Below are 113,803 nucleotides of genomic sequence, written 5' to 3'. Positions count from 1 at the left end.
TGGTTATTCCCATCGAACAAGATAGGTCTGGGAGAGCGGTTACTGAGGTGTTTGTCAAGCCACGACCCGGAACGCCTGGATACCGAAGCGAAGAAGAGATATTTTTAAACGGTGAAATGGTCAGGGCTGGATTTGCCCGACACACCCACAATAGTGACAACTGCCCAAATGAGCTAGTGATAGAACAGTCACAGCAAATGGCGATCGCAAATCGCGTTGGGGTGTGGAATGACTCCAACGTAGTACCCCGCTAGAACTGGCAGTGAACGCACTCTGGAAGTTTTGGCATAGTATCAGTGTACTGCTTTGAAGCAAGTGATCGCTCCTGACACCATGTGGCCTGCTTTATTCCAAGCAAAAGCGGGATGCTGCAAAATCAGCATTATTTATAATGCTGTAGATAACACAACTTTAACGAAAGCACGGAGCTTTAGCATAGGTTTGTTGTAGCAAAATTTACTTTACAAATAAGCTGTTAGAAATAACTCTGCTAGGGGAAAACTTAAAATACGACCTTGTGCTGAAAATCCGATCGCAATTCATCAGCTAAATGCTACCAATTACAAGAATACTTTGCACAAAGCCAGCGTATTCATTAATTGAAAGGCTATTCACTCTCTCGAAAAGTTGATAATTACGCATATTTGAGATTTTATGACATCCCAAATTCCAGATACATTTCTTTATAACGGTGAAGAATACGAACTAGTTGCATTAGATGGAGAAAGCTTAATAACTCCTCAAGATTACGGTATGCAACCACAGATGCTTCACACGGCTTGCTATCGCGGCTTTTATTGTACTTATAAAATAACTAATGAGAGCTTATTCCTAACGCAGATGGTGATTGGTGAAGTCGAGGGGGGACATAAACCAATCCAGGACATTATGCCACAATTCCCTTCTGGGAAAAGGCAGAGTTATCCAACCTACCAAGGATTAAGACTACTTACACCTTTTACTGGAAAAATGAGGCTGGGCAAAGACTTTATTCGAGAGCTATACGTTCACATGGGCTATCAAAAAGGTAGTGCTTTTGAGACGCTTTTAGAGTTCAGTTTTGAGGCAGGTAGGCTAGTGAGCGTGCAAGATATTTCACAGGAGAATGCAACAAAGCGGGGTGCTTTTAAGGAGAAGTTTGAAACAGGCGAACTTGTGCAATGTATTGACGAGGCTTTTTCTTTAGATATGGATATCGAGTAATTAGGTTCTATCTGAGGCAAAGCCAGTCAGTGCCAGCTATAACATTAGCTCCGATCTTTTAAAACAAAATCCAGCACTCGCTAATCCTCCTGACATTGGCTACTAGATTGATACCACTTGTGTTGGTGAGAAATCTGACGCGGAGATTCAGTTTGGTAGCTTTTGTGTTAGAAAAGCCCCTGCCAAGGGAAGACTTAAAACAAGAGCCTATGTTGAAAAACTTGGCTATAATTCGTCAGCCGAACGCTACAAATTACAAGATTACACAATAGGAATGGCAACGTGTACATGAATTAAGAGGATAGCGATCGCTCATTCGTAAGGAAAAACTAACAGTAGAGGCGATGCCTTCAGCAGGCGTTTCGCGATCGCTTCCAGAAATAGAAAAAATAAGAAGCTCCGTAATTTATCAAAAGGTAATTCCTATGAATATTGAAAATGTAAGTCCTCAGATGCAGAGAAGGTTTAAAATATTAGATGAAATGGTAAAGAAAGGTTATATAAAACCAATTAAGCCATTGTTTGACTTCTTGCCTTCATTATGTTTTTATGCCGAAAAGACTTCTGAATTTAATAATGCTCCTCAAGAACTTAAGAAAGAATTTAATCAAAATATGTTTTCTTGGTATGCATTTTGGCTAGGAATATTTGCCTTTACCCAAACTAAGTTAGAAAAAGATTACTTAATTTATTTTAGTAGTTTTATCGTCATAATATCTCTTCTACCACCAAACCCATTTGATACAGGTTTAGGATTAGGATTCAGTATTTTTTTGAGTCGAGCTTTTGTTTTCAGTCGCTATTATCAATACAAAAATTATGGTAGATGCCCTAGCAACAGAAATACATTTTCAGCTATTTTTATTTCACTGATTTATTTTGGCATACTAATAATAGTTAGTACTATTATTCAGACTATTCTTTATCCTGATACGAATGAAAATTATTAATGGATAAATTGCTGTATTTAGGAGAATAGATAATATGTTTTTGTCAAAATATTTAATATCCACATTTCTATATTAGCTAACATTGTATTAGTAACTAATTCGCTCAATATAGCAAATGCTGGCACTAAATTTAATGATATTGAAGTTTCAAGATGGAAACAAAAGAATCAAAGTTACATTGGGCTGCGCTATCGAGATGTACCTAAAGGTTTGAAAGATTTAGGAGGATGGATAGTGGGCGAAACTCAAGCCGAAATTGAATATGCAATAGCTCGTCTTCAAAAGGGAAATCAGGATATGCTATGGTTTGAAATTCTTGTTTCCAGAGATAGTAAAGGAACTCGAAGTTTTCTAGTAATAGATGTACTAAAATTGCCTAAACTAAATAAATCAGACCAAATAGGACATGGTGGTTCATGTCTGCGGAATAAAGTGTGTGACCCAGAAATATTAACAATTGCTAAGTATCAAGATGCTGAATACTGGAGACAGATTAAAAAAGCTTGGCGTTCTAATCGCAACTCTGGCCAGTTTGAAGAAATTTCTACTCGCAATATCATCTGTGAAAATCCAGGATGGGGAGTTTAAAATAACAAGAACTGCGATCGCTCCCCAACCCCAATGACCAACATCTACAACCTCGGCATAACCGATACTGAATATGCCCAGCTACTAGCCCAAGGTTACGACCCCAATCTAGAACACCAGTTGATAGAGCTTGGCGAAAGCTTAGAAGAAGCTTGTTGCTAGCGCGAATAGTAAGACTGACACAAGACAAAGCACCCCAGACAGATGAGGAGTGGCAAGAGTTCATAGCAGTGTGGGAGGATAGTTGCGAATTCTTACCCACTGAACAAAAAAGCCGTTTTCAAGTACTACAGTGGCTGATGTTCCAAATGGGAGGAGTCGGGCCAATGTTTGGGCAACTTAACCACTTTAAACGCTTTGCACCCGAAAAACTTCCCTATGCCATTGAGCGTTATGAAAAGGAAACTGTACGTATTTATGCTGTCTTAGATAAACAACTGCAAGACAATGAATTTATCTGTGGTGACTATTCTATTGCTGATATTGCAACTTATCCGTGGGTAGCGATTTATGAATTTCAGGGTTTAACACTCGACAACTACCCAAATCTCAAACGCTGGGTGGACATGGTGCAGCAACGTCCGGCTGTGCAACGCGGAATGCAAGTTCCTTAAATGCAGGAGGAGGGATGAGTCAACAATGGGGATGATCCAAACTCCATCCCAGCCAACAGTAAAATCATTCGCTCGGAAGTAACCGCAAAGCAATCCCAAGTATTACTGGATTACGGACAGCATCCGTGGCTTTGACCAGATACACTAGGGACTGCTGGCGATGGAGTACTATAAAGGAAAATCAAGATAGCGGTGATCATAGCTCCGGCGATGCCTGCGGCGGTAAACTACGCAGTTAAGATTATGGCAGTTCTCCACAATGGCTTCATGTTGCTAATTCTGTTGTCACAATATTAAGAAAGCACAATCTTATTGAAGCCCCACCGCTCTAGTTAGTAAACCCAGTAGCGATATCATCAGTCTTAGCTGCCATAATGAAATCGTTGCGATGCAGTGCTTGAATCGCGTGTGTCCACCAAGTAACTGTTACCTTCCCCCATTCGGTCTTTTAGTGGGGTGATGTCCTTGTTTGTCAGCTTCTTCACCCACTAGTTGAGTAAAGGCTAGTGCTGTCTGAAAATCAGGAAAGTTGTAGACACGCTGTAGATGTGACTCACCATTCTCCTCAATCATCTTCCAATTAGGTATCTGAGGCTGAAGTTCAGCAATTTCAGTCTCAGTTACTGGCAGCGAATTACCACTACAGGGAACACAAGTTTTTTGTAGTAAAGCTTCCACTGTTCTTGCTCCTTCACGAGTCACAATTTCAATTGAGTGTACAGTAAGACATCGTTTATTGTGAAACTGGGCTTAGTCATCTTCATCCATTAGGCGACAACGGCTTTGGGTCTTGCAAGGTTGCCCTAAAGAACGCTCTCGTACAATAGTCGCTAAATCTGGTCGTCCTGTTAGAAAAAGTCGCCAATCAGCCCAAATTCCATATAGGAAGTCGGCAATAGCACCGATAACTGGTAAGGAAGTTGCAGCATAGACCCAACCCATCCCCAGAATTTCGTAAATGCGATGGAAAACTTCAACATTTTTAACTAGCGTTCCGTCTGGCAACACAGCATGAATACGCCCCATTGCAGTTTCATAGTCAACACCGCCATCTGCTTGGGGATTGTAGTCATCAGCTGCAATATCTACAAACGCCACCAGCCCTCGATCCGCGTCCCGCTTTTTCAAAAAGTTAACCTCACGCAGACACAAGGGACATTGGCCGTCATACAGCAGTTTGATTTTCCACGACGGCAGAGTGGATAAAGGCTGGTCTAGAGAGTTGTTACAACCGTAGGATTGGATTTGTGGTGAGGACATTTTGGGATCTTAACTAAGTTTATTTCCTTATATAAAGCGTAACGCCTCTGGAATTATAGGGTTTGGCCCATTCGAGCGACGCGTAGCTTGCCGCCTTCGGCATCGCTACTAGCGTGAAGGGCGTAATCCGAAAACCAATGAGCCAATGACTATCCCAGCAACTAAAGTACCTGCGTTTTCTGCTTGTTACAGTTTAAAGAAAAAGTAGCGCTATAAAGCATAAGTAAGCCACTCTACCCAAAAGGCTGGCCCCAGCGCTCCCAGTTCTCCCTATTAAATGGACTGCGCCACTTCAAAATAAGGTTTAACTCCAACTCTTGCTGTGTGCGTCGCTCAACCGGAGCATCCCACCAAAATGCGGCGTTGACTGCTGGAGAGTAACCCATAGCGATAATGTAAATCCTGGTAGCTGGCGATGTAATCTTTACAGGCGTGTATACCCTGCCATCGCTTGTTACTACGGCAGGTTTCCCCCACGTACAAAACAACAGAAGCCGCCAAGTCAATGATGAAATAGAGACACGCATCACCTGGGCTGTTTGCTGGCATTCGATAAAACGACATTGGCACAAGCCGCAGCAAGAGTGGATCAATATGGTCTGGATTGCAGTGCTTAAGGGGAAGGTCAAATAATACCGTCTGCCGAGGTGGTTTGTTCTCTCTCACCTTCTGCTGAGATTCAAAAATCTGATTATCTAGTATAAGTAGGGTTAAGTTTAAGCATATTGCTTGAGTTGTAATTCTGTTATTTTGGGAATACTCGTCTAGCCGTGTAACTGCAATTAGGAAATAATTTTTCTCAGAAGCCAGGGATTTATGAGCAAAAATAAAAATACTGGATATATTCTTGTATGTGTTGGTGCTATTGGCATATTTAGCTTAATTTTAGGGAGCATCTTTGGGATACAGACTCTATTTTTCTTATGTTCGTGGAGTACAACTCAAGTAAATTGCTCCTTACCAATAGCAATATTATTAGTAATTACTTTTGCCCTTGCTGTCGTATTCATAATAATATTAAAACACGGTCTAAAAAAGCTGAAATCTAGAAAAGGTTATCCTGACCAAGATACTTAAAATCTCAGATTTTTTTCAATACCTTTGCTATTTTACAGTTATGTTGTCAGCACCAGTGGTTGTTGCAGGATTCAATGCCCTATTGGGTATAAGTATTGCTATGCCGATCATATAATCGCTACTTCATCATGCTCAAGCTGGTGGTTTTGGTACAGAAACTGCTGATGCTTACATCCATGCGCTTGGTGGATCTGCGCCTGCTTGAGATTACTTGAGTACAAATAGCTATAGCGTTAGCGTTCGGCAGAGTCTCGTAGAGAGGAACGAGCGTCTTGATTGCTGGCTGTTTGCCGAAAGGAAAGTTAGCTAAAATTTAGCGATTTCAGACGTGAGCGCTCACTCAAACTTGCTTTTATTGTTGCGATCGCTTCTAGGGGGTACTTTGTGTCATTGCTCAACTAGTAGTCTGCCAACCCCAAAATGCTGCGTGATGGCTGGGGAAAGGGTAAGGGATTTGAAACCTTTCCCCCTCCCTTTTTACCCTTTACCCCGCTTTCGTCACGAAAGCGAACTACTAGGCAATTTTTAGTTGCAGTCTGCTAAAGCTAGATTTTAAATACTAAGTAGACAAAGTAAAAATAAGTTTCTCGGCTCAAAAACTCCATCTGACTGTAAAAACTGCGATAGCGGGTAGTTGGTGTGGGAGACGAATGTGCATTCATTCCTAAACCTCGTGCCATCAATACTGCTCGTTTCATGTGCAATGGATCGCTAACAATAAGAAACTTATTTAATTGGTGAGCATTTGCTACTTCCAAAGCATTTGTGAGGTTCTGGTGAGTTGTACGAGATTGAGTTTCAGTGAGAATATCAGCAGTTTTTACCTGTTGCGCGAGTGCATAATTTTTTCCAACTATAGCTTCAGGTGGTTCATTACTCTCGCCAACTCCGCCAGTAAAAATGATTGTTTTAACAGATCCATTTTTATATAAGTTGATGGCGTGGTTAATTCGCTCTCTGAAAAAAATTTACATTTTTAAAGCTTTTAATGACATATAACCAGCTAAAATAATCAACAAACATGTAAATAAATATCTAACTAAATTATCTGACAATCTTGGCAGCAGCCTAGCACCGTAATTTGCGCCCAATAACGATCCCACCCCCAACATCAGTCCTGGCACTATCAATACATTAGTAAAATCTGCAATTACATAACGACTAACTGCCCATAAGGAAATTAATACAATCGCTCCGTAGCTGGTTTGTACAGATTGCTTGATTGGCATTTTAAGAAGCAGAACTTGCAGGGGAACCATGATAATACCCCCACCTACTCCAAACAAACCAGATAAAACTCCAGCTACCAGTCCAATGCCTTGAGTTTTTAAAGTTGGTGTTGTTGAATTTACTGGTGATTGAGATAATTCAATTAAGTCGGTTTTTTTCTCGTCTTTTTGAAGTTTGTTTTTTAAGTTAATTAGCCAGATTGCAGTTATCTGAAGAACGGAAAAACTCAATAATAGCCATTTACTAGGTAAAGCGCTAGCGATGCTGACTCCTATTTCGGTTGTTAGCATGGCAGGCAATGTTAATAAAGAAACCGTTTCAAGTTTAAGTGACTTTATTTGCCAATTCTGGATTGTCCCAGACATCGCGCCAAGGCTAATTGCAACTAAGCTAGTTGCAACAGACTGAATTGGTGAGGCTCCAACTGTTGCAAGCGCTGGAACATAAAGTAACCCGCCTCCAATACCCAGGAGGGCAGAAATAATTCCAACAACTATGCCAATCGGAAACAAATGTAACACGCTGAAAATACTGCTAACACTTACTTGTGTCATGGTAAGAATCTTTGAAAAAAAGAGGAGTATAGGGCATCTCTTGGGAGCAATTGACAATTCGCAGTTCACAATGATTGATATATGGGGAATTGCGAACTGTCACTTGAGTAAGTAGGGCATTAAATAACAGAAACTAATTCTTGCTGTGGCGACTGTTGCAGCCCAAGGATTTGGCGAGCTAGATCGGGTGTTGCGATCGGACGCCCTACTTTTTCGCAAAGACCTCTTAAGTTAGCCACTAATTCTGCATTTGATTTCGCTTTTTGTCCCTTACTGACATAGGTTTCGTCTTCAAATCCTGTGCGAATATGCCCACCAAGTAAAGTGGCTTGCTCTGCTATAAAAGAGTTATACCGACTGCCACTTCCCAATGCTGTCCAGTGAGACGTTTCTGGTAATTGTTTAACCATGTACTCCAGATCTTGAGAGGTCGCTCCAATCCCTGAATAACTTCCTAGAATTAGAAGGAAATGAAGCGGCTCTCTTAAGATGCCTTTTTCCAGTAATCCTAAAGCTGTTCGGATGTCTCCTATATCGTAAAGATCGCATCTAGGAATAAGCCCTAAACTGTAAATACGCTCGATCTGATCTTTGACCTCAGATGGCGGGTTTAGGAGAACTGTTTGTTCGTCAATATTCCGTGTTGACAGGTTGAGCGCGCACATTTCAGGCTTGAGTTCTGGCTTATTGCCCCACATTGCAGCAGATATTTTTACCAGATTACCCCGTTCAAATTTTACAGGTTTTGGCATTAACCTATCTGTTCCACGCGGGGTGATTTCGATGATGGGAGTAGGAACAATCTGTTTGATCTGAGAAATTGTTTCGCAATATCGCTCTGGCTCGAAACATTCTTCGCCATTATTGCCGCGAACGTGCAGGTGTATAATAGCCGCTCCATTTCTAACTGCTTCTTGTGCAGATTTTGCTTGCTCTACTGGCGTGAAGGGAACAGGAGCTATTGCCCTAGTAGTACGATGTCCATTGATTGCACAGGTGATAATGACAGGTTGTTTAAACATCTAATTCCAAGACAGATTAAAAATATGTCAGTAAAAACATCGGCGAAATTGCACATAACGCCTCAAGTACGATAGGTGAAGTTTCAGTCTCTAGCTGCGATGTCTACGACGGGCTACGCCTACGCAAATATAAGCACTAGTGAAAATGACTAGAGTTTTGAACTTAGCTTTTGTCTTCTAGTTATTTAAGGAGGTTCTTGTCAGTGTTTTCCTCATTTATTTATTCAGTTAGATTACTGGCAAATTTATTTAGTGTCGAGACTACTTGCGTGTATTCACATAAAAAATACATTCCAAATTAGATTAAATAGCAGCCACAACCTAGATATAAGGCGACTTATATACGCAATATCAAGTAAATAATTGACTAAACCTTTGTAAAATTAAGTTGTTGCTCTCAGATAGGTTTATCAATGTGATTATGTGTAAGTCTGGCTACGTAAGCAGAATCTACACTTAAGAACTGGGCAGCATAAATTTGTATTTGGTAGAACTTACGCAAAAGTACACGCGCTCAGGGCCAATTCATGTAGCTTTAGCTGACCGCAGGGTATTGCCCCTAACGGGACTTAAACATTTTACAGGGAGAAACAAGGCTGGTGCGCTAGATTCTACCCCGATGCTAGCCAAAAAGTTTTATACGGAGATGATTGCTGGAAATAATTAAATCTCCGCCAACCCCAGCCAAGAACGCCCAGCATTTTTAGCTTCATAGCGATGTCTACGACGGGCTGCGCCTACGCACATTTATTATTTATTTTCTAGTGCATTACTAGCCAGTTGTGGCGTTCGCGCAGCGTCTCCAAGAGTTGCGATAACCGAATACTGTGAATTGGCTGCTGAGTTCTACAGCTTTGGGTTAACAGCCGGCGATTTGTGTCTGTTCTGTTCTATCGATATCTCATTTAAACCGCAATTCACAGACTTGTGATGCCAAATTGCCAAAACCTATGAATGTGGTTCGTAACTTCAAATTTTTCAAGCGAACGCGAGTAGCGTCTTGTACAGAGGAAAACCCAAGAGCGATCGCTCTCTCTTCACCCCTCAAATTCTTAACCCTGCTATAAATCTCCATATTCAATCACACAAACCTACTACCATTCCTGGCAAAGGATTTGAGCAACGCCAAGCTACAAAAATCGATAAACTTAGTCCATCGCTTCCCCAATCGATTCTCACGAGTATTGCCGAAAGTCCTACTGATGTGTGGCATTGATAGGAAATCTGGTGTGAAGATTCGGTTTGGAAGCTTTTGTGTTAGAAAAACTACTGCTGAGGGAAAACTGAAAACAAGACCCTGTTTTGAAGACTTTGATTGTAACTCATCAGCCAAACGCTACAAATTACACAACAAAAGTGGCAGCGCGTACATGAGTTAAATTCATAGTATTTTTGTACTATTTATTGGTAAATAAGGACTTGTTGCTAAAATCTTTGAACAAAGTCAGGGTAAGTTGAGTTAGTAATTTTTTAGAAATGAGATAGCGCTCAAGCAATCTAATCAGGGATTCTTATGCAAGATTTATCAAATATTGACTTATTTTATGCTTATTTAGACTTAGAAATTAATAGTGAAAATAATATATACCGCATAGGATTGGTATCTCTGAACTTAACAAAAGATTTTTATCAAGAGAATCTAAATCAAGCTTACGAAGAAATTATAAAGCTGAAAAATAGTAATTTAGCAGTATGCGGTCACAACTTCCGCCGCTTTGATTACCCTTATCTGATTGAGCAAGAACCGCAATTATCTACTTGGCACATAATTGACACTTTAGAACTATCAATACTCGCTTTCCCCCTACAGCACTCGCATAAGCTAAATAAAGACTATAAACAAAGTGAATATTCAAGTAATAATCCTGTAGAAGACGCGCAGGCAACTCGATTATTACTTGGTCAACAATTAGAAGCACTATTTAAAAAGCCTGATGAAGTACAACAGGTATATATTTGGCTCCTGACTTGCGGTTGCGAAGATGCAGACCTTGCATATCAACAATTTTTCAGCGATCGCCTTGGTTTGAAGATTGAACAACCCGCCATAGAAATGCTGCCAGAAACAATGCTAAAAGGAATAAATCAATCCTATTTGCAGCAGGTATGGTCTAGTCCACAAACTTATGATTTTGAGACAAGATTATGCGTGGCGGGATTATTGGCTTGGAACTATGAGTGCAATGCCAATGAATCGAAGCAGGTTTTTTGTGATTGGCTCAGACATTTAAATGGTTTCCAAGCTGTACTTGAGAGTTAACGTCCTTTAAGTACAGATGAATTCGCTATCAGCTCTTACTTGGAATATTTTGAAATTCCCAGTTTTCGACCTTTGCAAGAAGAAGCTGTTCAAGCAATCATTAATAATGAGCGTCCGCTTGTTCTCATGCCTACTGGTGGTGGTAAATCTTTATGCTATCAATTACCAGCTTTCATGTTCCACGAAAGGCACAAAGCACTGACTGTTGTCATTTCACCGCTACAAGCATTAATGGCGGATCAGGTAGCAGATTTAGAACAAGCTGGGTTTTTCTTCGCCACCTTCATTAATGGTAATCTCTCAGCAGCAGAACGTCGTCAGCGATTATCAGAACTGCGTTCTGGTTCCAAAGGTTTGCTGTACATCAGCCCTGAGCAATTGCGGTCAATGAGTATTCGGGCATTGTTAGAACAGCGTCCTCCAGTTCTTTGGGTGATTGATGAGGCTCATTGTGTTAGCCAATGGGGCCACGATTTTCGACCAGATTATCGCTACATACCGAAATTTATTCGGGAATTATATCAAGAGCGGCAGCTTGCAATGCCTTTGATGGCTTTGATGACAGCAACAGCAACAGTTGCTGTTATTGAAGATATTAAAGAGCTATTTGCCCAACACAAGCTAAATATTAATCGTACAATTGATGGGGCAACAACAAGAGATAATCTAACTTTTAATGTGATTCCAGTAGCAGGGAATAAAAAGCAAGTTTTGTTGAATCAAGTCAAAGAAGCTCTCAAACTAGGTGGTAGTACACTGATTTACACTACTACACGTAAAAATGCCCAAAAGCTAGCAGAAACTCTTAAACAAAGTCACATTGAAGCTAAATATTATCATGGAAAACTTGCAAAAGAACAAAAACAACAAGTTTTGCAAGAGTTCAAATCAGGTAAATTAAATGTAGTTACTGCAACTTGTGCCTTTGGCATGGGCATAAACCGTAAAGATGTACGCGCTGTCATTCACCATTGCATGAGCGCCAATTTAGAAGGTTACATCCAAGAGGCTGGACGGGCAGGACGTGACGGAGAGCCAGCAGTTTGTACTTTGCTCTTTGATCCAAAAGATGCTGATACAGTCTTTCGCTTGCAAAGTTTGAACCAACTGAGCGAACAAGATTTGAAAAATGTCTTTATCTCCACCAGACATATTCGTAAGTGTACGTTTGGTAATGCTAGAGATGATTGGTTCTGGGTGACAACTAATGAAATTTATCAAATGGGCGACTTTGATGAAGAGTTTGGAGAAGAATCAGAGCAGCAAAATACTAAAATAAAAGCAGGATTGTATTACTTAGAAAAATTTGGTTTATTAGAACGAGCCGAGAACCTTTCAAGCTTTATCGAATTTGAACTAAGCCATAATACCTTTGCTGAGTCTATAGAGCAGTTTGAAAAATACAGCCGGATGAAGGATTTATCTCGATTTGAAGCAGATAACTTTGAGCGGCTGATTCAGGCAATGCACATTGCGAAAGCTTATTGTAATAGCAACGATCAACCGTTCCCCCTCGACCGCCTCAGTGATGAAGCTGGAATTAGCTTACATGACCTGACTGCTAGAATCCGTGAACTGCAAAAGGCTGAAGTCTGTTCTTTTGAAATACCAATTACACTTGTGATTACTAAGGGTGTAAGAGGAGATGCCCGTAATAATCATGAACGCATTCGCCAGTTAGAAGACCAATTACTCCAAGTGCTTAATGAGTTGTTTGGTAATGAAAATGAAATACAAATAAATCTGCGTGGATTTGCTTCTCGACTTGACCCAGACAATAGTAAAAAAATTAGAGCATCCAACATCATAGATATTTTGGAAGGTTGGGTTGCTCAAAAATGGCTAAAGTTAAGTAGAATTTCTAGTGATGTGGTTCGCTTAGGAGAAATGGAAGTTGCAGAGCATTTACCTGAGCATAAAATTCTCACAACTACAGTATTGGAAGTTTTGTATCAAGCATTGGGAGATACAACAGGGGCGAGATTACCTCTGAAGTACGAATTAGGTAAACTTGCTAAAGAAGTTACCCAAAAAACTCAACTTGACTGGAATAATGAAGAGTTAGAAGTTATTCTTTTGTGGCTGCACCAGAGAAAAGTTATTCGGTTAAGTGATGGGTTGAATTTATTTCAACAGTCTCTGAAAATTCGTGTAATAAAAAATGCAAGTGTTTCCAGCGTAAAACGCCGTTACCCTGAAGTTGAAGCTCACTATGATGAACAAACTCGTCGCACCCATTACATGGTGAAGTATGGTCAGTTAAAGTTAGATGAACAGCGTCAGCAATTCGTTAGTGATTACTTTGGCACAAATCAAGAAGAATTCGTTTCAAAGTACCAATTTTTTGCACGAGAGATTACCAGACCGATTCTTCCAGAAGATTACAACCGTATTCTAGAACCGCTTAACCCTGCTCAAAAAGAAATTGTTTTAGCTTCAGACCCAACAATGGCAGTGATAGCAGGCCCTGGTTCTGGTAAAACAAAAACTATTGTTCACCGGATTGCTTATCTTGTAAAGGTTAAGCGAGTTGAGCCGAAGCGTATTCTTGTTTTAGCTTACAACCGTAATGCAGTTAGAGAATTACGGTTGCGGTTGCGTAATTTGATTGGCGAACAAGCATTACAAATTCGGGTCTTTACTTTCCACGGTTTAGCCTTATCACTTTTGGGACGGACGGTAGGTGAATACAGAGGAACTCAGACAATAAATTTTGATCGGCTTTTGGTTGAAGCTTGCGAATTAATTGAAAAAGGCGAAGAATTTGAAGATGCAGATGAAGATACTCAGGCACGACGAATTCAATTATTAGTAAAATTAGAATATATATTTGTTGATGAATACCAAGATGTCACTGAGAAAGAATATCGTTTAATTAAGTCAATTTCAGGCTTAAATCAATCTGAGGATAAAACACAGTCAGTACAAATTAATCTCTGTGTTATTGGAGATGATGACCAAAATATTTTTAATTTTAAAGGTGCTGATACTAGATATATCCTCCAATTCCAAGAAGAGTATAAAGCAAAACGATTACTACTTAACGAAAATTACCGCTCTACAGAAAATATTATTGAAACTGCTAATTGTCTTATACAAAATAACTTAATACGCTGTAAACAGGCTCCAGACGAGCAAGTTCGTATTAACTCTGAACGCCAAGGATTAAAAGGAGAGGCAGTCTCCGCTTTAAAGTTCAATAATTTATCACAACAAGCCGGATGGGTTAAAGACAAAATTAAATCTTGGGTCAACGTAGGGATTGCTCCTCATGAAATCGCTATTTTAGCTAGTCGTTGGGATGATTTGAGTCCTATCCGCTTGCTTTTAGAAAAAGAAAGTATATCTACTTATGCACTGAAAAATAATACTATTCCACTACTAAAAAATCGTTGTACTCGTCTACTAATTAATGCTTTACAAAAAGACTATAGTCTAGTTTTAAATCCTGAAGAATTAGTTCAGAAAAGATTTGAGGAGTTTTTTGAACGTACTGATCGTAGCTTAACAGAACCTACTGTTAAAATCTTGATAAATATTGCTAGAGATTTAGATAAAGAACGAGGCTATGGGTCTGAAGATATTGTACTACCTATTAGCGTTGATGAAATATTGACTGCTATATTTGAGTTTAATGAAAATGGTGAATCATTCCTAGAAGATAACTCAGTCTTAGTTACTAGCTGTCATGGTTCAAAAGGTTTAGAGTTCCGTAAAGTCATACTTTTAGGTGATGGATTTAAAACTAATTGTAATGAGATGGAATCAGAACGACGACTCTTTTATGTTGCTATGACTCGCGCCAAAGAAGAATTAATTGTTTGTTCTACTCAGCAGAATTTATTTGTACAGCAAGCTGGTTTAACTTCAGAGGTTATTGGTTATAGTGAAACTCAACTTCCTCAGTTAATGCGTTACTTTGATTTAGCTCCAGCTAATGTTTATTTAGGATATGAAAGCACTAAAAATAGACAAAATGTTATTAAAAAGTTATGTGAGGGTGATGTTCTTGAGTTAAGAGCAAATAACCATAATAATGCTTGGAGGATTTTTACACCAAATAATGATGAAATTGGTTGTCTATCAAGGAGAGGAACACAACTTCTTAAGCATAAAGGTATTTTCCCTGGACAGTTTCAGTTCCAGCCTGGTGAAGTAACAGTCCGATATCTATATCACCATACTAAGAGAGATGATATAACAGGAAAAATTTCGGAGAATTGGTTTGTTGTGATTCCACAAATTCGAGTATGTAGAAATGCCAAAAATTAAATTTACGATGATCGCTGCTACCATCCGAGCAATACTATCCCAATGAAGGGTAGAATGCGGCTATTTATGAAATATGCACTATTAGTTTTAAAGTTGTATATGTCTGATGTAAATAAGCCAAGTAACCATAGCAACAATATCTTTAAAAAAATCTTGTTAATTATTGGAACTGGAGGATTATTACTTGGGATTCCGATTATGTTTATTCGAGTTCCACCAAGCTGTGGCTGTGGTGATAGCAGTAAAGCTACAGTTGGAAGATTTATTAATGCACAACAAGCATATTTCTCGGAGAAATCAGCTTTCGCTCAATCGTATAGGTTGTTAGAGCTTGGAGATGGAGATGCACCAACAGCTACAAGCCGCTATCGATATACCGTAGACATGAGTAAGGATAAGTCATTTATATATGCAACTCCGATAAAAGAATTCCCAACTGATGTATTTCAATTAGGACTGACCAAACAGGGCTTCAACAGTCTGATAGGTGCAGTTGCTTACGAGCAAAAAAATAAAACTACTATTTCAATAATGTGCCGCTCCGAAAAACAGACTTTAGCTTATCCTCCCCGACCTATTTTTAAACAAGGTAATTTTAGCTGCCCTATCGGTTTTGAAAGTATCAAATAAAATAGTATGCAAACATTCAATGACGTTTTTAGGAGGATTTATCGGAGTCATAATCATGCCCCTATATTGATGATACTTAACAAAATTGAAGCTGCTATGGGCAAGCCTGTATTGGCTGTGGATGATTCCGCATACAGTGATGTGACAGATGAAGAAGAATGATTGGAGATAAATTAACTTAGGAAAATGATCTACTCCTTATTCCAAAGCAGCCCCAAGTACTACCGCACCATCAACACGTATCCGCGACTTTGAGCAGATGCCAAAGCTTACAACGTGTTATGCGAAAGACATGGTTGCCGTGATGGATTTAAACTTGCTTGAACCCAATAAAAGATAATCGTGAAAACTGAATTACCTCCATTTAGTAATTGTGTTCTATTCTTTGTAGTTTTCTTAAGGATGGTGTATTTATATAGCAGCATAGCTCAAAGAAAAATAATTAAAAAGCAACGAAAAGTAGAAAGACCAAAATCTAGTTTTGGCTTTTATATTCTCTGGAATCAAATTTCGTTAATTTCCTTTTTTTCCATAACTTATATTCTAGGATTGGATGCACCATCAGTTGGTCTGAAACTTGAGATATCACCAGTATTTTCCTTAGTAATTTGCTTAGTTTGTTATTGTATATTTGTGTTAATTGTAAATAAAATTTTAAATCTTTTGAGAGTCAGCCAAATTGTAGAAAATGATGCTTATCTCGTTTTTGTAAGGCTTATACCACGGCAAAAGCTTCAGAGGATTTTATTTTTGATTGCTGTGTGTATATTAAATCCAATAACAGAAGAGTTGATATTTCGGGGAGTACTAGTACATCAATTAGGCATATATATAAATAATTATTACTTGGCAATTATTTTGGGTTTATTTGTAACTATTGGAAATCATATCTATCAAGGACGACTACATATTATTACGCATCTTATTTTTTATATTTTTACTGTAACATTGCTTTATTCAGATGTCGGGCTTGTTGGGTCTATAGGTTTTCACTTGGCAGGAGATATTTACCCGTTCATGCGGCTTAAATATGAGGTTAATAACTATAAAAAACGAAGAAGGGAGAAACGCAGGGCTAAATATGTTTCCAATTAGAATATCAGACACACTGAGTAAGGAAATGTGGGGATGGAGAAAGTAGCGACACCGGACAGCCCGTTGTAGACATCGCTCTTAAAGCAAAGCGTAGCCAATCGATTTTCTTCCTAAGTCTGCCGAAAGTTCTGCTGATGTGGACTATTGGAGTCATGAGCGGGGTGTTGGTGGGAAATCTGGCGCGGAGATTCAGTTTGGTAGCTTTTGTGTTAGAAAAGCCCCTACCAAGGGAAGACTTAAAACAAGACCCTATCTTGAAGACTTTGATTGTAATTCGTCAGCGAACGCTACAAATTACAAGATTACACAACAGGAGTGGCAACGTGTACATGAGTTGAAAGCATAGCGATAGCTTATCCTCTTATTAATCTAAAGCAAGCTGTTGATTTATGTTGGCTACAAAGGGTAAATCAAGGAATAAACTTAAATTTTTAAACGACTATGAATTTACTGACTAATGCTAATAAATATTTCCGGATAATAACTTCCTTGGGTATATTTGCTTTATCAGCTTGCACTCCTGCATCATCTCAAGAGCAAATCTTTACCTCTAAGGAAGGTAACTTCAGCATTTTGATGCCGGGTTCTGTTGTCGAAGAGGTTAATACTCCAGTTAAAGGCATAACAACCCGCACATGGACAGCTATAAAAGGTGAATCTGCATATACTGTAGCTCAATCAACCTTTGCTAAAAAAATAGCTGCTGAAAACATTCCAAAAATTTTACAAGCTATTAGCGAAGCTGCAAAGAAATCTAACTTCGTGAACGGTAAAAGGATAGCTGAATCTTCTGTTATCAAGAATGGATACAAATGTTTAGATTTTACCTTAACAGGAGTTCCCAGCCCTTCATTACAAGCAGAAAGTAAGAAAAAGGGTATAAATGTTAATAATAAGCTAATTTACCAAAGAAGTTTACTTTGTATCAAAGATAATCAAGCAGTTGAAGCTCTAGTACTACTACAATCATCTGAGGAACTAAAGTCTAAAGGTGCATCTTTTATCCAATCGTTAAATTTGAAATGAGAGCGATCGCAATATATAACCAAGTACCGTTAATCAATCAAAGATTTCCAACTTCATTCATCATAAAGGTTTCGAGGCTTGCTTGGCGTATTCTTCTATCAGGGAAGCATAGTCTTCGTAACTGGGCAGGGTCTCGAAACTATGAACCGCAGAAGTTATGACCCATGTTAGCTTTTCCCTTGTCCAAGTTTCGATGAACGGCGTGAACCATGACACATCATCCAGCATCGTCGCACGCAGGTTAACGAACTCATCCATTCCTTCGGGGCGAGTAAATATCCAACTCATGCAGTGCGGGCAGAAGTAATGGCGAGTCGCGCCATGCAAACCACCAATAGTCGGCTGACCCTTCAGTACTGAAAAGCCAACGCTTGGAATCGCAACACTTAAAGAAAAAGCGCTGGCAGTCATTCGCTGGCAACCTGTGCAGTGGCAAGCCATCGTCAGTAGAGGCGGGGCATTCACCTGAAATCGTATTTGTCCGCAACGGCATCCGCCTGACCAAGGCAAATTCCAGTCATTCATAATCAGCTTTCCGTTTTTTATTGACGTTCACTTGTAACTATTGAACAACAATAATTTTATTAACGATCTCCAAACACAAAAAAGTTAAGGTGAAAATCAGTCTTTCAAGGAAAACTTTTGAGTGATGCTTACAAAAGGCTATTGTGTGAAACCTCGTTATTAAACTTCTATTTATTGCTCCTCAAGAACAGCAGATTGTCTACACCAATTTTGATCCACTGGGTGAGATTGTCGAGACTGGCGTTGACATGGGTTGTCCAAGATGATTACATTCAACTGCTTGTCCTGAGCAAAATAAACCACTGCTCAAGGATGTAGGTTTGTTCTTGTTAGAGGTTATTTGCCAAGCTGGACTCAATTCTCAAAATTTAAGTTCAATTTTTGGTGGTTAATTCACGCTAAATACCAGAGGCAGCACTTGCTCAGAATACAACAACCTGCGACCCTATCTCACAAACCTGGATGTCACGACCAGAGACAATTTGCAACTCGTGAGGGTAACGCGGACGCGGATCGTTCACCAACCAGATTGGAGGAACCATCGTGGTTTCATAGTAATCAATCTGATACAAAACCCCAGGATTATTTTTGAGTTCCACCACTGTCCCCGGCAGATACTCAAATATTTCATCCCAATCAATAGCCGAATCGACGTTCATCACACTCAACCTGTTTAATACCTGAATTACTTACTTGCCCATACCAGCCAGACCTTGACCTTGCATTGTTAACCTGGCAAATAAAACATTAGTGAAATAGCTGGTGGGTATATCAACCGTGCTTTTGATTAGCAATAAAAATCACCGCGATCAAGTACCACTTCACCGTAATCTGGCACCCAGGCAACCCAGGTTACTGGGGATTCCTGGCAGAGCAACTTGGCTTCCTCAAAGGCATAGTCACTGGGTGGTTGGAGCAACTTTACCCAGGTATCTCGGTTGTACGTGATGTGGCAGACGGGGTTCCAACCTGAAGTGATCTGGTTTGCCAGAGTCGGGGCGGTCGAATTAACCGAAACTGTTTGATGGGACATAGGCTTTTTCCGTCTGTAATCTATTAAAACTTGCAAGCATTACTCTCTTCAACTAGACCAGAAAGAGTAAAATAAATAATTTCTGTATCTATATTTACAAAATCAGGGGTAAATAGCTGAATCACCCGGAATAAATTAACAAATCCTGACATAAGAGATAATAAGTCCTGATTTATTGCCTCTGATGCTGTTCAAAATTCTGGTTATCCTGCATACTCTGGGAGCCACCGTCTGGACGGGTGGGCATTTGGTGCTTGCCATTAAGTCCTATACTGGCAGTCAGTAACAAATAATTTACTGCTAGCAGAAACATAAATTTGTGATTGATAACAAACCAACCGATTATGCTGCAATTATCCGTGCCGCCAACCAAACTGTTCCAGAACCCCCTGAATGGCTAAGAGCCTGTCAATAAACAACTTTTACAATTTATTATCTAGAAAGCTTGCTGAGAAAGCATTTCTGGCTCAAAAGAGGCAAGGTTGTTACATGACAAGCTCTAAGTGCAGGCAAATATGTTTACTCACCAGGATTTATTTACTGAAACGGAGTCAGAATTAGATATTCAACCACTTTCTACCTTGGCGGAATCTAAAATTATTCCTACTAATATCAAAGATGCTTGTTTACGTTTAACTCTTGTCTGGGGAGAAATTACGAATTCTGTTATTGGTTATAGATTGATGAAGCGTACCTACGGAATGACTTGCAAAAACCAACGTTGCACTAATTATAAAAAACCACTTGAAGGAAAAAGCTGTTCATTGTGTAAGCAGGCACTAGTCAGGGAGTCGGTTACTGACGGGTGAAAACCGCTAATTGAGCGGCGAAAGCACGCTTGAAGGCGGGCCGTGCTTCGCCACGGGCGACATAGGTCGAGAGATTTGGATAGTCGTCCAGCATAGCCGAGTCTTTCAACCTGAGCAGCACTTCCACCATCATCAGGTCGCCTGCGCTGAATGCGCCATCGAGCCAGTCGGCATCTCCAAGGTAACTGGAAAGTTCTAAGAGCCGATTACGGATGCGACCTTCGACGACATGTAGGCGCTGCTTGTACCATGCCTCATCACGCTCTAAGTACGTGAAGATTTCCCGATCAACGATTGGCGGCTCCATCGTGTTAAGTGCGGCAAACATCCATGCGATCGCTCGCGCTCGACTATTCGCATCATTTGGCAACAGCCCTGTATGGCGCTCCGCGATATGGAACACGATCGCCCCCGACTCGAACAGGGCGAGATCACCTTCTTCATAGGTTGGAATTTGCCCGAAAGGATGAAGCGCACGGTGCGCGGGTTGCTTCATCTCACTGAACGAAACAAGACGAACGTTGTAAGGTTGGCCCACTTCTTCGAGCGCCCAGCGAACGCGCATGTCACGCGCCAGTCCCTTGCCGCCATCAGGCGACCGTTCAAAGACGGTAATAGTGGGTGTCATTTTATATCTTCGGATTTGATAACGGCTTCTCCTTTCACTACAGGAGCGCTATATCTTTAGATTAACTCTTTATCATAAGTAAAGATGCTTACGTAATAAAAATCAACTTAAGTGAAACAGCAATCACATCATTTTGAATTCAAATCATTTACCCCTTCTAAAGAGTGAGTTATATCTGCTCCTGTTAGAGCTATTATGTAGCTAACAAGTAGACAATAGTATTCATGATTTAGTTCGACGACCTCAGCTAGTAATATGTTTATTTTGCTGCAATTAACGGCTGGTTAAATCAACATTTGTAATGTGAGTACTAAGTGTTATTAATGAGCTATGCCGTTTTTGAATGAGAGTAACTGGAGCAAACTGTAAAATGATTACTCAAGCAAACAGAGCCTCCATGAAGAATCTCACGCAATTCAAGCCTGAGATACTTTTTGGAGCTACTATCACTCGATTGCTGTCCCAGGAACAGCTCCCAGATGTGGGCTTGGATCATGTGAAAATTTCCAAAGGTTCTTCACTTCAGCCCCACATTCACGAAGCTTCTGAATCCTTTATTTACATCCTAGAAGGAACTGCTGTTGTCACTTTAGATGGTAAAAATTATTTGGTAGGATCTGGTGATACTATTTACATTCCTCATGGTGTTAGCCACGGATTTAGTACACCTAATGAAGATGTTGTTCTGCTCTCAGTACAGTCACCACCTATATATCCAGAGGATACTGGGCCAGATATAAAATTCAGCAGAAATTAATAATGCTCTCGTAAGTGAACAAAGCTAATGAAGTAAACAGAGCGATCGCCTATTTCCTCAGATCGAAATTTGCTTCTGTTTGATAGGTGCAACAGCAACAAAAAGCCCTAGCTTATTAGCTGAGGTAATTCTTTAACGATGAGAAATAGCGATTTTGCTCTCTTTACAACAATGGTCGCGGCTGTATCCAAGTCACTAGGGTTGGACGAATGGCATGCTTGTTAAGCGCAAACCCCTGATATAACTGGATGAAAGGGTGGGGTGTGGGGTTGCAGGTATTGGGGAATCAAGAAAATGTTGAACTCGCAACTAAAGTTTAATTGTCTTAAACACGAACCTGCAACCCTACCCCCAACAAGATAGCCAAGTGCGAGGTTTCACGTTTTCAAGCGTGACATTCGGTAAAGTGGCAGTAATTTGATTGTCTAATACCTGCTAAGTAGATGATACCTTTGATCAATCCACTTTTTTACCACTTTGTCAATGCGTAATTCCTAGTGTTTATCCTTCATTCAAGCGAGGAAAGCGATCACTCTCTCCATATAATTATGAAAGATTGTATTGTTCAATTTTTCTAGTAAGCAGTTGTCAGATAATGAATAAGGCTACCATATTGCAGTATTTCCACTGCTGATCTCTGGAATGCCGTTTACCTTGGCTCCACACTCCAAGGTTGGATGCTTTTGCTATATCAGCCGCCTGTTCAAAGCTCAGTTGATTCAAGCATTATTTTCAGAGATGATTTGCTCATGCTCAAGTAAGTTATTCAAACAGGAATGATGAACAAAAGATTTATTTTTCTAGTTTCAGCTTTTGGGTTAGGTGTATTTATAGGGGCTTGCCAGCCTGGTACAGAGCCTCCAACAACTGCACCACCAGCATTACCATCACCCACAATACCATCGGTAATACCATTTCACTAAAAAAATGATAAAGATAGTTAAGGAAGAAATATGGGCAGACGTTCATGGCTGGAGTCACCAAAGTAAAAATAGAAGAGTCAGCAGAGGCATTGCGTGAACTGCTGAGGAAACAAAAAACAGCATTAGCGAAAGAACGTATTCAAGCGTTGTATTTATTGAAAATAGGGCAGGTAAGGACAATACAGGATTTAGCTGTTGTGTTAGGAAGAGGAACAGCAACAGTGCAAAGATGGTTAAAAGCTTATACAGAGTCGGGAATTACCAGTCTGGTATCAAGAAAGAAGGGATCAGGACGACCACCAATCATAAACACGGAAGTAAGAGAGCAACTTTTAAAAGAACTGGATGACCCACAGGGATTCAAAAGTTATGAAGAAATACGAACATGGTTAAAAGCGGTGGAGGGGGTAGAAGCTTCATATAAAGTAGTACACGATACAGTACGTTATCAAATGAAAGCGAAGCTAAAAGTGCCGCGTGCAGTAGGTATTAAACACCAGCCGGAAGCGGAAGAAGAGTTTAAAAAAAACTTCCACAATATCTAGAAGTAATTGAGAAATATATCATATCACCAATAGATAGACCAAGAAAAATGAGATATTGGTGTGAGGATGAAAGCCGTGTGGGGTTGAAAACTGAAGCTGGTAGATTAATTACAAAAAAAGGTACAAAGCCTATTGGCATTATGCAGTGGAAACGAGAGAATTTTTATTTATATGGATTAGTTGAACCATTAACTGGCGAGTATTTTATTTGGGAATTCTCTCATTTAAATGCAGCTTGTTTTCAGATTTTTTTAGAAAAATTCTCTGCTACTTATTCCCAAAATATACATATTATTCAATTAGACAACGGTGCTTTTCATTTTAGCCAACATCTTCAGATACCAGAGAATATAATTTTATTGTTCCAACCCCCACATACACCGCAAGTTAATCCAATTGAGCGGTTATGGGAAGAAGTTAAAAGACATTTGGCTTGGGAAAGTTTTGCTACGTTAGATGAATTAAGACAATTTATCTGGAAGCGTTTGGAGAAATTAAACACATCAACCGTTGCTTCTATCACAGGGTGGGATTTTATTCTTAATGCTTTATTTGAATCAAATTTTTCGTGAATTGGTATAACTCCAGCCAATCCTTAATGTCATATATTACTACTGTGGAGAATAACTGGAGTTCCCCATTGGTTACACAGTTAAATCATGCTGTGGTTTAAGGCAGGTTCAACCGTTTACGCGCACCAAAGCGAAACAGCTTATCAGGTAGTATCGCTCTCAGGCGAGGCAACCATTGTGCCTCATTGCCAATACGGTAGCGTAATCGTGGTGAGCAACTTGAAGCAATACGAGCAATCGCTTTTGCAACCTTGTCAGGATTATCACCTTGTGCAATTGCGCCCTGGACAGATGAGGAAATTACGTCGCGTACCGTGTCATAATCACTATGAATTACAGTAGGCTGTAACATGGCTTGGTTGAAGTTGGTTTTAAAGTAGCCAGGCTCAACTAAAGATACTTTAATATTGAATGGGTCTAGTTCCACACTTAATGCTTCGCTATAACCTTCAAGTGCAAACTTACTTGCAGAGTAAAAACCTTGACCTGGTGCGCCGATCAGCCCTGCCACTGAACTCATATTGATAATATGCCCGCTACGTTGCTGTCTCATAAAGGGCAAAACAGCATTAGTAACACGTACAACACCCCAAAAGTTCGTCTCAAAAATCTCTTTGGCTTGTTCTAAAGAAGTTTCCTCAATCATGCTGGCATGAATTTGTCCAGCATTATTCACAAGCAAATCTATGCGGTTAGTCTGTGTGAGCAACTGATTAATACACGATTCTATTGAAGAATCAGACGTAACATCCAGCGTCAACATTTCTACGCCCTGTGAAGCTGGATGTTCTTTGCGACTCGTACCAAAAACACGGTAGCCTATAGCAGCCAGTTGTTGAGCAATTAACTGCCCAAACCCAGATGATGCACCAGTAACGAGAACGACTTTTTGGTTAGTCATCAGTTTTTAGCTATCTGCTTTATGTTCATGATATTCGGAGATATGTTCATATACCTCCTCTGGAAACTGTAAGTCTTTGTAGACGTTACAAGCATCTGGATTATCAGGATTCGGGCAGATGGGAAATTCTTGTTGCGACTGCCATTGAAGAATACGCTCCCGTCGAGGCGGGTTATAATCTTTACCTTGTACCTGTAGATACAAGGAACGTGCCTCTTGTTCACTGAAGTCTTTATCTTTCTGAAGATAGTCAATTAACTCAGACTCACTCAGAAAATGACGTGCCACCATTGCAAACACTAACCTACCGTAATGACCAATATCTTTGCCAGCATCAAGGGATTCAAGCAGATGCGCCATCATATCGTTTTTTCGCAATTCTTGAATTGCCATATATATTTAGCTCCTTGATTTTGAGTATTTGGTCAGGTTCATTTTCATGCCTCTAAATAGTACCTATGTACTGTATAGATGTCCTATCTCTTGTGGCTGAATATGAAGATGTATTTACCTAACCGAAAGTGTGACAGTTACAGCAGTTAGACATTTATAGGAGCGAAATAATAGTTATCTATCACGCCAAATTGACACAGTAGTAGCCGTGCATTGTTAATTTTCGTATGTTGCTTGATTTTTACTCCTTTCCCCCCTTTGCTAATAAAAGCTAGTAATGCTAGATTTCCATTACTGGCAATGTTTCAGGGTGATTTATGAACAAAGGCGAACTAGTGGATGCTGTAGCAGCCAAAGCCAACGTTACAAAAAAGCAAGCTGATGAAGTCATTAGTGCTTTTTTGTCAGTTGTTACCGAAGCTGTAGCCAATGGGGATAAGGTAACGCTGATTGGGTTTGGGTCATTCGAGCGACGCGATCGCTCAGAGCGCGAAGGGCGTAATCCGAAAACCAATGAGCCAATGACAATTCCGGCGACCAAAGTGCCTGCGTTTTCTGCTGGAAAGCTGTTTAAAGAAAAAGTAGCGCCATAAAGCATAAGTAAGCCACCCTACCCAAAAGGCTGCCCCCAGCGCTCCCAGTTCTCCTTATTAAATGGACTGCGCCACTTCAAAATAAGGTTCAACTCTAACTCTTGCCGTGTGCGTCGATCAACCGGAGCATCCCACCAAAATGCGGCGTTGACTGCTGGAGAGTAACTCATAGCGATAATGTAAATCCTGGTAGCTGGCGATGTAATCTTTGCAGGCGTGTATACTCTGCCATCGCTTGTTACTGCGGCACGTTTCGCCTACGTACAAAATCAAACCAGCCGCCGAGTCAATGATGAAATAGAGACACGCATCACCTGGGCTGTTTGCTGGCATCCTATAAAACGACATTGGTACAAGCCGCAGCAAGAGTGGATCAATTTGGTCTGGGTCGCAGTGCTTAGGGGTAAGGTCAAATAATGCCGTCTGCTGTGGTGGTTTGTTCTCTCTCACATAATGCTGATATTCAAAAATCTGAGATTTTCACTTCAACAGCGCCTCAAGGCTCATTAACAGTGTCTCTGCTCTGCGTGCTGGTGTGAGGGTCAAATCAGAAAATAAATTTAGCTGGTTGGATTCCAAGGTGATTAATGGGAATGTACAAACCAGTAGATTATCGCCCACAACTGGATGGAGTCAAACCTGTTAGCAGCTTACTAGAGCGATCGCAGTTTTGATTTTGGACATTTTAAAGTAGCGTTTACTCAATATTGCCATGTTTAAAGGATTTAGTCGCCCAAAGAAAAAATCAGTGCTTAAGGACAACGAACTGACCACAGGGATTGTTCAGCATCCAGTTACGGGACTTTGGCAGACATGGATATCATTTACAGGTAATGATATCCAGTCCATTACTGCCCATAATCAGCGAGAGGATGCTAATAAAATAGCTAAACAGATTGCTGATGCTTGGAGTGAAGGGAAATACAAAACTGGGGAAGAGGTAACAGCTTTTATTAAATCTCTGCCGACTGATGCTGTCATAGATCCATTGCCCCAAAATATTGTAATGCAATTAAGTCAGCAGGCATTAAGCGCAAGGAAGTAGTTAGAGCGATTGCTAGGCCAACGTCAAGGGTGAACGCTCTAAACAGTATCATCCATCCATCCGCACTCTGGATTTTGACAGTCCCAATGCACCCGTGTTGAACAGTCCCGGTCAAATTCAGCATTACACTGGGGGCATCTACCAGTAAACATCGGATGCCAATCAAGTAACTCTAGTTTTTGCTGTTGTGTCCACCTCTGTTGTGGTTGCACAATTAACTCGCCGTTATAATAAGTTGCGCCTTCTGGTTGCCATAACTCCTCCGGTTCAAGGTTAGGGTCTTCTCGAAAGTCCAAGCAGCTGTCACCGTCTACCCCATCAAGATGGACAGCACAGACGAGGTAAGGGTTATGGGCATATAGGAGACAGCGATGCCGAAGGCGGGCTACGCCTACGCACTCTGGAAGTTTTGGCATAGTACCAGTGTACTGCTTTATTACAAGCGATCGCTTGGCTGAAATTGGGAATCCTAAAAGAAGAAGTTTTGAGTGATTTTTAGTACAAATGGTTTTTAAATTTCGCTTGATTGGTGTTGCGGCTTTGCTTCTAGCTCAAATGTCGTTACCCGTATTTGCCAACAATCTTACCGCTACAGTTGTAAGCGTAGGTGACGGTGACACCATACGGGTGAGAACTGGTAACAAAACTGTGACTGTTCGCCTTGCTTGCATTGACGCACCAGAGATGAAACAAAACCCTTGGGGTCAGCAGTCATCAGCAAGGCTCAAACAACTACTGCCTGTAGGACAAGCCATTACTCTACGCCCCGTTGAAACTGACAAATATAAGCGCCTGGTTGCAGAGGTGTTTGTCGAGAATCGCAGTGTCAACGTGAGTATGGTGCAAGAGGGACAGGCTGTGGTCTATCGCCAGTACCTCAAAGGTTGTCGGGAGTCTAAAGATAGCTTGTTGCAAGGTGAAAACACCGCTAAACAACAGCGTTTAGCATTTTGGAGTCAGGCTAATCCTGTGATGCCTTGGGACTTCCGCCACAAAGCTGCTCAACGGGCAACTTCACAACCGATCCAACCGCAGCAACAGAATAACTGTGATCCTGCTTACCCAGATTTTTGCATTCCAAAGAATTCACCCGATTTGGATTGCCCAGATGTTACCCAAAGAGGGTTTAGAGTATTGCAACCTGACCCTCACAGGTTTGACCGAGATGGTGATGGCATTGGATGTGAAAAATAAAAAACTTTGAGTAGTGCAAGTCTAAAACTTGATAAAGAATTAGGGTTTTCTATAAATGTTCACTTTATCTCAAGTTAATTTCGGAGTTAGACCAACTGGATTAATTGAAATCAAATTAATTGGAACTCTTTATCTAGTTTTAGGAGTTATCTATGTAACTTTAATGCTCGGCTGGTTAAGTCAAAGGAAAAATACATTAACAATTCCTATTTTAACAATTTACATTATTCAAGGAGTATTAGCACCAATTTGTCTATTTTTGTGTGGAATCATATTAATTATGCAAGGTTGGCGATTAGATCCGCTTATTCAATTTGAGCAGTTTATTCTGTTATTATTAATTAGTTATTTGAGTTTTAAAGATATAATAATTAACTTTATTTCGAGAAATTGGTAATGTACAAACTACTAGATTATCCCTCACAACTCGAAAAACCTGTTAACAGCTTCTCAAAAAGCGTAAGTCAAAAAGAAATAAACATACCGCGCTTACGCAGATGAGTAATCCTTTTATGCCGTTGAAGGGAATTCAATCAACTTCAGTCGCTACCTTCTTGAGTAGTAGAAATACTTGTAAGTATAGGACTTGAGGGTGTTGCCGACAGCAGCCAGAGAGAGAAATGCTGTCGCGTGTCTGAAAAGATGCTGGGAAATATTTGTTAGACGACATCGAGTTCAAAGCCGCTATAGTAAAGCATTCAATCCCAGATTAGTCAATAAGAGCGCGAACGTTCTGCGGTCAATAGAATTTAAAATATCTCTATATCCTGTTTACACGCTCAATATTTAATTTTCCTCTTAAGGATTTATAGTTTTTGGCATTGTATAGGGAATACTAAGGTTTAGATTCCTTTTTGTTACCAGACTGCTTTTAAAGACTATATAAATTGAACCATAATGATCTAGTTAATTGGAACGTCTAGATTGTGAGGGGCGTCAATTCAGCCAGATAAACATTATTAGGAAGTTTTTGGCAATGCGTCGAGCAGTATTATTCCTATCAAGATTTGCAATCAGCTTATGGATTGTACTAGTCGTTGCTTTTCTATCCCTGCTAATGCTCAACGCTCCAAGTGTACCTAATTTAACACTTTTTGCTGGCATATCGATCAAAACCCCAAATAGCTCTATTATTTACTTGCCTAATCGAACCTTTACCTGCACAGAAACAGAGCAGCAATTTCAGTGTCAAGCAGAAATTCAAAATCGTTTACTAGACCTCAGCCTAACAAAAGGTAGTAATTATAAATATGACCTTAGCAATTGTCGTGCAAGGTATGACAAACAATCAGTTAGCTGTCAGGAGACAGGGCAAAACTATGCGCCTATACTTTCAAGAATGTACCAGATTACAGGTCTGGGATTAAGCGCTCAACAACTACAGGCAGTTAAACAAAAATATTGGGGCATCAACGCCCTTATGCAAACGGGTGAACTTCGTTTGATGTGGATCAGTACGGGGCTATCACTTGCCATAGGTCTTAGTGCTGCTTTCTTAGTCTGGTTTTATCCGGGTAAATTCAGCAAAGCCTTTACAAGCTTTGCCTGTGGATTTGGAATGTATCACTTTGTTTGGGGTTTACTGGGTCGTGTGCAGTACGACATTGTGACCCCTTATGGATTTACAGACGATACCTGGAATTGGGCCGTGAATGGAGGAGCGCTCGTTACAGGTGTTGGAACGGTTCTTGCCACTGCTCTGTTGCTTTGGCAAAGATTTAATCATTTAACCAAAATTTTTGTCAGCATCAACAGTTGTGTGGGAATTTTCAATCTCTGCAAGTTCTCCTTTAGTTGGAATTTCGCCTATTTGCCTTCTTTATTGGGTTTAACCGGAACTTTTTTTGAAGATGGGTATGCGATGATGTGGCTTTCAACAGCCATTTCGACTATCTTCGCAGTTGCTGCTGCACTCTTGCTTTGGTTGAACACAAATCAATCCATTAAAAATTTTCTTTGTCTAAGCAGCAGTTTTGGTGCGGTGGCAATAGCCACACGCTTTTTTATATCCGTTTTATTAAACCTGGGGTATGCAGATTAAGTAAAGCGGAGACTCAAAGTAACGCTCAAATCGCCGGAGATAAGTCCGATGACCTAACTAAGTCTGAAAACTGGTTATAAAAAATCAACATTCCAGAATCAAGGTGTAGTTTACCGCCGCAGGCATCGCATATAGGCATTGTCTCGATCAGCAATCGTATACAAGCGTATGCGATTGATGAAAGCACTGCTCTGCCCTAAAAGCGCGATCGCTTTGGCAATGTTTAGGAACTGTGTGGGAAAGAACGTTACTGACTGCTGTTTTCACCAGTAATGAGTTTTGTTATGCCTATAAAGTCAAAAAGTAGGGATAGTTGCATCTGTGTGACAGTTGAACAAACGCTAATCGCTTCTCTTAGAAGAGATGCAATCACTTTTGCTCTACCTTAGACAAGTAGGAGCATAACATTCATTGTATGGTAGAGTCAAGAGAATCTTGTCGAGAGTTGATTATGTTGGACTTAGATGTTATTGCCAGCGTTAACTGGAGTCCTGCGTATGGAGAGCGGATAAGGGAAATGCGCGGGAAAATTTCCATGCAAAAACTGGCAGATGAAGTAACTGAGAAATTTGGTTACAGCGTCACTAAGCAGTATATCCAAATGATGGAAAAGCCTTTTAGCCCAAGGGCTTCCAAAACTGTCCCTTTTCTTCTCCTTCGTCATATATGTACTGCTCTAGGACGAGATGTACAAGAAATATTTGATTCACCAAAAATTATACAAAACAACTCCCAACAGTGACAAGATTATCTTGACTTTTGACAAGACAGGCTTTACTATTAAATAAGTAGAGGAAACAAGCGCCAGCCTCCCAGAAAAATATAGAGGCGCTCACCATTGAACCTTGACAATAGTGAATCAATTAATCCACCTGGGAGAGTAGCTGAAGCACTGGCGTAACCAGAGAAAGCGAGGGGAACAGGAAGGGAAATCGATTTGCGATGAATAAAAAGTTGCTACAGCATTACGGAAGTCGCTTTGAAGCTCGTTGCCGACTGCCGCCCGATCAAGAGATATGCTGCTGTAGCAAGCTCCAGTTACTGGCTAGGAGCAAGAAAATATTAGGCTTCGCCAATTCTAGATTGAGAGTGTTGTAGCAAGCCACAACAAACTGACTAATAAAAATAGGGCGATCACTACGTCTACCAAACTCTGCGATCGCCCTTTTACCCATTTAAGAGGTATTTCTAATGATGACACAAGTTTCAGCCCCTACGCCAACAAAAGATCCGCTAACCACACAGGATCGCGAAATCATTGCAACCATCGTCAATCAGTCAGATTACTCAAAAAAGTGCCAGCAGGAAGATGTAGTAACTATCTGGATTAGTGAAGATGACACTACGGTTTGGGTGAAAATGACCCACGGCTATGCTCGATACCATAAAGAACCTTTCAAACGCGCTGTAGCAGAAATAAAAGCGAGTCTTTCTGCTCCAGTAGAGTGCAATCACAAGCAAGATGAGGAATTGAAACGAGCTTCTGAGAAAATTGGCTTGTTGGGTGATTGTGATTGGTTATCGTTGAGCGTCCAGTACTATCCTGACAAGGTAATCGGTCATGCTGGCTGCTACACTTCGCAGAAGCCTCAAATATTAACCCCAACTACTGAATGGGATTTCACCCTGCCGAAGTGGAATATGCCTGCTGCCATCTGTCCAGATTGCGAAGGTCACGGCTGCGGTAACTGTGGGTATCGCGGCACTCGTGCAGAAGACTTGTGCGAACCAGTGGACGGCTATCGACTGACTTATGTAGGACGCACTGACTTTCAGACGGCTCACAATGTATATCTAGATGGTGAATTCTTGGGCATACTCTTCAAGGTCAGGAACACTGATGAAGTCTGGGAAAACGACCCCAAGACTTACTATTGGCGCTGTGGTGATGGAGTACGGTATTGGTGTGTCAGGGAGGCTGTAGAGGGACTGTCCAGGGCAACTGCTCCGATTGAACTGCCGCAAGTTTGTCGGGAGTTGGTAGCAGCGTAAGTGAAATGGTGGGTTTTAATGCCCACCATGCAACCATAACTAATCCTTGTAAAATAAAACACAGTTCGCTCTTACAAAATGACCCAACAACCTCACCAACCTCACGACAAATTTGCCAAAGAATTTCTAGAGGAATTATTAGCTCCTTTGGGTGAAGTAAAAATTAACAGGGAAGTAACGGATGTAACCAGATTTGTAGATGTATTATTTTTACCTTCCCCGCAAGCCCAAGCCGAAAGTCTAGGATTATTGGGAAGAATTGCCTTGTTAAATACAACGCTACTAGAACCGTTTCGTAATCAACCCAGTCGGACGGAAGTACGTAACTGTTTCATGAAGCTGTTTACTGTGATTGCGGATTCTCAACGCAAAGCCAAAAGAGAAGAAACTACCATTAGCGAAGATGATTTAGCTCGTTTGTGGATTTTGGCACCTAGTGTTTCAGCCTCTCTGTTAGCAGATTTAGAGGTTAAGCTAGACTTAGAAAAGTGGATGACTGGAGTTTACTTTTTTCAAGAATGTTTCAGAGGCGCGATAATAGCGATCAACGAGTTACCCGTCACAGAAGAAACTCTATGGTTCAGGCTTTTGGGAAGAGGTACAGTACAACAGCTTGCAGTAAGTGAACTGGTTGCCCTTCCACCAGAGAATCTTGTTCGCCGTAATGTTCTTGAAATGGTTTACAGGTGGCGTATCAGTGTAATGACACAAACAGATTTAACTGAAGATGATCAGGAGTTAATTATGAATTTAACAGAAGCTTATCAAGAAGCAAGAGCGCAAGCGGTACAAGAAGGAGTAGAGCAAGGAGTACAACTTGAACGCCGCCAAGTTGTAGAAAACTTGTTGAGATTCCGATTTGGTTCTGTGGATGAAGAACTTTCAAAAGTAATCGATAGTTTATTGCAGTTAACATCAGAAGAATTTACTCCCCTATGTCTTCAGTTATCTCGTGAAGATTTGCTGGCAAGATTTAATTCACATCAATAATCTGTACAGGGCAAGTAATTACTAATAAAACAGCACTTTTGTAAAATCAAGAGCGCTGTTTTATTGGCTCTACGCTTCATATATCACAATTAAACGGCTTCGCCAATGCGAAAGTGAAATGCTTTTGGTAAAAATAAATGACCCCTCAAGAAAATGCTGAATTACTATCTGCACTGATGCGTCAGGAAGAGTTATTAAAGCAGTTAGTCGCAGCAATCAATAAACCAAAACTGGGATTGCACTCTGAAGCTGGCAATTGCAAAATCTACTGCAATCGTCAGCACGGAGGACTATGGTACACACTAAATGGTGAACCGAGTGATGTCCCTCAAACTGCGCTGACTGGATATCTTAAAGAACTGCGGTTTGAGAATACAGAACGCCGCAAAAAAGAAACCTGCAAGTTACTGATAACTATGCAAGCAGACCGCACATATATTTTAGAATCAGGCTACGACACGCATTTCTCAAAGTGCATACTTGCGGCGATTGCAACTCTTACTCCAGAACAACTATATTCTCCCATCACACTACAGCCTACTCCGGGGACGACAGATGAAAATGTATTGTTCTGTCGGGTATGGGTTGGGTCGGAATTAGTTATGGCATCCTACAACGAGCAAACAGAGTGGCGAGAGGTCAGTAAACAGGCTTTAGCTGTAACGAAAGCTGCGAATGAGATTGCGTTTTAACGAAGTCGGAAATAGGAAGTCGGAAGTCGGAAGTGAAAACAACGATTTCCAAATAAAGGAGTCAAAATCCCTATCCCCAATGTCAAAGCTCGTAATGAGAAAGGGGTTTAAATTCACATGGAAAAACTGTACTTCCGACTTCCAACCTACGACTTCCGACTTTTTTTAACTCGTTGTAAACAGAGTTTGGGCAAATGTAATTAGAAGTTGCTCAAACTTTGTCTACAGCTAATAGATGCTGTCTACCTATTCACCAATAACAAGAAATGACAACAATCGTTCACCCCAGTATCGAAAACTTACAGCAGTTTTCTGACTCGTTCGACATTGAGAAACTATTGCAATCTGAAGGAATTCTGCCGTGGCTTTTGGCAAATGGCTGGAACTACGACGATCAATGCTGTCTGATTGCAAATATTATCGATGAGTCAACAAGTCTTGATGAAGTTTGGGACTCTAAAGAGTTTGATTTTAAGGCTTTGCCTGATGAAGATAAGGAAAAACTTCATCAGATTTTTGAGCATTTCTATTTGTAATCTTCTGTCACTCTCAATCAATAATTAACGCAAAGGCAACGAATTATGCGTGAAAAACTCTACAGTCAAACTGATTAAATCTGACTGTATAGAAAAATCGATTCCACAACAAATTATGGCACACTTCACTGCTACTAAGATGGAATTAAATTTGATTAAAGTTTACGACTCAACCCTGTTAAGCTCTTCAAAAGTTTACCAAATCAACGGTACACTTTCTCGATATTTGGGAGATGAGGGTAGTATACAACATCCACAGTATCTATTTGTACCTCTGCCAAATCAAAGAAAAAAAGCCAGCTTTCGACTAAATCGGAATAAACTTATGACTCGTTGTTATGAAGTCGAAGGCATGGTTTATCAAAAGCCTGTGGTACAGGATAATTCACAGCAACTTCAGCTATTTTGAGCCATGTCCATACATAAACCACCAGTCATCAAAAGACACATTAGGTTACAAAAAAGCTCTACGAAAGTAATCTATAGGGCTACTAGAGACATTCAAATAGCCACAAAGAAAGCTTCGCTGAATTGAAAGTGAAAAATAGTGATTGAGATGAATAATTATGGTACAAGCAATTGACAACCCTGTTGCTGCAAATTTCCTAACTGATGCAGTAGTTGAGCGCCACAATTTCTCACAGTTAAATAAAACCCGTATTCGCTTCCGCATTCAGTTGAAGAAAAGTACAAAGTCTGCTGCACCTAAATGGGCGGATGTGCTGAAAGCTGAAGTCTCTGAAATCGAATCAGACCTCGTGAAAGTAACAAATTCCGAAGTTGGGTTACGCGGAATCAAGGTTTTTAAAAAGCTTGATGAGGCTGCTGCCCAACTGAGGCAAGAGATTGCTTCAGTTCAAGAATGGATGTCTGCTGATACTGGTGATTGGGTTTGTCCTATTGATTTAGCTCCACTCGTTTGGAATCAGTTAATCAATATCAGGGATAATATCGCCCCTGGATTGCGTAATCAATTAAAAGCTGATTACGAAGCAGGACTTGTAGATTACCAGGAACGGATTGACCAGTTCCTCTCACTTAACACTTGGGAATTACCTCACGATAAGCAAGAATCAGTCAAAGCCAACTTAATAATGGCTTTTCCGACTCTGACTGACCTTGAAGACTATTTGCAAGTTGTTATTGGTCGTCCGGTGATTATCCCGGCATTGTCCGAACAACTGAACCAGCAGCAAGCCGAATGTCTTGACCAGATTACCAAGTTCATTCAGCAGTATGACCAAAATCTGGAGCAAAGGCTACGGGAATCTGCTCTAGCTGGTGGTGAACAACTCGCCGCGCAGTTGCTTGAAGAGTTGAGCGACTGGGAACCAGGACGCAAGCCAGTCCAGTTCAAAAAAAAGATGCAACGCCATCTGATGAAGGTTCAGGTTTTGCTAGCGAATGCTGACCCGGAGGCTGGCAGCAGCTTGGAGGCGATGATGGCGCACTTAGATTCTATAGTTAACGATCCGGCGATTGAGTCTAAGAATCTGGGTTCTGATACGCAAAGTCTTTTACAGCAAAAAATGCAAGAGATCCGCATCAAGTTGTTAGATGAACAACGCAATCTACAATCACTTGCGGCTGACGACGTGGGCTTATCGAAAGCTACCGTGATGTCGTTTAAGTTCAGGTAAAAAACAGTCTTGGGCGGAGTGCATTCGCTCAAGACTGCTTGCCAATGGATTTAATACATAGTTTCCAGAATAACCCAAAAAGGATATCGCACCCGTACTATTTCTCAAACCAATTTGAAAGCCTTGGAGCTAAAAATGTCACATTTCTCAACAGTTAAAACCAAGCTTGCTAACCGTGAATGTCTAGTACAAGCTTTACAAGATTTGAAACTGAATCCGCAAGTTCACGAAATAGCACAGCCACTAAAAGGATACTACGGTGGTTCTCAAGGGCAAAGTGCTGAAATCATTGTGTCTGGTCGCACCATAAAAGCCCGTGCAGACATCGGGTTCAAATGGAACACCTCAAGCGGCGTGTACGAGGTAATACACGATAGTTATGAAACAGTTCCGAAGTTGGGACAAGACTTTTTTAGTAACGAGTTGATATTGGTTTACGGTAAACGTTTGGTAAGAGCTAAAGCTGCCGAGTTACAAGAAAGGTTTGGTGAATGTGCGATCGCTGAAGAAACCAACGGGAGCGTGCAAACTCTACGGCTGACTTTTGCCGGACATCAGGAAGTTCAACAGTACGTGAGGAGATAAACATGGAACGCTCAATACTGATTCATTTTGACAAAATCACAGGTGAAGTTCGTGTGGAAGCGGAGGGCTTTGAGGGTTTGAGTTGTTTATCAGCTACGCAACCATTTGAATCCGCTTTGGGAGTTGTGAGCGAGAGCGATCGCACGTTTAAAGATGAAGCTCAAACCCAACAACTTTGGACTAAGAACAGCAGCCAAACACGTTTGCGTCAGTAATCAGTCATCAGTTGCCAGTCTTAACTCGGCTGGTAACTGCTGATCATAAAGGCTTCGCCATTTCACAAATGAAGTAGTTGAATAATTGACATGAAACTCTCAAATCTTCTCTCCACACTCGATTCACAAATCCCGATCGCCGCAGTTGATGTCCTGTCCCCCGATGAGGCAACTATCATTCAGTGGCTGACAACCGAAGCTAAAGAAAAACTCAACAGTCCAGTTTTCTTTTGGAACCTGGGAGTATCCAGCCTGGAGCAATGCCTGATTGCACCGGATGGTGGACTGGTGTTTAAGTCAGTGCCAGAGTACAAAAGACCGCCCCACGCTGATCCAATACTCTTCGTTTTCGACTACATCAATAACTTTGATGGTGCTGGGGTGTTTATTCTGGGAGACATACACCCCTTTGTTGGCAAAAATTCCCCACAAATGAGTTGGGAAATCCTTACCAGAGTGAAAAACCTTTACCATCGGCTCAAACCTACAGAAAAACGGATCGTGCTGCTGGGTCAAAACATCGAACTGCACGAAACTCTTGTTAGGCTGATCCCCTGGTGTGAAGTGCCACTGCCTAGTATTGATCAAATTCAAGACCATTTCGAGTCATATCTGGTTTTTCTTGAAGAATCTGCTACTGAGCAGGATGTCACATTTCGAGTGTCCCTGAGTTATGAAGAAAAAGAAACCTTTGCACGGGCAGCGCTGGGATTAACGCTAGAAGAAATCAGTGATTTTTTGCGGCTAACTGTCAAAGAGCGTCTGAGCCGGAATAGTATTTTGATTGATGCCACAGTTACGCCTCTAATAGTCGAGTACAAAACTCGGCTGCTGGCTCAGATGGGAATTGAGTTGGGCAAACCTGCTACAATCCCCTTTGGCGGACTCGATTTACTGCGCGAGTGGCTTCATAAGCGGCGGCGACTGTTCACCCAAGAGGCGCGTGAGCTGCATCTGCCGCAACCCAAAGGCGTATTGTTGGCGGGGCCTCCCGGAACAGGTAAGTCGATTTGCGCCAAAAACATTGCAACCATACTCAATTTACCACTACTCCAACTTGATATTGCGTCCCTCCTTGGTTCTTTGGTTGGTGAATCTGAAGGTAATGTTCGCCGTGCCTTGAAAACAGCCGAAGTGATTGCACCCTGCGTTTTATGGATAGACGAAATAGAAAAAGCTTTGTCTGGTAGCGGCGACACAACGGGTGTTTCCCAGCGAATCCTGGGAAATCTGCTCACATTTATGAGTGAGTGTACGGCTGGCGTGTTTGTTGTAGCTACTTGCAACGACCCGTCAGCACTACCAAGTGAACTCAAAAGGAAGGGACGCTTTGATGAAAATTTTTTTGTTGACTTACCAACCGAACCGGAGCGATGTCAAATCCTGAAAATTCACCTGGAGCGTTTTGGCATTGTGGTCGAAGGCGAATATCTGGAAGCGATCGCTGCAAACACCGCAAAGTTTTCAGGAGCCGAACTGGAAACCCTAGCAGCAGAAGCGGCACTACTGGCGTTTGACGAAGGGCGACCGCAGCAAGTGACGCTGGGAGATTTAGAGAATTGCAGCCATTCCATTACCCCGCTTGCCGTTACTGATGCTGCTGCTGTGGAGCGAATGCAAGCATGGGCATCCACCGCACGACGGGCTAGTAGTCCTGTGGTTGCGGCGAAAACTCAATCGCTACGTGCTGCTAAGTTTCGCAATATGAACTGATGAAAAAGCGATTGTCTCCTGATTTTATGGGGGCGATCGCTTTTTAAAATCCAACAATCAGTTAAAGAGAAGGTGAAAAAAAGATGACAACAGATTTAGTAACTTACTACGGTCAAACAGACTTGATTAACCGACTGGTTGATAATTATGGTACATATTTGGAGAAATTAGACAGAGAAACAAAATTGTTGCTTCGGACGGTGTTAACAAATTATGTATTTATGCGAGAAAGGCATGAGCCGAGCAGTTACACACTAATAGAAGCTTCTAGGGATGCACTTTTTGTCACATTTCTGGGTATGGATACGCCACAACTTTTGGTAGATATTTGCTCACAATTAAATGGGCTAACAACACACGAAGCGGAAACAATACTTGAAGCACTACAACATCAAATTAGATGGGGCAATGCCCAGAAGTTAGCGAGTTAACTGGGTTAAAAACATGGAAATCTATTTAGTGTATGTTGATGCTATCCAGAACAGCAATAAGTTCTGGGCAGCTATTGTCGAAGATGGTAACTTAACAGTGCAGTGGGGCAGAGTCGGTTATAAGGCGCAAACCAAAATCCACACATTAGCCAATCATCAAAGAGCCATTGCTAAATTTCATAATCTGGTAGCAGAAAAGAAATCCAAAGGTTACAGCGAAAGCCAGCCAGAGATTGATGCTAGCCGCAGTGTTGCAGACATTAGACGAGCTATTCAATTGTTGAATATTATCCGTCCGGCTGTTGTAAACATGAATTTTGGTGATAGCTACATATCTGCTCTTAATGAGTATCTGAAAATTGTCCCAACACCTTTGGGGATGCAGATAAATTATCACAGAGTTTACCGCACAGTAGCAGATATTTACTATCAGCAAGAATTACTCAATTCTCTGTTAGCAACTCCTGCACCACAAGTTCCTGTGGTGGCTCTTGGTCATGCCCCTGAAGCAATTACAGAAATCAAGGTTGTCAGTCTCAAGACTATCAGTAAAAACTTCTGGCGACATTTGTAAATACAGAGAGCATGACTAGTTTTTAACTAGTTATGTTCTTAATTTTTCTGCCTAAACACTTACTCGCATTGTCAAAGAGAAAACATTATGCCGAGAAAATCCACTCATCCCGCCCCTGCTGACCATTCCTCATTGTGTCTACAGTATCTCCGTCGTTGTGGGGGTAGCGCTCGATTGTGCAGTATCAACTTTAGCCTCTGTGTCATACAAACATTAGTGAATCGAAAGCTGGTAAAAGTGACAAATACTGGTGCAGGTTTTTTTGTGGAGTTGGATGAAGCAAAATGAAGATCCATAAAATAACTCATCAATCATCTTTGCCTTCAAACACTCGTAATAAATTAGTTCTTCGTCGGACTCGAAAAAGATTTAACCCCAAAGTATTCATTGACCGCACCATAGAAAAAACTGCAATCGCCTCTCTGCTTTTAACTGGGTTTTTAGGAGTAGGAGCAATAGGGTGTTGGGGGCTGGAGATTATTGAGACTAATACTAATTCCAACATAATCATCTCTGGTTGGGAGTACCAGAAAAACAGAAGTCTTGGAGCTATGTTGGTCAGTTTTTCTGCATTCTTGGGCAGTTCTTTAGTGGGAGCAAGCCTCAGTATTCAACGAGATAAATTTTAGGATAGTTAACGGCAATGAAAGAGTACAAAACTAAACATGGCGGCTACAAAATTGAGACTACCGAATCATCAGATGGCACTGTAAATGTTCATGTGGGAAAAACAGGACTGCTAAAAACAACTTGGGCTACTCCTACGACTCAAACATTTGATAATCATACCCAGGCTGTTCGTCACGCCAAAAATGCTATTGATAACGGCGAAATCGATTCAGTTTTTCAAGGTTAAAACACTAATGGAAATCAAGTTAACTACATTAGAGATTCGGACTATCTTACAAGGCTGTCAACATACATTGCGGCTTGTTGGCAGTAGCCGAGATTATCGCAACATTCAGTCTTCGCAGTATTTCTCTACATCAAAAAATGTGGTGCTAAATGATGCGTTCAATATTTTAGGAGAAATAGTGGATGCAATTGATCAGGTGGAGCAAATTAATCAACAAGGAAAACCTGAATATGGAGCAGGAAATTAAAAATGCAGTCGGTTTGCGTAGCCCAGAACTGGTAATAGAGTCAAAATCGGAGCCGGAGCCGGAGCCGGAACCAAAACCAACAGTAACGATTTATGATTTTGCCGCTCTGTTATCTAAGCACGAACCACCCAAAAAACAGCAATAAATATGAAACGACCAGTTTTTCTCTCTTGTATTAGTGCAGTAGCAGCAACAATTATTTGTGGATATTTCGGCACTCAATATCTCGGCAGAAATATCATGTACGTTATTAGTGGAGCAATAGCCGGGACTGGGATCACAGCATTCATGGTTGACCGAATTACTGGTCAAAATGAAATTGACCAAGTTATGTTGCGCCGACCTCGACCTTTAAATAGACCCACCAGTTGTATAGGTTGCAAATACTATCACGGGATCTCTTACAACGGCTCCCCTTTAATTTGTTCTGTTCATCCCAAAGGCATTGAGAGCGCGAAATGCCCCGATTGGCAAGGCTTTCAACTATCTAAAGAAGGAGCAATAACATGACGTTAACCTTAGACAATCGCTCTCAAAACAAAGAATCGTCTCTGACACAAGCATTACGGCAAATACAGCAGTTAAACTCCAAAATTGCTGTGTTAGAGCGGCAGCATCAAGATTATGTGCATCAGCAACAGAATTTGATTGGTGCGATTGCTGAAATCTGTGTTTCTCCAATGCAGGAAGTACAGGCGCTGCGTATTCTGATTTATCGGGGAGAGAGGGAGTGTCGGCGGTACTTGCGTTCAGTGTTGGTTAAACAAAGTCAGGCTTAAAAATGACCATAGGGGAAATCATTTGCCCAGTTCATATAAAAGAGCCAAGCATAAATTAAAGCGATCGCCGCCGGACAAAGAGGCGATCGCTTCTGCCAGAAATGGCAGTTACCCCAAAACTTAACTTTTGAGCTAAAGTATGAGCGCACAAACTGAAGAAATCAAAGAACTTGACCCATTAGTTTTTTGTGAAATTTGGGGATTAAGTTTTGAAGAGGCATCAGGATATTTAAATATTAGAGCCAGAACAATGACAGCTTATGCCTGCAAAAAATCGTCTAGAACTCATCGTCAACCATCTTCGAGAGTAAAAGCTTTAGCCGCAATACATCATAATAAATGGTTGAAAGAAGGTAAGAGTTTTCGCCCCGAAGGAGCTTGGTAAATATCCCACTGAAAATTTCTAAGTTATCAACAAAGTTGTCAACAAAGTTGTCAACTTAGTAGCTTGAACCGCTTGGCGCGGTTTTTTATTATAAAAGAGCAAGGTCAATAGACAGTCAATGGCTCAGTCAGATCCAGCTGTTGATCCAAACGCCCAAGAATTTCCTGTGGATATTAGCGATCGCTTAGAAAAGCTGTTCAGTTTAGCGCAAGCAACCCTCGACAAATCGAAGCTGTTAGGAGGTAGCGGCAATTTGGCAAATATACAGACGGCTGCCATAGAAAGTGTAAGTGAGCAATTACATCTTGCTGGAGTTAGCCGGGAAACGTTTAAAGCGTTCTTGGACATTGTGGCAGGTAAGACTGTTGCCCAAGCATTGGCAGTTCATCAATTTGAGCAAGAGTTATTCGATGAAATAACCAGTGAGCTTGATGTTCGTTCATTGCAGCGAAGGACAGAGCAAGGCTTTGATGAAATAGCGTTTATTTATCAATTGGCCAAAAATCCTGAAATCAGGCAACAAATTACCCAAGAGTACGGGTTAAAGACTGGGGATGAGGTAAAACAACAAGTTCAAACCCTCATAACTGGTGCAACTGTTGGTTTTGACCCGAAAGCATTTTTAGACGAATTAGGAGTGCCGACATCAGAAAAAAAGTCTACACGCCCTACGACAATTCAGGATCTGAAAAATTTGACACGCTCTTTGTTGAGCGAGAAATTCCAATCTCCAGCTTAAAATGGCCCAAGTTATTCAAGGAGAATCTTTTCGGATTCTCAGTCATTTTTTTTCTAGTTTGCATTGGGCTGTCTGTTTACGTTCGTGTTATTAATGCACCACCACCCCAGACAACACAAACTATCGACGGGCAACAACCGTAAAATATTCCGGCTGAGTGGCAATGAAATACCAGAAGCAAGCGATGTTGGGATTATTGGGCATGGGGTTAATCGCAAGTCCTTGGTTATCACAACTGCCAGCCCAATTCAAGACTTACGACAGTGGCATTGCTATTCGTGAGTCTGAAGAACTAGAACGCATTAAAGCCGAGCAAAGGGCAGAAACCGCCGACAAAGTTAACTCTCTTGGAGTTACGCCCTCATTCAGTAAGTTACGAATCAGGAACTATCTAGACTCAAAAAAACGTAACCCAAGACCTGACACTACAGGTTATTTAGAAGATGAGACAGTTTTTGTGTATGACTCAACTGGTTTATGTATTGGACGAATTGAACAGAGGCAATGGAAATGGAAATATCGATTCAAAAATGCTTGTAAGAATTCGCCGCTATTTAAAGATTCATTCAATTGATTTATGAAATATCTCACTCCAAACAAATCTAATTCACAACCAAAACCAGAATCATCACCACAAAAAGAGCCGAAAAAAGGAGGGAGTGACTACTTAGAATTATTAGCTCGGTGGATTGTGGCATTAATCTCACTGCCAGTCATCTTTATCTCACATATCATTGCCCAATTTGTTACCCCAGGCACACCCGGATACAAGCTTGTTGGTGCAATTGGTTTCTGGATTGGCACACTCCTTTCTACTGATAGCATCTGGCAGGTTTTATTTCAGGGAAAACCGATTTTTCCCTGGTTTGAAACTGAATGGGTTGGCTGGTTTGGTTGGTTACAACTCCTATTTAATCCCTTGTTTTGGATTAGCTTTGGTATCTCTGCACTTGTTCAGGTGATGGAAGCTCGGACATTACGTGGTGTGCGGCTCGTTTCTGGTAAGAGCCTCTAGAAACTAGAGGGATATGACCAGAGTACAAATCTAAAGTCACTTTAGAAATGTATAACTGTTCTTTTGATGTAGGTGAGCTAAGTACCCTAGAAAGGCAAGTCCTACCCTTGAGGAGACAAGTGACTCCCTATCTGCCCACAGTGACCGTACTCGGAATTACGGAGGCTGAAGCTGGGAACAGGACGCAACCAGAGCCTAAGCAGGAATGGCACACTGGCGTTAATGGGGGGATGACATGGGTAAACAAGTCCTAGAAAAGTGTCTTAAATGTAAGTTGCAACCTGAACAACAAATGCAGGCTTCATCCTCTTATCCTCACAGTATCTGCCGCGGATAGCTGTAATCTCTGAGGAGAGGATAGGCAAATTGGACTACCCTAAATCATCAATTAATCAAAGGAATGGAACGAGTAAAAACGGTATAAGGGTCTGGGGAAAGGTCGAAAACCCTAGTAGGTAAGACGAGCTACGGAACTCCCTTATATCGGGTAGGACAGAGCGTAACTGCTCTGAGGTATTCAGAAAACATTCAAAGGAGTTAGAGCATGATTAGGCACAGTAGAAATACTAGTGAATCTTGGAAAAATCTCCCCTGGAAGCAATTTCGCAAAGATTTATTCCGCCTACAAATGAGAGTGTTCAAAGCTGTTCGAGTAGGAGACAAGCGCAAGGCTAGGTCACTACAAAAGCTGATTCTGAAGTCCAAAGCAGCTAGGTTTCTGGCGATACGTCAAGTAACTCAGTTAAATGCTGGTAAAAAGACTGCGGGTATTGATGGAAAACTTGCCCTAACACATGAGGAAAGATTCAACCTTGAATTATTACTCAGACAACCCTATTGGTATCACAACAAACTTAGACAGATACCAATTCCAAAGAAGGACGGTTCCATAAGATACCTCAAAGTACCCACTATTGCGGATAGAGCTTGGCAGTGCCTAGCAAAATATGCACTAGAACCAGCACATGAAGCAACTTTTCATGAACATAGCTATGGTTTCCGTCCGGGCAGGAGTGCCCATGATGCCCAAAGACAGGTGTTTCAAAACCTAAACTCAAAAGCCAACGGCATCACCAAAAGAGTCCTAGAACTAGACATAGAAAAGTGCTTCGACAGGATAAACCACACAACCATAATGGATAACCTTATTGCTCCCAGAGCATTAAAGGAGGGAATAATCCGAGCATTAAAGGCAGGAGTAAACCCAGAATTCCCCGAACAAGGTACACCTCAAGGTGGTGTGGTTAGCCCACTTCTGGCAAATATAGCCCTAAATAATATTGAAGAATTACATCAATATCACGGCATCAAGGGACGCAGGGTGACACCTGACACACCAAAGAAGGACATCAAAAAAGCCTGTGTACGCTACGCAGACGATATGGTGTTCTTCCTAAGACCAGAAGACGACGCAGAAGAGTTACTGAATAAAATAAGCCAATTCCTAGCAAAAAGAGGATTAAAGGTAAGCGAGAAAAAGACCAAACTGACCGCTTCGACAGATGGATTTGACTTTCTAGGTTGGAATTTCAAAGTACAACAAAACAGAAAGCTCAAATGTGTTCCCTCAGAGGAAAACTACAAAGCATTCCGTAAGAAAGTCAAGAAAATCGTCAATCACTCGAATTATGGTGCTAAGGTGAAAGCCCAAAAGCTTGCACCTATTGTTAGAGGATGGAGACAATACCACAAGTTCTGCAAAATGGACGGGTCACGGTTCTCACTGTGGTACATGAGTCACAGAGCATTCAGGGTATTTAACAAAGAAACCAAGCAGGATAAAAAATCATCCGTAAAGCTGGCTAAACAAGCCTTTCCTGCCGTTCCTTACTCCGAATTTGCCCATGTCAAAGTAAAAGGGAATAAATCACCCTTTGATGGAGACTTAGTTTATTGGACTGAAAGGAACAGTAAACTATACGATGGAGCAACCTCAAAACAATTAAAGCAACAAAACCATACTTGTGGATACTGCGGTCATAAATTGACCTCAGAAGAAAGGGTACATCTACATCACATAGATGGCAATCATGGAAACTGGAAGACTTCTAATCTAATGGTAGTACATGAAAGCTGTCATGATTATATCCACATGAGCAAAAGATAAAGGGGAATTAACCGATACCTTCATGCGCGAAAACCCGTTAACCAGTTAAAACTAAAGTCACTTTAGTTTGGGGATGATGGAGCAGGTTAAGGAACTTATTATCTAAGAATATCGGAAGCTGGATGAAATGAAAGTTTCATGTCCAGATTTAACAGAGAGGTGCGGAGGGTAATACCTCCCATCGACTCTACCAAAGACCCAAATCAAGCCAAGCATGAGTTTGAGGAATCAAAACAATACACACTCGGCAGTAAACCGAATGGGAATATCGACCTGACAGTGGCATTGTGGGGTGATTACAAGAGGGCTGGCATGAAAGAACGTCATACAGGTGGAGCGATCGCACTATTTTTCTGGGTACTAGACATCACCACCACATTCGTTGGTCGTAATCCTTTCCGTTACACTAATCCAGCCGCAATTTTGGGTTGTTTTGCTTATAACTGTGCCTCAATGATGGCTGGTGAGATTGGTTACAACATTTGGAAATTAACTAAGTAAGAGAAAAGAACATGCAGCAACAAATACCAATACTAGGAACAAAAGAAACGGCACTTTTACGTGGCGATTACCCCAGTATTGAGTATTTGGAAGCTGGGAATACTGCCTCTTGGTTACAGGAGCGTCAAGACCAGTTATTAGTCCGCGCCAAAGATGAGCGTAATGGCATGAATCTTGCTAAGTTCATTACTTTAGCGACGGCGGCGACTGGTGCTGTTTGCTATGCTACATCTCCACTTGCTCCGCTCGGTGCGATGGTTGCAGGAGTGGGGTACTTATGGTCAATTGTTCAGGACTTAAACGATACCCATCAATTTGCACCAATCCCTTTTATACGTGGTGGCTTTTTTGAATTCCTCTCGGCAATGGGAGATAGTGTTGCTAGGGACGAATACTTTGCGAACAAAAATGAACTGGCTGACTTGATGCTGCATCTGGAGCCAATGTCTAAGTATGAGTTTGCCATGCTCAAGCAATCATCTCATGTGGTGTGTGAATACCTGAGCGCTGTTGAGCCAGGAAAAAGATTTTACGCTTACCGTTGGTTACTTGATTGGTTTATTCAGCTACGTGGGCAGTTTCCCACCCGTGAGCAATTGTCTGGGCATTTAGCGCAAGTGACAATTGACCCGCGAGTTAACTACCAACAAGTAACAGTTATTCAAGAGGCGATACAACCACAAAATCTTGGTATCCCACAAGCTCGATTTGCTCAATTACCAAATCATGCTGTGGGAGCAAGGTTTGAAGAGGAAACGGGGCACAGTGCTGGGAGCTTCGGGGAAATTTCTCCCATGCCCTCTGCTAAGGTGCAAAGTGCTTCTTCCCCTCCAGTCAACACCGATATCTCCACCTACACCACTAAACCCCAAGTGCAGTATGACCTAATCGCTCACATTGCTAAAAAAGTTACCAATATGCTTTGGGTTGGTGTCCCTGGTTCTGGCAAAGGCATCACTATTAGCAATGCAATCGACGCTATCAAGCGACTGCATCCTGAAATACACATCTTTTATATTGACCCAAAAGGTGACGAGAAAGAAACCGGTTATTTCAAAGGTCGTGTTGATACTTTTAAACGGGCTAAAATCTTAGAAATGTCTCCGGTCGAAGCCGTTAAATGGGTCAAAGAATGCTTTACCGAATTTCAAAATATCTCTGGCTCCAAGTTGATTATTTTAGATGAAGGTACGGCTGTTTGTTCCAAGTTCAAAAATACCAAGGGTGAAATTGGTTGGCTCAAGGACAAAATCATCTCTTACTGTTCCTGCGGTGATAGTTCCGGTTGGCATTTCTGGATTGTCGTGCAAAATCCCCATACTGACGATTTGGGCATCTCTGGTGGACTGCGATCGCAGTTAACTTCTGTGGCGTTAGTTCATCCTGATAACGTTCCAGCTTACAATGCCATGATTGCCACACAGTTAATCCCCAGCGATCGCAAGATTACTTCAACCCAAGTGATGGAGATTGCTGCACAATCACCAGTCGGTCGAGCAGTTTATTACGGCGGCATCAATGAATGGATACCAATGCCTCTGTTAAAGAATTTCTCTGGTTATGACCGGGATACCAAAAACTTTATTGACTCTGCATCAAGTAATAAGCAAACCTCTCAAGCTGAAACTAAGGAGTCTTGCACACCAACAACCCAAGCTCAACAAATGTTGGCGCTCTTAGAGAAGACGAAAGCTAATTCAATTGATGAGTTTATCCAAACCGAGTTGAAATTAGACGGAGTTCCACCAGAGCTAATCCGTTTGGGAATTGAAAAATTACTCCAAAATTCTCCAATTAAATATAAGTTCAACACTTGGAATAATCAAAACTGAGAATTTACATCAGGAGAAAATATCCAACCGAGCCTTTCATCGGAAAATTTCAAGCCGTTTTGATAATAACCCATTTCGACTTTTTGATATTGTTTAGATATTTGTCAGCGTAGCGGAAAGCTGCTGTCTTATCGTATTTCGCTATATTCAGTGCTTGTAACAATACAGATAAAGGAATTGCAACCTGTGTGAGCTTTTCGGCTAATATTACTGACTCTTCTTCTGTTGCTGCTACTGTTGCTTCTAATGGCTCAAATTTTATTTGCTTATTTATACGGTTATCTAACATTGCAGTATCAGCCATAAATGCACCTTCAAAACTTATATAATGCAGTTTTACTGAAAGGCAACATTGAATGAATCCGTGTTTGTGCGGGACTTATTAATCAGCTAACTTCATGAATCCGCACAATTGCTGTAGCGAGCGCATCTTGATTAAAAATCTTGTTCGCCATCTTTTTCCAAGATGGCAATTAATTCCAGCACTCGCATATTTTCTCCTGTCCAAACTCTATCTAGTAACCGCAAATTTTCATAGGGTTTTCGCACGAAAAAAAACTGCGTTTGATCGCTGATTATGACTCAACCAGGATTTAGAAAGATTGTAAAAAATTGACCCGCTCTCTAGTATGCCCTTCTCGAAAAGCCACTACTCGGATAAGCATTAGGCATTGTCATTGCCGCCATTAACTGGTATGTCGAAATGCAATACGTCTTCGCGCTCGCCCAACTTTGTATAAAGTTTAATGGCTGGATCGTCACCGATATCCGCCTGGACGAAAATGACATAAGCTCCACATGCTGCTGCTACTTCTTGAAGCTTCTGAATTAATGCCGTTGCGATCCCCTGCCGTCGGTGTGCGGCGGCAACAGCTAGATCGTAGATGTAAATCTCGCTGCGCTCCTGCTCGAACTTTTTAAGCTCGTAGGCAGTCAGACCGCCAACGACCTCACCTTCTTTCAATGCGGCGATCGCAATGAAGTAGTCACTATCGAGCAGTTGCCGCAGGTAGTCTGCACTAGGGGGATTTCCATAGGTCTCCACCTGATCGAACGCCTCACCAAAGGTCGCTAATAGAGCCTCCATTAATGCAACGTCCTCTGGCACGATCTGTTGAATGCTTAAGTTCATTGGTATTTCCTAAGCTATATTCCTGCTGAACGGCTAAATTCTGCTCGTTCATACAATATCAGATGAAAGGGCTAAACCCAAAAATCTGTTGATTATCGTTTGCTGTTATGGCTGCGTTTGGGGTGCAGTTATTGGAATTGCGACCTTATTTATCAAGCCCAGCGTCACTTTAACGGCGATTGGGTTGGGTTTTATGGCTGGAGCGTCTGGGAAATTATTGGTTCAAAAAGAGGAATAAATCATGGAGCACAGAATCATTGGTTTAAGCGGCGGATGTCTGCCGATTCTTAAAATTAAAAATTGTTAGTGATGCGTTAGCTAATTTTGTTGAAGATAAAAGGGGTATAGCTAATATCTATATCCCTGCTGATGACAATCCTCAAGGACAAGAAATGCTTGACTTTGCTGAGACGGGGCTTTATCGCCTGATCTTCAAGTCCCGTAAACCAGTTGCAAAGCGGTTCCAACGCCCTTATCTTTCATAAATCGCTGCCTTTTTTAGGGCGCACTAGCAGCCGCTCTCTGCCTTTCTTTTAGTCAAAAAAATACTTGTTTACAAATAAATTTGTAAATACTGATTATATAAATTACAGCTTGGTAATACGCTATTTCCTTGCAATTTTATCAGTCCAAGACTGTGCAATTTAAATTTAGTTACTGTCGGTAGTTTAGCAGACTTATTAATAATTACATCTTTCATTGCATTTGCTAATTCCGGATTCTGCGTAAGAATTAAACTTTGGCGACGTAGATGGTCTGCGTAGATACTCGATGAACTTGTGGGATTTTGTAGGATCTGTGTTAAAGTAACGTTTTTATTGGCTATATGATAAAGGCTAAAACGTACTAGAAATGGATGTCCACCCACTAGCATCATTAATTTTTCAACTTTCGTTTCATCCAAATCTAGTTTATACCTTTGAACTAAGTCCAAAATCTGTTTATTATTAAATTCAGGTAATTCTATAGACAACCCTACATTAAACGGCGATTGATTAATATCAAGAGGAACATAAACTTCTGTAGAATGTACAATCACCAATCGCAGTCTTTTCCAAACCTCTCGCCGTTTGCCTTCTTCGTGTAAAGCGCGTAGCAATCCAAAGAAATCTCGGTAAATTTCGGGATATTCAAAAACTTTATCAACTTCATCCAAACCAAGGGTTAGCGGCTTATTAATTGTTGGTAGTAGATATTCCTCAAAATAGGCTTTACATGCCATGCTACTACCCAACATTTCCGCTAAATCCCAATATTCACTAAGTTTATTGGGGATATCTAAAGCTAAACTAACACTTGCACAAAACCAGCGTAAAAACTTATCTGAATTAACGAAAATCTCTTGGGCTGCAAGTTGGAAATCTAAGATGACGGTACAATCCCCTTGAGAATGGGATTCATTAATAACCCTTGCTAGAAGAGACGTTTTACCCATCTGCCTTGGCGCTTTAATTCTAATTAAAGCACCGGGTTTATGAATTTGTTCATAACATCGTTCTTCGATTGGGGAACGCTTGATATAAAATGGTGAATCTAATGGTACTTGCCCGGATGGATGCTCTAGAGAGTGGGATGAAAATATTTCTTGAGTTTCTTTGTTATTTTCCTCTACAGTGCCTACTAAGGGTGATAAAAATATATTTTTCCCACTTTCTACTGTTAAATCAGTAGTTAAATCAGCAATATCTTGCCATTCCAGCCCTAAAACACGACAAATTTCTCTAAAGTTAAGGTAATCTACAGCTCTGCCATTAAGAAAACTGCTGATAGTAGATTGAGATATTTGCAAATGTTCTGCCAAATCAGTTTGACGAATATAGCCATTACGCGGTAACGCTGACTTTACCTGTGATATTAATTCAGGACGTACTCTAACCGAACGTGGCATTTTTGATATTACAACTGCTCATTTTCTATTTTTTGCAAAATTTTCAAATATTCAATCTCACTACAAAGTCGATACCTACTCGATATACCCCTATGCGAACTCAAGTGTAGTCAAGGTTAAATCGGAGCAGTAGGGATAAGGTTCGAGGTGTAGCCTGTGAACGCTAGTCCTACTTTAACTGAAAATCTTTCCGGATTATATAATTATGAAATTTGCCTTCCCTATACCTTCCTTATTAGCTTATGCATCATCTATTTTACTACTAGGTTTTTCAATACCATTAGTTGCACAAATACCAGATGATAATGCTTCTACTGAGTGTCAAACTCTTAAGCCACTACATCTTAATACAGTAAACGATTTCATAGGCATGGGACACTTTCAAGAGGACTGCCAAAAAGACTCACTCGCTGCGGTTTCTTCTTTCACGCAGGCAATTCGGCTCAATCCTAAAGCTGAAGAACCCTACTACCATCGTGCAAATGCTTACGCTGTAATTGGGAATTACAAAGCCGCAGTGGCAGACTATACTGAAGTAATCAGGCAAAATACAGGTAAATTTGGTTTTAGTCGTCCTGCATATTGGAATAGGGCTAGGGCTTATGAAAAGTTAGGCGAAAGGCAAGAAGCGATTTCAGATTTGACTCAATTAATTGGTGATAGTAGTCCCAATGCTGAGGAGTACTTTTTTAGAGGCAATATGCACCGGGATTTAGGGAACAAAGCAAGTGCAATTGCAGATTATAAAGCAGCAGAAAAACTTTTTCAGCAATATCTAAATGGGGTTTTTGGAACTGGTCAGATGGATTCCAGAAATCAAAATATGTTAAATCAAACCAGAAATGAATTATCCCGCTTGGGGGTAAATATTGCAGTCCCGCAGATTACAACTGGTACTATTTTAAAATCAATCGCCAAAATAGAAGTCGAGCGAGCATTAAATTTAGCACGCTTTCTACCTCAACATCCAACGATTCAGCATTTTGATACTCAACTCCAGGATTTGTATAAACAACTATCCAGCACACAACCGCAAGTAGATAAAAGTGTCTTAAAAAACTTGATAACAAATGCTGCACATGAAAAAATTAACGATTTAAAAATAGAGCGTTCACAAATGCTAATAAAATTTAATCAACAGACTCCGATGGTAAGCTTAATTGATAATCAATCAAATGAATTAGAAGCCTTAATTCGCCGAAATAGGTTTTAGTTATAAGGTATATTACGGTTTGCGTAACATACCTGAAATAATTAATAGTCCGTTAAAGTTAGTTATAACGTACCCAACGCTCTTATTATTTCTATCCAGATGCTTAATGAGCAAAACATAAAAAATGAACAACAATTTTACATATAAAGTTGGTGGAAGTTTGGCAGAAGATGCTCCCAGCTACGTATTTAGACAAGCAGATTTTGATCTTTACAATGAATTAAAACTTGGGAACTTTTGTTATATTTTTAATTCTCGACAAATGGGTAAAACTAGCTTGCAAGTTCGTACAATTAAACGACTCCAAGCTGAAGGGATCGCTTGTACTACGATTGACATCTCTGGACGCGGTAGTAAAGATATAAATCTGGAACAGTGGTATGCAGGTATCGTTTACACATTGGTTGCAAACTTTGAAATAGCTAACCCTAGCGAATTTATTAGAACATGGTGGAAAGAAAACTACGGCTTGTCGCCAATACAGCGTTTAGATATGTTTCTAGAAGAATTTTTATTAAAAAGAATCCAAGGTAAAATAGTTATTTTTATTGATGAGATTGATAGTATTTTAAGCTTTAGCTTTCAAGGGGATGATTTTTTTTCCTGGATTAGAAGTTGTTATGAAAAGCGTAATCTTAATAGTGGGTTTAATCGGATTACTTTTGCTCTCCTGGGAGTAGCAACACCTAGCGATTTAATTACAGATAAAATCCGAACGCCATTTAATATCGGTCATGCAATTCAGCTTAACGGTTTTCAATTGTCTGAAGTTTCGCCTTTAGAATCAGGGTTAGAAGGAAAAGTTGAAAATCCGCAAGCTGTTTTGAAAGAAGTTCTAGCATGGACTGGAGGGCAACCCTTTCTTACACAAAAGTTATGTGATTTATTAGTAGCTCCCCAGAACTTTATTCTTTATGAATCACTGAAAACACGGGCAGAAATTACAGAATCCGAATGGGTAAAAAATATTGTTATACACCAGGTAGTTGAAAATTGGGATTCCTTTGATGAACCACCCCATTTAAAAACAATCCAGGATAGAATTTTGATGAGCAAATATAATACAGGCGCGTTACTTGGTTTATATCAGAAAATTTTACAATTAGGACAAATTCCTGCTTCAGATAGCTCAGAACAGATAGAATTACGGCTATCTGGATTAGTTGTAGAACACCAGGGATATTTAAAGATTTATAACCAGATTTATGCAAATGTTTTTGATTTAAACTGGGTCAAAAAAGCCCTCGCCGATTTAAGACCTTATTCAGAAGCATTATCTGCTTGGTTTGGTTCAAACTGTCAAGATAATTCTAGATTATTGCGTGGTAAAGCATTAGAAGATGCAAAAACTTGGGCGGTTAATAAAAGTTTAAATCAGCAAGATTACCAGTTTTTAGCTGCCAGCCAGGAATTTGAAAAACAAGAAATGGCTACGGCACTAGCATTTCAAGAAGAAGAGAGTCGCATTTTAGCACAAGCTAACGAGACTTTAACTACGGCACAGCATCAAGCCAAACAACAAATTCGTATCGGTGGTGGAGTTCTTATTTGTTCTCTTCTTGGAGCAGCTATTGCTTTTGTCGGAGCAACTATATCAACTAACCAATTACGAGAAACCCAGTTAGGTATAAGATTAGAACAAGCAGGAATTACAGCCCTAAAACAGTTTGAAACAAACCAAATTGAATCTTTAGTCACAGCTATGGATGCAGGGCAAAGGTTAAAAGAAATAGTAAAAGATGGACGACCTTTAGAAAAATATCCTGCAAGCAGTCCAATTTTTGCTTTACAAGCGATACTTAATAATATTCATGAACTCAAGCGATTTGTTGCCTACAAAGACAATATTACAACTGTGAACTGGAGCTACGATGGAAAGTACATCGTCATCGCTTCCAATAATAAAACTGCTAGTATTTGGAACTTGTCAGGTAAGCTTATAGCCGAACTAAAAGGACACAAAGACGGAGTTTTTATTGCTAACTTTAGTCCCGATGGAAACAAAGTTCTCACTACTTCTAGTGATAAAACAGTTCGCCTTTGGAACTTTTCGGGGAAACAATTGGCGATACTTAGACATCAAGAAAATGTAACTAGTGCCAATTTTAGCCCAAATGGGAAACGTGTCATTACGACTTCTGGAAATCCGCTTGTTATTCAAAGAGGTATGGATGGTAAAACCATAGTTAATATCCCTAATGATAAAACAGCCCGTATCTGGGATTTATCTGGTAACTTATTACTTCAAATTCAACATCAAGCCAAAGTTAATAGCGCCAATTTTAGCCCAGATAGTAAATATATTCTTACTGCTTCTGACGATAAGACTGCTCGGATTTGGGATACATCAGGTAAACTATTGCAAACATTCACAGGGCATACAATGGCTGTTAACAGCGCTTATTGGAGTCCCAACGGAAAATATATTTTAACTAACTCTAATGACTCCTATGTTTGGGATATTTCCGGTAAACAAATCACACGATTTAAAGTAGATGATAAATGGGTAACGATGGATGCTGGTTTTAGTCCCGATAGCCAACGTATCTTCGTATCAACACCTTACAAAACTTATGTTAGGGATTTATCTGGTCGGCTAATTAGAGAAATAAAAAATGAGAAATTACTAAATGGTGATGCAGAATTTAGTCCAGATGGTCAGCGCTTTTTTACAACCGATGATACTATAAAAGTGTGGGATATAAGAGATGAAGCTGTAAAACCGTGGGATTTATCAAGTAATTTAATCACCGAACTAACAGGGGATCAAAGTAGCCCCCGTTGGAGTCCTGATGGTAAATATATTGTTACTTTTGGACAGGATAAAATTGTTCGCATTTGGGATTTATCCAATAAAATACCAGTAACTAAAGTAGCTATCAATTCAAAAGACGCTATTACAGGAGCAAGTTGGAGTCCAAATGGCAAATATGTTGTTACTCCAACTAGAAAATCTATCTTAATTTGGAATACTGATGGTCAGCAGTTGGCAAGATTTATCGGACATGAAGATGTAGTTAGTAGCGCTAATTTCAGCCCTGATGGGAAAAAGATTGTCACAGCATCATCTGATAAAACCGCTCGTGTTTGGGATACATCGGGAAAACAGCTATTATTACTTTCTGGACATAAAGATGGAGTAGAGTATGCTGCTTTTAGTCCAGATGGCAAATATATTTTGACTACAGCTTATGATCATAAAACTAGAATTTTCTCAGAGTCGGGTAAGTTAATAACTATGTTTAAAGCTAGAGGTATTACTTGGAGCCATAATAGTAAATATATTTTGGCTATGTTTGATTATAACGGCAAGAACTACTCTAGTTTGTGGAATATTTCCGGTGAAAAAATAGTAGAATTTCAAGGCAGTGAAAATAGTTATTTGGGTGCTAACTTCAGTCAAGATGGGGAGCGTATTGTTACGACTGATGGAAATAGAGTGAGTATTTGGAATACATCAGGTCAAAAGTTATCAGAGTTTAAGACGAATCAAGATATTTATAGTCCTAGCTTTAGTCCAGATGGGACATTAGTTATTGCTACTTCTCTAGATAATAAGGCGATTATTTGGGATACTTCTGGTAAACAATTACTGCAAATACCGCATCAAAGTAAGGTTGGATTTGCTGTTTTTAGCCCGGATGGTCAGCGAATTGTCACAGCTTCAGATGATAAAATTTATCGTGTTTGGGATATATTAGGTAAGGAACTTGCACAGTATAAGTATTCATCTACATTTATATCGCCAGTACATTTTAGCCCAGATGGTAAATATATTCTCGCCCATGTTCAGGGTAATTCTCCTGAGCAGAACCAGGTGCTGATTTGGCGGATTGACCAATTAGATGGGCTATTAGCACGGGGATGCGATTGGTTAAAAGATTATCTGAATACCCAGCCTCAAATACGGAAAAGATTAAAAGTTTGTTGGGTAAATAGTTAACCGTGTTTTAGAATATTCATTTAGGGGCAGTGGTTGCGTTAATCCCATTGCTTTTCCCTTTTCCCCTCTTGCTGCTTGTACTTTGTGTCACCTCTGATTCTTGTTCTTCCTTACTGGAGTTAACCATTTTCACCAAGGAAGAATTGAGATAACTTTGCGCTGATATGTAGAGACTTTCCCAAATCTCTTGATTACGGCTGATTTTTGTGCCCACTGTATTTCCTGCTGTTTTCTCTGACACCAAATATTTGCGGAAGTAGTTATTCCACAAGTGTTGCAGAAAATCTTCAGCGAATTCGTTAAACGGCAGAATCCATTTATAGTCCTTGTCCAAAAATACCCGATATGATGCGATTATCGGTAGTGCCAGGTCAGTTGGCGCACCAAACCCGAATGAATACTTGCTGTCAGGCAACAATGTAGTTTTACGTATATCAATTGATGCTAAATCGTTGGAACCTTTTCTTCTGGGGCTGCTGATATGGTCTTGAATAATTTCATAGAGTCTTTGCTCTATCCACAGAGCATGAGTCAAGAGAGGCAGTAAAGCCGTTAATCTTTCTCTTTCTGCGTCTGTAATATTACTTGGAAGACTCATCCCTACTGGATGTTTGGTTCGTTTATTGCCGTCGGGATTGTATTTATTTCTGTCAAGGCAGTAGAGGAGCTTCAGCAAATGGGTAACATTACACTGGGCATTTCTGGGAGCGCCGCTTTGGTTTTGATAATAGGCGATGCGGAATTTTCTATCTTCTGCTCTCTCTAACTGAGCTAAATACTGCTTGATGAATTTGTAATCACCTCTAGCGTTGACTTTGGAGCGAGAATCAACTGGCGTTGTGGTGTTGGAGGCCAGGGCTATGTCTTTGGCTGATTCTTCAGTCAATCCGATGTGGATCGTAATTTTTACCCTAGCTTCGGTTAAATCGTATTTGTAATTTTTCGCTTGCTCAAATGCTAAAACTGTATGGCCACCGTTAATAATCCCATCGCTACCCCCCTCGTTAGCTTCCAAAATCTCCAGTTCTAGCTCGGTTTTATTTCTGTTGGGCTTAACTTTATTGGCTGACAGAACGATTCCACTGTGGCGGGAGAAGAATTTTTCGGGTTCGGTTGTCAGTGAGTCGAAGACTTGTCTGTAGGTCGCGCTTTTACGGTTGGGTTCCCTGATGTTGGGTTCTAGGGGGAGGTCTGTTGGGAAGCTGTCTACATGGGCTGTGGCGATGATGCAATTGGAGTTGGCTTGAAAATGGTTATCTATCTTAATATTCCAAGTCTTGGGCATAGTTTATTTCTTCAGAACTAGAAATTCTATGTTAACCAAAACCCTGACCCTGATACCGCATTTCTCAAAATGCCGAGTCCCGTTAGAGATTGGACTACAACATATCTCAGCATTTGCTCCCGTCAAATTATTTAAACCTGCGGTAGAGCTGACACGCCTGAAAAGCTGAAATTTACAGCAACATTACGGCTAATTTGTACAATGCCTAAATCCTAGCTTAGATAAAGAGTACTTAAAACCTTTGATTTTTAGGTACTCTCTTTATCGAAAGCTCTTGTAACTATCAAGTAACAGTTTAATTGCTGCACATAAATTACAAAAACTAACTTAAGATAGACTATTATTCATACTTAAGTTAGTTGCAAAAAGTGCTAATGTTAAAAAGTTTTCTAGAACATCTACAACGCCGGCTTGATCTGTTAGTTTCACTTTAAACGCATTTATACCTATTTTCGTTACGAGAATGGCTGCTTTACTAATATTCAAAAGCGCAAGCACACAGTACTATGACTACCACCAAGATTCATTCAGTTGTCTGTATTCACTCTCGTGTTTTAGTCGTATTTTACACTCCATGCAAATGCTGGCAGTTTCGGATTGTTAGCCCCGGTGGCACGGTATTGGGTGACTATCCGATTTACTATAGTGCTGAAGCAGCAGCCAAAGCTGGGCGTGAATGGATTTATCAAAAGCGGTAAAGCGATTAATTCATTCGGTGGCAACCGTCAGTGGCAAAAGTACTCTCATCGCGCCAGCAGGAAAGTTATCACCCGTAGCCTTTAGAGAGAATTAAATTGTTCAAAGTAATGGCAGTTCACAGACCAATGACGCTGCAAATAATCTATTGCGTTTTCAGCCCCTGGCAATAGCAGAGCTTACCCATTGTCACTTTTTGCAATTCTTATCATTAGTTCTACTTTTTCTAGCAGATTCCACAGGCTTTCCACAGCTATTTCTGCTGTTTTCCACAGTTGTTTTACAAGAGAATCGGCTTCTGTTCACCCATCAGGGATTTTGTGATGGCTGTAACCATCAGTCTGCTTTACTGAGTTATTGTTACGCAAGGTAAAGAAAACCTGCTCCTAACCCTCATTTTCACGTAATTATTTATTTTTTCTATATTTCTCTTTAACATTTGGCAACATTGACAAACCGAGCCAATCAGCACACAATAAATCGACTAGCCTTTGTCGTCCGTTCCATTTTGAACATCAGCTGTATAAAAATATTCAGTTGTTAGTGCAGGTGGTTTGGCAAGCGAGGAACGGGGTGAAACAGTACAAACGCTGCATCACCTCTAGCTTATTGTCTCTATAATTTGCTCTTTCGGAAGCTTTGATCGGATGAACTCAACCCAAAACATCTTTGCTACCCTTCCTGAAACCCTACATCAATCTCTCAACACCTACTTAGAAAAACATCCTGATTGGGATGAACGTCGCCTTATTACCGCAGCCATTTCTTTGTTTCTGCTGCAAAATGCTGATGGAGATCGCCGTGTTTCCCAAGTTTATCTAGAAACTCTGTTTCGTCGCAGCTAATTTAGAACAGTTAGCGCTGTTTGAAAAAGAGAATCACTTAATTAGTAACTTTTTATACCTATTTAGCTTTTTATATTTCTGTCTGAGAAAGTAAGGTTATTGCCAAATACAGGTAACGCCATTTGAGCTAAAAGCAAAGCGTCAACGCCAATCAAGCGAAGTTTAAAAACCATTTGTACTAAAAATCACTCAAAACTTTCTTTAAGATTCCCAATTCAAGCCAAGCGATCGCTAGTTAATCCACCAAATTAGTTTTATATTTTAAAGTAGAAAATATTATCCAATCTACTTTTCTTTAATCATAGGTTTTTACTCTTTATCTTCAGTAGTCAGAGAACGAATTAATTCCCGGATCACATCGGTTGCTGGTCTGCCAGTCTTTGAACAGTATTTTTCTAGCTTCTCTGCTTCACTTGATGTCAGATTGATTGTAAGTCGTTTAGCAGCCCATTTTTTGTTCATAATATTAGACAAGTTCGATTTCGCAACTACTTCTCTAATATCAATCACTTAATCTGTTACTACATGGGTATTAATAATGACTTTTAGTTTAAAATATGATGAAGCAAAGTAATATGTTTTTCTAAATAATAGTGAAAACGTAAAGTCTATTTTAGAGTATGAAGTTTCAGTCTTTTAAAAAGAATATTTATTAAGACAATATCAAGAAAGTACAGTATACTTTAAGACAAAATAGGTACTCTGGTCAAGTAAGTTTTTACCGTTTCTTAAAAAAGCATCGCATTGGCAGGATTTTGATATACATCAGCAACCATTGCCATAGCACCTTGTGGAAGAGATTAAGGCGATTAAGAAAGCGATGCCTACGGCGGGCTGCGCCTACGCAATTCAACTAGACAATCATTTGGTTCAATTGCTCCCACTTCGCCTCATATGCAATTTCTTCTACTGCTTCCCCCAGCCCGAAGCAAATACGGTTTCCTTAAAAAAGCTATATTGGCGTTGCTACTTGTTATTTAATACCAAAAATCATCGACTCAGGACCAATTAGATGCTCCTGCTTTAGTTTCTGAAATCCTACAGAACCCATCCACTTAATACAGTCAGCACCAGTATAATCAAATCCTCCCGGAGTCTCAATCAACATATTCAGACTCATCAGAAGCCCAAAAGTATTTTCGCATCGATTGTCATCAATAATAGTGTCATAGACAATAAGCGCACCCCCAGAGGGAAGTGCCTCATATGCCTTAGACAGTAACATCAGTTTTTCCTCAAGATTCCAGTCATGTAAGATATGCCCCATAACTAAGACATCAGCAACAGGTAGTGGATCACAGAAGAAGTCACCTGCAAAAAATTGTAACCGTTGGCTCAGACCATTAGAGCTAATGTATTCCTCAAAAGCTGGACGCACAACAGCTAAATCAAATCCACCTCCGGATAAATGAGGATGCGCCAATGCTACTTGCACTGGCAAGCCACCTTGAGCTGTTCCAATGTCGATGAAAGTTTTGTACTCACTCCAAGGAAACTTTGCGGTGATCGCCTTTGCCGCTCCGATGCTTAGACCAGTCATGCTTTTAAGAAAAGCCTTTAAGCGCTCGGCATCAGCATAAAGTGCAGTAAAAAAGTTTTCCCCATTCTTAGCTTCGTTTTGAGATTGTCCAGTTTGCAATCCTTGAGTCAGCGAACCCCAAAATGGATATAACCGCGTATTTGCCATTTCTAAGAAACCGCCGATATACTCAAGCTTGCCACGAACAAGAAATCGCTCAGTTTCTTGAGTATTACTGTATTGCTCGTTATGGCGTTCTAACAAACCTAAAGCCACCAAGGCATCAAAGAAATCTCGTGCTGAACGTGAATGTATCCCCAAGCCACCAGCCAGCGCTTCACCATCAAGGGGCGATGAAGAAAGCAGGGTGAACAAACCGAGTTCAACTGCTACAAGCAGGGTCTTTGCACTCCAAAAACCCATTCCTATCTGCATGATCGCGTCAGGAGTTACTTTAGTATTCATAATATTGCTCTAAAAGTTAATAAGGTAATAAGGTATGGCCTTAACCACCCCAATAACCTGCCAATTTAAAGACTACTTGCAAGATAGATGGTGAAAAAGAGTTCAAAAGTGGAACTGTAACTATCGTTGTTGCTCCAGCCGCCGCCTCATTGTAGACACTTTGCCAAACTTCTGGACCGCTAGGAGATTGTCCATGAACTTGTGTACTGACACCTAACTTTAAGCCAAGTGCAGCTAAACCAACTAGTATTGTGCGACGTTTCAACATTATTTCTTGATACCTAATAGTTCACCCTTGTTTATTGTGTAAGGTAAAGCGAAGCTTTCTTTATAAGAGTAAGGGCTACGGTTTTGCGGTGATTAGATTGCTAATGGTCAAGCAATTTATCTATGGTGCTACTTTTTCTTTAAACTGCTTTCCAGGAGAAAATGCAGGAACTCTAGTAGCCGGAATTGTCATTGGCTCATTGGTTTTGGGATTACGCCCTTCGCGCTCTGAACGTTCGCGTCGCTCGAATGACCCAAACCCAACGAGCGTTATCTTCTCCCCATCGGCTACAGCCTCGGTAACAACTTCTAAAAAAGCACTGATCACTTGATCAGCTTGCTTTTTTGTGATGTTAGCTTTCGCTGCTACAGCATCCACTAATTCCCCTTTGTTCATAAATCACCCTGAAGTATTGCCAGTATTGGAAATTTACTTTACCACTACTACCTTTTGTGAAGATAGGGGGAAAACGACTAACAATCAAGCAGCATACGAAAATTAACAATGCACAGCTACTCTTGTGGCGACTTTGAATTCAGGGGTAAACCCAGTTGAGTTTTAGGAGAGCTTGACTGATTCTATAATCACCTTTTAACTCCTAAAAATAAAAGCGTGAGCGCTCACATCTGCAATCGGTCAAATTCTAGCTAACTTTCTTTTCGGCAATCAAAGCAAATCTATGCAGTGTATTTTGTATTTCAGTCTCCAGCCATTTGCAGGTAATGAGAATGAATCCAACCAGGACGATCAGCAAGACTTTCGGCAATAACAGAGAGCATCGATTGGGGAGACGAAGGACCAAGTTTCGTTTTTAGAGCGATCGCTACTTTAACAAGGATGTGCCTATGCTTAAATCTTCATTAAGAAACAAGTCTTAATGAGATTACTTTCGATTCTATTGAGAATAAACTATTTTTATTGACATGATGCAGCCGCCCTGGGTGAAACGCCTTTTGGCAACCAGTTAAAACATTTACAATAATGTTAGGGTTTTTTATACTGCGTCTGAACCAAGAAAATGGTTAAAAACCATCTAGAACTTAGAACCAAGAGTTACTTCAAGCTTAGTTCACAACTTGCTGGATTGGATAATATGCAATTGTGTTCTTTGTTTGACAATAATGAGCCAAGCACATCAAGTTCAAGCTCGGGGCGAAATCATACCATCGTTCTTGGACAATTTAAAATTTTTGTTAAGCGCATCCCGATTACGAATATCGAATACGAAAACCTATTTTCTACCAAAAATTTGTATGACTTACCAACTTGCTTTAACTATGGTGTTGGTTCTATTGGTTTTGGTGTCTTTCGTGAACTCATAACACACATTAAGACTACTAACTGGGTATTAGAAGGAGCGAACGCCACATTTCCCCTAATGTACCATTATCGAATTATTCCGTTCTTTGGCCAACGCGAGAATATCGATATGGAAAATCATAAAAGCTTTGTGGAGTATTGGGGTAATAATGCGAGTATCGAGAATTATGTGTTAGATAGAGCAAACGCCAACTATGAATTGGTTCTGTTTTTAGAGTATATACCGTATGTTCTGGAAACATGGTTGCAAGAAAACCATAGCAAACTTCAGCAACCTCTAGATGAATTATGCACGACGATTGCCTTTTTGAGGAGAAAGCGAATTATTCACTTCGATGCACATTTTCGCAACATCCTCACTGACGGCAAACAGATATATTTGACTGATTTTGGTTTAGTACTTGATAAGAGTTTTTCGTTAACCAAAGATGAAGAATCTTTTTTTAAGCAGAACCAATTTTACGACTACGGAGAAGTCTTGCGAAATCTTGGTCATCTTATTCGCTCACGATATGATTTATGCTCTGAAAACGATAAACGCAGAATAATGGAAAAATATGAGATAAAAGAAGGTTTAAAACCTTATGAACTCGGATCTATATTACTTGACAGCATTGAGCAGATACACGCTGATGGGGTCATGAAGTTAGATGAGTTTTATGTTACTAGCATCGTCGAATACCGCAGCATTATTGCGCTGATGCAAGGCTTCTTTGTTGATATGTATAAAAATAACAACAAAGACACAAAATTTCCTCATACAAAACTACGACAGCTGCTCAAAGAGACGGGGTTTATTTCTGGTGCTAGTGACTACGGTGGATAATTGCCTTTTCTTAGGAGAATCGCCTGATAAAATTCTTTTCGATTCCAAATTTTACATCTATAGAACTAGCCCTTTCAAGGTGTGTTATTTCCCAATTTTTTCTGGTTTAGAATCTTAAAAGTTGAGATATGAGATCGATTCTTGAGATAAGCCCGCTTTATGGTTTCAATCAAAGCTGGTATTGATGCTTCAACTGCCACGGTTACATGTGCTGTAACCATTGTCAGAGATCCAGCCGATGGTGGATACATACTCTCTGCAAAATTAACTGTTGCTCTTCCTGGGGAAGACCGGGAGAAATCTGAACAGGTGGTTGCCCAAGCATACAAGCTCTGTCCCTACTCAAAAGCTATTCATGGCAATGTTGATGTGGAGGTGACGGTAGCTTGAATCATCTGGACATTATGACTATTGATAGTCAAAACTGTCCACTTCGTGGATGATTACTATGCGGTATATGAAGACAGCTGGGATTACTTGGAATTTTAGATTAAAGCATCCACCTATGTGTGAATACTCTCTTCTTATCTCAGACTGTTACTGGGCACATCTATTGCTCTGGCTACCCCATTGTTCAAAGCAATAACGCCAAAAACAACTCCTCGACCATCGTTATAGTCTACTTGATGAAAATTAGGGAATGCCCCCGCGTAACCATTCCTGCCTGCCCAATCGTTAATTGCGCGGAATCTTTCTTCCATTGTTCTTGGATTACCTAATTCAGACATCAGCACATCTATTGAGAACAAGAGCTTTTTTCACCAGGCTGTTTCATAAAAATCTGGCGATAAGCGTTGCAATCTTGGGCAAAGACCATGCCATTCGACCACTGATTGTCGCCATCCAGGGTGTTAATAAACCCCAGCATGACATTCGGCTGTTGGAGACGCGCAGAACTTCCCAGATCGCTCAGTAGACGATTCACTTCACTTTGACTCAGCAGAATCAGTTTGCTCATAAGGATCGTGTTGTAGGTTGCAGGCACCACATTGGGATTGAAGTACTCGCTGGGGTTGGTGTAGCCTGTATCGTTGATCTTCAGGTAATCGGCGTTGAAGCGTTGCAAGCTGGTATTTTCGCCGACTCCACTACCCAACACCTGATTGAAGTATTGGTCTGGGCTTGTAAGGTATTCCTTCAGTTCCTGCTTGGTCATACCGATCGCAGACTTTAGCAACGTATTCAGCATATCTTCCTTCAGTTTACGGATCGGTTCGAGAAGAAAGTCTGGTGTAATTGCGTCGATAATATCGCTGACTACACCAATAGTCAGACCGACAAAATCAGGAGCTCCTGACATTGACAATAAATGATCCGTGACATATCGCTGCAACACATTTTCCGCTTGTTGCGTGTCTGCCGATCGACCGGGGTTAAAAAACAGTGCCTTTGCCACCTCATGGCTAACCCCAGGCCAAGCCCGAAGACCACTGTCAATGTCATCCCGCCATGCTTCTTTGTAGGTGACTTGAATCCCATTAGCGGCGACGTAGGCCGCTTTTTCAGCTAGGATGGCCACTCGGCTACAACTAAAGTCCAAGGGGCGACAGGCGTTGGCGCGGCGATCATAGTCCGCTTTTTTGGCATAGTAAGCATCGATATCGCGCTGGAGATTAGCCCGCAAGGTCGAATAAATCCGAGGAATGGAAAATTCTGTGCCATTAGCTCCAGCTCGCAGTAGCTGACTATCCAGAGACGTTCCCGGTCGAGCATCGACCATGTTTTGGTAAATAAAATCGTCAACACCACTAATGCTGACATTAAAAAAATTCGCGTCCAGGGCAGTGGCATCTATACGTTTATCAACATAGCCCTCTAGAACGATATGCTTCACTGCATTGGCAGGCCCTGCGGGTGGTCTGATAGCAAAGGAGTCACCCGAGAAATAATTGACAAAAGTATGTCCGTACATATCCCCAGCCGCATGGGTGAGGTAGCCCACCGTAAACGCCCTAACTGCTGCGGTATTAGTGACGTTTGCGCGGTTCCATAGATAGGTCAGCCAAGCATCCGACCCTCCGGTAATTCCCGTATCTGACGAGGATGGGTGTATCACTTGCTGCCCAGTTAAGATGTCGGGATAGGCATCGGGTCCCAAAATTCCAGCACGGTATTGGGGGGCATGGCTGCGGAGGGCGGCAAGAATGCTGGGATCGACTTGGTAGGTACCGACTTCTCCAATAATTTGCCCATTCTCATAGTTCACCCGAGGAATCGTAACTTTGCCGTCCTCTAAAGCATCATCAAGAGCCTGTTTGCCAAGGTAGACATGGGTGGTCGGCTTCCAAGCCCAAGCTTCCGTAGGATGCGATATCAAACCGAGGGAAATGATAAGTAGGCTCGGACTACCCACTTTTAGCCAGTGCCAGAGAGAATGAAGTGTCGGTAGCATGGTGATCGGGGTGTTGCTGAATTAAGAGATGATTCGAAGTAAGTTGCGATTTATTTAACCGTTAAGTTATGAGCGAACACTCTTAAGATTACTGTCTACTTTCCTAAAAAATGAGCGATCTTATTTATACTTAACCTTCGCAAATTGCTGCTCTTGAGTTTGGAGCAAATAATCTCTATTGCCAAGCCATTGAAAACATCCTGACCATTATCAAATGACTAAATCGCTTAATAGCATCCGATGGTCGGAATTTCCACCTTTGATAGTTTTACAATCTACTACTTTAATATCATTACTAACAAAAATATGATCTATCGGCAACTTAATTATGCATACAATCCAGGCTGGTAAGTGAACATAAGTTGTCGGTTCAATCCATGAAGGTTCTACTCCAAAGCCCAATTTTGTATTGTGTAGTCCCGTTTTTTCAACTAGTCTTTTATAGTAGGGCGACCAAGGAGTTAGGTTTAAGTCACCTGCAAATATTAGTCTTTTATCCTTTTGAGCTTGTAAGTACTGAGTTACTTCAGCTAATGCGGTGTTACGTTTAGCAAAAACATCAGGTTTGATCGGTACTGAAGGGTGGGCTGCTACTAAAGTGATATTTTTAGTGCCAGTTTTTACAGATGTGGTTAAAATCGTTCCTGCACTTAGTGTCTTTCCTTGAGGATTTACCAACCCAAAGCGGCTAAAAACAGCCAACCCACCACCACGAGTCCGGTAAGCAAAGGGTAAAGTAGCTTGCAGGTGCTTGGTTAGTTCCTTCATAGCTGGCGGGCTGATCTCGATTAATACAGCTATATCAGGCTTTTGCTGTTCAACGAGATTAGCGACCCTGGTCAACTGAGTATTTTGAATATTGATGTTAAATTCTATAATTCTAAGAGATTCGCCTCGCCCTTGATGGCTATTAGGCAGATACCAAGGTAATATCCAAACGCTATTAAACGCTAGCAAAGCAAGAGCAAAAAACAGTGTGCCCTGCCAGCGAATTCCAGCCAACCAAGCACACAAAATCCCGATAGCGATCAGTAAAGAGATTAAAAAGTAATAAACTCTGCCGTGACTTAATAACTCGAAAGGATACCACCAAAGGAAACCAACACCTATTGAAAGAAGGGCAGTAATTCCTAATAGAAGGTTCAATAAAATTTGGATATAAGACTTTAACATCTAATACTGATATTTACACACAAAGGTACTTAGCTAGATATACAGTACTTAGAAAGCTTATTACTGAAATCATCCTAATTTTTCATCAAACCATGACATTAGGCGAGTATGTTGGGATAGGCAAGCAGAACTGAGTGATTCTTGGTGGGAGCAGGTTAAATATTATGCTCAGTTAGCAATAGAACGTGTAGAGAATGGGGTTGATGCAGTAAAAGAATTGCTCAGTACTCTAACGATTGATGAGCGGTGGGGCGTGATCTTGAAGTTTGACGATGTTGACCCTGATAAATTTGGTCAATTGGTGGCAGATACACCCAATCTCAGCCCCAGCGATAGCCGTTTCTACGTCAATTGAAACAAGTTTATTTAATTTTGAGAGATTAATCTCTGAATTAATGAGATATTAAGTTGAAAATGGTTCTTCAGATAGAAACTTATGACAACCGAGCAAAAGCTTCAATCTCTTTTTAATACCTTAGATAGCGATCAAGGCGGCAAAAGATAGCGATCAAGGCGGCAAAATCTCCATTAATGATCTTTTTTTAAGTCCTGGTCTAAGTGTAATCATCTCATCAGCAACAAACATTACTACTCCCCAGGAATTAATAGTAAATTCTGATTCAGACTCTGACGGTAGTATTACCTTTGAAGAGTTAAAGTCAGCAGAAGAGATAAGCAGATAATTTAACCTAGCTGCCAAAAAACCCAATACCAAATATCAATACCCAAAATCCTTCAAAGCGCCCACGCTTTGAGGGATTTGCAATTTTCATGGTCATTAGTGACTCGCTAGCCCCGATGGATCACCTTGGAGGTGAAAGGCTGGCTTTTTGCGATTGAAAGTTTGCTCAACTGCTTTTCGATGCCCCACAGTGGCTTGAGTCTCAAGCCTTTAAATACTGATTAGACAGCCAGGGGTCTGTCTACAAAGGCGATAAAGAATTTTTAAGAAATTAACATTCTTCAGAAAAGGAAAGACCTAATACTGGAGTAATCATGTCGAAACCTAACTATTAGTTTTTCAATTTGTTGGAGTCGAGAATAATGTTGAAGTTCACCTGTTTGATGATTGTTGGGGCAGTATTGTCGATTAGTGCGCCAGCTGTGGCTGAAAGTCGTGCGGTTAATATCAGTATTGGTAGTATTGGTGGTGCCTTAGATAATGGAGCTTTGAGAACAGTTCGTCAGATTATTGGGTTTGGGGTTGGCACTGGCACTGTTGATAAATTCATTGTATATAGTCCCAGTACCGGATCTATTCCCATCGAAGGAGGTTTATCTGCTTGTGCTGAAGCTGGCTTCGGCACAAGCAATACAACATTTAATGCTTTTATTCAGCAGTTGCGTTCAATTAATCCCAAACCTGGGACTTTCTACAATGTAGAACTTACCAAAGCCTGCAAACAGAAATAAGAATGTCGTTTGCACTCAAGCGCGGTAGGATGGGCTGAGGTAGCAAGCCCATCCATCGAGTTACACTCTACGTGATAAACGCAAAACTCCATATTTTGAAATTGGAGATGTAACATCAATCTTGGTTTTAATCGGGTTTAACTGATTGGCTATTGCCTCCATCCTGTCCGCCTTTCTGATCTGGCGTTCTGCTACTGCTTTCGCCGAGAGTTTACGGTCATAAACTGATGCCACTGCCCATCATCGCCCAGTACATGAGATGTCATCACCCGATGATTATCACTCTTGAACTCGATTACATCTCTGTACTTTGCCATCTTCTCATCGCCCGTCATCGCGGGCCCGTCAGAATTGAGCGTTAGCATGTTTTCAGCCGCGTCCAATTCACCGTCGTACAACCACAGATAAGTCATCATTGACCCAACCCAGGTGCCTACATAGCGTTGCTTGTGCGGGTCATATCCCAGCGTTATTATCATTGTTGCCGCACCACCGCACGGCATTTCGCCCTGTCCTTCACCTACAACCCAGAGTCCACCAATTGATCGCACACTTTCCGTTCCTGTCGCTCTTTCAGGCGGTTGATCTGGACTCATCATTGCCTCTGTTTCATAAGTCCACTCACCGACGAGTTTCTGTAGCCACTGATGTTCTTTTTGTGGCTCAGTATTCATTGTTGGCTCCTGTTGTGTTTTGATTGTCTCCATTGCTTTAGCTCCTTTTGATGAATCATTGAGGAATGTAATTAGCGTGAAGCCCAACTCTGTAGGCGAAGCCGCCCCCAAGGGCTAAGAACCGCATGAAATGATGAAAAATCAAGAACTTAATAGTACATATTTACTATGATGGCTCAACTGATTAAGGTTTTTAACTGGTAGATTGACGAAAACTTTGGTACTGATGATTTCTCCTTTTGAAGGGCTTTTTCTTCCAGGTAAATTAGCAGCAAATATTTCATGGGGTTGCCTCCTTTATTTCTCGCTGTTGCTTCCTTTTGTTAGTAAGTCGAACGGTGCTGGCTCAAATCGACACCTTGCCAAAAAATTTAATCATTTAGTACGATCAGGGTATACCTTCCTTTTTTCCCTCCTTTGGTAAGTCGAACGGTGCTGACTCAAATCGACACCTTGCCAAAAAATTTTTTGTCCAGGGTGGGTCAAAACAGATATGGGTGGTTCACCAGCACCCCATTCACCAAAACGATTAAGGGTTTTGACTGACAAATCGACGCAGATGTTCTGTTCTGCTGGCTCTGGACTACCGCGATGTAATAGCACCTTCAAATGCCAATCTGCTCGGTTCACGCGATAAACAAAGTAGCCATCGTTACCAAATCGTCGAGACTCGACAAATTGGAAACAATCTGCATAGATACTTATAAAATTAGTTTTGTTACATACAAAAGATTTGTATTATGGCAACAGCCCCAATAAGCTCTCTAATATTTTGTATCCCCATTTAAGTGTTAGCAATCCACAGAAAATTGCTAAGATCACGCTACCCATGATACCTATGGTTATTGGTTCTGCATATCCAAACCAATCTGTATAACTCCAATACAATCCAGCGATCACTACTCCGGTTATTGCACCAATACCAAAGCGCTTAATTAATCTACCAATCTTTTCGGGTTTTAATTCAGGTGTATTTACTTCAGGGGGTAATGGGTTCATAAAAAACCTTTGCCTTTTTCGACAACAGTAGGCGCTCTGCTTCCCATTTTAGTCTTACTTAGTTATCGAATAAACATTCTTGTTACTTTTTACCAGTTTGAGTTAAGTTGGGCGAATGAGCGCACTGCTTCACTCACTTTCGTGCGCTCACTCAAAACCTTGAGACAACAAATCATCCGGCTATGTCTTTACCACTCAAGTAATTCATAGCTCTGGGTTTTCTCTTCTTGAGAGGGACTACCGATTTCTTGGGTGCTTGTGGCGGACGGCATGTTTCACAGTAGAGCGGTCGCACACCAAAGGTTTCTCGTTGTGTGGGTTGTTCACACTGCTTACAAACGAAATTGAAAACGCGAGTGTGAATTTCCCGCTTGTGCGCTCTAACGGTGTACTCTCGGACTTCAATAGTTTTGCTGGGCATCGGCTAATAAAATGGCCTTACTTCTTAATAATAGAGAATTCAGAATTTAGAATTCAGGAGTCAGAATTGAATTTTTTATTGTTCAGTTCTCTTTAAGTACTGATAACCAGGTATACACAACGTCTATCGCCTGCCAAAATGTGTTCAATTCGTTCAATGCTCACATCTTTACCTAAAACCGCTTGAAAGATTTCTAACTCTATGCGACAAAGCCCGGTACAAGCAGTTGCCACCGCACAAATAGGGCAATGCTTTTCAGCGAGGAGAAAAGTGCCATCGGCTTGAGCCGTGACCTCTGCCATGTAGCCTTCCTCGGTTCGCCGCACTGCTAACGCTTCTAGCTGCTGTTGAAGTGGAGCATGCCGAGGCATGATCGCTCGATACGCTTGAATTTGTTCGCGAGTTCTAACTTCCAATAGCCGATCAAATCCCTCTTCACCAAATGCCTCTTTCATTGAATTAATCAGACACAACGTTAACTCAGCGTAGCGATCAGGGAAGAAATGATCAGCAGCAGGCGTTAACTCCCATAACTTGGCAGGCCGTCCCATCGGACGTGCTTCTTTCTGGTACGTCACCAATCCTTCTTTTTGCAAAGCGTAGATATGCTGCCGCACTGCCATTGCGGTGATGTTTAAGTGGGAGGCGAGCGTTTCCGCATCCGCTGCTCCTTCCTGTTTGAGATATTGGATGATCGCCCGTCGAGTCCGAACGCTAGTTGATTCTGCTTTCATACTTAACAAATTAAAGAAAAAGCTTTACAAAGTCAAGTTAAGCATTTATGATTCTTACTAAAGGTTTTTCTTTATAAAGTTGCAACTTCTCAAGTTGGTGCAGTAATGGCAAATATTGCGATCTTTGGAGCTAGTCGCGGCGTTGGCTTAGGCTTCAGTGTTGGGTTGCCAGATGCAGGCGATACGGTGTTTCTCATTTCCAGAACTCGCCCTGCTAGCCTTGATCGCGCTGATCAAGTGTCTAGAGTTTGGATTTGGGCAGACTTGTCGCTTACTCAGACTGCTGCGGTCAAAGTGGCTGAGGCAATTGGCGATCGCACGGTTGACTTTCTGTTATACAACGCCGGGATTTGGGAGGAGAATGCGTTTGAGCCAACCTATTCCTTTGAAAAATCCACTCTAGAAGAGATGGAACAAATTATCCAAGTGAATCTGCTGGCTGCGATTCTCTGTACTCATCGGTTGTTGCCAAATCTGAAGCGTTCAAGCAATCCCCGTGTTGTTTATATGAGTTCGCTTTCGGGCTTAGATAACTCTGGCGCACCGGAAGTGGCGAATACCGCATCTAAATTTGGTCTGCGGGGTGTGGTTCATGCCCTGCGGGAATGTTTACGAGAGCATCGGATTCCAGTGACTTCGCTCAACCCAGGTAGTATTGCGGCAGAAATCGCCTATGAAGCTGGGGCAGAGGCAGCAATCCAAACCTACGACAGCAGGCAAATTCCAATGCAGGATTTGGTTCTCTTACTGCGCTGTTTACGTCAACTATCGCGCGTCTCCTGTGTGAAAGAGATTGATATTCCGGCGATGTCCGATCGCTATGCCTGAGCAATTATGTCTCCACTGGGTTGATCTCTGCACTGGCAACTTTGAATAAAATTGATTTAAGAGTCAAATCATGGTTCAACAAATTCAGTACCTCAATCCCCCTGGATTCTTCAATCCATCTGATTACGGTTTCACCCATGTTGTAACGGTTCCCGCTAACACCACTCTTGTCTATATCGCAGGTCAATTGGGCATGGATGAGACGGGCAATCTGGTTGCGGCTGACTTTGCAACTCAGTTGAAACAGGCATTTGCTAACCTTCGTGCAGCATTAGCAGCGGTTGGGGCAACCCCAGAAGACGTTGTGAAAATTACAGTGCTCTCAGTTGATCACGATGCCGAAAAACAGCAATTGATCTCAGCCGCACGGAATGAAATGTGGTCGGGCGATCGCAAACCCACCAGTACTTTGATTCCTGTACCGAGATTAGCAGTCGAGGGGCTATTGTTTGAGATAGACGCGGTCGCTGCAATTCCCAATTCTTAATCCAAAGGAGCTTCTGATGTCGTTACCGATTGTTTTGCAACCCGATGAAGGAAAGTCCGTTAAACTCGGCACCAGTACCTGCACATTCAAAGTTACTGGGGAGAACACAAATGGACACTTTGGCTTGTTTGAATTTGTTATGGAACCAGGAACGAAAGGAGCCAGTCCACACATCCACAAGCAATTGACCGAGATATTTTATGTGGTGGAGGGAGAAGTGGAGTTGCTGTTGGATCGGCAAACAATTATGGCTGCACCGGGCGCAATGATGCTCGTGCCAGAAAATACGCCGCATGGGTTCTCTAATCCTGGAACAGTGAGATCGACCCTACTGATCCTCTTTTGTCCTGCCGACTCACGGGAGCAGTACTTTGAGGGGTTAGCCCGGTTAACCGAAAACGGGCGACAACCCAGCCAAACTGAGCTACTGGATCTGATGCAGCAATTTGATCAGTATCCAGTTCCATAGAAGGAGCCAAGCAATGGTAACTTCAGATATCTTAGTTGTTGATTTTGTTCAGCAGGATGATGTGCTGAAACTTTACCCGGAAGCGCCATTACTCTCCAGTGACAAAGCAGGATGGGACGGCATTCAACTGCAATATCATCGCCATCCACCGCATCAGTTGGCAGAAAATTATTCCAGGCAACATCGCATTATCATTCATGATCGCAGTCCATCGCCGCCAATGGTTGAAGAGATGATCGAGCATCGCTTTCAAAAGCGGCAATTTGGATATGGTGATGTGACGGTTGTGCCAGCTGATATCCTCAATTCGGCTTATTGGAACACCGAGTACGAATTTATTACTCTCAGTTTTGAGGCGAGGACGTTTGCAAGTCATACCTTCGATCTGACGACTGCCACTGATGTCGAGCTTGTCCCTAGCTTCAGCAAACCTGACCCCTTGATTTACAGTCTTGGCTTCGCGCTCAAGTCAGAGCTTGAGTCTAGCGGAGTTGGCAGTCGTCTCTATATTAATTCGTTAACGGCTGCTCTGATGACTCATTTATTGCGGCACTACTCAGCCCAAAGATCCATCTCTAAACCTCAGAGTGGTTTATCCAAAAGACAATTGCAGCAGGTGATTGATTACATTCATCAGCATCTTGAGCAGAACTTGACGCTTGCCGAACTTGCAGCTATTGTACAAATGAGTCAGAGTTATTTTTCAACGTTATTTAAACATTCAACCGGGTTAGCACCACATCAGTATGTGATTCAGTGCAGAGTTGATCAAGCCAAGCAGTTACTGCGACACAGTAATTTGACGATCGCAGAAGTTGCTTACAGTTTTGGCTTCATCCATCAAAGCCACCTCAACCGACACTTCAAACGATTGGTGGGCGTAAGTCCCAAAGTATTTCTCAAAAGTCAGTAAGAATGTGTCCAAAAACTCAAGAACGTGCAAGACGGCATTGAGACGGTTTTGTAAAGTTAGTTTATCAAGATTGTTCTTTATAAAGTGCAGCTACAGCACCTGAAGTTTGCTGGAACAATTGCATATTTAATGCAAACCAAGGCTTTTTTGACGGATACAATTTGTCTTTCAGGAGTTTCACAATGAAACGGCCCCAGTTCATTGTGGCAGTAGCCATTTTCCTCATCACTCACGCAACGAATTTGCAAATTCCTCTGTATGGTACTTATGCAAAGATGGCAGGTTTTGGTAGTGGCATTTCGGCGATTGCTTTCTCAACTTACATTGCAGGATTGTTGCCGACGCTAGTTCTGCTGGGTGGAGCCTCTGACAGGATTGGACGCAAAACTGTCATCCTCACAAGTTTGCTATTGGCTTGTGTCGCAACATTTTTAATGATTGTTCAGCCGAATATCTACACGCTGTTCATCACACGAGTTCTACAAGGAATTGGTGTTGGTTTTATGACTGGAACAGGAACGGCATACCTATCAACGCTGATGCCACAAAATGCCACGAAGGTTGCTGCTTACGTCAGCTTAACCACTGCTTTGGGCTTTTCCAGTGGTGCGCTGTTTACGAATGCCGCTTTGTTTTATCGCTATTCACTGGTGCCGTTTAGCTATTGGGTCGTCCTTATTTTGCTTCTGGGTTGTATTGGTTTAACCATTAGTATTCCAGAACAGGCAACAACTTCAGTGGCATTAATCCGGCTGCCAATTTTTTCAATGGACGCAGTTTGGCCGGGGTTAGCGATCGCATTGGCATGGTCTTTGGCAGGAATTGTCGGTGTAATTTTACCTACTCAGTTAGCAAGATATGGTCTACCGAACTGGGCAGGTTTGATGTTGTTCATCATTACGATCGCGGGGGTTATGTTTCAACCTTTTGCCCGTCGGCTAGAGGCACGCCGATCACTTCAGATCGGTGCTGTCCTGCTGGTAGCTGGCTATTTTAGCTTCATATATGGAGCATGGCTCGGTCATTTAGGGCTGGTGCTGGCAGGAGTGGCGATCGCTGGAACGGCATCCTACGGGTTCACCTACCTGGGTGGATTGGCTGAAGTGGTACAGATGAGCGGCACTCAATCTGCTCCCTTCACCTCTGGCTATTTTGTTTGCGCTTATTTGGGGTACGGCATCCCTGTAATTCTGATTGGCTTTCTCTCTGACAAATTTGGCGTGATGCACACACTATTTGCCTTTGGTGCAGTGTTGCTGGTTTGCAATGCCCTACTCTTTGTCAAATATCAACGAATAGCAAAAAACCAGCAGGATGCTTAGTCATCTTTATTTTTAAGCTGCAATCTTACTCATACAACACTTGATGTAATTGTTCTTTTGACTCTACAAACAGGTTTTAAGAGGATTAATCTATGAAACTTTTGCACCTTGATTCTAGCCCACGCGGCGAGCGCTCTATTTCACGCTCCTTAACCCAGCAATTTGTGACCTTGTGGAAACAAATGCATCCAGATGTTCCTGTCATCTATCGCGATTTAGGACATTATCCAGTACCCACGCTCGATGAAGCCTGGATTGCTGCTGCGTTTTGCCCCCCGGCTCAACTCACTCCAGCATTAGAATCTGCCTTAATGATTTCTGATGAATTGATTGCTGAACTGCTGGCGGCGAACCTCTATATCTTTGGCATTCCTATGTACAACTACAGTGTACCTGCCAGTTTCAAAGCATACATCGATCAGATTGTGAGAGTCAGACGGACGTTTGTGGTGGGTGCTGATGGTTACGAAGGACTGTTGAACGATAAAAAAGCGCTGGTAATTACAACACGAGGCGGAAGTTATGCAGGCGAACCACTTGATTTTCAAGAGCCTTACTTGCGGGCAGTGTTTGACTTTATTGGTGTAGCTGATGTCACGTTTATCCATACCGAAAATCTGGCAATGGGGGCTGATGAACGGAAAAGAGCGATCGCAACTGCTCATGAAGCCATCCAACAAATTGTAGAAACCTGGCAATCTACTACCTGCATCTGAATCGAGCGACTAAGTTCTGTATTGCCTTAATGTCTTGCTCTCTATCTTTTCAATGATTATGAATCGCAACATCGTTTGGCTAATGCCGCCGGGATGGTTTTATGTTGCTCGTTGCTTTTAGCAGCACTCACGCTTGGACGTAAGCGTTAATCCTTCTAAAATCTACTGCTGAAGTATGCAAAATTATTGGTTTGCAGATTTTCATATAATAAGTTGTTTGAGTCTTTTGAGCTTCCTCATCCTAAATCATGCAACTCCTACCTTAGCCGAGACTGTTAAGGAAAAACTTTCTCCTCTTACTCCAACTTCAATTACCCAGCTAATTCCTGAAAGTATTCCCCAAGAATCAGGCGCAATGCTACAAGGACAAGTGACTTCAGTAAATCAATTAAATGATCTTCAACCTGCACATTGGGCATTTCAGGTGCTTCAATCTTTGATCGCTCGATATGATATTCTTACAGGCTATCCAGACCAAACTTTTCGGGGCGAGCAAGCAATGACTCGCTACGAATTTGCATTAGCATTGAACGTAACACTTAAACAAATCAGCGAACAAATTGCTCAAGGAACTGGTTCACGAATATCTCGTGATGATTTAGAGACATTACAACAACTTCAAGAAGAGTTTTCTGGTGAACTAAGCACATTACAAGAACGTGTACATGGATTGGCAGCCCGAACTGCTGAGTTGGAAGCTAACAAGTTCAGGGCAACCACCACATTGTCAGGAATAGTTGTATTTGGAGTCACTGAGGGAGACTATAGTGGCGATCGCATTGTTGATGTCACAGGTAGAGAAATTGCGACAACAGATCCAAATCCTACATTCCTTTACCGAGCTACCCTAGACTTGACTACAAGTTTTAATGGAACAGATGCACTAGAACTCTGGCTAGAAATTGGCAGCAATGGGGCAGACGACAATGCAGCAGGATTATTAGAACCCAGTCTTGGTAGCGTTTTAGATTATTCAGCCAAACCGCTCGTTGAAGAGTTTGGCGTGTCCCGTCTGAATTATACCTTTTCTCCATCCGAGGATTTGACGCTTTCCCTAGGCCCAGTCATCAGTCTGACTGACTATGTAGACATCAACCGCTATGCAAATGTCAGTTTTCTAGACTTCTCTACGCAAGCATTGGTAAATAACTATATTCTTTTTCCAGTTCAAGGGCTAGGAGCGGGTGCTGCTCTCAGGTGGAATCCAAATGAAGGCGCATTTACGGCGCGAGCTGCTTATGTGGCGGCATCTGCCAGTCGATCGAGAATAGAGAGTTCTTCTCCAGTTCCTGGTATTTTCCCACTGGGATACATTCTTTATCCCAACGGACGAGGAGAAGGAGGGCTGTTTGGCGATCCTTATCAAGGAATCATTGAGCTAGAATACGCTCCTTCTAGAATGTTTGCACTACGCTTGCAATATACAGGCGGTAGTATTTTAGGAGGAAAGTTTGATGTCTTTGGAGCCAACTTGGAATTGACCCTTTCAGACCGTTTTGCTGTTTTTGGACGCTACGGTTCCGGTAGCTACGCCAATACTGCCTTTGGTGATTTAAAGCCTAGTTATTAGATGGGGGGTGTCGCTTTTCCTGATCTATTCGTTGAAAATGCTCTGGCAGGCATAGCTGTAGGTCAGCCGTTTATCGCAAGTGAAATAGGAGATTTGACGCAAACGAATTTCGAGGCTTTCTACAATTTTCCAATTAATAACAATATCCGTGTCACACCTGTGTTTCAAGTGATTACAAATCCAGCTAATCAAAGCGTCAATGGCACAATCCTGACAGGTACACTCCGCACAGTCTTCTCCTTCTAACAAACCTCTATTTAGCGAGAAATAAGTTTCTTCGTAGCGCGAGTATTACCAATTAGCAATTGTTTAGACAACTCTCTTATATCTATTCTGGCGGCTTTTTACCTGGGTGTAGGCAAGGGCGCTCGCAACGAGAGCAGCGCCAATCCGAAGAATTCTTATAGCAGTAACAATCTGTTTCCAATTATGAGAGGTTCCAATAAAGCTAACAATTCTGCCAACAATTCCCCGAAAACTAAAAAGGCTGATGTAAATTCTTCAGACCAGCGCAAGCCAGGTAGACCGCGTAAAGCTGGTTAATCGCTTTTTAATTCTCGTCCGATCACCGAAGAATAAATATCTGAGCCTTCAAAGGTTTAAATGAGGCAAGTAATTGCCTCATTTATTAGTAAGAGGAAGGCTTCGCCATAGCAAAAGTGAAAAAATAATATTGTGAGTCATGCAATGGTACAGCAACTTTTCACCCAAGGTTTTCTGTTCGACTTCCAAACAATATTAGATTATGGGCAATCAATATTAAGCGCCGCTCAAGAACTTTTGAAACCACTACTTGAGAATCGCCCCCTCTCTACGAAAACTGTTCAAGCCCAGATGAATCGCCACTTTCACGGCACGGCAGCAGAGGGCGCATGGCAGTGGAAAGATGCTTACGAGGCAGTGGAAGTGGCGCAAATATTATATCTGCGTCAAAAAGGTTACAAGCTTTTATTAGAGTCGCCGCTAACAGTATTATTGGAATTAGAAAAGTTAGTAGCCCTCTGCCCAACGCATACTCGCCGTAGTGAAGAGTCAGTACAGCTTCAGCAATTCTCCACCCCTCTGCCGCTTGCTTATCTGGTAGCCAAAGCAGGATTTATACAAGCTACTGATTTGGTGCTGGAGCCAAGTGCCGGAACTGGTTTGTTAGCACAAATGGCTAAACTTAGGGGTGCAGGACTTTTATTTCCAACACTAATAGCGTGATCGCGATCGCAAAGACTCTATCGCTAAATGCTTCGATGCGTCCAGTTTCCTTTTCATCTGGCGTTTCCATCATCCCTGATCCTCTTTGTAGATAATGCTTTTTAAAGTATCGGGCTATTTCTGAACGGCTGTAAATCCGCCATCAACTACCAAGTTATGTCCAGTTACAAATGCAGCACCATCGGAACACAGCCAAACGACTGCCGAGGCAATATCTTCTGGTGCCCCAATCCGTTGCAACGGAATACCTGCTGCAACTTGATCCAACATTTCGGGGGGAGCAGCTGCCCATAGTTCCGTTTTCACAGCACCCGGACTAATCGTGTTAATCCGAATTCGATCCGCAGAGTACTCAGCCGCAGCCGCACGGGAGAGGGCAATTACACCTGCTTTGGCAGCCCCATAGGCTCCGTAATTAGCAACACCAACCAATGCCCCCTGAGAAGAAATGTTGACGATCGCTCCACCTCCTGATTGCTGCATCGCAGGAATTTCGTACTTCATTGATAGCCAAACTGATTTGAGATTGGCATTAATCTCAAGATCCCAATCTGCTTCAGATAAGTCAGCAATTTTGCCAGAAGTTCCCGAACCAGCATTGTTAAATGCATAGTCGAGGCAACCGTAAGTTTCGATTGCTTTTTTTACCATCGCTTCAATATCAACTGCTTGCATGACATCGGCTTTGACAAACACTGCCTCACTGCCTGCTTCATGGATCAAATGAACGGTTTCCTCTCCCTGAGCCTCACGACGGGCAACGACAACTACTTTTGCTCCTTCTTTGCCAAAAGCTAGAGCAGTTGCACGACCAATCCCAGAACTCGCACCAGTAACAATCGCAACCTTTCCTGCCATTAAACTCATGACTGTTGCTCCTTAATCAACTTTGCAATCTTACCGCTATAATGCCAAGCTTTAGCCGAGAATTACTAATGTCAATTTGAGCGCCTACGCTCCCACTAGCTTTTTGACTGTTGGCGAATTGCCATCGCCTGTAGTCTGTTTTGGCCAGATCGTGATGGCGTAACCGTCCGATGGAAGCGATCGCCAAAAAAAAACACCCTACCGTACCCAATCACAGTAGAGCGTCCCTTCATGACACGTATTAACCTAAAGAAGATATACTCAGCAACATATAACAATAATCTAATTTACAGTTTATTTTTATACATCAGTGTAAGTACCACCTGCCAAAATTGCACCACCAAAGGAAGAGATTGACTGGCTTGCCAAAACCGATGCCCAGGTGTGGGGGAGCAAAACGACCTTAGCAGTTGTGTACACGTTTGGAAAGAAGAGCAAATTATTGGGCAAATTGAGATGATGCGTTGTCAACACGATTCAAGCGTTGGCTACGTCAATTTGTTTTACCTAAGTGATTCCAGATAATCTAGGGCTAGGAACTGTCAACCCTAACATTGATGGAAACATTACTGGCGGTACTAATAATTTTATAGGGGCTATTACAAGTGCATCAACTAATGATCTTCTCGTTAGTGGAGTTGACAATGGCATCCTTTCTGGCAGTGAGAATTGTGATCAGTTGTTCTCTCAAGTATTTAGTAGCTCATATTGCTTGTACCCAACTTTTTGCTTCTAGTTGAATCAGAAAAATTTGGTCAGTTGCTTGCATCTGCTCCCGATTGAGTGGAATGGATGGCTTAATTTTTAATCAATGGAATGTAGTATTGGTTTTATCCAAATCGATAACCAAAACCTCTTACAGTCACAATGTATTCAGGACGACTTGGATCTACCTCTAACTTCTCACGCAACCATCGAATGTGAACATCAACTGTTTTAGTATCTCCAAAAAAGTCTTCTCCCCAAATTTTGTCTACTATCTGTTGTCGTGTCCATACCCGCTGTGTATAACTCATAAACATTTCTAGTAAACGGAACTCTTTCGGAGCTAAATTCACCTGTTCACCCCGAAGCAGAACACAACACTCTTGCGGTATCAGTGTGATATCTTTGTATACTAATACTTGTATTGGCGGCAATTTCATTAACCATTGCCGACGCAGTAATGCCCGGGAACGTGCCACTAGCTCCCGCATTCCGAACGGTTTTGTTAAGTAATCATCTGCTCCTACTTCTAACCCTAAAACACAATCAGTTTCACTATTTTTAGCACTCAGCATCAAAATCGGTACTAAAATTCCTTGCTCACGTAGTAAACGGCAAATATTTAATCCATTTATATCAGATAACATTAAGTCAAGAACAATTAAGTCAAACGCAGGCTTTTCTGAGTTAGTTTCAAGTGAAGTCAAACATTCTATTGTCGCCCTCCCACTTGTTACTGTGATTACCTCATAACCTTCTTCCGATAATGCTACATCTAGCATTTTTCGGCTTAACTCTTCGCTTTCTGCTACTAAAACACGATAAGTCTGACCAATTTTTACTTCGGCAAAATAATTGGTTGATTCCTGGGTATGCATTGGGATCTCAAAGATTTAGTGTGCGCCTATATTTAGATAAATATTGAGAAATTTATCTCTGGGAACAAACAGAAATGCTTTTCATAACTATCACGGAACATCGCCTGCAAATAGCTTTCATGAGCTTATGAAAAAAAAAGACCCAGGTAGATAAAATATCTATCTAAAGATAGTGTTATTGAATAAATCTTATAATGTAACTATCTTTAGATACTTGAAAATAACTAAGTTATCAGTTGCACTTTGGCAATTTAATTAATACGTCATCGGCTGGCATTGAGGGCAGTGTTGATCGATTTCATTTCGGGAGTAGAAGTTAGTGGAGCGCTTACGCAGCAAGCAGTATCTTCGTAAGCGCGATCACGCTTACAGTCCTCTAATAATAAAGTGACAAAAGAGTTTTTTGAAATATGATTTTCAGACGACGCGTGACGGCAAAATACGCCTTGACTACTTTTAACCTTAACTGAGCTTTAATGTTTAAATAACACTTGTATAAGCTTGGTCTACTACCTTAAGAAAGGTTTTAAGTTTATGCCTTATGGTAGATGTCATAATGTTAAGCTGATATAAAGCAGCTAAATTGTGAGCAAGCTTCATAGCCAAAAAATTTACTAATTAATGATGAATTATCTACAAACTTTGAAAGGATTACGGGTGTTAGTAGTAGATGACAATGCGGATCACCTGGAATTAATTCAGTTCATCCTTGAACAATATAATGTACAAGTAACGGTTGTAACTTCAGCCTATGAAGCTTTCAATGCAATCAAGCTATTGGAAGCGAACATTCTTATCTGCGATATCCAGATGCCCGTTGAGGATGGTTATTCGCTAATTCGCCAAATTAGAAATCTTACTCAAAAAATCAAGGAAATTCCCGCCATAGCTTTGACAACGTGTACGTCAGATGAAACGCATTCTCTGGTTCTAAATGCAGGTTTTTCTACGTACCTAACAAAACCATTTGATCCAGATGAGTTAATAGCAGTTTTATCGAATCTTGTTGCTCGACATAGTGCATTATGCGCTTAAAATAATCGAGAACTTGTATCGATACATAGTGTAAACATTCTATTCAGGCATTTTCTACCACAGTTCCTTGGTGATACACAATCTTCCAACCCTGCGGTGTCTGTCGCCAGATCGTTGAGCGTCGGGTAATGCGAGTACCCTGAATCAGGGTATAGGTTACAAGGTAGTTTTCGGCGGCAATCTCAAGGCAATGAAAGTCACGAGTCTGCCATGTGTCTTCCTCTGGGCTGGCATAACGCTTCTCCATCTCATCCAACACATACTGCCGACTGTAACGCCGACCCGAAGCACCTACTTCCCAAAATGTGGCTTCTGTCATCCGCTCAAAGTCGGCACGTCTCGTCCCCAACTCTGGACGATGAAAAATTGGCTCCCGTTGTATAAGTTGGTTCAAAACATTCAGTATCTTTGGATCTGTGACTAAGAGGATGTTTTAAAAGTTGGAACCAGTCAAAAATCATGCAAGTCGTCTGAGCATAATACGAATCATGGCAATATAGATGAATGTCTCTGAGGTTTCAGGAAGACGTTCATAATCCTTACTCAAACGCCGACACCAATTAAGCCAGCCAAAAGTGCGCTCCACAACCCAACGCTTTGGTAATATGGTAAAACCCTTTTGTTCCAAGGGTCGGAGTACGATTTCAACAATCCACCGAAACATATCCATCACCCACCGCATAAATTCTTCTCCTCGGTATCCTCCATCCATCCAAATGATATTCAATCGTTTTATCTGATTACCTGTGTCATGAACTCGTTTAAGGACAAGTTTTGCTCCTTGTCGCTCTGGGAGGCTAGCAGATACTGCGCAAAACCCGTAAAACTAGCCCTAGTAGATCAACAGTCAAATGTCGTTTACGCCCGTGTATCTTTTTACCTGCGTCATAACCTACATCGATTGAAATCATAGTTGCTGTTTCCACTGATTGACTGTCAACAGCTGCGTATCTGTTGGACTAGGTTCACGTCCCGCATCAACCCGAACCCACTGGTAAAGTTTATCGTGAATCTTTAACCACGTACCATCTTTACTCCATCTCCAAAAATAGCCATAAACGGTTGACCATGCTGGAAAATCACCTGGTAAGGCTCGCCATGTACATCCCTGGCATAACACGTAAAGAATGGCATTGACGACAGTAAACAACGCTACAGTACGCTTTCGACCGCCTGGTTTTGCTTGTGGAAACTCTTGTGCGATTAATTCCCACTGCTCCCATGTCAAGTTGCTAGGATATGCTTTAGTCATTCGCTCACGAGGTGCTGATTCTTATACAAATTTCAGCTTAAGCCTTGTGAGTTTTCTTACAACAGCCCTCCACTTTTAAAACATCCTCTAAATTCGGTTCCATATTCTTTGAAACAATATCACAGTTAATCCCCTCTAATATTAGATGGGGCGGCTCAAAGTGTTTTGAACTTTTTTGGAGAAAAGCTAAAGATTGAATGATTGTGTCAGCACAATTTTCCCAATTGCTTGACCTGACTCAGCGTATTGATGGGCAGAAGCAATTTCAGCCATGCTGAAGATTTTATCCAGATGTGGATGTACCTTGCCTTCATCCACCAATTGAGCCAACTTTGACAAAATCTCTCCATGATGGGCGCGACCTCTACCAAACAGCATGGGAATCAGCATAAAAACTAGATGCAGCGTTAACCCTTTTAGATGCAGTAAAGTTAAATCTTGATGAGATAGCGAAACAATGGAAACAATTGTTCCGTTGAGCTTTGCTGCTTTGAAGGCATTCTGAAGATTGTCGTTACCAACTGTATCAAACACCACGTCAAAACCCTCCCCATCCGTATGCTCTGCCACAAATTCTTCAACAGGTTGTTGCTGATAGTTGATGATCACATCTGCACCCAACCGACGAGCGATTATCCCTTTCTCATTACTAGAGACCAAGGCGAATACCGTTGCTCCTGCCCACTTTATCAGTTGAACGGCTATATGACCTACACCCCCAGTCGCTCCATAAACTAAAACCTTTTGCCCTGGCTGAATCTTGGCGCGATCAATCAGTCCTTCCCAAGCTGTAATTGAAACTAAGGGAAGTGCAGCCGCTTCTGCCATTGTGATAGATACTGGCTTATGAGCAACCAAGTTAGCATCAACCAACATATATTCTGCCAAGGCTCCACCCAAACCTTTCACGCCGCCAGCACAAGCGTAAACTTCATCCCCAACCTGGAAATCATTAACTCCTACTCCAACTGCTTTGATTGTTCCTGCTACATCTCCATGCAAAACGGCTGGAAAGACAGGAGTAATATCCGCCACAAGCCCTTGTCGGATCTTCAAATCAACTGGATTGATACTTGTCGCAGCCACTCGAATTAGGACATGGTGAGGAAGAATTAAAGGAATCGGCAAATCTGCTTCTCTAAAAATATTTGAACCGCCAAATTGGTCAATGACTAGCGCTTTCATCATCTTGTTTTCCCGCAGTAATCTAGATTTGCAACGTATCATTGCAGTACATCTGTCCGCAAGAATTTACACATTGGTGCAATAGTTACTTTTTGGTAAACATGGCTCTAAATCCTGATTCTAATGATTCTCAATTGACCTACTTGCCTCAACCAGCGCTTGAACGGATTGCCAAGATGAATCTGTTTGACACCAGATGCGCTGCTCATCAAATGCTAGAAATCATTGCCAATAAATGGACAGTTTTGATCGTTTATGCGTTAACTCAAGGCAAAAAGCGATATGGACAACTCAAACAACAGATTGTTGGTGTCTCGCCGAAAATGCTGATTCAGAGCCTGCGAAATTTAGAGCGCTATGGGTTAGTTGAGAGAGAGGTCTATCTATCCGTCCCCCCAAGAGTCGAATATTCACTCACTCCACTGGGGGCTTCTCTAGTGGAGCCATTGGCAATACTGGAAAGGCATTGATGCTATAGCTTTGATGGTAGAAATGATAGACAATCAAATAAATGTTGTTTCTCAGATTCGGGATTTTGTCAAGTAGTTTAGAGAACAAAAAATTACTATTAAAGAATTTCTTGGTGGGCCACCAACTCTGCACTTCCTAGACGAAGAAATTATGGAAGATATTCTTGAGCAGATGTTGTCAGAATTAATGAGTCGGCATCGGGCGAGTCATTCTGTTCTATTTGGGCAAGGTATCTGGCATAGCGTAACTGAGGCATAGCCTTTGGAGCAACACGTACCGTCACACGTTTTTTCTATTCTCCATGATCTCAATTAAGAGTTGAATAATTAGGTCAATTGTACTAATCTAATTTCAATTCACCTCAAAAGCGAAGGTCAATTATGATTGATCACACTGGTGTCGTTGTGAGTGATTTTGAGCGAAGCAAGTCCTTTTATACTGCGGCATTAGAACCAGTTGGACTCTCACTCATTGTAGAGTATTCAGCGCCTACCACTGGAAGTACCGATATTGCTGGTTTCGGTCAGCCGCCAGAAGCTGAATTCTGGCTGAGTCTTGGTAATCCGGGTTCTGTAAGAGTTCAATAGCATTTAAAGTTCATAACCATGCTGCTGTTGAGGCATTTTACAACGCAGCTTTAGCTGCTGGTGGACGAGACAATGGTGCGCCCGGTTTTCGCACTCAGTATCATCCTAACTACTATGCTGCTTTCGTTCTTGATCCAGACGGGCATAATATTGAAGCAGTCTGTCATCAACCTGAATAATGAAACAACGATGATATCACCTGGATCTAAGTCGAGGGTAGAACTACAACACCAAGGAATGTATCCTTTGAGCCACCCAAAAGATTGGTCATGGCCATTCTGGGCTGCTGTCCCACTTTACCCCTATGGCAAGCGGCGGACGGCTCTAGTTTTTTGACCACACGAAGATTGCTTCTACCTTCCGGTTCTGGTATCTGCTCATCCAAAATCTCTCTTACAAGCCAGGTGAAAAAAAAGGAAATTCTTCTGGTTGAAGTCGCTGAAATTTAGGAACAGCGCGACGGACGATGTTCAGTGTCCCCGTAAAACTTAATCTTTTAGGGGAAGTATGAGTAGATTCGGCAACTTGAAACATAAGCGAACGCACAGCCCAATGACCGAGCAGCCAGCCATAAATTTCCTGAATAACTTCACGCTCATTGCAATCACTAGGCAAATTACCAAATGCGTTGGTAAGGCTCGCTTCCATTCCTCATTACTGTGTGTCTGCGATCGCTTTAGAAATTGCCTCTGCTGGGATGGTTGTTTCTAAAGCTTTGAGTACTGTACCTGATTCAATTGCTGGTGAAATTAGTGAGAATTCTTTGAGTTGCATTCAACATCAGTACACTTGGGTGACAAACCTTAGTCTACCTGGTTTTGAGCTTAACCGAACCGTATTGAGACCGCTCCCGTCACAAATGAAACCGCTCCAGTTTGTTAGGGAGTGCGTAGATGCAGATGCAAAGCGGCTTAAGCGATCGCTTAGTATTCTGTAGAAAAAACTGATACAGGCGATCGCAGTTTATAGAAGAGCGATCACTGCAATCGTGGATTCACCGAATCTAATTGCTGCGTCGCAGATGGCGTTAGGTTGTTTTTCTACTATTTTGTTAGAAGAAATTTTTAACTGCTCTTGCATAATTCCTGAATCAACTTCTGTTAAATACAACGGTTTTGGTGAACCAAAACTCCTAACTAAACCAAAAATTGGGTAAGTATCACAGTTAGCACAGTAAAGTATGCCGAAAATGTCACCCTTGAGGCAAATTTTTGTGTCTGAGAAATAGCATAAATAGCAAGTTGACAACTGAAGAAACGTGAAAAAATCGATTTAGGTAGGCAAATGTTATGGCAAATATAATTGGAAGCGACGAGAATGATACTCTATTAGGCAGCAAGTTCGCGGACACCATTAACGGTAAGGCAGGTGACGATACTTTGACTGGTGGAGGCGGCAAGGATACATTTGTTTACGACTTCTATCGCGGCACTGATATTATCAGCGATTTTGGTGGCATAGGTAAAGGCGTAACTCCATCGGCAGCAGTCATTGCCGAAGTGGATATCATAAAATTTGATGGTTCAGGTTTTACTGCTCAAAATTTGCTGCTCACTCAGAATGGCAGCAATCTGGAAATCACCTTTGAAGATGTAGATGTATCTGATGCTAAAGTCATCCTGCAAAACTTTAATTTAGAAAACCTGGAGAACCTAAAAGCTTCTGGAGCAACACCAGCGATTGGCAATATCCTGTTTGATGGGCAAACTAGCATCACAGACAATTTTAATGTCCTGGATGCCAACTCTACTGAAACGAACCTGGGTATCAAGAACACGGTGACTTTCCTCAATGACCTATCCAACAATATTACGGGTTTAGATAACTCAAATGATGTCGTCAATGGTCAGGGCGGTAATGACAAAATCGATGGCTTAAGTGGCAATGACATTCTCAGGGGTGGTGTAGGCAATGATACTCTGATTGGTGGTGTAGGCAATGACACGCTCATTGGTGACGCGGGGAATAACTCACTTATTGGTGGTGCTGGGGATGATTATTTAAATGTTAACTATTCAGAAGGCAATAACCTGCTCTCTAGTGGTGACGGGAATGATTATCTCTTTGCCTCTGGTGACTACAACGAGTACCGAGGCTCATTTTCATTTGGCAATCCAATAATAGGCAATAACACCCTCAACGGTGGTGCTGGTAACGACTTTTTTTATGCTAATTATTCAGCAGGCAATAACACCTTCAACGGTGATGCTGGAGATGATCGCTTATATGTTGATTATTCAACAGGTAATAATCTGCTCTCTGGTGGCACGGGTAATGATTCTCTCTCCGTTTCTGGCTTCTCCGATGGTGGAGGAGGAGGTTTTTTTAAAAGATATTATGGCACAGGCAATAACACCCTCAACGGTGATGCTGGAGATGATTACTTAGATGCTCGTTATACAACAGGTAATAACACTCTCAACGGTGGTATTGGTGATGATTACTTGGATGTTGACAATTCAGAAGGCAATAATCTGCTCTCTGGAGGCGATGGCAATGATTCATTCTATGTAACTGCCCTAGTAGATATTGTCCCCTCTTCTTTAGTAACTCAAACGGTAGATGGGGGTAAAGATGATGATTTGTTGTCTGTCAATTACAGAAATGCTACCAAAGGAATCACAACGACTTACAATGCTACTACTAACATTGGATCAATTACAGCAGATACGAATCGAGTTAGCTACAAGAATATCGAACGATTAAATCTCATTGGTACAGCCTACGATGACAATATTGTGGGAACCAATGGCAACGATACCCTCTCTGCCGACTATGGCAAAGATACGATCGATGGCGGCAAAGGTGACGATTTGTTGTCCGTCGATTATGCCGGGGCTACCAAAGGAATCACAACGACTTACAATGCTACTACTAACACTGGATCAATTACAGCGGGTACGAATCGAGTTAGCTACAAGAATATCGAACGATTAAATCTCATTGGTACAGCCTACGATGACAATATTGTGGGAACCAATGGCAACGATACCCTCTCTGCCGGCTATGGCAAAGATACCATAGACGGGGGTAAGGGTGACGATTTATTGTCCGTCAATTACAGCAGCTACAGCAATGGAATTACAACAAGTTTCAATGCTACTACTAACACTGGATCAATTACAGTAGGCACGAATCAGGTTAGCTACAAAAATATCGAACGATTAGATATCAAAGGTACAGATTACAATGACAATATTGTGGGGAACAATGGGAATGATACGCTCTCTGCGGGCAATGGCAAAGATACCATAGACGGGGGTAAGGGTGACGATCTGTTGTTTATTAATTACCAGAGTGCTAACGGAGGAATCACTTCGGCATTCAATGCTACTACTAACACTGGATCAATTACAGCAGGCACGAATCAGGTTACCTACAAGAATATCGAACGATTAGATATCTGGGGTACAAATTACGATGACAACATTGTGGGGAACAATAGCAATGATATGATAGATGGGGGCATTAGTGGCAATGATACAATTATTGGTGGTGCAGGTAACGATAGGTTGATTGCTAGCTCTCTGGGCAATAATACCCTTTATGGTGGTTTTGGCAATGATATTCTGACAGGTGAGTTTGGTAATGATACCCTCTATGGAGAAGATGGTATTGATACCTTTGCCTTCAATAGTTACCGCAAAGGTGTTGATACTATTTATGACTTTAACGCCACTAATGAACTAATTCAGCTATCGACTTATGATTTTGATGAGGGATTATCATCAGGTTCACTTGGGACAAGTCAGTTTACTATTGGAACATCTGCAAGCACTAGCGATCAGCGATTTATCTACAACAGCGGTACAGGTGGACTGTTCTTTGACCAAGATGGCAGTGCATCTGGGTTTACTCAGGTAAAATTTGCACAATTATCTGCTGGATTGTCACTAAGCGCAAACAATTTTGTAGTTGTCTAATCTTTATTAGCGCTCTTGCCTCACTAATCGGCACGGTTTGCGGGGTGCTATTTTTAGCATCTCGCATCTCTTTTGCTCAATGTCTGTTTGCGGTGGAATAAGTGGGTCACAATAGACGACAGTCTGGCTAATAATATCTGGAACGGGCGTAGTGAAGTCGTTCAACGTCTTTTAGCCCAAAAATGTGAAATTTGCGGGGCAACGGATAATATTGAAGTTCACCATATCCGCAAACTAGTAGACATTAAGCCTCATGAATGTCAAGAACGTCCAGAATGGTCAATTTTCTTTGTACTATCACAAAACTGTAGTAAATTCGCTTCGTCCAAAGACTGTAGTCCCAATTGGGGTAAGGGTGACAGTATGTTTTTAGAACATGTTGTGTCTTCTAGCGAATATTACTCGGATTATTGTATTAAATATTTATTATATACGTAAGAGTTTATTAGCGATCGCTCTCCAAGTGGGGTCATCTCACAAAATCGCATTGCTCCCGATAAGATATCGGACATGGGCTGATTGTAGTTTTTGAGTTGTCGTTGTGAGAGACAATAACTCTACTACATCAGCCCTCTCTTCTCATCCTCTTATTTTGGCTAAGGTATTGATTGAAATGAGACAATATCGTTAATATCACTATTGGCTGTACGGGTAATTGTGGTGTCAAATTGGAAAGGAATAATTTTTAGTGACACAGCCAGATTAACGCTTAATGAGTCCAATACCCCAGATAGTCCTATATTGCTATCATTTAGTAATCCTTGGGTAAGGTCGCGATTGAGAACTTCATAAAGACCTGCTTCTACTGGATAATTTGCCAAGAAATCTTTAATGTAATTACCGATGGGTATGACATCTTTAAATACACTTGAGTCAATTCCATCAACATAATCTAAATTAACAGTAACATCGGCAACTATACCGCCATCAATTGGAGATGTAATGTCTTCTAAACGAAATGAAATAATATCGTTTATGTTACCATTTGGGGTACGAGTATTTGTGCTGTCAAATTGGAAAGGAATAATGGCAGGTGCGACATCAAGATTCAAGCTTAAAGAGTTTAGCACTTCAGAAAGCCCTAGATTGTCATCAGTTAGCAGTTCTTTCGTGAGATTGCGATTGATAACTTCAAATAAGTCATTAGGATTATTTAGATAATTAGTCAGGTAATCTTTGATATTATTAGCAATGGGTACGATACTTTTTAATTCACTTGGGTTCAGCCCATCGATATAATCCAAGTTAACTGTAACATCAGCAACTTCGTTATTCTCTACTTGAAGCCGAATGTCTTCCAACTTAAACGAAACTAAGTTAGATTTGCGTGTTATACTATCAAGAATGAATTCGTATGACATAATCTAATTTTTTCAGACAATTTTCTCATTCTTTAATTCTTAAAATACCAAAGTTGGGGTAAATTTTCGCATCCCTGTACATTAAAGTATTATTGTCGAATCGCACTAAAAAAAGCTGAAATAGTTGCCTGATAAGAGGTTTAGAAAATTAATAGTTTTAAGGTCGGGAATCAGAATAATCTGGAACTCTCAGTTTGTGATGCCGAATGCATTGCGTCTCCAAGAGTTGACGGGCGAAGCAGTGCCATCGCTGCTTCATTAGCCTACCTGACTTTTCACGGGATATGGAAAGGAGAGAATGGTTCGCGAATGATATTCGCGAACCATTCTTCCATAAAAATGATCTTTATATTTGCTGATATTGTCGTTGTAGGTGTGAGTGACATGGGTGCAAATGAAAATATTAGAGAGAAACCCGTATAAAGAGTGTGATTTTGGAGACAAACGCTTAACTCAACGAGCAGTATCGATTGCAGAGTGTTTGTCTGTAAAATATGGAGAGCCATTATCAAAAGTATTTAAAAGTGCCAGCGATCTCAAACGCGGTTACGAATTTTTCTCTAATCCCAAAACAACATTTTTTAAATTGACTCAACCCTCTTTTAAACAAACAGCGCGACAGATAAATGGCATACCAGTTGTGCTAGCGGTAGGGGATACGAGTTTTCTTGATTACAATAAAATACTAGACAAACGTGACGATTACGGTCCGACAGGAAATGGTGGAAATGGACTAATTCTACACACCTCTTTAGCATTAGACCCAGATTTTGGTCAGCCATTAGGGCTGTTGTGGGAGAAGTTATGGCATCGAGAAAAAAGCCAAAAACCACCCATATCTGAAGAACCCGAACAGAAAAAACAGCGATTAAAAGAAAAACGCAAAGCTCAAAGAAAAAAGCCATTTGAAGAAAAAGAGTCTTACCGATGGGTGGAAGCGTTTGAAAAAGTAGAAAACCTATTTAGTAGTTTAAAAACTCCCATAGGGGGACAGACTTCAAGAGTCGTTCATGTCTTTGACCGGGAAGGCGATATTGCAGAGGTATTTGCACGAGTCAGTCATTCCCAAAATACAGGTGTTGTTGTCAGAGCGGCTCATAATCGATGCCTAGAGGTAGAAAATTCTTATTTGTGGTCACATATATCTTCTCAATCAGTACAGTTTGTAAAGGAGGTTGAACTAATTGAAACCAAAAAGCGTTCAAAAAGAACTGCAACTTTAGAAGTTAGATTTTGTCCAATTTCAATAAGTCCTCCTTCAAGATTAAAAAACTCCGTCCGTTTCAATGTTTATGCTGTTTATGCAAAAGAAATTGATAGTCCTGATGGGTGCGAACCAGTAGAGTGGATGCTATTAACAAGTGAATCTGTACTCTCCCAACAAGATGCCGCGTCAATTTTGCGTTGGTATACGTATCGTTGGCGAGTGGAAGAGTATCATAAGATTCTTAAATCTGGCTGCAAAGCAGAAAGCTATCGTTTGGCTGGTGAGAGTATGTCATCGATGCTAGGGTTTTTAACTGTAATTGCCGCACAGCTATTACGAATAACTTATCTGCACCGCAACTGTCCGCATCTGAATGCGGTTACTGTGTTAACTAAATTACAAATAGATGTGTTGCTCTCTTGTACTCCACATCAACTGAAAAAGGATGTCCAATTAAATATTGACTGGGCGATTCGGGCAATTGCACGTCTCGGTGGATACTTAGAGCATAGGAAAAATAGTGCAATTGGAATACAAGTTTTGTGGAGAGGTTGGTTAGAGCTAGAAACTTTATGCCAGGGTTGGCTACTACACCAAAATCTTAAATTAATCGACTAAGTTTCGTTGGTTCTGGCTTGAACATGAGAAAGTGGTTCGCGAACGACATACGCGAACCATTAGTTGTTTGTTTTATGCCAAAAGACTGTAAGCTCTCTAAAGAAGAGCAACTTGTTAAGCGCATTGACCAACTGCTTAAAGCCAAAAAAGACATAGAGCAAGAAATCCAGTCGATAATTGCTTCGGGTCAGGTCGCTCCCAGCGGATGTTGGATTGTCCGCTATCTAGCTAAAGGGCGTAATCATACGTACTGGTATTACAAACTACAAGCTACCAACCCAATATTTCTCACCAAAACTGATGGGAAAGGTTCTCGATATCAACATTTAGGCAAAGCTGGTAGTCAAGCTTACTTAGATGCCCTTGAGCAAATTACTCGTCGAGCGAAAATTGAAGCGTTAGACCGTGCAGTTGAAATTCTCAATCAGGGTTTAAAAGATTTGGTTGAGGAAACTTCTAAACATAACGACGAGAAGATGGTGGAGTTTAAGGCACTGGCTGTAACGCATCGGCACGTTATCAAGAATTATCTTCATGTCAGTATCTCGGAAAAACACACACCGATAGCGATCGCACAGAAACTACTTGCGAAGATTGATTTGAAGTTGGACTACATTGGTCGGTTGGGGTCGAGGGAAAACAGGGAGTGCGTTTATCGGTTTGTTGCCCCTGATGATCAGCGTGATTCTATTTTTGGGCAGTGGTTAAATCGAGATGAAGCATCATACAGTGAGTTGGTGTCAGTCACTAATAATATAGTTTTATCGACACCAGTGATTGACACAACCTCCCAAATATTACAAGAGGTAGTGTCCAGCCCCCAAGTCCAAGCCTGGAAAGGGCTGAAGCTGAAATTGCAGCAGGGTTTGGACAGTATTAGCTCTTCCTACAGTGAGTTAATCTCCAAGGTTGGTGAGGCTGTTGGCGTTGCTGATGGGGAGCCTTACTGGAACGCATACCTGGGGCAGTGGCAGGTTTGGGTCAGCTTTACAGACGGGTGTAGGTCTGTGGTTTGTGATTGGTTGGTGATGGTGTAGTGAGAGAAAGCTTTGGTAAAGAGTTGAGTAATTCATGCTTTACTATTTCGTCTTCCCAGCTTTTTTAGAGACAGCAATTGCACTAACTCCAAACAATAGACCTAGTAGGGAAGTGGGTTCTGGTACTGATGTAGATGAAGAACTCAGGGTAATATTGGCAGCAGAATCTTGATAGATGTATGTTCCTGCCAGTCCCACTTCACCCGTCAAGGTAATTTCAGAGCTTGAAGTTTTTTCTAAGGTATATCTTGGAGCATCAAAAGCAATGCCAAAATCAACTACTAAATTCCAATTCGACCCAGAACCAAGCTCAAAATCAACATCTGGGGTTAAGTTACCGCCATTAGTAGATCCTTTCTTCAAATTCAAGTTTAGATTGTTGACGGATAGCTCCCAATCGCTCAAAGTCCCGGACTTTGAGTAAACCACGAATCCTGAATATTCGCTCTTGAATGGCAAAGAGTTCGTAAGGAATGGGCTAGTAGCATCGACTAAGGTAAAATCACCTGAAAATTCTTGTCTAGTTAGAATCGCTCCCAGTACGGGAGTAGCATGAAATACGCTTGCAACTACCAAACCAATCACGGCAACGCTAACTTTAGAGAGTCGAACTTGATTCATGGATTAGGTATGCTATCTAAAATTGTTGAAGGTATGCTATCACATCGGGAGCAACTTAAGATACATTCGATACACCAAAAATTTCTGCGATGTGCGGTGTTCTCGAAGAATCGCTCAAGCCAAGAAATGGGCAATACAATATATTTATTAAAGAATTACTCAGTACCCTAACGATTGACGAGCGTTGCGGTGTGATGCTGGAGTTTGAATACGCTTGCCCTGACAAATTTGCTTAATTGGTGGCAGATACACCCAATCTAAGCCCCAGCGATCGCAGTTTCTACGTCTAAAGACACAAGTTTATTTAATTTTGAGAGATTAATCAGAGATTAATGAGATATTAAGTTGAAAAACGGTTCTTCAGATAGAAACTTATGGCAACCGAGCAAGAGCTTCAATCTCTTTTTAATAAATTAGATACCGATCAAGACGGCAAAATCTCCATTAATGATCTTTTTTTAAGCCCTGGCTTAAGTACAATCATTTCATCAGAAACAAATATCAGTACTCCCCAGGAATTGCTAGTAAATTATGATTCAGACTCTGACGGTAGTATTACATTTGAAGAGTTAAAGTCAGCAGTTAAGAAAGCAGATAATTTAACCTAGCTGTCAAAAAACCCAATACCAAATATCAATACCCAAAATCCCTCTAAGCGCCCACGTTTTGAAGGATTTGCAATTTTCATGGTTATTGGTGAATCGCTAGCACAAAAGAGATGACCACACAAGTAATTCACATAATATCCTTTGACATTCCCCAAACACTCACCCAGGTAGAAAGTGCTGCTATTCAAGGTTGCAAGGGGCTGAAGCTGAAAATGCAGCTTGGGCTTACCAGTATTGGCTCTTTCTACAGTTGACGGGAGCAAGTTTGTTTTAACGCAAGATTGAACCTGAACCAACTTCCCACTGATGTTTGAGCAATTCTTGGTAAGTCTTTTCCCTTATCATCATCTGCTTATACAGCATCTGCAAAAATTCTTGAGCTTGTTCATGGGACATCTGCTGCACAAGATCCACGAAAGTTCTAAGGCTAAATTCTTGTTCTAAAGATAATTCAATGGGTTGGTTCATAGCTTTTATTTCAGTTTGCTAAGTTAAGCAAATATTGCTTTATATAAATAAATATTACAATAGCTTTACAAAAATCAAAGGTGTGTAAACCGTACCGCAGTAGGTTAGAAATGCCGTATCTGCTGCTGGAAACCCTGATATCACTCCATTGTGGCAACCCAAGTAAAAACTTAAGTTCTAAAGTTTTTTACTAAAAGGTTTTTAAAAGTATTTTTCGCCTCTACTTGCGGCTGGCGATTGCCAGCCGTAGGCGAAACAGCGCCATCGCTGTTGGAGGAGATGGGTAATACTTTGGGCAACGATTAATGAGCGTCGTCGCGTGATGCTGGAGTTTAAGGATCTTGACCGTGAGAAGTTTGCTCAACTGGTGACAGATGTTAGAAGGGGAGCAACGCGATTTTGTGAGGTGCTGAAACCTGGGGCGTATATAGCTTGTTTCAGGATGCGAGCGCAACTAAAATACTAGGTTTTGTTGAGAATATAGACGTGTAATTGAGAACCAAACCTCGATCTCACTTTTTCGCGTTGCTCCCTGTTAGAAGTTGGGGAGAATTCGATTTGGAAACCGGATTTTAACAAGGGGCAGTTATTGCCTGCTGTGTTGTTACTTGAAAATCTGAATCTGTTGCAGTTTCTTACGCCAGATGTTCAGTTACGTGGCAGCGACGAGAAGATGCTGGAGTTTAAAGCGCTGGCTGTTCAGCACAGGCATGTTATCAAGAATTACCTGAATGTTAGTATCTCGGAAAAACTTACTTCCATAGCGATCGCACAGAAACTACTTGCAAAGATTGATTTGAAATTGGACTACGTTGGTCGGTTGGGTAAGCGTGAAAATCGGGAGTGCGTTTACCAGTTTGTTGCACCTGATGATCAGCGTAATTCTATTTTTGGGCAGTGGTTAAATCGGGATGAAGCGTTTTCAAGGGAATTGGTGTCAGTCACTAATAATATAAGTACAACTACACCAGTAACTGACACAACATCACTATCCATATCGCACAATACTGAAGTGGTGTCAGGCACTAATAATATAGTCTTTGCAACACCACTCAGTGACACAGCACCACATACCCCAGAAAATATTGCTATTCAACGATGGAAGGGGCTGAAGCTGAAAATGCGCCTTGGACTCGACAGCGTTGGCAAGTTCTACCAACAGCTAGTCTCCACAATCGGCTCGGCTGTCGGTGTTGCTGATGGTGAGCCTTATTGGAACGCATACCTGGGGCAGTGGCAGGTATGGGTTAACTTTGGGAGCGAGTGTAGGTCTGTGGTGTGCGATTGGGTCGAGTGTATGGGGTGACGTTTGTTGCCGTCAACCTCAGAGGAGAACACTTTCAACTTCTCGCATATAACGGTTCTCGTTCCCATTTCCAGTAGAGCTAGTTACAAGTCTGCAATCAACCTTGCCTTCCTCAGAAAGAATTGCATCACAGTCTCTTCTCTAGAAATAATATCGACTGTACCTTCCATTCCTAACTGGAGCGCACATTGATGTTTTTCCCTACCTAGAGAAAGACTTTCTGGCTCAATTATTACCTCATAGTACGCACCAACGACTGCCATCTTCTGGCTGGCAGATGTTGTGTCAGTGGCATTAGCAGCATTCCCTTGAGGTGCGATTGCATCTGGGGAAATCGTCTTAACCTTGCCTTTAAGAGTACCATAATCTGGATAAGGACAAGCAGAAACCCGCATTTGTACAATTTGACCTTGTTTCAACTTATTTTTATCCTGAAGTGTTACTGCTGCCTTTACCTTCAAGGGTGCATCACTGGGGACAATTTGGGCAATTTCCTGTCCAGCAGGCACAGTTTGACCGGAGTTTCGCAGGTTTAATTTAGAAATAATTCCGTCTGCTGTGGCAGTAATCACAGTCTGACTGAGGTCGATATTTACTTGTTGGAGTTCGCGGGTGTCCCTCTCTAGCTGTTTTTGGATTTCAATTCGTTGCTGGATTAGAGCAAAGCGTTCTTTATCTAAAGTAGCAATGTTGGCTTGACCAGTAGCTTTTTCTTGGGCAATGCGATTATAAGCGATCGCTACTTGTGCATTACTGGGATTGAGAGCAGTTTGCACGTGTTCCAATTTGGCTTTAGCTGCTTGAAGAGCTTGTTCATGCTGGCGAACAGCTAATTGTGCTTCCTCAAATTGATCTTGAGACAAGGCTCCGGCTTTGGCTACACCCTCGTATCGATTCCGCTTTGACTGAGCTGCTTTAAGACTAGCATCCGCAGCTTTAACATTGGCATTCGCTTCTTCAACATCAGTAGCGGTGGTAATAAGTTTATCTTGATAGTCCCGGCTACGACCGCTTAATTCAGCAACAGATGCAGCGATCGCACGGTTGACGCGCTCAGTTTCAGCTAAAACCTGACTATCAATGGCGTTAATCTGGGCATTAATTTGAAAGAGTTGTAAACGACTTTGCCCAATGTTGCTTTGCAGTTGGCTCTTTTTGGTTTGTAGCTTTGAGTTATCAATAGTAGCAATGATATCCCCTTTTTTGACAACTTGATTTTCTGCAACAAAAACCTGCGTCACCTGACCTTCGGTAGCAGCTTGAACGAGCCGCAATTCACCAGCAGGGCGGACGACTGCTTGTCCTTTAACCGTTACTTTATATTTGGTAATAGAGGCGAGTGGAACGCCTAACCCCACAGCACAGACAAGAACTAGTCCGCCCCAAATAGTCCAACGACCAAGTGACGGGAGAAACTCGTTGTCTTGAATTGGGGGCAGGTAGTCGGAGTTGGAATGGCTAATCATGCTATTTTATTTACTGATTATTGTGCTGAATTTACCGTTAGAGTTAAAGGATTTAGGCACTAAACCATTTGTAAATGGGTCAACGCCGTCTAAAAAGTCTAAGTGTTCACCAGCTTGATGGTGGAGATCCTCTGGAGTGCCTTGAATTTTCAAACACCCTTCTTCGAGCAGTACAATCCAATCAGCCCGCCCAATGACTTTGGGGCGGTGGCTAATCATAATTGTGGTTTTATCCTGCCGATGGTGCAGGAGTCTGTCTAGCACTTCGGCTTCACTCACTGGGTCGAGAGCGCCAGTCGATTCATCTAAAATTAATACTGGTGGATCAGTTACTATAGCTCTAGCGATCGCTAATCTCTGTCGTTGTCCACCAGAAAGATTCGCGCCAAATTCACCTAAAACAGTTTGATACTTGTCGGGTAGTTTACTAATAAATTCATCTGCACCAGCAATAGAGCAAGCCTCAACAATTTGTTCAAACGTTATTTGAGGATAGCTGAAGCGGAAGTTGTCAATAATTGAGCGGCTCCAGAAGTGTGGTTCTTGAGGAACTAAAACTACTTGTTGCCGCAGACATTCCATCGAGAGGTCTTGCTGATTATAGATGCCATAGCGAATATTGCCAGACTGGAGGAAATACAAACCTGCAAGTAGTTTAGCAAGGGTACTTTTTCCACAGCCGGATTTGCCAATCAAGGCTATGACTTGACCACCAGGGATAGTCAGCGAAAAATCTTGCAGCAAATCAACTCTACCTGCATGGTGAAAATTAAGGTTGGTGCAAGTAATATCTGCATTGCTCTTAAGTTCTGCCCAAGGTTTTTTCTCGTCTTTTTCGTCTTCTGAGGTAGCATCAATTACCTCTGTCAGACGTTGGATGACAATCTGGGCAGTGATGAACTCATCAACTAAGCCGATGACTGAACCCAAAAAGCCGAGAAAGTTGCCACTCATACCACTAAATGCTAGCAACTGACCGATGCTTAAAGTGCGATTAATTACTAAATAGCTACCTAACCAGAGTAGGGCAATACTAATAAAAGTGGAAAGAATACTAGTCACTGTACTACTATAGAGCCCCAGCTTCATCGTACTCCAGCCCAAGTTAGCAAGCCGACCATAATTCGTCTGATACTCTTGCCAAGCTTGGGGAGTGGCTTGGGTGGTTTTGAGAACTTGAACTCCGCGAAAGGTTTCGACAAGAAAGCCTTGGTTTTCTGTACCCAAGACAATCATGTCGCGGGTTTTCTGGCGCAAGGCTGGGAGAAAAAGCAGATTGACAAGGGTGACAATAATAAAGGCAGCCAGGGAAGCCAAAGTCAGCCCCCAACTGTAAAAGAGCATGAAGCCCAAGGAAACCAAGGCGATAAAAAACTGACTAGGTAAACCGAGGACAATTTGACCAACAAGAGAGTGGATGGCATTAACATCGGCAATGCGACTAACTACCTCTCCACTACGACGACCCTCAAAGTAATCGAGGGGCAAGTGCAACAGTTTCCGCCCATAGTCAAAGAGCAGTCCTAATTGCAGGCGCTGGCCAAAGTGACCGATTAGGAATGACTGGACTAACCCGATCGCACTCCGAATCAGATTCATGAAGATAACCCCAATCGCCACAGTTGTCAGTAATTGCGTATCTCCTCGCACTAGCACGTCATCGGTGAGCAGTTGCATCATAAAAGGGGAGGCGAGCGAGAGCAGACCGATCATAATATTGATCAGGATTGCCTGACTCAGAAGGAAGCGATAGGGCCAAACTCGCTTGAGATAACGCCCTATTCCGCCCACTTTATCGTTCGACTGCTCATAAAAGCGGCTGTCATCTGGCGTAAGCAGCAACATTATGCCGTTGCCCCAACCAGCGGTCAACTCGTTGCGAGTGAGGTAGCGAATGCCGACACCGGGATCGACAGTTACATATTTTTTTCCTTTTCGCCCGTATAAAACTACCCAGTGGTAACCTTTCCAGTGAATGATGCCTGGTAGAGGGGCTTTGTCCAATTGGTTAAGCAGTTGTGGAGAAGCTTTGACTTGGCGGGTATTGAATCCAAGGGCTTCTGCACCACGACTCAAACCCAGCAGGCTGCTTCCCCGTGCTCCTGTACCGACCGCTTCTCGGACGCGGTTGATAGCGAAAGTGCGTCCGTAATGTTTGGCAACAGTAGCAAGGCAGGCAGCACCGCAGTCTTCTTCACTGTGTTGTAGTACACTTTGGTATTTCATCTTTAGGAAGAATGTTAATAAAGAGCAAAGAAAGAACAGTCGGGGCGGAAGCCCCGACCATAAGGTTTCAGAGCAAGCTTATGGAGTTAGACTACTGCTGCAAAGCTATAATCTAAGCAATGAGAGTGATTCAGCTTGCTTTGTAGCCTCTGTCCATCTTTTAAGTAACTTTGTAAGTCACGTCATACGTAGAGCCGCTTCCAGTCACTCTTTTCGTTACTAAGCCGTTTGTTGGGCTGCTAACAGTAAAACTACCAACTGGGTCATCCGGGTTGAATGGGTCTTGATCGCGAAGACTGATCGTGATTGTGCCGCTGAAATCTCTTCCTATGTTATCAAGATTCTTGATATCTCCATCATCTATGCTGCGAGGTCCCCAAACCCGATCATCACCAATTTTGATAAAGAGATCGTCTGAGTTTAAAAAGCCATCTGCACCAGATTTGATGCACTGAACTTTATCTAAGATAACTCTCCTACCTCCCTCGATAATGGCAGCTTCTGCGGGCGTTAATTCAGTGAATAGTTGTGCATACTGATTGTCTTTCATCTTCTTTCTCCAAAAAATTTGAGTTTTGTTGAATATCAAGTTCTGCTTGTTTGAACCTGATATATTAATCAAACTCTACTGATACCTAACTTCCAGCCTGAATATTATTGAGTTGTTCTAACTTATGACTGACTTGAGCGTGTAAAATTTAGATAGTTGCTTGCAATTAGCTATGCCTAGATCGCTCAAAGTTCGTCATGATTGCGTTGAAAAAGTTAAATTGGCAGTCAGGCGTAATAGCTTTCCCAGCCAAAGAACTTTAGCAGAGGAAGTAGGACTTGCTCTAGCCACAGTTAGCAACTTCCTGACAGGGAAACCTGTGGATCATGCGACTTTCGAAGAACTCTGTCAGAGATTGGCACTCGATTGGAGAGAAGTCGCTGATTTAGATTTTGAGGCTCCATCAGTGACTATGTACCAAAATGCCGATAAAAAAACTACTAGCAAACACCAGGATTGGGGAGAGGCAATTGATGTTTCGGCGTTGTATGGGCGTAATGAAGAACTTGCAACTTTAGAACAATGGATTGTAAATGAGCAATGCCGACTGATTGCTGTAATTGGGATGGGTGGCATTGGCAAGACAGCTTTATCTGTAAAAGTTGCACAGATAGTACAGGACAAATTCGACTATTTGATTTGGCGGAGTCTGCGTAATGCTCCACCAGTCCAGGAACTTTTAAAAGAGCTAATTTACTTTCTTTCTCAGCAACAGGAAACAAACTTACCAGAAACTGTAGACGGTAAAGTATCCCAGTTACTGAAGTACTTGTGTAAAAAACGCTGCTTATTGATACTGGATAATGCTGAGTCAATTTTATCTAGTCACAACACCTCTGGGGCATATCGTTCAGGATATGAGGGATATGGACAATTGCTCAGATGTATTGGTGAAAGCACTCATCAAAGCTGTTTATTGTTGACTAGTAGAGAAAAACCTAAAGGGCTGAGTTACAAAGAAGGAAAATACTTGCCTGTTCGTTCATTGAAATTAAGCGGCTTAAAACATGACGAAGGTTATTTGATTTTTCAAGAAAAAGGCTTTGCTATATCCCAACACAATAGTCAAGCATTAATAAAACATTATGCAGGAAATCCTCTAGCATTAAAGATCGTAGCAACAACGATTATAGAATTATTTAATGGTGACATTGGTCAATTTTTAGAACAAGGTATTGTTATTTTTGGTGATATCAGAGAATTGCTAGAGCAGCAGTTTAATCGCTTATCAGCTCTAGAACAACAAATCATGTATTGGTTGGCGATTAATCGCGAGTGGATTTCGCTGGGAGAATTAGCTCAAGATATTGTACCGTCTCCTAACCAAAAGACTTTAATAGAAGCTTTAGAATCCCTATTACGTCGGTCTTTAATTGAAAACTCCAGAGCAAATTTTACTCAACAGCCTGTGGTTATGGAGTATGTGATTGACAGATTCATTGATGAAGTTAACCAAGAATTAAATTCTCAACAAGTTGGGCTATTGCATACTCTTGCTTTGATTAAAGCTACTGCCAAAGATTACTTGAGAAACACCCAAATTCGCCTAATTCTCAAACCAATTGCTGAGAGATTACAAGCTCAATTCGCAAATGTTGAAAAATATTTAAATCAACTATTGTCCAATTTACGGCTTTTAGCAGCACAAACTCCTGGTTATGCAATTGGAAATATTATCAACCTGCTTTGGCAACTAAAAATAGATGTCAGCGGCTATGATTTTTCTGAGTTAACCATTTGGCAAGCTTACCTGCAAGGCATGAACTTACACCAAGTAAACTTGACAAATTCAAATTTAACTAAATCGGTTTTTACTCAAACTAATGCAGGTATTTTATCAGCCGCCTTTAGTGGGGATGGAAAGCTTCTAGCTACAGGAACTGATAACGAAATTTGTTTGTGGCAAGTTGCAGATAGCCAACAACTCCTTTATTACAGAGGCCACACAGGTTGGGTGGTATCAGTGGCTTTTAGCCTGGATGGACAAATTCTTGCAAGTGGCAGTAACGACCACACAATTAAATTGTGGGATATTCAGACTGGGCAATGTCTCAAAACTCTGCGTGGTCACAGCAGTTGGGTGCAATGCGTTGCTTTTAACCCGGATGGGCAAATTCTTGCAAGTGGCAGTAACGACCACACAATCAAATTGTGGAATATTCAGACTGGGCAATGTTTCAAAACCCTGCAAGGACATAAAGGGCGGGTACTTTCGGTTGCATTTAGCCCAGATAGACAAACTTTAGTCAGTAGCGGCGAAGATCAAACTGTTAGGCTGTGGAATATTAGTGATCAAGAGTGCTTAAGAATTTTAGAGATCCAGATCAATTGGATACTATCTGTAGCTTTAAGTCCAGATGGACAGACACTGGCAGTTGCTAGCGAAGGTAATACAGTTAAATTATGGAATATACAGCCCGGAGAATGTGTCAAAATACTACCTGGCTACAGTAATTTTGTTTGGGCAGTTACGTTTAGTGCAGATGGTCAGGTATTAGCGACAGCAGGTGAAGATAAAATAGTTAAAATCTGGGATGTCTCAACAGGAGAATGTCTGCAAACTTTGCAAGAGCATACCGAGAGGGTTTGGTTAGTCGTCTTTAGTCCTGATGAGCGAACATTAGTTAGTGCCAGTAATGATAAAACAGTAAAATTATGGGATTTCCATACTGGACAATGTTTGAAAACGCTAACAGCTTATAGCAATTGGGTATCATCTGTTGCCTTTAGTTGGGATGATCAAATCTTGGCAAGTGGTTGTGAAGACTATCAGATTAGATTGTGGAATGTATCGACAGGGCTATGCATCAGAACATTGCGTGGGCATACAAATATTGTTTCATCAGTTGTTTTTGCTCCCAAAGCAGTTGTCAGTGAAGCATCAAATTCGATTTTGGCAAGTGGTAGCGACGACAAAACCATTAAGCTTTGGGATACCCAAAGTAGTGAATGTATAAAAACATTGTGGGGGCATGATAATTGGGTACAATCGCTAAGTTTTAGCCCTAATGGTGAGATTTTGGCAAGTGGTAGCCGCGACCAAACAGTAAAGCTTTGGGATTGGCGCACTGGTGAGTGTCTAAATACATTGCTTGGACATCGCCACAGAGTTAAGTCAGTCGCTTTTAGTCCCCAAGGTAATATACTCGCAAGCGGTAGTGATGACCAAACCATCAAAATTTGGAATGTTACTCAAGGTGCTTGTTTGCAAACATTGGCTGGGCATGAAGACTGGGTACTTTGTGTAGCTTTTAGTCCCTGTGGCAAATTATTGGCAAGCAGTAGCGGCGATCACACAATTAAGCTGTGGGATACGTCTACTTGGGAATGTCTGCAAACTTTGACTGGGCATAGCAATAGAGTAAGGTCGGTTGTTTTTAGTTCGGATGGTCGAAGATTAGTTAGCTGTAGCGATGACCAAACACTTAAGTTGTGGGATACAGGTACAGGCATAAATTTGAGAACATTTGAGGGGCATCAAAAGGTAGTCTGGTCAGTTGCTTTTAGTCGGGACGGTCAAATGTTAGCTTCCGGCAGCAAAGACGAGACTATCAGGCTTTGGAATGTAGAAACTGGAGAGTGTTTAAAAACCCTGAGAGCAAACAGGCCTTATGAAGGGATGAATATTACTGGTGTCATTGGTTTAACTCCAGCACAGAAAACAACTCTCAAAGCACTGGGAGCAGTAGAAATTAATTTATTAAAGTAATTAAAATTAATTTTTGTAAAAATAGCTTTTTCCATAGCTCAAGATGTAAATAGAAACTCTACAATTAAACATATCAAGCAACTAGAGTATTACTAGATGCAGTTATGGATGAAAAGAGTTCTCAATCTAACCACTCTAATGATGCAAAAAGTACAGATAAGTCTTCTGAGGAAGATGAGGTCATCAGAAAGCCGCCTGTGGTTGATGCAATTACTGTTGAAAAATCGTTTGACGATTCGCGTGACCCAACGGTACAAGATAGACCTTTATCAGAAGATTTAATTAAGGCTGCTACTACTCAAAAAATAGAAGAAGAACAAGTTAGAAGAAAACTAATTGTTCCTCCTGATGCTTAACCCAAATCATCCACCTAAAGGGTGATAAATCAAAATCGTGATAAAGATTAATTATTAATCTTTGTTGTAATAAATAGTTGTAATTTGTTTTCAACTAAAAAATAATTAGTCACCAAAATAAATATATAAAATATATAGCTGTTTTTGAAAATTTTATTACACTTCATTGTTTCTGTTATGCCAAGACTTCTACTTATTTGCCTCTGTAATTAATTTATTCAGAAATCAAAGCTGCTTGCCTTGCTATATTTGAATAATGGGCTTTTAAGCCATCATAATTGGCTCCTTTAGAATTCTTTGCTAAGGAAAGGTTTTTTGCGATTTAGCTTCTAAAGGTTGGTTTTTTATTGTTAAGCTTGCTTAGAATTATAAAGAAATAGAAAAAAATAAATAATTTTCCGAAATTTGAAAAACTAACTGTGTTTATATAAAAATTAAACAAAACAACAGATAGATTGTGAAAAAAATTTTATTATTATCAGCAAACCCTAAAAACACAGACAAGCTGCGCTTGGATGAAGAGGTACGGGAAATTCAAACCGCACTCAGGCAAGCCAAAAATCGCGCACAGTTTGAAATACTAACTGAGTTAGCACTAAGAGTTGACGACTTACACCGTGTATTGTTAGAGCATGAGCCTGCAATCGTTCACTTTTCTGGACATGGAGCGGGGAATCATGGTTTAGCTTTAGAAAATAATTCTGGGCAAATGCAGCTAGTGAGTACAGAATCACTAGCCAGATTATTTGGACTGTTTCAAGACAAAATTGAGTGTGTTTTACTCAACGCCTGTTACAGCGAGACTCAAGCTTTAGCAATTCACCAACATATAGATTATGTAATTGGGATGAATCAAACTATAGGTGATAAAGCAGCGATTAAATTTGCTATTGGATTCTACAACGCGCTTGGTGCAAGTAGACCTTATGAGGATTGTTTTGAATTTGGCTGTACTTCGGTTGATTTACAAGGAATTCCTGAATCGCAAACCCCCATACTTAAGGCTAGAAAACGTCCTTCTATCCCTGTGAATGAGAAGACAACTCAAAAAGATTCTTCAAGAAAACAAAACTCACAGCCTCAACATATGGGCAGCATTTCTCAAAATGTCAATGGCGGTCATGTGTATGGTGGAATGCAGGCATCTCAAGGTAATAATAACCAGCAAATTTCCCACACTTATGCTTCAAAAGAGCAACAATCAACTCTTACTGATGCCGTAGCAGAAGTTCAGCAACTGTTAGAGCAGTTAAGTCAGGCTTTTCCCATTGACACAACTCTTGGAAAAATGGCTGTAGCAACAGAAGCTATCAAATGTATTCAAAATAATCAGCTTTTGGCGCAAAAAATCATTAATGCATTAAACTCTGAAGGGGTTTTTAACTTTAAAAAACTACTTAATCATCCAGCAGCAGATTTTACTATTGCGGCTTTAGGGGATTGGTACAATAACAATTCTCAAAATTATTTGCTCACGATGGAATAATTATTCATTTAAGTTCATAGTTGAAAGTTTTGATGTATTTCCAGAAAATAGCCATGAATAAAAAACATGCATCAGAAGAAAATTCTTTTCTACCTCCTCTCTATCAAAGTATTGAACAAAATGTTGAACGCTCAATAATTAAAGGAGGTATACAAAGTATTCAAGGTAACAATAATAGTCAGAGTCAAGATAATAGACATTTTGAGCAAACTATTACTAGAGCAAAATACCTGGCTAATACAGCAACAGGTAATGCCGTTATTAATATTAAAAACTATTATTACCGTGAAGATATAAAGGCAGCACCCGTTACTTCAGATGACACCAATGTTGATGATAATCTTCCCTGCCCTTATCGAGGTTTATTTCACTTTGGCCCTAATGATGCCGAATTTTTCTTCGGACGCGATGTTTTTATCGCAGAACTGATTCAAGCGACGGCAAAGCGTAATTTCATTCCTGTGCTAGGTGCATCGGGAAGCGGTAAATCTTCCGTAGTGTTGGCAGGATTAATACCAAAGCTACAACAACAAGGTTATTGGCTATTTACTCACTTTCGTCCTGGTTCCGACCCCTTTCATGCTTTGGCTGAGGCCCTAGTTCCTCTGTACACAACTGGTGATGCTACTGTGCAGATAGCCCAAGCACGAGCTTTAGCTAGATATTTTCACGATGACAAGGTAACACTTCCTGATATCTTTTCCCATATTCAGCGTCAGCATCCTAATCATCGGGTGTTGTTGATTGCCGACCAATTTGAAGAACTTTACACTCTTTGCAACGATGAAAAAACCCGAACTAGTTTCTTAGATACATTATTAGCTGGCTTTGAATCGTCCTTGTCTAGTTTCCAATCACCTCCTGTGCTACTTGCAACAATGCGGGCAGATTTCTTAGGAAATGCTTTATCTTATCCTGCTTTTGGAGATTTATTGCAGAATACTGATATCAAAATTAGGTCAATGAATCCCTCCGAGCTTTCACAGGTAATTGTAAAGCCTGCTGAGAAAGTTGGAATAACCTTTGAAGCGGGGCTAGAGGAACGTATTTTAAACGATGTAGAGGATAAACCAGGAAATTTACCACTACTGGAGTTTGCCTTAACGCTGTTATGGCAACAACGAACGGGTAAAAAATTAACTCATTCAGCCTATGATGCGATTGGTAATGTACAAGGCGCTCTAGCCCGCTATGCAGATGAAATTTATGACAAACTGAATGCAACCGAGCAAGAACAGGTGCGACGGATTTTTATTCAATTAGTTCGTCCGGGTGAGGGAACAGAAGATACGCTCAGGCTGGCAACCAAAGCGGAATTAGGTGAAACAAGCTGGGGATTAGTTTCAAAAATAGCTAATGCAAGATTGGTGGTTACAAGTCGCAATACTGCTGATCAAGAAACGGTAGAAGTTGTCCATGAAGCACTAATTCGTAATTGGAATAAACTGCGGCAATGGATAGAAATAGATCGCAGCTTTCGTGCTTGGCAAGAAAGACTACGAGTAGGAATGCAGCAATGGAATGCTACTCGTAGGGATGAAGGTGCGTTGCTGCGTGGCAAACCTTTAGCTGATGCTGAAGATTGGTTACAAAAGCGCCCAGAGGAGTTGGTTGCAGAGCAGGAATATATAAAAGCTAGTTCAGGCTTACAGGAAAGAGAGAAAGATAAGTTGTCTCGTCAACGAAAACGCATAATTGTCGGATTAACTGGCGGGTTAGCAGGCGCATTAGGACTAGCAGCTATAGCAGGATTGGGGTGGTGGCAAGCCACCAATGCCGCAACTAATGAGCGCATTAAAGCACTAGTAGTAGAGTCACAGTCACTGTTGGCTTTATCACACCGGGGATATTACTCTAACAAGAAAGACTCCGCTCCATCCAAAGACCACCCTCCTAAAGAACGAGAGCAGGAAGAGGCTAAGAGATACGAAACTTTCTTCCAAGAAGCCTCGCTCAGGGCTATTGAAGCAGGCCGGGAACTGCAACATGCTCCTGGCATCGAAACGGGAACCAAATATCAAGTTTTAGGAGCATTGCAACAAATTATCGGCACGAAAGTAGAGCAAAAAACATTCAGCTTACCGGAGTGCGAACTTGCCAAGCGAGGACCTTTTTCACTGGCATGGAGTTCCGATAGAAAGACGATCGCCTGTGTTAATTACGATGGAACGGTGAGGCTCTGGGATGGTGAAACGGGCAAAAAAACTAATGTTTTTCAGGGAGATTCAGAGTGGGTCGATGATGTCCAATTCAGTCCGGATGGGAAAATGGTGGCATCGGGGACTGTAGATGGCACGGTGAAACTTTGGGAGCGGGCAACGGGCAAAGAAATCCGATCGCTTAAAGGACATCTGAGCCAAGTGAGTAAAATCCGCTTTAGCCCTGATGGTCAGACTATCGCGGCAGCTAATTATGACGGCACAATCATACTCTGGGATGTGGCAACCGAACGGGAACTCAAAACACTGCCGGGGTTCTCGGACTCGGGAAATTCGAAGATTGAAAGTATTTTCTTTAGTCCAAACGGTCAGTTTATTGTCTCTTGTGGTTCTATCTATCCAAGCAACGTTATAAAAATATGGGAAGTTTCAACAGGCAAGGAACTCAAAACTCTTGATGTAGGAGACGACAGACTTTCTGACATCTACATCAGCTCGAACAGTCAAACTCTCGTCTATTCTACGAGTACCCTCAACAATCACAGTGTACATTACTGGAATATTTTAGAAAACAGAGAAATTAGAAACATACCCGTTCCTGGCAAAACATTTTTCGGACCGGATGAACGATTAATTGCGGTAATTGATGAGAAGAAATATGATTTTAATAGAGGAATTTTTGACAGAAATGATAAGGGTTTAGTCTCGCTTTGGGATACTTCAACGGGTAAGAAAGTAAGGACAAACAATATTTTTCCTGACATTCCCTTTCAGATTTCTTTTAGTCCTAACGGCAAAATGATTGCAATAAAATCCTACAGTTACGATAGAGACGATCCATTATTTGCTAACACCGAACGCAAAGGTAGGGTTTCTTTTTGGAGCCGAGAAGGAACAAAACTTAGTACGATAGAACAATTGGGAGAAATTTTTAATCCTACCTTTAGTCCAGATGGTCAAAAAGTTGCGGTTGCCAGCTTTGGAGATGATGCTAAAGGTCGGCACATTATACTCAATTTGTGGGATGTCTCAACGGGTAGGCTACTTAAAACACTATCTGACGAGTTTGTACTATTCAGTCAACGAGGATTCGCTGTAGGTTTAGGAATTCGCTTTAGTCCAGATGGAAAGGTGATAGCGGCGATCAGCAACAGTGGCCTTGCAAAGTTTTTTGACAGTTCGACCGGGGCAGAATTGGATCTTCCCAACATTAATCCTTCTCGTGACATTGATCGTCCTCCAATTATATCGAGAGATGGCAAGGACCTCATAACTCTCGGAACGGATGGTTCAATGCGAAGACAAGATCGCTCAACCGGTAAAATCATTTATAAGTTAAAGCGATGGGATGCTGTGCTAGTGAGCGCCGCTCGTATCAGTAATGACAACAAGACAATTACAACTGTGAACTGGTACGGAAAACTACAGAAGCGAGAACTGGCAACCGGTCAAATCCTCAATACTATCGACCTACCGTTTCACAAACTCGCATCTACTCTTGAGTTCAGCCCGGATGGTCGCGAGGTAGCGGCGGCAATGTCAGATGACACCGTCAAGATTTGGGATGCGACCACGGGCAAAGAAATTGCTACCCTCAAGGAGTACGCAAGTCAATCAGATTCAGCCTGGCTCAAGGATGAACTTCACTTTAGTCCGGATGGCACGATAGTTGCAGCTTTAGGTAGCGATTACCAAGGGCTTTATGAAAAGGGGGGTAAGCTGGAATTATGGAAAGTCTCAACAGGGAAACCCATTCAATTTGTTGAGATACCTTCTGGTGTCAAAAATATCTCCTTTAGCCATACCAGCGATGAGTTGGCACTACTTAAATCCGATAACACGATTCAGCTATGGAAGCTCTCAACTCGCAAATTGTTAAAAACGATTAGACCATCTTTAAACCGTGCGGCTCTCATTCAGTTCAACGGCAATAGCAAAATACTTTTTGTTTTAGGTTCAAATGAATTAAAAATGTTGAATATTGAAACGGAGCGAGAAATTGCATCCTTCAAGCTTCCTCCTACTTCTTCGGTTAAGTCTATCCATTTTAGTGCTGATGGTAAAACGCTTGCTCTAGGAAGCGATGAGACGGCAGAGTTTACTTTTTTGGATTTTAATTTAGAGGATCTTCTGGAGCGTAGCTGCAATATTGTCCACGATTATCTGAAGAATCATCAAAATGTGAATGAAAGCGCTCGACATCTATGCAATTTTTCGACTGTCCGCTAGTACATATCTCCAAATAGTTAACTTTTGGTAATTTATAGGTTGTCTTGCATAAAGTTGTTGAAAAAAGGAAAACCTCTGCACCGAATCCTCCAGCCTCCCGAATACCTCTGATTTCTCTTGTTTACTCATCGTCTACTCCACTGCAAAAACAGTAAAGACCTAGCGTGGCAAAACTTACTAGAGAGGAGCAGAAATCCTGTAATCTTGAGCTTGTAGTGAAATAATGGTGCAACAACTTGGTAAGAAAAAGTTTAAAACCAGAGGCAACATCGTTTGAAGTACTAGATTGTGTTCAAAAAAAATGCCCTTCGTGTGGTCAAGCAATGTGGAATGAATACAATAATCCTCGACATATAAGAACGTTAAATGGGGTAGTAGAACTACAGCTAAAAATTCGTCGATGTCAAAATAAGTTATGTCTGCGGTATAAAAAAGCATATCGACCAGAGCAAGAAGGGTCACTCGCTCTACCACAAAACGAATTTGGTTTGGATGTGATTGCTTATATAGGAGCATTACGATACCAGGAACATAGAAGTGTTCCCCAAATACACACTCACCTTGAATTAAAGGGTATATGTATCTGACTTTTCCCGTTAAGTCTTGAAATGCTTACTGGCAAAGGATTAAAGAAACAGCGCAGCATATTGGCAGTATTGAGGCTAAAAGAGAAGGTTATGGCCCAATTGGCAAGGCAGGTAATGGTTTAATATTACACAGTGCCTTAGCGATAGAGCCTGAGAAAGGTCAATCCATAGGTCTGTTGTGGCAAAAACTTTGGAATCGTGAACTAAAACAGAAACCACCGAAAGATGAAACGCCGACACAGAAGAAAAAACGGCAAGCAGCAGCTCGAAAAGAAGCCCGAAAACGCCCCTTTGAAGAGAAAGAATCTTACAGGTGGATAGAGGCACTTACCACTGTAGAAAACCTTGTAAGTAAGCACACACGAGTGGTTCATACTTTCGACCGAGAAGGTGATATCACAGAAGTTTTCGATAAAATTCGTCAACTTCAGCACACAGGAGTTTTGGTACGTGCAGCTCATAACCGCAGCCTAGAAACTGAACAGCGAGCGTCTTTGGTCAAAGCTAGAAGCACAACCTGTCAGTCTGGAACAGGAAATCGAATTACCCAAGACGAGCAAGCGTTCTGCCCGGAAAGCCAAGCTATCTGTACGATTTTGTCCCGTGAATCTCCGCATCCCCTATCGTTTTGATAACCGTGACCCTCTACTTGTGTATGCTGTTTATGCCACAGAAGTTGATTGTCCAGAAGGTGAAATACCTGTCGAATGGATGCTGTTGACTACAGAAGTTGTCGCAGATATCCAGATGGCTTCTACGATTTTACGTTGGTATTCTTACCGTTGGCGGGTGGAGGAATATCACAAAATCTTCAAATCTGGTTGCCAGGTAGAACGATACAGGCTGGCTGCTGAGGGCATGAAAACCTTAGTTGGTTTCTTGGGTGTAATTGCTGTTGAACTGTTGCAGTTAACTTATTTACACCGTACCCAGCCTTTCGCCCCCGCGATTGAAATTCTGAATCCTTTAGAACTGAGAATTTTGAAAGCTAAATCTCCTAAACTGCCCAAAGTGCTAACTGTTAGTTGGGCTGTTGAAGCTGTTGCTCGTCTTGGCGGCTACCTAGAACACCGAAGCAAAACACCAATTGGCATTCAAGTACTGTGGCGAGGTTGGTTAAAATTACACGATCTCTGTGAGGGTTGGCAGCTTGCAAAAGAGACTTAACGGGAAAAGTCAGGTCTATCCAAGGTGCAGCCATTTTGCAAGGGTTTCCCGGTTGGTACGAGTTTCCCAACGAGACTGCTACGGCTGGGTCAATCATCGGCTATTCTGTCCCTCCCAGCTTCGCAACACAACTATTTATATCTGCACAAAGTATAGCTATGTAGGCAATAATTAAGGCTCTACTCCTTCATCAATCCAAGCATCAATTGCTGTTTTTACCTCTAATTCAGTCACGGCAGACCACTCTTTTTCGTTGATAGTTGTTTTAAATACCGCTCTTTTACCGTGACCAACTTTTTCCATTGAGTGTCCGCGATACAAATTTTTAGGCTTAATCATCTTTATAGAATATTATAAGCTGTCGCTCAATAAGAAGAGTAGTTTGATTTTCTATAATGACTGCTGATCGAGGGGATTATCATAACTGAGGTGCGCTGTGGCAGGTGAGTGCATAAAGGTGTTCAGTGCGGAGTCTAGTGGTAGAGAGTAGGCAAGGAGAAGGCTGCAATCAAGCTCTAATACGCAGTACTAAAATTTATGGAGATTTATATACTCTCAACGCAGTTTCTAAAGTTCTGGTTACTTCTGGGTAGCAGTTGGCTTGCGAACAGTCGCAGCAGTTATACGATCAACCAATCCTGGCATAATTAGCTTTGCCCAAGGGAGTACTTTACCTTTCAACGTCATGATGTGTTCTCTTTTACGCCGCTCCATCGCCCAGATAATTTGATGTACACACTCATCTACTGACATATTGCCTTGCGTTTCATCACGCGGACTTTTGCCTAATGGTTTTCCATCTGCTCCCAACGCTCGTTGCCGAATATCTGTGGCGACAAACCCTGGTGAAACAACCAATATATCTACTCCTGTTGAGTGCAATTCTATCCGTAATGTATCAAAGAAGCCTTGCATAGCGTGTTTACTGGCAACGTAACCTGTACGAGTCGGTACACCTGTTTTGCCACAAATTGAAGAAATCGCTACTAATAGTCCTCGACTGGCTTTTAGATAGGGTAGGGCATAATGAGTACAATAGACCGCACCTAAATAATTAACCTGCATTACCCGCTCAAAAATGGACAAATCTGCCACTTCATCAAAGCACGTCAGCATTCCGATCCCGGCATTGTTGATGAAAATATCAATCTGCCCAAACACGCCAATCGCTCTCTCTATCAACTGCTGGCAAGCTGATGCTTGAGTTACGTCTGTAGGTACTGCAATCACATTCTGTGTATGATTTGTGCAAGCAGTCAGTGTCTGTTCTAATTCTTCTTGATTACGAGCCGCTAGGACTAAATTTGCATCTTGTTGGGCTAACGAGATTGCCAGCTTTCGCCCAATTCCTGCTGATGCACCTGTAAGAACAATGGTTTTATTAGCAAAGCTCATAATCATTGGTGTCAAGTTAAAGCCTCAGCCCAGATGTCAAGCGACCTTGCGGCGTTGC

Annotated in this window: 129 protein-coding genes and 8 pseudogenes (1 of these 137 cut by a window edge); 86 read left to right on the top strand and 51 right to left on the bottom strand. The window is 41.4% G+C overall.

The genetic code is table 11. The features are described from left to right. The 6 genes from RMY27_RS06065 to RMY27_RS06040 form a co-directional block, all read left to right on the top strand. Positions 1-254: the 3' portion of a thermonuclease family protein gene (locus tag RMY27_RS06065; RefSeq protein ID WP_322661352.1), read on the top strand. It extends 319 nt beyond the left edge of the window; the window shows 254 of its 573 coding nt (coding positions 320-573); its start codon lies off the left edge, out of view; its stop codon occupies positions 252-254. A 400-nt stretch (positions 255-654) separates the two neighbouring features. Beyond that, the gene (locus RMY27_RS06060; protein ID WP_322661350.1) at positions 655-1,203 is read left to right on the top strand and encodes a hypothetical protein; all 549 of its coding nucleotides are present in this window, start codon (positions 655-657) and stop codon (positions 1,201-1,203) included. A 344-nt stretch (positions 1,204-1,547) separates the two neighbouring features. Then, positions 1,548-2,153 carry a hypothetical protein gene (locus RMY27_RS06055; RefSeq protein ID WP_322661348.1) on the top strand — a complete coding sequence of 202 codons (606 nt, stop codon included), beginning with the start codon at positions 1,548-1,550 and terminating at the stop codon, positions 2,151-2,153. Between the two features lie 234 nt (positions 2,154-2,387). Then, a complete protein-coding gene (locus RMY27_RS06050; protein ID WP_322661346.1) occupies positions 2,388-2,741 on the top strand; it encodes a hypothetical protein in 354 nt (117 codons plus the stop codon). 33 nt (positions 2,742-2,774) lie between these two features. Continuing rightward, positions 2,775-2,903, top strand: coding sequence for a hypothetical protein (locus RMY27_RS06045; protein WP_322661344.1), 129 nt, complete (start codon positions 2,775-2,777; stop codon positions 2,901-2,903). Beyond that, positions 2,897-3,355 carry a glutathione binding-like protein gene (locus RMY27_RS06040; protein WP_322661342.1) on the top strand — a complete coding sequence of 153 codons (459 nt, stop codon included), beginning with the start codon at positions 2,897-2,899 and terminating at the stop codon, positions 3,353-3,355. Before RMY27_RS06045 ends, RMY27_RS06040 begins: the two co-directional genes overlap by 7 nt. Positions 3,356-3,683: 328 nt before the next feature. Here RMY27_RS06040 and RMY27_RS06035 read toward each other — a convergent pair whose 3' ends face one another. The 3 genes from RMY27_RS06035 to RMY27_RS06025 form a co-directional block, all read right to left on the bottom strand. Continuing rightward, positions 3,684-3,758 (bottom strand): hypothetical protein, encoded by a 75-nt coding sequence (locus tag RMY27_RS06035; RefSeq protein ID WP_322661496.1) that lies wholly within the window; start codon positions 3,756-3,758, stop codon positions 3,684-3,686. A gap of 23 nt (positions 3,759-3,781) precedes the next feature. Further along, the gene (locus tag RMY27_RS06030; RefSeq protein ID WP_322661340.1) at positions 3,782-4,033 is read right to left on the bottom strand and encodes a 4a-hydroxytetrahydrobiopterin dehydratase; all 252 of its coding nucleotides are present in this window, start codon (positions 4,031-4,033) and stop codon (positions 3,782-3,784) included. Positions 4,034-4,105: 72 nt separating this feature from the next. After that, positions 4,106-4,615, bottom strand: coding sequence for a DUF393 domain-containing protein (locus RMY27_RS06025; protein WP_322661338.1), 510 nt, complete (start codon positions 4,613-4,615; stop codon positions 4,106-4,108). 112 nt (positions 4,616-4,727) lie between these two features. On the opposite strand from RMY27_RS06025, the pseudogene RMY27_RS06020 reads away from it, so the two are divergent. Then, positions 4,728-4,823, top strand: a pseudogene (locus RMY27_RS06020) (HU family DNA-binding protein); the annotation flags it as partial. A 125-nt stretch (positions 4,824-4,948) separates the two neighbouring features. Here the strand turns inward: RMY27_RS06020 and RMY27_RS06015 are convergent. The 4 genes and pseudogenes from RMY27_RS06015 to RMY27_RS06000 all read right to left on the bottom strand — a co-directional run bounded on the left by RMY27_RS06015 (position 4,949) and on the right by RMY27_RS06000 (position 8,498). Then, positions 4,949-5,281 carry a hypothetical protein gene (locus RMY27_RS06015; RefSeq protein WP_322661336.1) on the bottom strand — a complete coding sequence of 111 codons (333 nt, stop codon included), beginning with the start codon at positions 5,279-5,281 and terminating at the stop codon, positions 4,949-4,951. Positions 5,282-6,237: 956 nt separating this feature from the next. Then, positions 6,238-6,654: pseudogene (locus tag RMY27_RS06010) on the bottom strand (YdcF family protein); the annotation flags it as partial. A 6-nt stretch (positions 6,655-6,660) separates the two neighbouring features. After that, complete coding sequence (locus tag RMY27_RS06005) at positions 6,661-7,533, bottom strand: sulfite exporter TauE/SafE family protein (RefSeq protein WP_322661334.1); 873 nt, start codon at positions 7,531-7,533, stop codon at positions 6,661-6,663. Between the two features lie 62 nt (positions 7,534-7,595). Continuing rightward, positions 7,596-8,498, bottom strand: coding sequence for a 3-keto-5-aminohexanoate cleavage protein (locus RMY27_RS06000; protein ID WP_322661332.1), 903 nt, complete (start codon positions 8,496-8,498; stop codon positions 7,596-7,598). A gap of 1,000 nt (positions 8,499-9,498) precedes the next feature. Between RMY27_RS06000 and RMY27_RS05995 the strand changes: the two genes are divergently transcribed. From RMY27_RS05995 to RMY27_RS05970, 6 genes are all read left to right on the top strand, one after another. Next, the gene (locus tag RMY27_RS05995; RefSeq protein ID WP_322661330.1) at positions 9,499-9,714 is read left to right on the top strand and encodes a hypothetical protein; all 216 of its coding nucleotides are present in this window, start codon (positions 9,499-9,501) and stop codon (positions 9,712-9,714) included. Positions 9,715-10,011: 297 nt separating this feature from the next. Further along, complete coding sequence (locus RMY27_RS05990) at positions 10,012-10,758, top strand: hypothetical protein (RefSeq protein ID WP_322661328.1); 747 nt, start codon at positions 10,012-10,014, stop codon at positions 10,756-10,758. A gap of 39 nt (positions 10,759-10,797) precedes the next feature. Further along, positions 10,798-15,030 (top strand): RecQ family ATP-dependent DNA helicase, encoded by a 4,233-nt coding sequence (locus tag RMY27_RS05985; RefSeq protein WP_322661326.1) that lies wholly within the window; start codon positions 10,798-10,800, stop codon positions 15,028-15,030. A gap of 66 nt (positions 15,031-15,096) precedes the next feature. Then, positions 15,097-15,660 carry a type IV pilin-like G/H family protein gene (locus tag RMY27_RS05980; RefSeq protein WP_322661324.1) on the top strand — a complete coding sequence of 188 codons (564 nt, stop codon included), beginning with the start codon at positions 15,097-15,099 and terminating at the stop codon, positions 15,658-15,660. 342 nt (positions 15,661-16,002) lie between these two features. Further along, a complete protein-coding gene (locus RMY27_RS05975) occupies positions 16,003-16,755 on the top strand; it encodes a CPBP family intramembrane glutamic endopeptidase (protein ID WP_322661322.1) in 753 nt (250 codons plus the stop codon). Between the two features lie 441 nt (positions 16,756-17,196). Beyond that, positions 17,197-17,781 carry a hypothetical protein gene (locus RMY27_RS05970; protein ID WP_322661320.1) on the top strand — a complete coding sequence of 195 codons (585 nt, stop codon included), beginning with the start codon at positions 17,197-17,199 and terminating at the stop codon, positions 17,779-17,781. Between the two features lie 60 nt (positions 17,782-17,841). Here RMY27_RS05970 and RMY27_RS05965 read toward each other — a convergent pair whose 3' ends face one another. From RMY27_RS05965 to RMY27_RS05950, 4 genes are all read right to left on the bottom strand, one after another. Beyond that, the gene (locus RMY27_RS05965; protein WP_322661318.1) at positions 17,842-18,306 is read right to left on the bottom strand and encodes a GFA family protein; all 465 of its coding nucleotides are present in this window, start codon (positions 18,304-18,306) and stop codon (positions 17,842-17,844) included. Positions 18,307-18,728: 422 nt separating this feature from the next. Continuing rightward, positions 18,729-18,965 (bottom strand): hypothetical protein, encoded by a 237-nt coding sequence (locus RMY27_RS05960; RefSeq protein ID WP_322661316.1) that lies wholly within the window; start codon positions 18,963-18,965, stop codon positions 18,729-18,731. Positions 18,966-19,093: 128 nt separating this feature from the next. Continuing rightward, the gene (locus RMY27_RS05955) at positions 19,094-19,375 is read right to left on the bottom strand and encodes a hypothetical protein (protein ID WP_322661314.1); all 282 of its coding nucleotides are present in this window, start codon (positions 19,373-19,375) and stop codon (positions 19,094-19,096) included. Positions 19,376-19,511: 136 nt separating this feature from the next. After that, on the bottom strand, positions 19,512-19,652 hold the full coding sequence (locus RMY27_RS05950) for a hypothetical protein (RefSeq protein WP_322661312.1): 141 nt from the start codon (positions 19,650-19,652) through the stop codon (positions 19,512-19,514). Positions 19,653-19,854: 202 nt separating this feature from the next. On the opposite strand from RMY27_RS05950, the gene RMY27_RS05945 reads away from it, so the two are divergent. Beyond that, positions 19,855-20,148 carry a hypothetical protein gene (locus tag RMY27_RS05945; RefSeq protein ID WP_322661310.1) on the top strand — a complete coding sequence of 98 codons (294 nt, stop codon included), beginning with the start codon at positions 19,855-19,857 and terminating at the stop codon, positions 20,146-20,148. On the opposite strand, the gene RMY27_RS05940 is transcribed toward RMY27_RS05945, so the two are convergent. Further along, complete coding sequence (locus tag RMY27_RS05940) at positions 20,135-20,776, bottom strand: glutathione S-transferase family protein (protein ID WP_322661309.1); 642 nt, start codon at positions 20,774-20,776, stop codon at positions 20,135-20,137. The two genes, RMY27_RS05945 and RMY27_RS05940, sit on opposite strands and share 14 nt — an antisense overlap. Before the next feature lie 397 nt (positions 20,777-21,173). On the opposite strand from RMY27_RS05940, the gene RMY27_RS05935 reads away from it, so the two are divergent. The 4 genes from RMY27_RS05935 to RMY27_RS05920 all read left to right on the top strand — a co-directional run bounded on the left by RMY27_RS05935 (position 21,174) and on the right by RMY27_RS05920 (position 23,573). Further along, a complete protein-coding gene (locus tag RMY27_RS05935; protein ID WP_322661307.1) occupies positions 21,174-21,533 on the top strand; it encodes a cupin domain-containing protein in 360 nt (119 codons plus the stop codon). A gap of 776 nt (positions 21,534-22,309) precedes the next feature. Then, positions 22,310-22,456 carry a beta-Ig-H3/fasciclin gene (locus RMY27_RS05930; RefSeq protein ID WP_322661305.1) on the top strand — a complete coding sequence of 49 codons (147 nt, stop codon included), beginning with the start codon at positions 22,310-22,312 and terminating at the stop codon, positions 22,454-22,456. 44 nt (positions 22,457-22,500) lie between these two features. Further along, positions 22,501-23,001 carry a helix-turn-helix domain-containing protein gene (locus RMY27_RS05925; RefSeq protein ID WP_322661303.1) on the top strand — a complete coding sequence of 167 codons (501 nt, stop codon included), beginning with the start codon at positions 22,501-22,503 and terminating at the stop codon, positions 22,999-23,001. 47 nt (positions 23,002-23,048) lie between these two features. Then, positions 23,049-23,573, top strand: coding sequence for an IS630 family transposase (locus tag RMY27_RS05920; protein WP_322661301.1), 525 nt, complete (start codon positions 23,049-23,051; stop codon positions 23,571-23,573). Between the two features lie 97 nt (positions 23,574-23,670). Here RMY27_RS05920 and RMY27_RS05915 read toward each other — a convergent pair whose 3' ends face one another. Both RMY27_RS05915 and RMY27_RS05910 read right to left on the bottom strand, forming a co-directional pair. Beyond that, on the bottom strand, positions 23,671-24,474 hold the full coding sequence (locus RMY27_RS05915) for an SDR family NAD(P)-dependent oxidoreductase (protein WP_322661299.1): 804 nt from the start codon (positions 24,472-24,474) through the stop codon (positions 23,671-23,673). A 6-nt stretch (positions 24,475-24,480) separates the two neighbouring features. Beyond that, positions 24,481-24,867, bottom strand: coding sequence for a hypothetical protein (locus RMY27_RS05910; protein ID WP_322661297.1), 387 nt, complete (start codon positions 24,865-24,867; stop codon positions 24,481-24,483). A gap of 317 nt (positions 24,868-25,184) precedes the next feature. Between RMY27_RS05910 and RMY27_RS05905 the strand changes: the two genes are divergently transcribed. Further along, positions 25,185-25,460: an HU family DNA-binding protein gene (locus RMY27_RS05905; RefSeq protein ID WP_322661295.1), complete on the top strand. Its 276-nt coding sequence runs from the start codon at positions 25,185-25,187 to the stop codon at positions 25,458-25,460. 117 nt (positions 25,461-25,577) lie between these two features. Here RMY27_RS05905 and RMY27_RS05900 read toward each other — a convergent pair whose 3' ends face one another. After that, positions 25,578-25,910, bottom strand: a complete 333-nt coding sequence (locus tag RMY27_RS05900; protein ID WP_322661293.1) for a hypothetical protein — start codon at positions 25,908-25,910, stop codon at positions 25,578-25,580. A gap of 262 nt (positions 25,911-26,172) precedes the next feature. Here RMY27_RS05900 and RMY27_RS05895 point away from each other — a divergent pair, with 262 nt between their 5' ends. After that, positions 26,173-26,505: a hypothetical protein gene (locus RMY27_RS05895; protein ID WP_322661291.1), complete on the top strand. Its 333-nt coding sequence runs from the start codon at positions 26,173-26,175 to the stop codon at positions 26,503-26,505. A gap of 38 nt (positions 26,506-26,543) precedes the next feature. Here the strand turns inward: RMY27_RS05895 and RMY27_RS05890 are convergent, their stop codons facing one another. Continuing rightward, the gene (locus RMY27_RS05890; RefSeq protein WP_322661290.1) at positions 26,544-26,921 is read right to left on the bottom strand and encodes a hypothetical protein; all 378 of its coding nucleotides are present in this window, start codon (positions 26,919-26,921) and stop codon (positions 26,544-26,546) included. Positions 26,922-27,009: 88 nt separating this feature from the next. Here RMY27_RS05890 and RMY27_RS05885 point away from each other — a divergent pair, with 88 nt between their 5' ends. From RMY27_RS05885 to RMY27_RS05870, 4 genes are all read left to right on the top strand, one after another. Next, the gene (locus RMY27_RS05885) at positions 27,010-27,699 is read left to right on the top strand and encodes a thermonuclease family protein (protein WP_322661288.1); all 690 of its coding nucleotides are present in this window, start codon (positions 27,010-27,012) and stop codon (positions 27,697-27,699) included. Positions 27,700-27,754: 55 nt separating this feature from the next. Continuing rightward, positions 27,755-28,096 carry a Ycf66 family protein gene (locus RMY27_RS05880; RefSeq protein ID WP_322661286.1) on the top strand — a complete coding sequence of 114 codons (342 nt, stop codon included), beginning with the start codon at positions 27,755-27,757 and terminating at the stop codon, positions 28,094-28,096. Positions 28,097-29,038: 942 nt separating this feature from the next. Beyond that, positions 29,039-29,740, top strand: a complete 702-nt coding sequence (locus RMY27_RS05875; RefSeq protein WP_322661284.1) for a hypothetical protein — start codon at positions 29,039-29,041, stop codon at positions 29,738-29,740. 451 nt (positions 29,741-30,191) lie between these two features. After that, the gene (locus RMY27_RS05870) at positions 30,192-30,482 is read left to right on the top strand and encodes a hypothetical protein (protein ID WP_179069545.1); all 291 of its coding nucleotides are present in this window, start codon (positions 30,192-30,194) and stop codon (positions 30,480-30,482) included. Between the two features lie 336 nt (positions 30,483-30,818). On the opposite strand, the gene RMY27_RS05865 is transcribed toward RMY27_RS05870, so the two are convergent. Continuing rightward, the gene (locus tag RMY27_RS05865; RefSeq protein WP_322661281.1) at positions 30,819-30,941 is read right to left on the bottom strand and encodes a hypothetical protein; all 123 of its coding nucleotides are present in this window, start codon (positions 30,939-30,941) and stop codon (positions 30,819-30,821) included. Between RMY27_RS05865 and RMY27_RS05860 the strand changes: the two genes are divergently transcribed. The 25 genes from RMY27_RS05860 (at position 30,932) to RMY27_RS05740 (ending at position 47,569) form a co-directional block, all read left to right on the top strand. After that, a complete protein-coding gene (locus tag RMY27_RS05860) occupies positions 30,932-31,732 on the top strand; it encodes a hypothetical protein (RefSeq protein ID WP_322661279.1) in 801 nt (266 codons plus the stop codon). The genes RMY27_RS05865 and RMY27_RS05860 overlap by 10 nt on opposite strands. A gap of 78 nt (positions 31,733-31,810) precedes the next feature. Then, on the top strand, positions 31,811-32,722 hold the full coding sequence (locus RMY27_RS05855; RefSeq protein WP_322661277.1) for a hypothetical protein: 912 nt from the start codon (positions 31,811-31,813) through the stop codon (positions 32,720-32,722). 137 nt (positions 32,723-32,859) lie between these two features. Next, complete coding sequence (locus RMY27_RS05850) at positions 32,860-33,414, top strand: hypothetical protein (RefSeq protein WP_322661275.1); 555 nt, start codon at positions 32,860-32,862, stop codon at positions 33,412-33,414. Between the two features lie 266 nt (positions 33,415-33,680). Continuing rightward, positions 33,681-33,950, top strand: coding sequence for a hypothetical protein (locus tag RMY27_RS05845; protein ID WP_322661273.1), 270 nt, complete (start codon positions 33,681-33,683; stop codon positions 33,948-33,950). A 49-nt stretch (positions 33,951-33,999) separates the two neighbouring features. After that, positions 34,000-34,359, top strand: a complete 360-nt coding sequence (locus RMY27_RS05840) for a hypothetical protein (RefSeq protein ID WP_322661271.1) — start codon at positions 34,000-34,002, stop codon at positions 34,357-34,359. Between the two features lie 157 nt (positions 34,360-34,516). Then, positions 34,517-35,590 carry a hypothetical protein gene (locus RMY27_RS05835; RefSeq protein WP_322661269.1) on the top strand — a complete coding sequence of 358 codons (1,074 nt, stop codon included), beginning with the start codon at positions 34,517-34,519 and terminating at the stop codon, positions 35,588-35,590. Positions 35,591-35,725: 135 nt separating this feature from the next. Continuing rightward, complete coding sequence (locus RMY27_RS05830) at positions 35,726-36,175, top strand: DUF1257 domain-containing protein (protein ID WP_322661267.1); 450 nt, start codon at positions 35,726-35,728, stop codon at positions 36,173-36,175. 2 nt (positions 36,176-36,177) lie between these two features. Then, the gene (locus RMY27_RS05825) at positions 36,178-36,390 is read left to right on the top strand and encodes a DUF2997 domain-containing protein (protein ID WP_322661265.1); all 213 of its coding nucleotides are present in this window, start codon (positions 36,178-36,180) and stop codon (positions 36,388-36,390) included. A 90-nt stretch (positions 36,391-36,480) separates the two neighbouring features. After that, positions 36,481-38,103: an AAA family ATPase gene (locus RMY27_RS05820; protein ID WP_322661263.1), complete on the top strand. Its 1,623-nt coding sequence runs from the start codon at positions 36,481-36,483 to the stop codon at positions 38,101-38,103. Positions 38,104-38,186: 83 nt separating this feature from the next. Further along, positions 38,187-38,534 carry a hypothetical protein gene (locus RMY27_RS05815; RefSeq protein WP_322661261.1) on the top strand — a complete coding sequence of 116 codons (348 nt, stop codon included), beginning with the start codon at positions 38,187-38,189 and terminating at the stop codon, positions 38,532-38,534. A 13-nt stretch (positions 38,535-38,547) separates the two neighbouring features. After that, on the top strand, positions 38,548-39,108 hold the full coding sequence (locus tag RMY27_RS05810) for a WGR domain-containing protein (protein WP_322661259.1): 561 nt from the start codon (positions 38,548-38,550) through the stop codon (positions 39,106-39,108). 87 nt (positions 39,109-39,195) lie between these two features. Then, positions 39,196-39,396: a hypothetical protein gene (locus RMY27_RS05805; protein WP_322661257.1), complete on the top strand. Its 201-nt coding sequence runs from the start codon at positions 39,196-39,198 to the stop codon at positions 39,394-39,396. Next, complete coding sequence (locus RMY27_RS05800; protein ID WP_322661255.1) at positions 39,393-39,737, top strand: hypothetical protein; 345 nt, start codon at positions 39,393-39,395, stop codon at positions 39,735-39,737. The genes RMY27_RS05805 and RMY27_RS05800 overlap by 4 nt, the downstream gene beginning before the upstream one ends. A gap of 14 nt (positions 39,738-39,751) precedes the next feature. Further along, the gene (locus RMY27_RS05795; protein ID WP_322661253.1) at positions 39,752-39,964 is read left to right on the top strand and encodes a hypothetical protein; all 213 of its coding nucleotides are present in this window, start codon (positions 39,752-39,754) and stop codon (positions 39,962-39,964) included. A gap of 7 nt (positions 39,965-39,971) precedes the next feature. After that, the gene (locus RMY27_RS05790) at positions 39,972-40,211 is read left to right on the top strand and encodes a hypothetical protein (RefSeq protein WP_322661251.1); all 240 of its coding nucleotides are present in this window, start codon (positions 39,972-39,974) and stop codon (positions 40,209-40,211) included. Next, positions 40,195-40,356, top strand: a complete 162-nt coding sequence (locus tag RMY27_RS05785) for a hypothetical protein (RefSeq protein ID WP_322661249.1) — start codon at positions 40,195-40,197, stop codon at positions 40,354-40,356. Before RMY27_RS05790 ends, RMY27_RS05785 begins: the two co-directional genes overlap by 17 nt. Positions 40,357-40,358: 2 nt before the next feature. Beyond that, entirely contained in the window at positions 40,359-40,721 is a 363-nt protein-coding gene (locus RMY27_RS05780) for a hypothetical protein (protein WP_322661247.1), read from the top strand. Beyond that, entirely contained in the window at positions 40,718-40,990 is a 273-nt protein-coding gene (locus RMY27_RS05775) for a hypothetical protein (RefSeq protein WP_322661245.1), read from the top strand. Before RMY27_RS05780 ends, RMY27_RS05775 begins: the two co-directional genes overlap by 4 nt. A 139-nt stretch (positions 40,991-41,129) precedes the next feature. Further along, a complete protein-coding gene (locus RMY27_RS05770) occupies positions 41,130-41,375 on the top strand; it encodes a hypothetical protein (protein ID WP_322661243.1) in 246 nt (81 codons plus the stop codon). A 118-nt stretch (positions 41,376-41,493) separates the two neighbouring features. Further along, on the top strand, positions 41,494-42,114 hold the full coding sequence (locus RMY27_RS05765) for a hypothetical protein (RefSeq protein WP_322661241.1): 621 nt from the start codon (positions 41,494-41,496) through the stop codon (positions 42,112-42,114). Between the two features lie 163 nt (positions 42,115-42,277). Next, positions 42,278-42,688, top strand: a complete 411-nt coding sequence (locus RMY27_RS05760) for a hypothetical protein (protein WP_322661239.1) — start codon at positions 42,278-42,280, stop codon at positions 42,686-42,688. 3 nt (positions 42,689-42,691) lie between these two features. Further along, on the top strand, positions 42,692-43,129 hold the full coding sequence (locus RMY27_RS05755; protein WP_322661237.1) for a hypothetical protein: 438 nt from the start codon (positions 42,692-42,694) through the stop codon (positions 43,127-43,129). 544 nt (positions 43,130-43,673) lie between these two features. Continuing rightward, the gene (locus RMY27_RS05750; protein WP_322661235.1) at positions 43,674-45,236 is read left to right on the top strand and encodes a reverse transcriptase domain-containing protein; all 1,563 of its coding nucleotides are present in this window, start codon (positions 43,674-43,676) and stop codon (positions 45,234-45,236) included. Between the two features lie 138 nt (positions 45,237-45,374). Next, positions 45,375-45,737 carry a hypothetical protein gene (locus tag RMY27_RS05745; RefSeq protein WP_322661233.1) on the top strand — a complete coding sequence of 121 codons (363 nt, stop codon included), beginning with the start codon at positions 45,375-45,377 and terminating at the stop codon, positions 45,735-45,737. Positions 45,738-45,748: 11 nt separating this feature from the next. Further along, on the top strand, positions 45,749-47,569 hold the full coding sequence (locus tag RMY27_RS05740; protein ID WP_322661232.1) for a hypothetical protein: 1,821 nt from the start codon (positions 45,749-45,751) through the stop codon (positions 47,567-47,569). 49 nt (positions 47,570-47,618) lie between these two features. On the opposite strand, the gene RMY27_RS05735 is transcribed toward RMY27_RS05740, so the two are convergent. Continuing rightward, positions 47,619-47,873, bottom strand: coding sequence for a hypothetical protein (locus RMY27_RS05735; RefSeq protein ID WP_322661231.1), 255 nt, complete (start codon positions 47,871-47,873; stop codon positions 47,619-47,621). 360 nt (positions 47,874-48,233) lie between these two features. Continuing rightward, positions 48,234-48,701 (bottom strand): AAC(3)-I family aminoglycoside N-acetyltransferase, encoded by a 468-nt coding sequence (locus RMY27_RS05730; protein ID WP_322661230.1) that lies wholly within the window; start codon positions 48,699-48,701, stop codon positions 48,234-48,236. Positions 48,702-48,979: 278 nt separating this feature from the next. Here RMY27_RS05730 and RMY27_RS35450 point away from each other — a divergent pair. Further along, a pseudogene (locus tag RMY27_RS35450) lies at positions 48,980-49,186 on the top strand (BRO family protein); the annotation flags it as partial. A 68-nt stretch (positions 49,187-49,254) separates the two neighbouring features. On the opposite strand, the gene RMY27_RS05725 reads toward RMY27_RS35450, so the two are convergent. Beyond that, positions 49,255-50,589 carry an AAA-like domain-containing protein gene (locus RMY27_RS05725; RefSeq protein ID WP_322661228.1) on the bottom strand — a complete coding sequence of 445 codons (1,335 nt, stop codon included), beginning with the start codon at positions 50,587-50,589 and terminating at the stop codon, positions 49,255-49,257. Between the two features lie 205 nt (positions 50,590-50,794). On the opposite strand from RMY27_RS05725, the gene RMY27_RS05720 reads away from it, so the two are divergent. Together RMY27_RS05720 and RMY27_RS05715 are read left to right on the top strand one after the other, a co-directional pair. Then, positions 50,795-51,802 (top strand): tetratricopeptide repeat protein, encoded by a 1,008-nt coding sequence (locus RMY27_RS05720; RefSeq protein ID WP_322661226.1) that lies wholly within the window; start codon positions 50,795-50,797, stop codon positions 51,800-51,802. Between the two features lie 124 nt (positions 51,803-51,926). Beyond that, positions 51,927-55,745 carry an AAA-like domain-containing protein gene (locus RMY27_RS05715; RefSeq protein ID WP_322661224.1) on the top strand — a complete coding sequence of 1,273 codons (3,819 nt, stop codon included), beginning with the start codon at positions 51,927-51,929 and terminating at the stop codon, positions 55,743-55,745. A 16-nt stretch (positions 55,746-55,761) separates the two neighbouring features. On the opposite strand, the gene RMY27_RS05710 is transcribed toward RMY27_RS05715, so the two are convergent. Then, on the bottom strand, positions 55,762-57,030 hold the full coding sequence (locus RMY27_RS05710; protein ID WP_322661222.1) for an AIPR family protein: 1,269 nt from the start codon (positions 57,028-57,030) through the stop codon (positions 55,762-55,764). A 506-nt stretch (positions 57,031-57,536) separates the two neighbouring features. Between RMY27_RS05710 and RMY27_RS05705 the strand changes: the two genes are divergently transcribed. Together RMY27_RS05705 and RMY27_RS05700 are read left to right on the top strand one after the other, a co-directional pair. Beyond that, positions 57,537-57,728, top strand: coding sequence for a hypothetical protein (locus tag RMY27_RS05705; RefSeq protein ID WP_229558070.1), 192 nt, complete (start codon positions 57,537-57,539; stop codon positions 57,726-57,728). A 645-nt stretch (positions 57,729-58,373) separates the two neighbouring features. After that, positions 58,374-58,571 (top strand): DUF2811 domain-containing protein, encoded by a 198-nt coding sequence (locus RMY27_RS05700; RefSeq protein WP_322661219.1) that lies wholly within the window; start codon positions 58,374-58,376, stop codon positions 58,569-58,571. Between the two features lie 309 nt (positions 58,572-58,880). Here the strand turns inward: RMY27_RS05700 and RMY27_RS05695 are convergent, their stop codons facing one another. The 4 genes from RMY27_RS05695 to RMY27_RS05680 form a co-directional block, all read right to left on the bottom strand. Then, positions 58,881-59,033: a ribbon-helix-helix protein, CopG family gene (locus RMY27_RS05695; protein WP_229558073.1), complete on the bottom strand. Its 153-nt coding sequence runs from the start codon at positions 59,031-59,033 to the stop codon at positions 58,881-58,883. Between the two features lie 511 nt (positions 59,034-59,544). Then, on the bottom strand, positions 59,545-60,555 hold the full coding sequence (locus RMY27_RS05690; RefSeq protein ID WP_322661217.1) for a methyltransferase: 1,011 nt from the start codon (positions 60,553-60,555) through the stop codon (positions 59,545-59,547). Between the two features lie 40 nt (positions 60,556-60,595). Continuing rightward, positions 60,596-60,823 carry a hypothetical protein gene (locus RMY27_RS05685; RefSeq protein WP_322661215.1) on the bottom strand — a complete coding sequence of 76 codons (228 nt, stop codon included), beginning with the start codon at positions 60,821-60,823 and terminating at the stop codon, positions 60,596-60,598. Between the two features lie 120 nt (positions 60,824-60,943). Then, positions 60,944-61,219 carry an HU family DNA-binding protein gene (locus RMY27_RS05680; RefSeq protein ID WP_322661213.1) on the bottom strand — a complete coding sequence of 92 codons (276 nt, stop codon included), beginning with the start codon at positions 61,217-61,219 and terminating at the stop codon, positions 60,944-60,946. A gap of 622 nt (positions 61,220-61,841) precedes the next feature. Between RMY27_RS05680 and RMY27_RS05675 the strand changes: the two genes are divergently transcribed. After that, complete coding sequence (locus tag RMY27_RS05675; RefSeq protein ID WP_322661211.1) at positions 61,842-62,969, top strand: protein kinase; 1,128 nt, start codon at positions 61,842-61,844, stop codon at positions 62,967-62,969. A gap of 159 nt (positions 62,970-63,128) precedes the next feature. Beyond that, positions 63,129-63,359 carry an OsmC family protein gene (locus RMY27_RS05670; RefSeq protein WP_322661209.1) on the top strand — a complete coding sequence of 77 codons (231 nt, stop codon included), beginning with the start codon at positions 63,129-63,131 and terminating at the stop codon, positions 63,357-63,359. Positions 63,360-63,493: 134 nt separating this feature from the next. Here RMY27_RS05670 and RMY27_RS05665 read toward each other — a convergent pair whose 3' ends face one another. From RMY27_RS05665 to RMY27_RS05655, 3 genes are all read right to left on the bottom strand, one after another. Then, positions 63,494-63,670 carry a hypothetical protein gene (locus RMY27_RS05665; RefSeq protein WP_322661207.1) on the bottom strand — a complete coding sequence of 59 codons (177 nt, stop codon included), beginning with the start codon at positions 63,668-63,670 and terminating at the stop codon, positions 63,494-63,496. Between the two features lie 35 nt (positions 63,671-63,705). Beyond that, positions 63,706-64,689: a hypothetical protein gene (locus RMY27_RS05660; protein WP_322661205.1), complete on the bottom strand. Its 984-nt coding sequence runs from the start codon at positions 64,687-64,689 to the stop codon at positions 63,706-63,708. Between the two features lie 882 nt (positions 64,690-65,571). Continuing rightward, a complete protein-coding gene (locus tag RMY27_RS05655; protein WP_322661203.1) occupies positions 65,572-66,507 on the bottom strand; it encodes an endonuclease/exonuclease/phosphatase family protein in 936 nt (311 codons plus the stop codon). A gap of 244 nt (positions 66,508-66,751) precedes the next feature. On the opposite strand from RMY27_RS05655, the gene RMY27_RS05650 reads away from it, so the two are divergent. The 3 genes and pseudogenes from RMY27_RS05650 (at position 66,752) to RMY27_RS05640 (ending at position 67,947) form a co-directional block, all read left to right on the top strand. Next, positions 66,752-66,889: a hypothetical protein gene (locus RMY27_RS05650; protein WP_322661201.1), complete on the top strand. Its 138-nt coding sequence runs from the start codon at positions 66,752-66,754 to the stop codon at positions 66,887-66,889. 81 nt (positions 66,890-66,970) lie between these two features. Beyond that, positions 66,971-67,217: pseudogene (locus tag RMY27_RS05645) on the top strand (EF-hand domain-containing protein). A gap of 361 nt (positions 67,218-67,578) precedes the next feature. Further along, positions 67,579-67,947, top strand: a complete 369-nt coding sequence (locus RMY27_RS05640; RefSeq protein WP_322661199.1) for a hypothetical protein — start codon at positions 67,579-67,581, stop codon at positions 67,945-67,947. Positions 67,948-68,138: 191 nt separating this feature from the next. Here RMY27_RS05640 and RMY27_RS05635 read toward each other — a convergent pair whose 3' ends face one another. The 5 genes from RMY27_RS05635 to RMY27_RS05615 all read right to left on the bottom strand — a co-directional run bounded on the left by RMY27_RS05635 (position 68,139) and on the right by RMY27_RS05615 (position 70,775). Continuing rightward, complete coding sequence (locus tag RMY27_RS05635) at positions 68,139-68,732, bottom strand: DUF1579 domain-containing protein (protein ID WP_322661197.1); 594 nt, start codon at positions 68,730-68,732, stop codon at positions 68,139-68,141. A 264-nt stretch (positions 68,733-68,996) separates the two neighbouring features. After that, positions 68,997-69,251: a hypothetical protein gene (locus tag RMY27_RS05630; RefSeq protein WP_322661195.1), complete on the bottom strand. Its 255-nt coding sequence runs from the start codon at positions 69,249-69,251 to the stop codon at positions 68,997-68,999. A gap of 108 nt (positions 69,252-69,359) precedes the next feature. Further along, on the bottom strand, positions 69,360-69,620 hold the full coding sequence (locus tag RMY27_RS05625) for a hypothetical protein (protein WP_322661193.1): 261 nt from the start codon (positions 69,618-69,620) through the stop codon (positions 69,360-69,362). A 172-nt stretch (positions 69,621-69,792) separates the two neighbouring features. Then, on the bottom strand, positions 69,793-70,041 hold the full coding sequence (locus RMY27_RS05620; protein ID WP_322661191.1) for a hypothetical protein: 249 nt from the start codon (positions 70,039-70,041) through the stop codon (positions 69,793-69,795). A gap of 92 nt (positions 70,042-70,133) precedes the next feature. Continuing rightward, entirely contained in the window at positions 70,134-70,775 is a 642-nt protein-coding gene (locus RMY27_RS05615; RefSeq protein WP_322661190.1) for a metalloregulator ArsR/SmtB family transcription factor, read from the bottom strand. Between the two features lie 105 nt (positions 70,776-70,880). Here RMY27_RS05615 and RMY27_RS05610 point away from each other — a divergent pair, with 105 nt between their 5' ends. The 9 genes from RMY27_RS05610 to RMY27_RS05570 all read left to right on the top strand — a co-directional run bounded on the left by RMY27_RS05610 (position 70,881) and on the right by RMY27_RS05570 (position 78,286). After that, positions 70,881-71,603, top strand: coding sequence for an SDR family oxidoreductase (locus RMY27_RS05610; RefSeq protein ID WP_322661188.1), 723 nt, complete (start codon positions 70,881-70,883; stop codon positions 71,601-71,603). 70 nt (positions 71,604-71,673) lie between these two features. Further along, positions 71,674-72,090: a RidA family protein gene (locus tag RMY27_RS05605; RefSeq protein WP_322661186.1), complete on the top strand. Its 417-nt coding sequence runs from the start codon at positions 71,674-71,676 to the stop codon at positions 72,088-72,090. A gap of 16 nt (positions 72,091-72,106) precedes the next feature. After that, on the top strand, positions 72,107-72,559 hold the full coding sequence (locus RMY27_RS05600) for a cupin domain-containing protein (RefSeq protein WP_322661184.1): 453 nt from the start codon (positions 72,107-72,109) through the stop codon (positions 72,557-72,559). A 13-nt stretch (positions 72,560-72,572) separates the two neighbouring features. Continuing rightward, the gene (locus RMY27_RS05595) at positions 72,573-73,472 is read left to right on the top strand and encodes an AraC family transcriptional regulator (protein ID WP_322661182.1); all 900 of its coding nucleotides are present in this window, start codon (positions 72,573-72,575) and stop codon (positions 73,470-73,472) included. A 122-nt stretch (positions 73,473-73,594) separates the two neighbouring features. After that, positions 73,595-74,794 (top strand): MFS transporter, encoded by a 1,200-nt coding sequence (locus RMY27_RS05590; RefSeq protein WP_322661494.1) that lies wholly within the window; start codon positions 73,595-73,597, stop codon positions 74,792-74,794. A gap of 92 nt (positions 74,795-74,886) precedes the next feature. Then, positions 74,887-75,510 (top strand): FMN-dependent NADH-azoreductase, encoded by a 624-nt coding sequence (locus RMY27_RS05585; protein WP_322661180.1) that lies wholly within the window; start codon positions 74,887-74,889, stop codon positions 75,508-75,510. Between the two features lie 226 nt (positions 75,511-75,736). Continuing rightward, complete coding sequence (locus RMY27_RS05580) at positions 75,737-77,080, top strand: iron uptake porin (protein WP_322661178.1); 1,344 nt, start codon at positions 75,737-75,739, stop codon at positions 77,078-77,080. Continuing rightward, positions 77,081-77,326, top strand: coding sequence for a carbohydrate porin (locus RMY27_RS05575; protein ID WP_322661177.1), 246 nt, complete (start codon positions 77,081-77,083; stop codon positions 77,324-77,326). Between the two features lie 441 nt (positions 77,327-77,767). After that, positions 77,768-78,286 carry a hypothetical protein gene (locus tag RMY27_RS05570; protein ID WP_322661175.1) on the top strand — a complete coding sequence of 173 codons (519 nt, stop codon included), beginning with the start codon at positions 77,768-77,770 and terminating at the stop codon, positions 78,284-78,286. Here RMY27_RS05570 and RMY27_RS05565 read toward each other — a convergent pair. The 4 genes and pseudogenes from RMY27_RS05565 to RMY27_RS05550 form a co-directional block, all read right to left on the bottom strand. Continuing rightward, positions 78,258-78,359, bottom strand: a pseudogene (locus tag RMY27_RS05565) (TMEM175 family protein); the annotation flags it as partial. The gene RMY27_RS05570 and the pseudogene RMY27_RS05565 sit on opposite strands and share 29 nt — an antisense overlap. A gap of 41 nt (positions 78,360-78,400) precedes the next feature. Continuing rightward, a complete protein-coding gene (locus tag RMY27_RS05560; RefSeq protein ID WP_322661173.1) occupies positions 78,401-79,153 on the bottom strand; it encodes a glucose 1-dehydrogenase in 753 nt (250 codons plus the stop codon). Between the two features lie 16 nt (positions 79,154-79,169). Continuing rightward, positions 79,170-79,340, bottom strand: coding sequence for a hypothetical protein (locus RMY27_RS05555; protein WP_322661171.1), 171 nt, complete (start codon positions 79,338-79,340; stop codon positions 79,170-79,172). A gap of 643 nt (positions 79,341-79,983) precedes the next feature. Further along, positions 79,984-80,736 (bottom strand): response regulator transcription factor, encoded by a 753-nt coding sequence (locus RMY27_RS05550; RefSeq protein ID WP_322661169.1) that lies wholly within the window; start codon positions 80,734-80,736, stop codon positions 79,984-79,986. Positions 80,737-81,357: 621 nt separating this feature from the next. On the opposite strand from RMY27_RS05550, the gene RMY27_RS05545 reads away from it, so the two are divergent. Then, on the top strand, positions 81,358-81,771 hold the full coding sequence (locus RMY27_RS05545; protein WP_322661167.1) for a response regulator: 414 nt from the start codon (positions 81,358-81,360) through the stop codon (positions 81,769-81,771). Positions 81,772-81,814: 43 nt separating this feature from the next. Here the strand turns inward: RMY27_RS05545 and RMY27_RS05540 are convergent, their stop codons facing one another. The 3 genes and pseudogenes from RMY27_RS05540 to RMY27_RS05530 all read right to left on the bottom strand — a co-directional run bounded on the left by RMY27_RS05540 (position 81,815) and on the right by RMY27_RS05530 (position 84,211). Beyond that, positions 81,815-82,165: a hypothetical protein gene (locus RMY27_RS05540; RefSeq protein ID WP_322661166.1), complete on the bottom strand. Its 351-nt coding sequence runs from the start codon at positions 82,163-82,165 to the stop codon at positions 81,815-81,817. 63 nt (positions 82,166-82,228) lie between these two features. Then, positions 82,229-83,023 (bottom strand): annotated as a pseudogene (locus RMY27_RS05535) (IS5 family transposase). A 186-nt stretch (positions 83,024-83,209) separates the two neighbouring features. Next, positions 83,210-84,211 carry a zinc-dependent alcohol dehydrogenase family protein gene (locus tag RMY27_RS05530; RefSeq protein ID WP_322661164.1) on the bottom strand — a complete coding sequence of 334 codons (1,002 nt, stop codon included), beginning with the start codon at positions 84,209-84,211 and terminating at the stop codon, positions 83,210-83,212. A 98-nt stretch (positions 84,212-84,309) separates the two neighbouring features. Here RMY27_RS05530 and RMY27_RS05525 point away from each other — a divergent pair, with 98 nt between their 5' ends. Continuing rightward, complete coding sequence (locus RMY27_RS05525) at positions 84,310-84,678, top strand: helix-turn-helix domain-containing protein (protein ID WP_322661162.1); 369 nt, start codon at positions 84,310-84,312, stop codon at positions 84,676-84,678. Positions 84,679-84,827: 149 nt separating this feature from the next. On the opposite strand, the gene RMY27_RS05520 is transcribed toward RMY27_RS05525, so the two are convergent. Beyond that, entirely contained in the window at positions 84,828-84,962 is a 135-nt protein-coding gene (locus RMY27_RS05520) for a hypothetical protein (protein ID WP_322661160.1), read from the bottom strand. A 97-nt stretch (positions 84,963-85,059) separates the two neighbouring features. On the opposite strand from RMY27_RS05520, the gene RMY27_RS05515 reads away from it, so the two are divergent. Beyond that, positions 85,060-85,266: a VOC family protein gene (locus RMY27_RS05515; RefSeq protein WP_322661158.1), complete on the top strand. Its 207-nt coding sequence runs from the start codon at positions 85,060-85,062 to the stop codon at positions 85,264-85,266. A gap of 72 nt (positions 85,267-85,338) precedes the next feature. Next, positions 85,339-85,602, top strand: a complete 264-nt coding sequence (locus RMY27_RS05510; RefSeq protein ID WP_322661157.1) for a hypothetical protein — start codon at positions 85,339-85,341, stop codon at positions 85,600-85,602. 57 nt (positions 85,603-85,659) lie between these two features. On the opposite strand, the pseudogene RMY27_RS05505 reads toward RMY27_RS05510, so the two are convergent. Continuing rightward, positions 85,660-85,860, bottom strand: a pseudogene (locus RMY27_RS05505) (IS4 family transposase); the annotation flags it as partial. A 369-nt stretch (positions 85,861-86,229) separates the two neighbouring features. Beyond that, the gene (locus RMY27_RS05500; RefSeq protein ID WP_322661155.1) at positions 86,230-86,514 is read right to left on the bottom strand and encodes a hypothetical protein; all 285 of its coding nucleotides are present in this window, start codon (positions 86,512-86,514) and stop codon (positions 86,230-86,232) included. Positions 86,515-86,555: 41 nt separating this feature from the next. Between RMY27_RS05500 and RMY27_RS05495 the strand changes: the two genes are divergently transcribed. Next, positions 86,556-89,189: a calcium-binding protein gene (locus RMY27_RS05495; RefSeq protein WP_322661153.1), complete on the top strand. Its 2,634-nt coding sequence runs from the start codon at positions 86,556-86,558 to the stop codon at positions 89,187-89,189. 72 nt (positions 89,190-89,261) lie between these two features. Beyond that, on the top strand, positions 89,262-89,627 hold the full coding sequence (locus tag RMY27_RS35445; RefSeq protein ID WP_416212310.1) for a hypothetical protein: 366 nt from the start codon (positions 89,262-89,264) through the stop codon (positions 89,625-89,627). 158 nt (positions 89,628-89,785) lie between these two features. Here the strand turns inward: RMY27_RS35445 and RMY27_RS05490 are convergent, their stop codons facing one another. After that, the gene (locus tag RMY27_RS05490; RefSeq protein WP_322661151.1) at positions 89,786-90,550 is read right to left on the bottom strand and encodes a hypothetical protein; all 765 of its coding nucleotides are present in this window, start codon (positions 90,548-90,550) and stop codon (positions 89,786-89,788) included. A 394-nt stretch (positions 90,551-90,944) separates the two neighbouring features. Here RMY27_RS05490 and RMY27_RS05485 point away from each other — a divergent pair, with 394 nt between their 5' ends. Continuing rightward, positions 90,945-92,375, top strand: coding sequence for an IS4 family transposase (locus tag RMY27_RS05485; RefSeq protein ID WP_322661149.1), 1,431 nt, complete (start codon positions 90,945-90,947; stop codon positions 92,373-92,375). A gap of 74 nt (positions 92,376-92,449) precedes the next feature. Next, a complete protein-coding gene (locus RMY27_RS05480; protein ID WP_322661147.1) occupies positions 92,450-93,412 on the top strand; it encodes a hypothetical protein in 963 nt (320 codons plus the stop codon). Positions 93,413-93,454: 42 nt separating this feature from the next. Here the strand turns inward: RMY27_RS05480 and RMY27_RS05475 are convergent, their stop codons facing one another. Beyond that, a complete protein-coding gene (locus RMY27_RS05475) occupies positions 93,455-94,033 on the bottom strand; it encodes a PEP-CTERM sorting domain-containing protein (protein WP_322661145.1) in 579 nt (192 codons plus the stop codon). A gap of 89 nt (positions 94,034-94,122) precedes the next feature. Between RMY27_RS05475 and RMY27_RS05470 the strand changes: the two genes are divergently transcribed. The 3 genes from RMY27_RS05470 (at position 94,123) to RMY27_RS05460 (ending at position 94,895) form a co-directional block, all read left to right on the top strand. After that, positions 94,123-94,269 carry a hypothetical protein gene (locus tag RMY27_RS05470; RefSeq protein ID WP_322661143.1) on the top strand — a complete coding sequence of 49 codons (147 nt, stop codon included), beginning with the start codon at positions 94,123-94,125 and terminating at the stop codon, positions 94,267-94,269. 138 nt (positions 94,270-94,407) lie between these two features. After that, positions 94,408-94,641, top strand: a complete 234-nt coding sequence (locus RMY27_RS05465) for an EF-hand domain-containing protein (protein WP_190920267.1) — start codon at positions 94,408-94,410, stop codon at positions 94,639-94,641. Between the two features lie 110 nt (positions 94,642-94,751). Then, on the top strand, positions 94,752-94,895 hold the full coding sequence (locus RMY27_RS05460) for a hypothetical protein (RefSeq protein ID WP_322661141.1): 144 nt from the start codon (positions 94,752-94,754) through the stop codon (positions 94,893-94,895). Between the two features lie 16 nt (positions 94,896-94,911). On the opposite strand, the gene RMY27_RS05455 is transcribed toward RMY27_RS05460, so the two are convergent. Then, positions 94,912-95,109, bottom strand: a complete 198-nt coding sequence (locus tag RMY27_RS05455) for an NblA/ycf18 family protein (RefSeq protein WP_322661139.1) — start codon at positions 95,107-95,109, stop codon at positions 94,912-94,914. Positions 95,110-95,707: 598 nt separating this feature from the next. Here RMY27_RS05455 and RMY27_RS05450 point away from each other — a divergent pair. Then, on the top strand, positions 95,708-96,415 hold the full coding sequence (locus tag RMY27_RS05450; protein ID WP_322661137.1) for a hypothetical protein: 708 nt from the start codon (positions 95,708-95,710) through the stop codon (positions 96,413-96,415). Positions 96,416-96,498: 83 nt separating this feature from the next. On the opposite strand, the gene RMY27_RS05445 is transcribed toward RMY27_RS05450, so the two are convergent. The 3 genes from RMY27_RS05445 to RMY27_RS05435 all read right to left on the bottom strand — a co-directional run bounded on the left by RMY27_RS05445 (position 96,499) and on the right by RMY27_RS05435 (position 100,657). Continuing rightward, complete coding sequence (locus tag RMY27_RS05445; protein ID WP_322661134.1) at positions 96,499-97,881, bottom strand: HlyD family secretion protein; 1,383 nt, start codon at positions 97,879-97,881, stop codon at positions 96,499-96,501. A 6-nt stretch (positions 97,882-97,887) separates the two neighbouring features. Then, a complete protein-coding gene (locus RMY27_RS05440; RefSeq protein WP_322661132.1) occupies positions 97,888-100,107 on the bottom strand; it encodes a peptidase domain-containing ABC transporter in 2,220 nt (739 codons plus the stop codon). A gap of 160 nt (positions 100,108-100,267) precedes the next feature. Then, positions 100,268-100,657: a hypothetical protein gene (locus tag RMY27_RS05435; RefSeq protein WP_322661131.1), complete on the bottom strand. Its 390-nt coding sequence runs from the start codon at positions 100,655-100,657 to the stop codon at positions 100,268-100,270. A gap of 172 nt (positions 100,658-100,829) precedes the next feature. On the opposite strand from RMY27_RS05435, the gene RMY27_RS05430 reads away from it, so the two are divergent. The 6 genes and pseudogenes from RMY27_RS05430 to RMY27_RS05405 all read left to right on the top strand — a co-directional run. Then, positions 100,830-104,366 carry an NB-ARC domain-containing protein gene (locus tag RMY27_RS05430; protein ID WP_322661129.1) on the top strand — a complete coding sequence of 1,179 codons (3,537 nt, stop codon included), beginning with the start codon at positions 100,830-100,832 and terminating at the stop codon, positions 104,364-104,366. Between the two features lie 104 nt (positions 104,367-104,470). Further along, complete coding sequence (locus RMY27_RS05425; protein ID WP_322661128.1) at positions 104,471-104,722, top strand: hypothetical protein; 252 nt, start codon at positions 104,471-104,473, stop codon at positions 104,720-104,722. A gap of 457 nt (positions 104,723-105,179) precedes the next feature. Beyond that, on the top strand, positions 105,180-106,208 hold the full coding sequence (locus RMY27_RS05420) for a CHAT domain-containing protein (protein ID WP_322661127.1): 1,029 nt from the start codon (positions 105,180-105,182) through the stop codon (positions 106,206-106,208). Between the two features lie 53 nt (positions 106,209-106,261). After that, a complete protein-coding gene (locus tag RMY27_RS05415; protein ID WP_322661126.1) occupies positions 106,262-110,596 on the top strand; it encodes a WD40 repeat domain-containing protein in 4,335 nt (1,444 codons plus the stop codon). Positions 110,597-110,919: 323 nt separating this feature from the next. After that, positions 110,920-111,183, top strand: coding sequence for a hypothetical protein (locus RMY27_RS05410; RefSeq protein ID WP_322661124.1), 264 nt, complete (start codon positions 110,920-110,922; stop codon positions 111,181-111,183). Between the two features lie 62 nt (positions 111,184-111,245). Beyond that, positions 111,246-112,350 (top strand): annotated as a pseudogene (locus RMY27_RS05405) (IS4 family transposase); the annotation flags it as partial. Positions 112,351-112,521: 171 nt separating this feature from the next. Here the strand turns inward: RMY27_RS05405 and RMY27_RS05400 are convergent. Both RMY27_RS05400 and RMY27_RS05395 read right to left on the bottom strand, forming a co-directional pair. After that, positions 112,522-112,689 (bottom strand): hypothetical protein, encoded by a 168-nt coding sequence (locus RMY27_RS05400; RefSeq protein ID WP_273770043.1) that lies wholly within the window; start codon positions 112,687-112,689, stop codon positions 112,522-112,524. Between the two features lie 240 nt (positions 112,690-112,929). Beyond that, a complete protein-coding gene (locus RMY27_RS05395) occupies positions 112,930-113,745 on the bottom strand; it encodes an SDR family oxidoreductase (RefSeq protein WP_322661121.1) in 816 nt (271 codons plus the stop codon). Positions 113,746-113,803: the final 58 nt, after the last annotated feature.

The organism is Nostoc sp. DedQUE09, assembly GCF_034530915.1.
Lineage (GTDB): Bacteria > Cyanobacteriota > Cyanobacteriia > Cyanobacteriales > Nostocaceae > Nostoc.
The sequence above is the reverse complement of the archived record's forward strand: the minus strand, read 5'-3'. Positions and strand labels throughout refer to the sequence as shown.

Coding starts and splice junctions, on each gene's coding strand:
- RMY27_RS05990 (WP_322661328.1), top strand. CDS start 10,012: ATGCAAGATTTATCAAATATTGACTTATTTTATGCTTATTTAGACTTA.
- RMY27_RS05700 (WP_322661219.1), top strand. CDS start 58,374: ATGAACTCAACCCAAAACATCTTTGCTACCCTTCCTGAAACCCTACAT.
- RMY27_RS05790 (WP_322661251.1), top strand. CDS start 39,972: ATGGAAATCAAGTTAACTACATTAGAGATTCGGACTATCTTACAAGGC.
- RMY27_RS05485 (WP_322661149.1), top strand. CDS start 90,945: ATGAAAATATTAGAGAGAAACCCGTATAAAGAGTGTGATTTTGGAGAC.
- RMY27_RS05445 (WP_322661134.1), bottom strand. CDS start 97,881: ATGATTAGCCATTCCAACTCCGACTACCTGCCCCCAATTCAAGACAAC.
- RMY27_RS05945 (WP_322661310.1), top strand. CDS start 19,855: ATGTTTACTCACCAGGATTTATTTACTGAAACGGAGTCAGAATTAGAT.
- RMY27_RS05760 (WP_322661239.1), top strand. CDS start 42,278: ATGAAATACCAGAAGCAAGCGATGTTGGGATTATTGGGCATGGGGTTA.
- RMY27_RS05770 (WP_322661243.1), top strand. CDS start 41,130: ATGAGCGCACAAACTGAAGAAATCAAAGAACTTGACCCATTAGTTTTT.
- RMY27_RS05835 (WP_322661269.1), top strand. CDS start 34,517: ATGGTACAAGCAATTGACAACCCTGTTGCTGCAAATTTCCTAACTGAT.
- RMY27_RS05680 (WP_322661213.1), bottom strand. CDS start 61,219: ATGAACAAAGGGGAATTAGTGGATGCTGTAGCAGCGAAAGCTAACATC.
- RMY27_RS05735 (WP_322661231.1), bottom strand. CDS start 47,873: ATGGCTGATACTGCAATGTTAGATAACCGTATAAATAAGCAAATAAAA.
- RMY27_RS05905 (WP_322661295.1), top strand. CDS start 25,185: ATGAACAAAGGCGAACTAGTGGATGCTGTAGCAGCCAAAGCCAACGTT.
- RMY27_RS05625 (WP_322661193.1), bottom strand. CDS start 69,620: ATGAACCCATTACCCCCTGAAGTAAATACACCTGAATTAAAACCCGAA.
- RMY27_RS05915 (WP_322661299.1), bottom strand. CDS start 24,474: ATGACTAACCAAAAAGTCGTTCTCGTTACTGGTGCATCATCTGGGTTT.
- RMY27_RS06060 (WP_322661350.1), top strand. CDS start 655: ATGACATCCCAAATTCCAGATACATTTCTTTATAACGGTGAAGAATAC.
- RMY27_RS05435 (WP_322661131.1), bottom strand. CDS start 100,657: ATGAAAGACAATCAGTATGCACAACTATTCACTGAATTAACGCCCGCA.
- RMY27_RS05875 (WP_322661284.1), top strand. CDS start 29,039: ATGTACCAGATTACAGGTCTGGGATTAAGCGCTCAACAACTACAGGCA.
- RMY27_RS05475 (WP_322661145.1), bottom strand. CDS start 94,033: ATGAATCAAGTTCGACTCTCTAAAGTTAGCGTTGCCGTGATTGGTTTG.
- RMY27_RS05745 (WP_322661233.1), top strand. CDS start 45,375: ATGTCCAGATTTAACAGAGAGGTGCGGAGGGTAATACCTCCCATCGAC.
- RMY27_RS05885 (WP_322661288.1), top strand. CDS start 27,010: ATGGTTTTTAAATTTCGCTTGATTGGTGTTGCGGCTTTGCTTCTAGCT.
- RMY27_RS05490 (WP_322661151.1), bottom strand. CDS start 90,550: ATGTCATACGAATTCATTCTTGATAGTATAACACGCAAATCTAACTTA.
- RMY27_RS05750 (WP_322661235.1), top strand. CDS start 43,674: ATGATTAGGCACAGTAGAAATACTAGTGAATCTTGGAAAAATCTCCCC.
- RMY27_RS05920 (WP_322661301.1), top strand. CDS start 23,049: ATGAGATATTGGTGTGAGGATGAAAGCCGTGTGGGGTTGAAAACTGAA.
- RMY27_RS05825 (WP_322661265.1), top strand. CDS start 36,178: ATGGAACGCTCAATACTGATTCATTTTGACAAAATCACAGGTGAAGTT.
- RMY27_RS05860 (WP_322661279.1), top strand. CDS start 30,932: ATGATGACACAAGTTTCAGCCCCTACGCCAACAAAAGATCCGCTAACC.
- RMY27_RS05400 (WP_273770043.1), bottom strand. CDS start 112,689: ATGATTAAGCCTAAAAATTTGTATCGCGGACACTCAATGGAAAAAGTT.
- RMY27_RS05740 (WP_322661232.1), top strand. CDS start 45,749: ATGCAGCAACAAATACCAATACTAGGAACAAAAGAAACGGCACTTTTA.
- RMY27_RS05415 (WP_322661126.1), top strand. CDS start 106,262: ATGAATAAAAAACATGCATCAGAAGAAAATTCTTTTCTACCTCCTCTC.
- RMY27_RS05550 (WP_322661169.1), bottom strand. CDS start 80,736: ATGCATACCCAGGAATCAACCAATTATTTTGCCGAAGTAAAAATTGGT.
- RMY27_RS05690 (WP_322661217.1), bottom strand. CDS start 60,555: ATGAATACTAAAGTAACTCCTGACGCGATCATGCAGATAGGAATGGGT.
- RMY27_RS05610 (WP_322661188.1), top strand. CDS start 70,881: ATGGCAAATATTGCGATCTTTGGAGCTAGTCGCGGCGTTGGCTTAGGC.
- RMY27_RS05640 (WP_322661199.1), top strand. CDS start 67,579: ATGTTGAAGTTCACCTGTTTGATGATTGTTGGGGCAGTATTGTCGATT.
- RMY27_RS05965 (WP_322661318.1), bottom strand. CDS start 18,306: ATGAATGACTGGAATTTGCCTTGGTCAGGCGGATGCCGTTGCGGACAA.
- RMY27_RS05810 (WP_322661259.1), top strand. CDS start 38,548: ATGGAAATCTATTTAGTGTATGTTGATGCTATCCAGAACAGCAATAAG.
- RMY27_RS05480 (WP_322661147.1), top strand. CDS start 92,450: ATGCCAAAAGACTGTAAGCTCTCTAAAGAAGAGCAACTTGTTAAGCGC.
- RMY27_RS06055 (WP_322661348.1), top strand. CDS start 1,548: ATGCCTTCAGCAGGCGTTTCGCGATCGCTTCCAGAAATAGAAAAAATA.
- RMY27_RS05930 (WP_322661305.1), top strand. CDS start 22,310: ATGATGAACAAAAGATTTATTTTTCTAGTTTCAGCTTTTGGGTTAGGT.
- RMY27_RS05545 (WP_322661167.1), top strand. CDS start 81,358: ATGATGAATTATCTACAAACTTTGAAAGGATTACGGGTGTTAGTAGTA.
- RMY27_RS05755 (WP_322661237.1), top strand. CDS start 42,692: ATGAAATATCTCACTCCAAACAAATCTAATTCACAACCAAAACCAGAA.
- RMY27_RS05715 (WP_322661224.1), top strand. CDS start 51,927: ATGAACAACAATTTTACATATAAAGTTGGTGGAAGTTTGGCAGAAGAT.
- RMY27_RS05730 (WP_322661230.1), bottom strand. CDS start 48,701: ATGAACTTAAGCATTCAACAGATCGTGCCAGAGGACGTTGCATTAATG.
- RMY27_RS05805 (WP_322661257.1), top strand. CDS start 39,196: ATGCCGAGAAAATCCACTCATCCCGCCCCTGCTGACCATTCCTCATTG.
- RMY27_RS05870 (WP_179069545.1), top strand. CDS start 30,192: ATGTTGGACTTAGATGTTATTGCCAGCGTTAACTGGAGTCCTGCGTAT.
- RMY27_RS05950 (WP_322661312.1), bottom strand. CDS start 19,652: ATGTTTCTGCTAGCAGTAAATTATTTGTTACTGACTGCCAGTATAGGA.
- RMY27_RS05815 (WP_322661261.1), top strand. CDS start 38,187: ATGACAACAGATTTAGTAACTTACTACGGTCAAACAGACTTGATTAAC.
- RMY27_RS05970 (WP_322661320.1), top strand. CDS start 17,197: ATGAATTTACTGACTAATGCTAATAAATATTTCCGGATAATAACTTCC.
- RMY27_RS05665 (WP_322661207.1), bottom strand. CDS start 63,670: ATGGAAGAAAGATTCCGCGCAATTAACGATTGGGCAGGCAGGAATGGT.
- RMY27_RS05795 (WP_322661253.1), top strand. CDS start 39,752: ATGAAAGAGTACAAAACTAAACATGGCGGCTACAAAATTGAGACTACC.
- RMY27_RS05530 (WP_322661164.1), bottom strand. CDS start 84,211: ATGATGAAAGCGCTAGTCATTGACCAATTTGGCGGTTCAAATATTTTT.
- RMY27_RS05925 (WP_322661303.1), top strand. CDS start 22,501: ATGGCTGGAGTCACCAAAGTAAAAATAGAAGAGTCAGCAGAGGCATTG.
- RMY27_RS05940 (WP_322661309.1), bottom strand. CDS start 20,776: ATGACACCCACTATTACCGTCTTTGAACGGTCGCCTGATGGCGGCAAG.
- RMY27_RS05510 (WP_322661157.1), top strand. CDS start 85,339: ATGGTGCGCCCGGTTTTCGCACTCAGTATCATCCTAACTACTATGCTG.
- RMY27_RS05845 (WP_322661273.1), top strand. CDS start 33,681: ATGACAACAATCGTTCACCCCAGTATCGAAAACTTACAGCAGTTTTCT.
- RMY27_RS05785 (WP_322661249.1), top strand. CDS start 40,195: ATGGAGCAGGAAATTAAAAATGCAGTCGGTTTGCGTAGCCCAGAACTG.
- RMY27_RS05465 (WP_190920267.1), top strand. CDS start 94,408: ATGGCAACCGAGCAAGAGCTTCAATCTCTTTTTAATAAATTAGATACC.
- RMY27_RS05575 (WP_322661177.1), top strand. CDS start 77,081: ATGGGGGGTGTCGCTTTTCCTGATCTATTCGTTGAAAATGCTCTGGCA.
- RMY27_RS05685 (WP_322661215.1), bottom strand. CDS start 60,823: ATGTTGAAACGTCGCACAATACTAGTTGGTTTAGCTGCACTTGGCTTA.
- RMY27_RS05460 (WP_322661141.1), top strand. CDS start 94,752: ATGACCACACAAGTAATTCACATAATATCCTTTGACATTCCCCAAACA.
- RMY27_RS05620 (WP_322661191.1), bottom strand. CDS start 70,041: ATGCCCAGCAAAACTATTGAAGTCCGAGAGTACACCGTTAGAGCGCAC.
- RMY27_RS05395 (WP_322661121.1), bottom strand. CDS start 113,745: ATGAGCTTTGCTAATAAAACCATTGTTCTTACAGGTGCATCAGCAGGA.
- RMY27_RS05595 (WP_322661182.1), top strand. CDS start 72,573: ATGGTAACTTCAGATATCTTAGTTGTTGATTTTGTTCAGCAGGATGAT.
- RMY27_RS05670 (WP_322661209.1), top strand. CDS start 63,129: ATGGTTTCAATCAAAGCTGGTATTGATGCTTCAACTGCCACGGTTACA.
- RMY27_RS05820 (WP_322661263.1), top strand. CDS start 36,481: ATGAAACTCTCAAATCTTCTCTCCACACTCGATTCACAAATCCCGATC.
- RMY27_RS05605 (WP_322661186.1), top strand. CDS start 71,674: ATGGTTCAACAAATTCAGTACCTCAATCCCCCTGGATTCTTCAATCCA.
- RMY27_RS05560 (WP_322661173.1), bottom strand. CDS start 79,153: ATGAGTTTAATGGCAGGAAAGGTTGCGATTGTTACTGGTGCGAGTTCT.
- RMY27_RS05425 (WP_322661128.1), top strand. CDS start 104,471: ATGGATGAAAAGAGTTCTCAATCTAACCACTCTAATGATGCAAAAAGT.
- RMY27_RS05570 (WP_322661175.1), top strand. CDS start 77,768: ATGGTACAGCAACTTTTCACCCAAGGTTTTCTGTTCGACTTCCAAACA.
- RMY27_RS05850 (WP_322661275.1), top strand. CDS start 32,860: ATGACCCCTCAAGAAAATGCTGAATTACTATCTGCACTGATGCGTCAG.
- RMY27_RS06045 (WP_322661344.1), top strand. CDS start 2,775: ATGACCAACATCTACAACCTCGGCATAACCGATACTGAATATGCCCAG.
- RMY27_RS05410 (WP_322661124.1), top strand. CDS start 110,920: ATGTGGAATGAATACAATAATCCTCGACATATAAGAACGTTAAATGGG.
- RMY27_RS05880 (WP_322661286.1), top strand. CDS start 27,755: ATGTTCACTTTATCTCAAGTTAATTTCGGAGTTAGACCAACTGGATTA.
- RMY27_RS05855 (WP_322661277.1), top strand. CDS start 31,811: ATGACCCAACAACCTCACCAACCTCACGACAAATTTGCCAAAGAATTT.
- RMY27_RS05890 (WP_322661290.1), bottom strand. CDS start 26,921: ATGCCAAAACTTCCAGAGTGCGTAGGCGTAGCCCGCCTTCGGCATCGC.
- RMY27_RS05515 (WP_322661158.1), top strand. CDS start 85,060: ATGATTGATCACACTGGTGTCGTTGTGAGTGATTTTGAGCGAAGCAAG.
- RMY27_RS05705 (WP_229558070.1), top strand. CDS start 57,537: ATGACTACCACCAAGATTCATTCAGTTGTCTGTATTCACTCTCGTGTT.
- RMY27_RS05895 (WP_322661291.1), top strand. CDS start 26,173: ATGTTTAAAGGATTTAGTCGCCCAAAGAAAAAATCAGTGCTTAAGGAC.
- RMY27_RS05615 (WP_322661190.1), bottom strand. CDS start 70,775: ATGAAAGCAGAATCAACTAGCGTTCGGACTCGACGGGCGATCATCCAA.
- RMY27_RS05960 (WP_322661316.1), bottom strand. CDS start 18,965: ATGAACGTCGATTCGGCTATTGATTGGGATGAAATATTTGAGTATCTG.
- RMY27_RS06000 (WP_322661332.1), bottom strand. CDS start 8,498: ATGTTTAAACAACCTGTCATTATCACCTGTGCAATCAATGGACATCGT.
- RMY27_RS05455 (WP_322661139.1), bottom strand. CDS start 95,109: ATGAACCAACCCATTGAATTATCTTTAGAACAAGAATTTAGCCTTAGA.
- RMY27_RS05910 (WP_322661297.1), bottom strand. CDS start 24,867: ATGGCAATTCAAGAATTGCGAAAAAACGATATGATGGCGCATCTGCTT.
- RMY27_RS05495 (WP_322661153.1), top strand. CDS start 86,556: ATGGCAAATATAATTGGAAGCGACGAGAATGATACTCTATTAGGCAGC.
- RMY27_RS05710 (WP_322661222.1), bottom strand. CDS start 57,030: ATGCCCAAGACTTGGAATATTAAGATAGATAACCATTTTCAAGCCAAC.
- RMY27_RS05830 (WP_322661267.1), top strand. CDS start 35,726: ATGTCACATTTCTCAACAGTTAAAACCAAGCTTGCTAACCGTGAATGT.
- RMY27_RS05600 (WP_322661184.1), top strand. CDS start 72,107: ATGTCGTTACCGATTGTTTTGCAACCCGATGAAGGAAAGTCCGTTAAA.
- RMY27_RS05525 (WP_322661162.1), top strand. CDS start 84,310: ATGGCTCTAAATCCTGATTCTAATGATTCTCAATTGACCTACTTGCCT.
- RMY27_RS05780 (WP_322661247.1), top strand. CDS start 40,359: ATGAAACGACCAGTTTTTCTCTCTTGTATTAGTGCAGTAGCAGCAACA.
- RMY27_RS05775 (WP_322661245.1), top strand. CDS start 40,718: ATGACGTTAACCTTAGACAATCGCTCTCAAAACAAAGAATCGTCTCTG.
- RMY27_RS05660 (WP_322661205.1), bottom strand. CDS start 64,689: ATGGTCGATGCTCGACCGGGAACGTCTCTGGATAGTCAGCTACTGCGA.
- RMY27_RS05675 (WP_322661211.1), top strand. CDS start 61,842: ATGGTTAAAAACCATCTAGAACTTAGAACCAAGAGTTACTTCAAGCTT.
- RMY27_RS05935 (WP_322661307.1), top strand. CDS start 21,174: ATGAAGAATCTCACGCAATTCAAGCCTGAGATACTTTTTGGAGCTACT.
- RMY27_RS05430 (WP_322661129.1), top strand. CDS start 100,830: ATGCCTAGATCGCTCAAAGTTCGTCATGATTGCGTTGAAAAAGTTAAA.
- RMY27_RS05720 (WP_322661226.1), top strand. CDS start 50,795: ATGAAATTTGCCTTCCCTATACCTTCCTTATTAGCTTATGCATCATCT.
- RMY27_RS05800 (WP_322661255.1), top strand. CDS start 39,393: ATGAAGATCCATAAAATAACTCATCAATCATCTTTGCCTTCAAACACT.
- RMY27_RS05765 (WP_322661241.1), top strand. CDS start 41,494: ATGGCTCAGTCAGATCCAGCTGTTGATCCAAACGCCCAAGAATTTCCT.
- RMY27_RS05470 (WP_322661143.1), top strand. CDS start 94,123: ATGTGCGGTGTTCTCGAAGAATCGCTCAAGCCAAGAAATGGGCAATAC.
- RMY27_RS05980 (WP_322661324.1), top strand. CDS start 15,097: ATGAAATATGCACTATTAGTTTTAAAGTTGTATATGTCTGATGTAAAT.
- RMY27_RS05440 (WP_322661132.1), bottom strand. CDS start 100,107: ATGAAATACCAAAGTGTACTACAACACAGTGAAGAAGACTGCGGTGCT.
- RMY27_RS05585 (WP_322661180.1), top strand. CDS start 74,887: ATGAAACTTTTGCACCTTGATTCTAGCCCACGCGGCGAGCGCTCTATT.
- RMY27_RS05695 (WP_229558073.1), bottom strand. CDS start 59,033: ATGAACAAAAAATGGGCTGCTAAACGACTTACAATCAATCTGACATCA.
- RMY27_RS05725 (WP_322661228.1), bottom strand. CDS start 50,589: ATGCCACGTTCGGTTAGAGTACGTCCTGAATTAATATCACAGGTAAAG.
- RMY27_RS06025 (WP_322661338.1), bottom strand. CDS start 4,615: ATGTCCTCACCACAAATCCAATCCTACGGTTGTAACAACTCTCTAGAC.